101 protein-coding genes and 1 pseudogene (2 of these 102 only partly in view) are annotated in these 114,448 nt (G+C 59.3%); 61 read left to right on the top strand and 41 right to left on the bottom strand.

Translation table 11 applies throughout. The features are described from left to right. A protein-coding gene (locus KFZ77_RS10100; RefSeq protein ID WP_264384073.1) for an ABC transporter ATP-binding protein crosses the window boundary here: on the top strand, window positions 1-796 show its 3' portion. The gene continues 287 nt to the left of window position 1, outside the view; the window shows 796 of its 1,083 coding nt (coding positions 288-1,083); its start codon lies off the left edge, out of view; the stop codon is at window positions 794-796. Window positions 797-864: 68 nt separating this feature from the next. Next, window positions 865-1,794 carry an OmpG family monomeric porin gene (locus tag KFZ77_RS10095; protein ID WP_264384072.1) on the top strand — a complete coding sequence of 310 codons (930 nt, stop codon included), beginning with the start codon at window positions 865-867 and terminating at the stop codon, window positions 1,792-1,794. 36 nt (window positions 1,795-1,830) lie between these two features. Here the strand turns inward: KFZ77_RS10095 and KFZ77_RS10090 are convergent, their stop codons facing one another. After that, window positions 1,831-2,832 carry a LacI family DNA-binding transcriptional regulator gene (locus KFZ77_RS10090; RefSeq protein ID WP_264384071.1) on the bottom strand — a complete coding sequence of 334 codons (1,002 nt, stop codon included), beginning with the start codon at window positions 2,830-2,832 and terminating at the stop codon, window positions 1,831-1,833. Between the two features lie 208 nt (window positions 2,833-3,040). Here KFZ77_RS10090 and KFZ77_RS10085 point away from each other — a divergent pair, with 208 nt between their 5' ends. Then, window positions 3,041-4,438: a YcjX family GTP-binding protein gene (locus KFZ77_RS10085; protein ID WP_031519270.1), complete on the top strand. Its 1,398-nt coding sequence runs from the start codon at window positions 3,041-3,043 to the stop codon at window positions 4,436-4,438. Continuing rightward, the gene (locus KFZ77_RS10080; protein ID WP_264384070.1) at window positions 4,435-5,499 is read left to right on the top strand and encodes a YcjF family protein; all 1,065 of its coding nucleotides are present in this window, start codon (window positions 4,435-4,437) and stop codon (window positions 5,497-5,499) included. Before KFZ77_RS10085 ends, KFZ77_RS10080 begins: the two co-directional genes overlap by 4 nt. Before the next feature lie 39 nt (window positions 5,500-5,538). Here the strand turns inward: KFZ77_RS10080 and KFZ77_RS10075 are convergent, their stop codons facing one another. Together KFZ77_RS10075 and KFZ77_RS10070 are read right to left on the bottom strand one after the other, a co-directional pair. Then, window positions 5,539-5,982, bottom strand: a complete 444-nt coding sequence (locus KFZ77_RS10075) for a DUF943 family protein (RefSeq protein ID WP_264384069.1) — start codon at window positions 5,980-5,982, stop codon at window positions 5,539-5,541. Further along, window positions 5,979-6,821, bottom strand: coding sequence for a DUF3289 family protein (locus KFZ77_RS10070; protein WP_264384068.1), 843 nt, complete (start codon window positions 6,819-6,821; stop codon window positions 5,979-5,981). Before KFZ77_RS10070 ends, KFZ77_RS10075 begins: the two co-directional genes overlap by 4 nt. Window positions 6,822-7,056: 235 nt before the next feature. Here KFZ77_RS10070 and tyrR point away from each other — a divergent pair, with 235 nt between their 5' ends. Beyond that, window positions 7,057-8,598 (top strand): transcriptional regulator TyrR, encoded by a 1,542-nt coding sequence (gene tyrR / locus KFZ77_RS10065; RefSeq protein WP_031519275.1) that lies wholly within the window; start codon window positions 7,057-7,059, stop codon window positions 8,596-8,598. A 51-nt stretch (window positions 8,599-8,649) separates the two neighbouring features. Here the strand turns inward: tyrR and tpx are convergent, their stop codons facing one another. Beyond that, window positions 8,650-9,156 (bottom strand): thiol peroxidase, encoded by a 507-nt coding sequence (gene tpx / locus KFZ77_RS10060; protein WP_031519277.1) that lies wholly within the window; start codon window positions 9,154-9,156, stop codon window positions 8,650-8,652. Between the two features lie 158 nt (window positions 9,157-9,314). Here tpx and ycjG point away from each other — a divergent pair, with 158 nt between their 5' ends. After that, the gene (gene ycjG / locus KFZ77_RS10055) at window positions 9,315-10,292 is read left to right on the top strand and encodes an L-Ala-D/L-Glu epimerase (RefSeq protein ID WP_264384067.1); all 978 of its coding nucleotides are present in this window, start codon (window positions 9,315-9,317) and stop codon (window positions 10,290-10,292) included. Here the strand turns inward: ycjG and mpaA are convergent. After that, window positions 10,283-10,984 carry a murein tripeptide amidase MpaA gene (gene mpaA, locus KFZ77_RS10050; protein WP_264384066.1) on the bottom strand — a complete coding sequence of 234 codons (702 nt, stop codon included), beginning with the start codon at window positions 10,982-10,984 and terminating at the stop codon, window positions 10,283-10,285. The genes ycjG and mpaA overlap by 10 nt on opposite strands. A gap of 265 nt (window positions 10,985-11,249) precedes the next feature. Between mpaA and KFZ77_RS10045 the strand changes: the two genes are divergently transcribed. From KFZ77_RS10045 to KFZ77_RS10035, 3 genes are all read left to right on the top strand, one after another. Beyond that, complete coding sequence (locus KFZ77_RS10045; RefSeq protein ID WP_264384065.1) at window positions 11,250-12,869, top strand: peptide ABC transporter substrate-binding protein; 1,620 nt, start codon at window positions 11,250-11,252, stop codon at window positions 12,867-12,869. Between the two features lie 545 nt (window positions 12,870-13,414). Then, window positions 13,415-14,398 carry a zinc transporter ZntB gene (gene zntB / locus KFZ77_RS10040; RefSeq protein ID WP_264384064.1) on the top strand — a complete coding sequence of 328 codons (984 nt, stop codon included), beginning with the start codon at window positions 13,415-13,417 and terminating at the stop codon, window positions 14,396-14,398. Window positions 14,399-14,673: 275 nt separating this feature from the next. Then, a complete protein-coding gene (locus KFZ77_RS10035; RefSeq protein ID WP_160165447.1) occupies window positions 14,674-14,823 on the top strand; it encodes a hypothetical protein in 150 nt (49 codons plus the stop codon). Between the two features lie 32 nt (window positions 14,824-14,855). Here the strand turns inward: KFZ77_RS10035 and ttcA are convergent, their stop codons facing one another. The 3 genes and pseudogenes from ttcA to KFZ77_RS10020 all read right to left on the bottom strand — a co-directional run bounded on the left by ttcA (window position 14,856) and on the right by KFZ77_RS10020 (window position 17,177). Beyond that, window positions 14,856-15,788, bottom strand: a complete 933-nt coding sequence (gene ttcA, locus KFZ77_RS10030; RefSeq protein ID WP_264384063.1) for a tRNA 2-thiocytidine(32) synthetase TtcA — start codon at window positions 15,786-15,788, stop codon at window positions 14,856-14,858. Between the two features lie 80 nt (window positions 15,789-15,868). After that, window positions 15,869-15,946 (bottom strand): annotated as a pseudogene (locus KFZ77_RS10025) (hypothetical protein); the annotation flags it as partial. 148 nt (window positions 15,947-16,094) lie between these two features. Then, complete coding sequence (locus KFZ77_RS10020) at window positions 16,095-17,177, bottom strand: mechanosensitive ion channel family protein (RefSeq protein ID WP_031519284.1); 1,083 nt, start codon at window positions 17,175-17,177, stop codon at window positions 16,095-16,097. A gap of 386 nt (window positions 17,178-17,563) precedes the next feature. On the opposite strand from KFZ77_RS10020, the gene KFZ77_RS10015 reads away from it, so the two are divergent. The 3 genes from KFZ77_RS10015 (at window position 17,564) to dbpA (ending at window position 20,137) form a co-directional block, all read left to right on the top strand. Next, entirely contained in the window at window positions 17,564-18,133 is a 570-nt protein-coding gene (locus KFZ77_RS10015) for a DUF4142 domain-containing protein (RefSeq protein WP_264384062.1), read from the top strand. A 168-nt stretch (window positions 18,134-18,301) separates the two neighbouring features. Continuing rightward, window positions 18,302-18,682, top strand: a complete 381-nt coding sequence (locus KFZ77_RS10010; protein WP_264384061.1) for a RidA family protein — start codon at window positions 18,302-18,304, stop codon at window positions 18,680-18,682. Between the two features lie 81 nt (window positions 18,683-18,763). Continuing rightward, window positions 18,764-20,137, top strand: a complete 1,374-nt coding sequence (dbpA, locus tag KFZ77_RS10005; protein WP_264384060.1) for an ATP-dependent RNA helicase DbpA — start codon at window positions 18,764-18,766, stop codon at window positions 20,135-20,137. 155 nt (window positions 20,138-20,292) lie between these two features. Here dbpA and nifJ read toward each other — a convergent pair whose 3' ends face one another. After that, the gene (gene nifJ / locus KFZ77_RS10000) at window positions 20,293-23,817 is read right to left on the bottom strand and encodes a pyruvate:ferredoxin (flavodoxin) oxidoreductase (protein WP_264384059.1); all 3,525 of its coding nucleotides are present in this window, start codon (window positions 23,815-23,817) and stop codon (window positions 20,293-20,295) included. 315 nt (window positions 23,818-24,132) lie between these two features. Here nifJ and KFZ77_RS09995 point away from each other — a divergent pair, with 315 nt between their 5' ends. Beyond that, entirely contained in the window at window positions 24,133-24,399 is a 267-nt protein-coding gene (locus KFZ77_RS09995) for a putative hemolysin (protein WP_031519288.1), read from the top strand. A 142-nt stretch (window positions 24,400-24,541) separates the two neighbouring features. Here KFZ77_RS09995 and KFZ77_RS09990 read toward each other — a convergent pair whose 3' ends face one another. Then, on the bottom strand, window positions 24,542-25,528 hold the full coding sequence (locus KFZ77_RS09990) for a 2-hydroxyacid dehydrogenase (RefSeq protein ID WP_031519290.1): 987 nt from the start codon (window positions 25,526-25,528) through the stop codon (window positions 24,542-24,544). 211 nt (window positions 25,529-25,739) lie between these two features. Here KFZ77_RS09990 and KFZ77_RS09985 point away from each other — a divergent pair, with 211 nt between their 5' ends. Genes KFZ77_RS09985 through KFZ77_RS09970 form a run of 4 tightly spaced genes read left to right on the top strand, consistent with a single transcriptional unit; the run spans window position 25,740 to window position 29,250 of the window. Further along, window positions 25,740-28,382, top strand: a complete 2,643-nt coding sequence (locus KFZ77_RS09985) for a YdbH family protein (RefSeq protein ID WP_264384058.1) — start codon at window positions 25,740-25,742, stop codon at window positions 28,380-28,382. Continuing rightward, window positions 28,379-28,570 (top strand): YnbE family lipoprotein, encoded by a 192-nt coding sequence (locus KFZ77_RS09980; RefSeq protein ID WP_031519294.1) that lies wholly within the window; start codon window positions 28,379-28,381, stop codon window positions 28,568-28,570. Before KFZ77_RS09985 ends, KFZ77_RS09980 begins: the two co-directional genes overlap by 4 nt. Window positions 28,571-28,581: 11 nt before the next feature. Further along, window positions 28,582-28,905 carry a YdbL family protein gene (locus KFZ77_RS09975; protein ID WP_264384057.1) on the top strand — a complete coding sequence of 108 codons (324 nt, stop codon included), beginning with the start codon at window positions 28,582-28,584 and terminating at the stop codon, window positions 28,903-28,905. A 15-nt stretch (window positions 28,906-28,920) separates the two neighbouring features. Beyond that, a complete protein-coding gene (locus KFZ77_RS09970; RefSeq protein WP_031519297.1) occupies window positions 28,921-29,250 on the top strand; it encodes a hypothetical protein in 330 nt (109 codons plus the stop codon). Window positions 29,251-29,307: 57 nt separating this feature from the next. Here the strand turns inward: KFZ77_RS09970 and azoR are convergent, their stop codons facing one another. Beyond that, window positions 29,308-29,913, bottom strand: a complete 606-nt coding sequence (gene azoR, locus KFZ77_RS09965; RefSeq protein WP_031519299.1) for an FMN-dependent NADH-azoreductase — start codon at window positions 29,911-29,913, stop codon at window positions 29,308-29,310. Between the two features lie 239 nt (window positions 29,914-30,152). Between azoR and hrpA the strand changes: the two genes are divergently transcribed. Both hrpA and KFZ77_RS09955 read left to right on the top strand, forming a co-directional pair. Continuing rightward, window positions 30,153-34,055, top strand: a complete 3,903-nt coding sequence (hrpA, locus tag KFZ77_RS09960) for an ATP-dependent RNA helicase HrpA (protein WP_264384056.1) — start codon at window positions 30,153-30,155, stop codon at window positions 34,053-34,055. Between the two features lie 112 nt (window positions 34,056-34,167). Next, window positions 34,168-34,629 carry a hypothetical protein gene (locus tag KFZ77_RS09955; protein WP_264384055.1) on the top strand — a complete coding sequence of 154 codons (462 nt, stop codon included), beginning with the start codon at window positions 34,168-34,170 and terminating at the stop codon, window positions 34,627-34,629. 121 nt (window positions 34,630-34,750) lie between these two features. Here KFZ77_RS09955 and KFZ77_RS09950 read toward each other — a convergent pair whose 3' ends face one another. Genes KFZ77_RS09950 through KFZ77_RS09935 form a run of 4 tightly spaced genes read right to left on the bottom strand, consistent with a single transcriptional unit; the run spans window position 34,751 to window position 39,315 of the window. Further along, the gene (locus KFZ77_RS09950) at window positions 34,751-36,121 is read right to left on the bottom strand and encodes an efflux transporter outer membrane subunit (RefSeq protein WP_264384054.1); all 1,371 of its coding nucleotides are present in this window, start codon (window positions 36,119-36,121) and stop codon (window positions 34,751-34,753) included. After that, a complete protein-coding gene (locus tag KFZ77_RS09945) occupies window positions 36,118-37,200 on the bottom strand; it encodes an HlyD family secretion protein (protein ID WP_264384053.1) in 1,083 nt (360 codons plus the stop codon). Before KFZ77_RS09945 ends, KFZ77_RS09950 begins: the two co-directional genes overlap by 4 nt. Window positions 37,201-37,228: 28 nt before the next feature. Further along, a complete protein-coding gene (locus KFZ77_RS09940; protein ID WP_264384052.1) occupies window positions 37,229-38,884 on the bottom strand; it encodes an MFS transporter in 1,656 nt (551 codons plus the stop codon). Continuing rightward, window positions 38,884-39,315 carry a MarR family winged helix-turn-helix transcriptional regulator gene (locus tag KFZ77_RS09935; RefSeq protein WP_031519309.1) on the bottom strand — a complete coding sequence of 144 codons (432 nt, stop codon included), beginning with the start codon at window positions 39,313-39,315 and terminating at the stop codon, window positions 38,884-38,886. Before KFZ77_RS09935 ends, KFZ77_RS09940 begins: the two co-directional genes overlap by 1 nt. 131 nt (window positions 39,316-39,446) lie before the next feature. Here KFZ77_RS09935 and KFZ77_RS09930 point away from each other — a divergent pair, with 131 nt between their 5' ends. From KFZ77_RS09930 to KFZ77_RS09875, 12 genes are all read left to right on the top strand, one after another. Beyond that, entirely contained in the window at window positions 39,447-39,935 is a 489-nt protein-coding gene (locus KFZ77_RS09930) for a GNAT family N-acetyltransferase (protein ID WP_264384051.1), read from the top strand. Continuing rightward, a complete protein-coding gene (gene fos, locus KFZ77_RS09925) occupies window positions 39,919-40,332 on the top strand; it encodes a fosfomycin resistance glutathione transferase (RefSeq protein ID WP_264384050.1) in 414 nt (137 codons plus the stop codon). The genes KFZ77_RS09930 and fos overlap by 17 nt, the downstream gene beginning before the upstream one ends. Window positions 40,333-40,467: 135 nt before the next feature. Further along, complete coding sequence (locus tag KFZ77_RS09920; RefSeq protein ID WP_264384049.1) at window positions 40,468-41,265, top strand: YdcF family protein; 798 nt, start codon at window positions 40,468-40,470, stop codon at window positions 41,263-41,265. Between the two features lie 199 nt (window positions 41,266-41,464). Beyond that, the gene (gene aldA, locus KFZ77_RS09915) at window positions 41,465-42,904 is read left to right on the top strand and encodes an aldehyde dehydrogenase (protein ID WP_264384048.1); all 1,440 of its coding nucleotides are present in this window, start codon (window positions 41,465-41,467) and stop codon (window positions 42,902-42,904) included. Window positions 42,905-43,044: 140 nt separating this feature from the next. Further along, entirely contained in the window at window positions 43,045-43,635 is a 591-nt protein-coding gene (locus tag KFZ77_RS09910; protein WP_264384047.1) for a TetR family transcriptional regulator, read from the top strand. After that, window positions 43,635-43,970, top strand: coding sequence for an EmrE family multidrug efflux SMR transporter (locus tag KFZ77_RS09905; RefSeq protein WP_031519319.1), 336 nt, complete (start codon window positions 43,635-43,637; stop codon window positions 43,968-43,970). The genes KFZ77_RS09910 and KFZ77_RS09905 overlap by 1 nt, the downstream gene beginning before the upstream one ends. A 113-nt stretch (window positions 43,971-44,083) precedes the next feature. Next, window positions 44,084-44,614, top strand: a complete 531-nt coding sequence (gene cybB / locus KFZ77_RS09900; RefSeq protein WP_264384046.1) for a cytochrome b561 — start codon at window positions 44,084-44,086, stop codon at window positions 44,612-44,614. A 241-nt stretch (window positions 44,615-44,855) separates the two neighbouring features. Continuing rightward, on the top strand, window positions 44,856-46,175 hold the full coding sequence (locus KFZ77_RS09895; RefSeq protein ID WP_264384045.1) for an MFS transporter: 1,320 nt from the start codon (window positions 44,856-44,858) through the stop codon (window positions 46,173-46,175). A 1,045-nt stretch (window positions 46,176-47,220) separates the two neighbouring features. Next, window positions 47,221-47,496 (top strand): metal/formaldehyde-sensitive transcriptional repressor, encoded by a 276-nt coding sequence (locus KFZ77_RS09890; protein WP_031519331.1) that lies wholly within the window; start codon window positions 47,221-47,223, stop codon window positions 47,494-47,496. A gap of 33 nt (window positions 47,497-47,529) precedes the next feature. Then, window positions 47,530-48,648, top strand: coding sequence for an S-(hydroxymethyl)glutathione dehydrogenase/class III alcohol dehydrogenase (locus tag KFZ77_RS09885; protein WP_031519333.1), 1,119 nt, complete (start codon window positions 47,530-47,532; stop codon window positions 48,646-48,648). Between the two features lie 158 nt (window positions 48,649-48,806). Then, a complete protein-coding gene (locus KFZ77_RS09880; RefSeq protein WP_319640955.1) occupies window positions 48,807-50,495 on the top strand; it encodes a methyl-accepting chemotaxis protein in 1,689 nt (562 codons plus the stop codon). Between the two features lie 139 nt (window positions 50,496-50,634). Beyond that, entirely contained in the window at window positions 50,635-51,132 is a 498-nt protein-coding gene (locus KFZ77_RS09875; RefSeq protein ID WP_264384044.1) for a YciE/YciF ferroxidase family protein, read from the top strand. A 47-nt stretch (window positions 51,133-51,179) separates the two neighbouring features. Here KFZ77_RS09875 and pcaQ read toward each other — a convergent pair whose 3' ends face one another. Continuing rightward, window positions 51,180-52,103, bottom strand: coding sequence for a pca operon transcription factor PcaQ (pcaQ, locus tag KFZ77_RS09870; protein WP_031519337.1), 924 nt, complete (start codon window positions 52,101-52,103; stop codon window positions 51,180-51,182). A gap of 265 nt (window positions 52,104-52,368) precedes the next feature. Between pcaQ and hglS the strand changes: the two genes are divergently transcribed. Together hglS and KFZ77_RS09860 are read left to right on the top strand one after the other, a co-directional pair. After that, on the top strand, window positions 52,369-53,712 hold the full coding sequence (hglS, locus tag KFZ77_RS09865; protein WP_264384043.1) for a 2-oxoadipate dioxygenase/decarboxylase HglS: 1,344 nt from the start codon (window positions 52,369-52,371) through the stop codon (window positions 53,710-53,712). 40 nt (window positions 53,713-53,752) lie between these two features. Then, the gene (locus tag KFZ77_RS09860) at window positions 53,753-55,264 is read left to right on the top strand and encodes a carboxylesterase/lipase family protein (protein ID WP_264384042.1); all 1,512 of its coding nucleotides are present in this window, start codon (window positions 53,753-53,755) and stop codon (window positions 55,262-55,264) included. Here the strand turns inward: KFZ77_RS09860 and KFZ77_RS09855 are convergent. Next, the gene (locus KFZ77_RS09855) at window positions 55,251-56,105 is read right to left on the bottom strand and encodes a LysR family transcriptional regulator (protein WP_031519342.1); all 855 of its coding nucleotides are present in this window, start codon (window positions 56,103-56,105) and stop codon (window positions 55,251-55,253) included. The two genes, KFZ77_RS09860 and KFZ77_RS09855, sit on opposite strands and share 14 nt — an antisense overlap. A gap of 111 nt (window positions 56,106-56,216) precedes the next feature. Here KFZ77_RS09855 and KFZ77_RS09850 point away from each other — a divergent pair, with 111 nt between their 5' ends. The 3 genes from KFZ77_RS09850 (at window position 56,217) to KFZ77_RS09840 (ending at window position 60,084) form a co-directional block, all read left to right on the top strand. Continuing rightward, complete coding sequence (locus KFZ77_RS09850; RefSeq protein WP_031519344.1) at window positions 56,217-57,395, top strand: methionine aminotransferase; 1,179 nt, start codon at window positions 56,217-56,219, stop codon at window positions 57,393-57,395. Between the two features lie 2 nt (window positions 57,396-57,397). Further along, window positions 57,398-58,174: an ABC transporter substrate-binding protein gene (locus KFZ77_RS09845; RefSeq protein ID WP_031519345.1), complete on the top strand. Its 777-nt coding sequence runs from the start codon at window positions 57,398-57,400 to the stop codon at window positions 58,172-58,174. A gap of 254 nt (window positions 58,175-58,428) precedes the next feature. Continuing rightward, complete coding sequence (locus KFZ77_RS09840; RefSeq protein WP_264384041.1) at window positions 58,429-60,084, top strand: glucan biosynthesis protein D; 1,656 nt, start codon at window positions 58,429-58,431, stop codon at window positions 60,082-60,084. A gap of 230 nt (window positions 60,085-60,314) precedes the next feature. Here KFZ77_RS09840 and KFZ77_RS09835 read toward each other — a convergent pair whose 3' ends face one another. After that, window positions 60,315-60,713, bottom strand: a complete 399-nt coding sequence (locus KFZ77_RS09835; RefSeq protein ID WP_031519349.1) for a VOC family protein — start codon at window positions 60,711-60,713, stop codon at window positions 60,315-60,317. 77 nt (window positions 60,714-60,790) lie between these two features. On the opposite strand from KFZ77_RS09835, the gene rimL reads away from it, so the two are divergent. Then, entirely contained in the window at window positions 60,791-61,363 is a 573-nt protein-coding gene (gene rimL, locus KFZ77_RS09830) for a 50S ribosomal protein L7/L12-serine acetyltransferase (RefSeq protein WP_264384040.1), read from the top strand. Here rimL and ydcK read toward each other — a convergent pair. Continuing rightward, window positions 61,348-62,328 carry a YdcK family protein gene (gene ydcK / locus KFZ77_RS09825; protein WP_264384039.1) on the bottom strand — a complete coding sequence of 327 codons (981 nt, stop codon included), beginning with the start codon at window positions 62,326-62,328 and terminating at the stop codon, window positions 61,348-61,350. The two genes, rimL and ydcK, sit on opposite strands and share 16 nt — an antisense overlap. Window positions 62,329-62,447: 119 nt before the next feature. Between ydcK and tehB the strand changes: the two genes are divergently transcribed. Next, window positions 62,448-63,041 carry a tellurite resistance methyltransferase TehB gene (gene tehB, locus KFZ77_RS09820; protein WP_264384038.1) on the top strand — a complete coding sequence of 198 codons (594 nt, stop codon included), beginning with the start codon at window positions 62,448-62,450 and terminating at the stop codon, window positions 63,039-63,041. Here tehB and pepT read toward each other — a convergent pair. Then, entirely contained in the window at window positions 63,001-64,263 is a 1,263-nt protein-coding gene (pepT, locus tag KFZ77_RS09815) for a peptidase T (RefSeq protein ID WP_264384037.1), read from the bottom strand. The two genes, tehB and pepT, sit on opposite strands and share 41 nt — an antisense overlap. Window positions 64,264-64,380: 117 nt before the next feature. Between pepT and KFZ77_RS09810 the strand changes: the two genes are divergently transcribed. Next, window positions 64,381-65,976 carry an ABC transporter substrate-binding protein gene (locus tag KFZ77_RS09810; protein ID WP_031519358.1) on the top strand — a complete coding sequence of 532 codons (1,596 nt, stop codon included), beginning with the start codon at window positions 64,381-64,383 and terminating at the stop codon, window positions 65,974-65,976. Window positions 65,977-66,177: 201 nt separating this feature from the next. Continuing rightward, complete coding sequence (locus tag KFZ77_RS09805; protein WP_264384036.1) at window positions 66,178-66,849, top strand: DUF3313 domain-containing protein; 672 nt, start codon at window positions 66,178-66,180, stop codon at window positions 66,847-66,849. 33 nt (window positions 66,850-66,882) lie between these two features. Here the strand turns inward: KFZ77_RS09805 and KFZ77_RS09800 are convergent, their stop codons facing one another. Beyond that, window positions 66,883-68,046, bottom strand: a complete 1,164-nt coding sequence (locus KFZ77_RS09800) for a benzoate/H(+) symporter BenE family transporter (RefSeq protein ID WP_264384035.1) — start codon at window positions 68,044-68,046, stop codon at window positions 66,883-66,885. A gap of 93 nt (window positions 68,047-68,139) precedes the next feature. Between KFZ77_RS09800 and KFZ77_RS09795 the strand changes: the two genes are divergently transcribed. Further along, window positions 68,140-68,676: a helix-turn-helix domain-containing protein gene (locus KFZ77_RS09795; protein ID WP_264384034.1), complete on the top strand. Its 537-nt coding sequence runs from the start codon at window positions 68,140-68,142 to the stop codon at window positions 68,674-68,676. Between the two features lie 240 nt (window positions 68,677-68,916). After that, on the top strand, window positions 68,917-70,887 hold the full coding sequence (locus tag KFZ77_RS09790; protein WP_264384033.1) for a peptidase U32 family protein: 1,971 nt from the start codon (window positions 68,917-68,919) through the stop codon (window positions 70,885-70,887). A gap of 171 nt (window positions 70,888-71,058) precedes the next feature. Here KFZ77_RS09790 and KFZ77_RS09785 read toward each other — a convergent pair whose 3' ends face one another. Genes KFZ77_RS09785 through KFZ77_RS09775 form a run of 3 tightly spaced genes read right to left on the bottom strand, consistent with a single transcriptional unit; the run spans window position 71,059 to window position 73,627 of the window. Then, window positions 71,059-71,208, bottom strand: coding sequence for a DUF2474 domain-containing protein (locus KFZ77_RS09785; protein ID WP_072001948.1), 150 nt, complete (start codon window positions 71,206-71,208; stop codon window positions 71,059-71,061). Then, on the bottom strand, window positions 71,208-72,218 hold the full coding sequence (gene cydB / locus KFZ77_RS09780; RefSeq protein ID WP_264384032.1) for a cytochrome d ubiquinol oxidase subunit II: 1,011 nt from the start codon (window positions 72,216-72,218) through the stop codon (window positions 71,208-71,210). Before cydB ends, KFZ77_RS09785 begins: the two co-directional genes overlap by 1 nt. Beyond that, complete coding sequence (locus tag KFZ77_RS09775; protein ID WP_031519368.1) at window positions 72,218-73,627, bottom strand: cytochrome ubiquinol oxidase subunit I; 1,410 nt, start codon at window positions 73,625-73,627, stop codon at window positions 72,218-72,220. Before KFZ77_RS09775 ends, cydB begins: the two co-directional genes overlap by 1 nt. Window positions 73,628-73,835: 208 nt before the next feature. Here KFZ77_RS09775 and KFZ77_RS09770 point away from each other — a divergent pair, with 208 nt between their 5' ends. From KFZ77_RS09770 to KFZ77_RS09745, 6 genes are all read left to right on the top strand, one after another. Further along, on the top strand, window positions 73,836-75,254 hold the full coding sequence (locus tag KFZ77_RS09770) for an aminotransferase-like domain-containing protein (protein ID WP_264384031.1): 1,419 nt from the start codon (window positions 73,836-73,838) through the stop codon (window positions 75,252-75,254). Between the two features lie 212 nt (window positions 75,255-75,466). Next, complete coding sequence (gene patD / locus KFZ77_RS09765) at window positions 75,467-76,891, top strand: aminobutyraldehyde dehydrogenase (RefSeq protein ID WP_031519372.1); 1,425 nt, start codon at window positions 75,467-75,469, stop codon at window positions 76,889-76,891. A 224-nt stretch (window positions 76,892-77,115) separates the two neighbouring features. Then, a complete protein-coding gene (locus tag KFZ77_RS09760; protein ID WP_264384030.1) occupies window positions 77,116-77,922 on the top strand; it encodes a membrane lipoprotein lipid attachment site-containing protein in 807 nt (268 codons plus the stop codon). Between the two features lie 20 nt (window positions 77,923-77,942). Continuing rightward, a complete protein-coding gene (locus tag KFZ77_RS09755; protein ID WP_264384029.1) occupies window positions 77,943-78,560 on the top strand; it encodes a hypothetical protein in 618 nt (205 codons plus the stop codon). Beyond that, window positions 78,553-79,035, top strand: a complete 483-nt coding sequence (locus KFZ77_RS09750) for an NUDIX hydrolase (protein WP_264384028.1) — start codon at window positions 78,553-78,555, stop codon at window positions 79,033-79,035. Before KFZ77_RS09755 ends, KFZ77_RS09750 begins: the two co-directional genes overlap by 8 nt. 252 nt (window positions 79,036-79,287) lie before the next feature. Further along, window positions 79,288-79,407: a hypothetical protein gene (locus KFZ77_RS09745; RefSeq protein WP_236633807.1), complete on the top strand. Its 120-nt coding sequence runs from the start codon at window positions 79,288-79,290 to the stop codon at window positions 79,405-79,407. Between the two features lie 48 nt (window positions 79,408-79,455). Here KFZ77_RS09745 and KFZ77_RS09740 read toward each other — a convergent pair whose 3' ends face one another. Next, entirely contained in the window at window positions 79,456-79,614 is a 159-nt protein-coding gene (locus tag KFZ77_RS09740) for a hypothetical protein (RefSeq protein WP_169738113.1), read from the bottom strand. Window positions 79,615-79,793: 179 nt separating this feature from the next. Between KFZ77_RS09740 and KFZ77_RS09735 the strand changes: the two genes are divergently transcribed. After that, complete coding sequence (locus KFZ77_RS09735; RefSeq protein WP_072001951.1) at window positions 79,794-79,967, top strand: GhoT/OrtT family toxin; 174 nt, start codon at window positions 79,794-79,796, stop codon at window positions 79,965-79,967. 2 nt (window positions 79,968-79,969) lie between these two features. On the opposite strand, the gene KFZ77_RS09730 is transcribed toward KFZ77_RS09735, so the two are convergent. Continuing rightward, window positions 79,970-80,941: a LacI family DNA-binding transcriptional regulator gene (locus KFZ77_RS09730; RefSeq protein ID WP_264384027.1), complete on the bottom strand. Its 972-nt coding sequence runs from the start codon at window positions 80,939-80,941 to the stop codon at window positions 79,970-79,972. A gap of 181 nt (window positions 80,942-81,122) precedes the next feature. On the opposite strand from KFZ77_RS09730, the gene KFZ77_RS09725 reads away from it, so the two are divergent. From KFZ77_RS09725 to KFZ77_RS09710, 4 genes are read left to right on the top strand one after another with little or no spacing between them, the layout of a single operon-like run. Then, a complete protein-coding gene (locus tag KFZ77_RS09725) occupies window positions 81,123-82,367 on the top strand; it encodes an MFS transporter (protein ID WP_264384026.1) in 1,245 nt (414 codons plus the stop codon). Beyond that, complete coding sequence (locus KFZ77_RS09720; protein WP_264384025.1) at window positions 82,360-83,454, top strand: Gfo/Idh/MocA family oxidoreductase; 1,095 nt, start codon at window positions 82,360-82,362, stop codon at window positions 83,452-83,454. Before KFZ77_RS09725 ends, KFZ77_RS09720 begins: the two co-directional genes overlap by 8 nt. Before the next feature lie 4 nt (window positions 83,455-83,458). After that, complete coding sequence (locus KFZ77_RS09715) at window positions 83,459-84,523, top strand: sugar phosphate isomerase/epimerase family protein (RefSeq protein WP_031519379.1); 1,065 nt, start codon at window positions 83,459-83,461, stop codon at window positions 84,521-84,523. After that, the gene (locus tag KFZ77_RS09710) at window positions 84,520-85,644 is read left to right on the top strand and encodes a Gfo/Idh/MocA family protein (protein WP_264386136.1); all 1,125 of its coding nucleotides are present in this window, start codon (window positions 84,520-84,522) and stop codon (window positions 85,642-85,644) included. Before KFZ77_RS09715 ends, KFZ77_RS09710 begins: the two co-directional genes overlap by 4 nt. 92 nt (window positions 85,645-85,736) lie before the next feature. Here KFZ77_RS09710 and KFZ77_RS09705 read toward each other — a convergent pair whose 3' ends face one another. The 4 genes from KFZ77_RS09705 to KFZ77_RS09690 all read right to left on the bottom strand — a co-directional run bounded on the left by KFZ77_RS09705 (window position 85,737) and on the right by KFZ77_RS09690 (window position 92,897). Continuing rightward, the gene (locus KFZ77_RS09705) at window positions 85,737-86,216 is read right to left on the bottom strand and encodes an anti-virulence regulator CigR family protein (RefSeq protein WP_264386135.1); all 480 of its coding nucleotides are present in this window, start codon (window positions 86,214-86,216) and stop codon (window positions 85,737-85,739) included. A 144-nt stretch (window positions 86,217-86,360) separates the two neighbouring features. Then, complete coding sequence (locus KFZ77_RS09700; protein ID WP_264386134.1) at window positions 86,361-88,523, bottom strand: virulence factor SrfC family protein; 2,163 nt, start codon at window positions 88,521-88,523, stop codon at window positions 86,361-86,363. Further along, window positions 88,520-91,504 carry a virulence factor SrfB gene (locus KFZ77_RS09695; RefSeq protein WP_264386174.1) on the bottom strand — a complete coding sequence of 995 codons (2,985 nt, stop codon included), beginning with the start codon at window positions 91,502-91,504 and terminating at the stop codon, window positions 88,520-88,522. The genes KFZ77_RS09700 and KFZ77_RS09695 overlap by 4 nt, the downstream gene beginning before the upstream one ends. Before the next feature lie 4 nt (window positions 91,505-91,508). Then, window positions 91,509-92,897, bottom strand: coding sequence for an SrfA family protein (locus tag KFZ77_RS09690; RefSeq protein ID WP_264386133.1), 1,389 nt, complete (start codon window positions 92,895-92,897; stop codon window positions 91,509-91,511). A 303-nt stretch (window positions 92,898-93,200) separates the two neighbouring features. Here KFZ77_RS09690 and KFZ77_RS09685 point away from each other — a divergent pair, with 303 nt between their 5' ends. After that, a complete protein-coding gene (locus KFZ77_RS09685; RefSeq protein WP_264386132.1) occupies window positions 93,201-94,799 on the top strand; it encodes an ABC transporter substrate-binding protein in 1,599 nt (532 codons plus the stop codon). A gap of 51 nt (window positions 94,800-94,850) precedes the next feature. After that, entirely contained in the window at window positions 94,851-95,096 is a 246-nt protein-coding gene (locus KFZ77_RS09680; protein ID WP_264386131.1) for a YdcY family protein, read from the top strand. 2 nt (window positions 95,097-95,098) lie between these two features. On the opposite strand, the gene KFZ77_RS09675 is transcribed toward KFZ77_RS09680, so the two are convergent. Continuing rightward, on the bottom strand, window positions 95,099-95,548 hold the full coding sequence (locus KFZ77_RS09675) for a DMT family transporter (protein WP_031519392.1): 450 nt from the start codon (window positions 95,546-95,548) through the stop codon (window positions 95,099-95,101). Further along, window positions 95,545-96,063 carry a GNAT family N-acetyltransferase gene (locus tag KFZ77_RS09670; RefSeq protein WP_031519394.1) on the bottom strand — a complete coding sequence of 173 codons (519 nt, stop codon included), beginning with the start codon at window positions 96,061-96,063 and terminating at the stop codon, window positions 95,545-95,547. The genes KFZ77_RS09675 and KFZ77_RS09670 overlap by 4 nt, the downstream gene beginning before the upstream one ends. Before the next feature lie 189 nt (window positions 96,064-96,252). On the opposite strand from KFZ77_RS09670, the gene KFZ77_RS09665 reads away from it, so the two are divergent. Together KFZ77_RS09665 and KFZ77_RS09660 are read left to right on the top strand one after the other, a co-directional pair. Continuing rightward, on the top strand, window positions 96,253-97,284 hold the full coding sequence (locus KFZ77_RS09665; protein WP_031519395.1) for an NADP-dependent oxidoreductase: 1,032 nt from the start codon (window positions 96,253-96,255) through the stop codon (window positions 97,282-97,284). 131 nt (window positions 97,285-97,415) lie between these two features. Next, window positions 97,416-99,038, top strand: a complete 1,623-nt coding sequence (locus KFZ77_RS09660; protein WP_264386130.1) for an ABC transporter ATP-binding protein — start codon at window positions 97,416-97,418, stop codon at window positions 99,036-99,038. 37 nt (window positions 99,039-99,075) lie between these two features. Here KFZ77_RS09660 and KFZ77_RS09655 read toward each other — a convergent pair whose 3' ends face one another. Genes KFZ77_RS09655 through KFZ77_RS09625 form a run of 7 tightly spaced genes read right to left on the bottom strand, consistent with a single transcriptional unit; the run spans window position 99,076 to window position 106,550 of the window. Then, complete coding sequence (locus KFZ77_RS09655; RefSeq protein ID WP_031519398.1) at window positions 99,076-99,885, bottom strand: sulfurtransferase; 810 nt, start codon at window positions 99,883-99,885, stop codon at window positions 99,076-99,078. Then, window positions 99,875-100,891 carry an ornithine cyclodeaminase family protein gene (locus KFZ77_RS09650; RefSeq protein ID WP_051640450.1) on the bottom strand — a complete coding sequence of 339 codons (1,017 nt, stop codon included), beginning with the start codon at window positions 100,889-100,891 and terminating at the stop codon, window positions 99,875-99,877. Before KFZ77_RS09650 ends, KFZ77_RS09655 begins: the two co-directional genes overlap by 11 nt. Before the next feature lies 1 nt (window position 100,892). Then, window positions 100,893-101,891, bottom strand: a complete 999-nt coding sequence (locus KFZ77_RS09645) for a 1-aminocyclopropane-1-carboxylate deaminase/D-cysteine desulfhydrase (RefSeq protein ID WP_264386129.1) — start codon at window positions 101,889-101,891, stop codon at window positions 100,893-100,895. Between the two features lie 58 nt (window positions 101,892-101,949). Beyond that, window positions 101,950-103,299, bottom strand: a complete 1,350-nt coding sequence (locus KFZ77_RS09640; RefSeq protein ID WP_264386128.1) for a M20 family metallopeptidase — start codon at window positions 103,297-103,299, stop codon at window positions 101,950-101,952. Continuing rightward, the gene (locus KFZ77_RS09635; protein ID WP_031519403.1) at window positions 103,296-104,210 is read right to left on the bottom strand and encodes an ABC transporter permease; all 915 of its coding nucleotides are present in this window, start codon (window positions 104,208-104,210) and stop codon (window positions 103,296-103,298) included. Before KFZ77_RS09635 ends, KFZ77_RS09640 begins: the two co-directional genes overlap by 4 nt. Window position 104,211: 1 nt before the next feature. Next, on the bottom strand, window positions 104,212-105,060 hold the full coding sequence (locus tag KFZ77_RS09630; RefSeq protein ID WP_264386127.1) for an ABC transporter permease: 849 nt from the start codon (window positions 105,058-105,060) through the stop codon (window positions 104,212-104,214). Continuing rightward, on the bottom strand, window positions 105,057-106,550 hold the full coding sequence (locus KFZ77_RS09625; protein WP_264386126.1) for an ABC transporter substrate-binding protein: 1,494 nt from the start codon (window positions 106,548-106,550) through the stop codon (window positions 105,057-105,059). The genes KFZ77_RS09630 and KFZ77_RS09625 overlap by 4 nt, the downstream gene beginning before the upstream one ends. Window positions 106,551-106,735: 185 nt before the next feature. On the opposite strand from KFZ77_RS09625, the gene KFZ77_RS09620 reads away from it, so the two are divergent. From KFZ77_RS09620 to KFZ77_RS09605, 4 genes are all read left to right on the top strand, one after another. Next, entirely contained in the window at window positions 106,736-107,401 is a 666-nt protein-coding gene (locus KFZ77_RS09620) for a GntR family transcriptional regulator (protein ID WP_264386125.1), read from the top strand. A 107-nt stretch (window positions 107,402-107,508) separates the two neighbouring features. Next, window positions 107,509-107,694, top strand: coding sequence for a hypothetical protein (locus tag KFZ77_RS09615; RefSeq protein ID WP_152548339.1), 186 nt, complete (start codon window positions 107,509-107,511; stop codon window positions 107,692-107,694). A gap of 238 nt (window positions 107,695-107,932) precedes the next feature. Further along, window positions 107,933-109,861, top strand: a complete 1,929-nt coding sequence (locus KFZ77_RS09610) for a methyl-accepting chemotaxis protein (protein ID WP_264386124.1) — start codon at window positions 107,933-107,935, stop codon at window positions 109,859-109,861. A gap of 103 nt (window positions 109,862-109,964) precedes the next feature. After that, the gene (locus tag KFZ77_RS09605) at window positions 109,965-110,969 is read left to right on the top strand and encodes an SDR family oxidoreductase (protein WP_031519410.1); all 1,005 of its coding nucleotides are present in this window, start codon (window positions 109,965-109,967) and stop codon (window positions 110,967-110,969) included. Here the strand turns inward: KFZ77_RS09605 and KFZ77_RS09600 are convergent. Together KFZ77_RS09600 and pqqU are read right to left on the bottom strand one after the other, a co-directional pair. Then, the gene (locus KFZ77_RS09600; protein WP_264386123.1) at window positions 110,945-112,549 is read right to left on the bottom strand and encodes an alpha-amylase family protein; all 1,605 of its coding nucleotides are present in this window, start codon (window positions 112,547-112,549) and stop codon (window positions 110,945-110,947) included. The two genes, KFZ77_RS09605 and KFZ77_RS09600, sit on opposite strands and share 25 nt — an antisense overlap. Before the next feature lie 248 nt (window positions 112,550-112,797). Further along, a protein-coding gene (gene pqqU, locus KFZ77_RS09595; protein ID WP_264386122.1) for a TonB-dependent receptor PqqU crosses the window boundary here: on the bottom strand, window positions 112,798-114,448 show its 3' portion. 491 nt of this gene lie beyond the right edge of the window; 1,651 of the gene's 2,142 nt are visible here — the last part of the coding sequence; its start codon lies beyond the right edge, outside the window; it ends in the stop codon at window positions 112,798-112,800.

The following is a 114,448-nucleotide window of genomic DNA, read 5'->3' as shown; positions in this document are numbered from 1 at the left end:
CATGGCGTTCGGGCTGAAAATGCAGAAGGTGGACCCGGCGGAAATAAATGAGCGCGTCACCTGGGCGGCACAGATCCTCGGCCTGAAAGAGTATCTGAAGCGTAAGCCCGGTGCACTCTCTGGCGGCCAGCGCCAGCGGGTGGCGCTGGGGCGCGCCATTGTGCGTGAGGCGGGGGTGTTTCTCATGGATGAACCGCTCTCCAACCTTGATGCCAAGCTGCGCGTGCAGATGCGCGCTGAAATCAGCCGGCTGCATAAGAAGCTCAACACCACCATGATCTACGTCACCCACGATCAGACCGAAGCCATGACGATGGCGACGCGCATCGTGATCCTGAAGGACGGCATAATTCAGCAGGTAGGGGAGCCGAAAACGGTCTACAACGCGCCGGCGAATATGTTTGTCGCCGGGTTTATTGGTTCCCCGGCGATGAACTTTATCCGTGGGGCTATCGACGGCAGCGATTTTGTCACCGAAACCCTGCGGCTGCGCATCCCCGACGATCGTCTGGCGGCACTGCAGGCGCAGAAGTACCAGCGCAAGGCGGTAACCCTCGGTATTCGTCCCGAAGATATACATACTGCGCTCGACGGGGCCGGAGACGCCGCGGCGCGCATTACCGTGGCCGAGTTGACCGGGGCGGAATTTATGCTCTACGTCACCGTCGGCGGCCACGATATGGTGGTGCGTACCGGTGCCGACTGTGATTTTCAGGTAGATGACAGCGTGGCAGTCACCTTCGATATGACGAAGTGCCATTTCTTTGATACCGAAACCGAAGCCGCCATTCGCTAATGATGTTGTTACCACGGAGCCGCAAGGCTCCGTTTTTTTATTTGTTCTCTGTGTAAAAGGAAAGACATATGACTGTATCCGGAAAAATCACATCGCTGGTTATTTTACTGGCCGCCTGCAATATTGCAGATGCGCAAACGTCCCCGTCGCCTGCTGCATGGCATTTCGATATCGGCGGCATGTATGAAATAGAAAATGTAGAAGGGCAGGGAGAGGATAAAGACGGGTTATATGAACCCTCGATCTATTTTAACGCGGCTTACGGTGACTGGACGCTGGGGATGACCATGTATCAGGAAGGCCCGGCGGATTACGGTAATTTCACCCGCGGCGGTTATTTAAATCGGCCTGAGTTTCGCGTCCGTTATCAGTTTATTGATAATGACCAGGTCACCTTCGGCTTAACGGGTAACGTGCGTAATTACGGTTACCACTTTAAAGACGATCACGGTGCGCAAGCCGGCACGGCAAATACCCAGCGCTACGGTTTAACCCCTGACTGGAACATCAATTTTGATAAGCAGTGGAGCTTTAATGGCTGGCTGTCGCTTTATCAGTTTACTCACGATCTTGATGAGACGGGATATTCTGACAGCCGTATTGAAGCTGAGACCGGGATTAAATATCAATTCAACCAGACGGTAGCGTTAAAAACCAACTACTACATCGAACGAGGATTCAACCTGGACGAGAACCGCAATAACGGTGAGTTTTCGACGCAGGAAATGCGTATTTATCTGCCGATAGAAGTGGGCAGTAATACCTTTATGCCCTATACCCGTCTCACACTCGACCGCTGGAGCAACTGGGACTGGAATACCGATCTCGATCGTGAAGGGCATAATTACAGCCGCATAGGCTTATTCTATGGGCATGATTTCGATAATGGTCTGTCGATGTCGCTGGAATATGCGTATGAATGGGAAGATCACGACGACAACGACAGCAGTGACGATCGCTTCCACTATGCCGGGATTGGAGTGAACTACGCGTTTTAATGTGACCGGGGAGCTGCGGCTCCCCACTGCGTCGAATCACGCGTGACGGGTGATATCCGTCGCTACCAGGCTGCGCTGCGGCGTGGGTTTTCCCTGCAGGCGGTCGAATAACAGCGCGCTGCTGCGATCGCCCAGCGTCTGGGTCGGAACATTGATGCCATAGGGCGCGGGGTTCAGCATAAATGACAGCAGCTCGTTGCTGTAACCGACCACCATCAGATCATCCGGAATAGTAATATCCAGCTGCGCCGCGACGCGATAGATGCTCATCAGTTTCAGGCTGTCGGCAGCAAATATGGCATCGGGCCGTGAAGCCCCTGCCAGTAATTTCTCCGCCGCTTCACAGGCGCTCTGCTGGGTATATCCGCCATCAACAATATAGTCTGGTATTTCTTCCCGCTGATGCAGGGCGAGCGCCTGCTTAAAACCGTTCAGCCGATCGACCGAAACATGATAATCGAGCGGGGCATGCAGGCATGCAATGCGCTGGTGACCGGCGTTGATTACTACTTCGGTAAGGGCAATGCTGTCGCGGTAATTGTCCGTGTCCACCGAGTAAATATGCTGATAATCCCCGCTGACGCGGCCAATAACCACAACCGGAACGCCATAGCGATCCAGCTCGCTAAAAAAGCGCTCGTCAGCCGGTGAGCTGAGCATAATAATGCCCTTGATCATTTTTTGCTTAATCTTCGTCAGGCATTTCTGCAAATCTTCAGCGCTGTTTTTTGAGGTCTGCAAAATAACGTCAAAGCCTTCGCGCTCGGCGCGAGCGGTAATAGCGTCCAGCACTTCGGAAAAGAAAGGATTACCGCTGGTGGTTTTGGTCGAGCGGGTGGAAATTACCATGATGGCATCGAACCCGGAGGAGGTTAGCGCCCGCGCCAGTTTATTGGGCTGATAATTCAGCTCCTCTATCGCCTTTAATACCCGTTCGCGCGCCTCGTCAGAGATATTGGTCTGATTATTCAGCACCCGCGATACGGTGGATTTAGAGACGTTTGCCGCACGCGCAATATCATAAATAGTGGGTGACATAGAAACACGAAACTCCAGGATAACGCGACTGGCGTCATCTTACTCAGCGGGCTTAGCACTGTCTATTAAAGCGCGGGACTATTTTAAGCTATGGCCGGGATAATTGAATCTGCCGCTGCGCATCCCCATAACCTGATTAAGAAGCGGGGCAGCGCGGGGCATTTTTACGGTACACTGCCAGGCAATATGCAGATGACACGGGAAGGTTATGAAGCGACTCACTAACGAAATTCATGCGCTGGTCAATCGCGGTGTGGATCGCCATTTGCGGCTGGCCGTGACCGGTCTGAGCCGCAGCGGTAAGACCGCTTTTATCACCGGCATGGTTAACCAGCTGCTGAATCTGCACAGCGGGGCGCGGCTGCCGCTGTTCAGCGCGGTGCGGGAAGAGCGGCTGCTTGGCGTCAAGCGGGTGCCGCAGCGCAATCTGGCGATCCCGCGCTTCACCTACGACGAGGGGCTGGCCCAGCTCTACGGCACGCCCCCGGCATGGCCCACCCCGACCCGTGGCGTCAGTGAAATTCATCTCGCGTTGCGCTATCGCTCAAACGACTCGCTGCTACGGCACTTCAAAGACACCGCCACGCTGTGGCTGGAGATTGTCGATTACCCCGGCGAATGGCTGCTCGATTTGCCGATGCTGGCGCAGGATTATCCCGGCTGGTCCCGCCAGATGACCGGCCTGCTGAAGGGTGACCGCGCTGCCTGGGCGCAGCCGTGGCGCGATCTCTGTCGCGATCTCGACCCGCTGGCCCCGGCGGATGAGAACCGGCTGGCGGAGATTGCTCAGGCCTGGACCGATTATCTGGTGACCTGTAAACGCGAAGGGCTGCATTTTATTCAGCCGGGGCGCTTTGTATTGCCTGGCGACATGGCGGGCGCACCTGTGCTGCAGTTCTTCCCCTGGCCAGACGTGGACGCTATCGGGGAAACCCGGCTGGCGCAGGCGGATAAATCCACTAACGCCGGCATGCTGCGCGAGCGCTACCACTACTATTGCGAAAAAGTGGTGAAAGGCTTCTATCGCGATCATTTTCTCGGCTTCGATCGTCAGATCGTGCTGGTGGACTGCCTGCAGCCGCTCAACAGCGGGCCGCAGGCGTTCAACGATATGCGCCTCGCCCTGACGCAGCTGATGCAAAGCTTCCACTACGGGCAGCGCACCCTGTTCCGGCGCTTATTTTCGCCGGTTATCGATCGGTTGCTGTTTGCTGCCACTAAGGCCGACCACGTCACGGTAGATCAGCACGCTAATATGGTCTCGCTGCTGCAACAGCTGATCCAGGAGGCCTGGCAGAATGCCGCGTTTGAAGGCATCGCAATGGACTGCATGGGGCTGGCCTCGGTGCAGGCAACCCGCAGCGGGCTGGTAGATGTGAATGGCGAACAGATCCCGGCGCTGCGCGGGAACCGGCTCAGCGACGGTGCGCCGTTGACGGTCTACCCTGGCGAAGTCCCGGCGCGGTTGCCATCAGCGGCCTTCTGGGAGCAGCAGGGTTTTCAGTTTGAAGCCTTCCGACCGCAGAGCATGCCGGTGGATCAGCCGCTGCCGCACATCCGGCTTGATGCCGCACTGGAGTTTTTACTGGGAGACAAACTGCGATGAGCGATCCGATTAAACCGCGCATGGACTTTACCGACCGCCCGGAGCGCGTTACTGCCGAGCAGTATCGCGGCGCGCACGCCTTCAGCGAACCGGACGCCGAGCGTTTTACGCCCGCCACGCTGCCTGAGGAGCCGGTCGATGACGGTCAGGCGGAGGCCGTAGTGGTGGCCGCGCTGCGTCCAAAACACAGCCTGTGGCGGCGGATGGTGACCGCCGGGCTGGGTATTTTCGGCGTCAGCGTCATCGCGCAGGGCGTCCAGTGGGGCTGGCAGGCGTGGCAGACCCAGGACTGGATCGCCCTTGGTGGCTGTGCTGCTGGCGCGCTGATTATCGGGGCTGGCGTCGGATCGGTGGCCAGCGAATGGCGTCGTCTTTATCGCCTGCGCGAGCGTGCCGAAGAGCGTGACGAGGCGCGTGAGCTGCTGGCCAGCCACAGCATGGGTAAGGGCCGCGCGTTTTGCGAGAAGCTGGCTCACCAGGCCGGACTGGACCAGGGGCATCCGGCGCTGCAGCGCTGGTACGCCGCCATCCATGAAACGCAGAACGATCGCGAAGTGGTAGCGCTGTATGCCCATCTGGTCCAGCCGGTGCTGGATACCCAGGCGCGACGGCTGATCAGCCGCTCGGCGGCGGAATCCACCCTGATGATTGCCGTCAGCCCACTGGCACTGGTGGACATGGCGTTTATCGCCTGGCGCAATCTGCGCCTGATCAATCGTATTGCCGCCGTCTACGGCATTGAGCTTGGCTACTTGAGCCGCATCCGCCTGTTCCGACTGGTGCTGCTGAACATTGCCTTCGCCGGGGCCAGCGAACTGGTACGTGAAATCGGCATGGACTGGATTTCCCAGGATCTGGCGGCACGTCTCTCTGCCCGCGCAGCCCAGGGTATTGGTGCCGGGCTGCTCACCGCACGTCTCGGTATCAAAGCTATGGAGCTGTGCCGTCCGCTGCCCTGGATCGACGACGACAAACCGAAGCTGGGGGATTTCCGCCGACAGCTGATCGGCGAGGTCAAAGCGGCAATGCAGAAAGGGAAAACGGTAAAGCAGGACAATTAACAATGAGCGTCGCGGTTTGCGCGACGCTCTGCACTCGCGTTAACGTATTCTGACCAGCGAGCCGTCTGTAGCATCTACGTAACAATGCTCGTCACCACAATACTCAACCGGTTCTCGCGAAGAGTGCTTTACCACCAGCAGGTAATTTTTTTGCAGGCATCGGGCGGGCGACGTCATGTCGTCAAAACAAAGTTGATCGCTGTCATCGGGTTGCTCATAGCCTTCGTTAAAGGAAATAACGTAGAACGATAAGCGGGATGCGTCAGCCTCAGACAGGTTAAGTCGCGCATGGATCCGGTGTTCATTTTCTTTCCACCAGTTAATTTTAGTGCGATCAAAATAATGAAGCTGTTCTGCAATTACAGCGACGATATTGCCGTCGCGATGAATATCTATGATCCGGGGTTGGCGCGCGAGATTCCAGCAAACGAGCACTGCTGTTGCAGCATAACCAACAACGCAGAGGATTCGTTTTTTGCTCATATCCTTTCGCCTCTGATTTCGACATCCGCAGCCATCGACGTAATAAAGGGCTTAAAAGCAAATTTGTCGTAATGCTGAAGGACAAACCATTTTTTAAAAAAATCGAACTGATAAAAATGTTTTTTTGTAATGTCATTCACGTCAAGACCAAAGTGATCCTGGGTTTCATAATGAATAATTGCCCTCCACGTTTTTTTATTGTTTTCAAATGCTTTTAACGTAATTTTTGTCGCGTAGATATCGTGCACTGTGATTCCGAGACCATTGAATCTATCAATCGTCCGATTAAATTTAGGTAAAATACTGGCTTTTAATTCATTGGGAAGTGTTGCTACGGTATCTTTTATTAAATCACGTTTTTCAGCTTTGAAATTTTTATCAATTTTCTCTTTAATGATAGCCAATGTGCTTTGTGAATAAGTACTGGTGAAAATCTGTTGGCGCAACGCTTCATCTAGTGCGGTGTCGCGAAAAGGGGCGCCATTGCGGGTTTGCATATGCGTAAGCATTTTATTGATCAGGTTTCGACAGTTGCCCATTAGCGAGAAAGGATACGAGGTATGACGTAACTCGTCGAAAAGTATATCCGTACAGGTTTTCACTGAAATATTTTCCCTGCAGCCCGGAGGATAACTTCCGGCGAAGCGTGATTGTGGTGCGTCGAAAGGGAGCAGGCGCGTCAGCGTCCAGGGGTCTACACGATCGGATATTTTCTCCAAAGCAAATCGTGATTTTAATTGCTCAGCGGTAAGGTCGCCGTATTTCATGTCATTACTTGAGTAGTCGTTAAAACGCCGCTGTGAAGTAAACAGCATTTGCGGCAATATGAAATCAGCCATAATAATTCCTTGTTAATGTAAATCGCGCAGCATAGTCGCCAGACCTGATTTGCCCTATACGCCGTTTCCGAATCCTGGTTCGCCACGCCACCCGACAGCTGACCGTATAACTTTACGCCGCAGCGCCCGTTTTTCCGGCAAAGTGTCAATGATTGTTGACAGATTGCTTCCTGCTACCGGAGAGACAGAGTATTATCGGGCCACTTTGCTCCTCTTACCCTGAAAGGCTGGTGTTATGCGTCTGGAAGTGTTTTGTGAAGACCGGATTGGTCTGACCCGTGAACTGCTCGATCTGCTGGTGCTGCGTAGTCTTGACCTGCGCGGTATCGAGATCGATCCCGTCGGGCGAATCTACCTCAGTTTTTCCTCACTCGACTTCGACACCTTCAGCAGCCTGATGGCGGAAATTCGCCGTATCGATGGCGTTACCGATGTGCGCACCATTTCATGGATGCCGTCCGAGCGTGAACACCGGGCGCTGAGCGCGCTGCTGGAGGCGCTGCCGGAAGCGGTGCTGTCGCTGGATCTTAAAAGCAAAGTGGAGCTGGCGAACCCGGCCAGCCGCCAGCTGTTTGGTCAGAGCGAAGACAAACTGCGCAACTTAAACGCCGCCAGCCTGATCCCCGGCTTCAACTTTGTGCGCTGGCTGGACAGTAATCCGGTGGAGTCGCACAACGAGCACGTTGCCATCAACGGGCAGAACTTCCTGATGGAGATCACCCCGGTGCACCTTGAAAGCGAGCAGGGGGAAAATCTGCTGGCCGGAGCGGTAGTGATGCTGCGCTCAACGGTGCGCATGGGGCGTCAGCTGCAGAATCTCAGCCAGCAGGATCTGAGCGCCTTCAGCCAGATCATTGCCGTCAGCACGAAAATGCGTCACGTGCTGGATCAGGCGCGCAAGCTGGCGCAGCTCAACGCGCCGCTGCTGATTATAGGCGATACCGGCACCGGTAAGGATATGCTGGCGCACGCCTGCCATCTGGCCAGCCCGCGTGCCGACAAACCTTATCTGGCGCTTAACTGCGCCTCGATTCCTGAGGACGCGGTGGAGAGCGAGCTGTTTGGTCATGCGCCGGAAGGGAAAAAAGGCTTCTTCGAGCAGGCCAACGGCGGCTCGGTGCTGCTGGACGAAATTGGTGAGATGTCACCGCGCATGCAGACCAAACTGCTGCGTTTCCTCAATGACGGCACCTTCCGTCGCGTGGGGGAAGACAGCGAAGTGCATGTGGACGTGCGCGTGATCTGCGCGACGCAAAAAAATCTGGTGGAGCTGGTCCAGAAGGGTGCGTTCCGCGAAGATCTGTTCTATCGCCTGAACGTCCTGACCCTGAACCTGCCGGCACTGCGCGATCGGCCTCAGGACATTATGCCGCTCACCGAAATGTTCGTGGCGCGCTTTGCCGATGAGCAGGGCATTGCCCGCCCGAAACTCTCCGCCGATCTGAGCACGACGCTGACGCGCTATACCTGGCCTGGCAACGTGCGCCAGCTGAAAAACGCCATCTACCGGGCGCTGACCCAGCTCGAAGGCTATGAGTTAAAACCGCAGGACATTCTGTTACCGGACTTCGACGCCGCCGCGCTGCCGGTAGGGGAAGAGGCGATGGAAGGCTCGCTGGACGACATTACCCGCCGCTTCGAGCGCTCGGTGCTGACCCAGCTCTATCGCAGCTACCCCAGCACGCGCAAACTGGCGCGTCGCCTCGGCGTGTCCCATACCGCGATCGCAAACAAGCTGCGCGAATATGGACTCAGCCAGCGTAAGAGCGAAGAGTAATAATGAAAAAAGCCTCCGAATGGAGGCTTTTTTCATCACAGCGGGCGGAAATCAGTTTTTCAGCGCGTTCAGGGCCGCCGTGTAATCCGGCTCCTGAGTGATTTCGTTAACCAGCTGGCTGAACACCACCTCGTCGTTTTCGTTCAGTACCACAACGGCACGCGCGGTCAGGCCTTTCAGCGCGCCTTCATCAATGCTAACGCCATAGCTCTGCGCGAACTCCGGGTTACGCAGGGTAGAGAGCGTGACCACGTTGCTCAGACCTTCCGCGCCGCAGAAGCGGGACTGGGCAAACGGCAGGTCGGCGGAAATGCACAGTACCACGGTGTTATCCACTTCGGTCGCCAGCTGATTGAATTTGCGAACGGACGCGGCGCATACGCCGGTATCGATGCTTGGGAAAATATTCAACACTTTACGCTTGCCTGCATACTGGCTCAGCGCCACATCAGAGAGATCTTTTGCTACCAGCGTGAACGGCTGCGCTTTGCTACCTGCCTGCGGAAGCTGGCCGGCAACGGATACGGGATTACCCTGAAAATGGACGAGTTGTGACATGGTTATCTTCCTGTTTACATAGAGTTAACGTCGCCGGCTAGTGTATGCCATGATGAACTGTTTGAACATACAAACTTAAATCACGCCGGTGAAGGCCAGCTACATTCATCACAGCGCGGCTCACCGGGTACGCCGCGCATTCTCAGGAGAGAAAAACGATGAGAACCGTCAGGGTATATGAGGAAGCATGGCCGCTGCATACGCCGTTCGCTATTGCACGCGGTAGCCGCAGCGAGGCGGTGGTGGTGGTAGTCGAGCTGAGTGAAGATGGTGTCAGGGGCGTCGGCGAGTGCACGCCTTATCCGCGCTACGGTGAAAGCACCGCCTCGGTGATGGCGGAGATCGCCGCGCTGATCCCGCAACTTGAAGCCGGCATGACGCGCGAGGCGCTACAGCAGGCGCTGCCTGCCGGTGCGGCCCGCAACGCTATCGACAGCGCACTCTGGGATCTGGAAGCACGACTGCACAACACCACCCTGGCGCAACGCACCGCCAGCGCTATTCCCACGGATATCACCACCGCCCAGACGGTAGTCCTCGGCGAACCGGCGCAGATGGCAAGCAACGCCGCGCTGCTGTATGAGAAGGGCGCGCGCCTGCTCAAAATCAAACTCGACGACCACTTTATTACCGAACGCGTCATGGCGATCCGCGCTGCCGTGCCGGAGGCCACGCTGATTGTCGATGCCAACGAATCCTGGCGCAGCGAAGGGCTGGCGGAACGCTGTCAGCTGTTAGCGGATATCGGCGTCGCGATGCTGGAGCAACCGCTGCCCGCCAGCGATGACGCCGCGCTGGCCAATTTTATTCATCCGCTGCCGATCTGCGCCGATGAAAGTTGCCACACCCGCAGCAGCCTGAAAGCGCTGCAGGGTCGCTATGAGATGGTAAATATCAAGCTGGATAAAACCGGTGGGCTGACCGAGGCGCTGGCGCTGGCGCAAGCCGCAAAAGAGCAGGGTTTTGCGGTGATGCTGGGCTGTATGCTCTGCACCTCGCGCGCCATCAGCGCGGCGCTGCCGCTGGTCGGTCTGGCGCAGTTTGCCGATCTCGATGGCCCGACCTGGCTGGCGGTGGACGTCGAGCCGGGCCTGCCGTTTCGTACCGGCTCCCTGAGCTTTGCCCCTCACCAGTGAAGCAGACGGGTCATGGCATCGAGATAGCGTGCTGTGGCCTCGTCAGCGGAAATCGCCGGGAATTCCGCGGTAATGCAGGGCACGTCTCCGTCTGCGCACCAGCTGCCAAAGGAGCCGGGGGTGTCATAGCCGACGCTGCTCACCAGCGGCAGGCCAAACGCCCCGGACAACCATTCCCCCAGCGGGCTACGCCGGGTATCTTCGATGCACCCCAGCGGATCGTGAAACGAAACGACCCATGCCGGCTTCACGCTGTGGATCAGCTGACACAGGGCGCGGGTTTCCGGCTCGGAGCCCGCGCTCTCGCCGGTGGAAAGCAGCACGTCGCGCTGGTCCGCCCCGGAATTCCAGCGGTACAGCGTATCCCCGGCTTTCCAGTTGGCGGCCGGGAAGTTACGGTTGAGATCGACCCCGCGCGCATTGGCGCGCAGCCCAAGCTGACAGCCGTCAGGATTTACCGCAAGGATCACGTGATGACGACGCAGTTGCGGTTGCAGGGTGCGCAGGGCGCAGGAGAGTGTGACCAGCGCCGCGCCTTCGTCGCCGTGCGTGCCGGCAATAATCAGGCCGCTTTTCTCGTGGGCTTCCGGGGCCGGAAACCACAGCAGCGGTGCGCCAAGCACGGATTCGCCATAGCGTTGTGAATGGGGGGGCAACATACCGCGATCGGAACGGGGGCGCAGGATGGTCATCGCTTTCCTCAGAAACTCAGTCGGTTATCTACGCAGTGTTAAGCAAAACCGCCGGTTCGGCAAGCGGACAGCCTGGTCAGCTTCACGCTTTTGACACGCATCAGCGCGGCCCGGCTCAGGATCTGTAATAAAGTATGACGGTTAAATGGCGCTCCGGTGGCAAATTGATGACGACGCACCGGGGATGCTGTGTAAAAATCAATGCATTAGCCTAATCTTCCGCGCCGCATATGGCGCGTTTCAGTCTGAATCAGAAGGGGATCGCATGAAATTATCGCTGGGATGGTCTGGTGTAGCGTTACTGGTGTCAGGCGCGATCTCCAGCGCCTGGGCCGCAGAGGTGCCGAAGGGCGCGACGCTGGCAAAAAAGCAGGAGCTGGTACGCCATATAAAAGATGAACCGGCCTCACTGGACCCGGTAAAAGCCGTCGGCCTGCCGGAAATTCAGGTGATCCGCGATCTGTTTGAAGGCCTGGTGAATCAGGATGAGAAAGGGAAGCTGATCCCCGGCGTCGCCACCCGCTGGCAGAGCAACGACAACCGGGTCTGGACCTTTACGCTGCGCGATAACGCGCGCTGGTCGGACGGTACACCGGTGACCGCTGAGGATTTTGTTTACAGCTGGCAGCGGCTTGTCGATCCGAAAAACACCTCGCCGTTCGCCTGGTTTGCCGCGCTGGCCGGGATCAGTAATGCCCAGGCGATTATCGACGGCAAGCAGACGCCCGATAAGCTCGGGGTAAAAGCGGTGAATAAAAATACCCTGACGGTACAGCTCGACAAACCGGTGCCGTATTTCCCTAATCTGGCAGCAAACTTTGCGCTTTATCCGGTGCCGAAAACCGCGATTGAGAAATTCGGTAACGACTGGACCAAACCCGGTAATCTGCCAGGTAACGGCGCTTACGTGTTACAGGATCGCGTGGTGAATGAAAAACTGGTGGTGGTGCCCAACACCCACTACTGGGATAACGCCAGAACCGTACTGCAGAAGGTAACCTTCTTGCCGATCAACCAGGAGTCGGCAGCCACCAAGCGCTACCTGGCGGGGGATATCGATATCACCGAATCCTTCCCGAAAAACCTCTATCAGAAACTGCTGAAGGATATCCCCGGCCAGGTTTATACCCCGGCGCAGCTGGGCACTTACTATTACGCTTTCAACACGCAAAAAGGGCCAACCGCCGACGCGCGGGTGCGGCTTGCGCTCAGCATGACCATCGATCGTCGGTTAATGGCGGAAAAAGTGCTGGGGACCGGCGAGAAACCGGCGTGGCGCTTCACCCCGGATGTGACCGCTGGTTTCACGCCGCAGCCGTCACGCATGGAAGAGATGAGCCAGCAGGAGCTGAACGCCGAAGCCAAAACGCTGCTGAAAGCCGCAGGCTACGGGCCGGGCCGCCCGCTTAAGCTGACGCTGCTGTATAACACCTCTGAGAACCATCAGAAAATCGCCATCGCGGTGGCCTCGATGTGGAAGAAGAATCTTGGGGTTGATGTGAAGCTGCAATACCAGGAGTGGAAAACCTATATCGACAGCCGTAACACCGGCAATTTCGACGTGATCCGCGCCTCCTGGGTCGGGGATTACAACGAGCCTTCCACCTTCCTGTCGCTGCTGACCTCGACCCACAGCGGCAACATTGCGCGCTTCAGCGATCCGGCTTACGACAAGGTGATCGAGCAGGCCAGCATCGAAACCACCGATGCAGCACGCAACAAAGATTACAACGAGGCGGAAAATATCATCGCCAGCAAGGCGCCAATTGCCCCCATCTACCAGTACACCAACGGGCGACTGATCAAACCCTGGCTGAAAGGTTACCCGATCGATAACCCGGAAGACGTGGCCTACAGCCGCACCATGTACCTGCTCGCGCACTAAATTATCCTGCTTGTGAGCGGTCTCGTAGGGCGGGTAAGGCTGTGCCCCCGCCACTGCTGGGTTTCCAGATGTGAGTGTTGAGGGCATAAAAAAACCACGCCTGCGGGCGTGGTTTTGTGTCTCTGATGCTGAAAGAAACCCGGCGTAAGCCGGGCACCTCAGGCTATCATCATCAACAGATCAGGTGTTATCCGGCGCTCTTTTTTTATCTTACCGGACCCTCCAGCGGAGGAATAAAAGGCATATAACCCGCTGCGGATGGCATTACCCGCAGCGAAGCGAGTCAGACGCTATCGCGTTTTCCAACACCGGGCAAGTGGCGACGCTGCCGGCATAAGTTAAGCGCGACGCGGAAAACAGGGTGCGCGGCGGGTTTATCAGTGATTGTGGGGGCCATAGCCATAAAGCGTGGCATAACATAGAGCAGCGCATCGCCAACCAGGCATAAAATTTTTTTGCCGCAGCCGCTACAAACGGCAGTACTTGCGTCGCTAACTGGCCGGGCTAGACTACAGCATCACGCTGAGATGAGAAGAAGAGGGAACGTGGAGACAATCAAAGGTAGCGACCTCAACGTACCGGATGCGGTATATGCCTGGATACTGAATGGAAAGGGCGGTGTGACGCCGCTGGAAAACGCCGACGTTATCGATAAAACGCACCCGTGTTGGCTGCACCTCAACTACACCCAGCAGGAGAGCGCCCAGTGGCTGGCGACTACGCCGCTGCTGCCGAACCCGGTACGCGATGCGCTGGCCGGGGAGAGCACGCGTCCGCGCGTGTCGCGCATTGGGGAAGGGACGCTGATCACCCTGCGCTGCATTAACGGCAGCACCGATGAGCGGCCGGATCAGCTGGTGGCGATGCGGCTTTACATCGACGAGCGGCTGATCGTTTCCACCCGCCAGCGCAAGGTGCTGGCACTGGACGACGTTATCCACGATCTCAACGAAGGCACCGGACCGGAAAATATCGGCGCCTGGCTGGTGGACGTCTGTGATGCGCTGACCGATCACGCCAGTGAATTTATCGAGCAGCTGCATGACCGGATTATCGATCTGGAGGATAACCTGCTGGACGAGCAGTTCCCGCCGCGCGGTTTTCTGGCGCTGTTACGCAAACAGCTCATCGTTATGCGCCGCTACATGGCCCCGCAGCGCGATGTGTATGCGCGGCTGGCCAGCGAGCGCTTCCCGTGGATGGACGACGATCAGCGCCGCCGGATGCAGGACATTACCGATCGGCTGGGGCGCGGGCTGGATGAGATTGACGCGTGCATAGCGCGCACCGGCGTGATGAACGATGAAATCGCGCAGATGATGCAGGAGTCGCTGTCGCGCCGCACGTACACCATGTCAGTGATGGCAATGGTGTTTCTGCCGTCGACCTTCCTCACCGGGCTGTTCGGGGTCAACCTGGGCGGTATTCCTGGCGGCGAATGGCATCTGGGTTTTAGCGTTTTCTGTACTATGTTGGTGGTATTAGTCGCGGGTGTTATCTGGTGGTTACATCGAGGTAAATGGCTGTAAAATGACACGTTTTTTACTGCGAGGAGCCACGCAAATCCGCCAAACCTTGAGCGATATCAATAATTCATACGGATAACTGCGGCAATATCTTTCCCGCAGGTGAATGCAACGTCAAGCGATGGGCGTTGCGCTCCATATTGTCTTACTTCCTTTTTTGAATTATTGCATAGCACAATTGATTCGAACGATGCCGACGTGAATGTCGGCTTTTTTTTGCCTCTTTTCCAGGAGCATCTACCCTTAATAGACGGGCAGAGAAAACAGAGGAGGCAATGATGACGCATCATCTATTACGCATGAGCGACCCGGTGCCCACCGATCCCGTGCCGGTGCCAGATCCCATCCCGAAACCGCAGCCGATACCCGATCCACCGCTGGAGCCGGACCCAAAACCCATCGTCGATCCGCCGCCACACATGCGCTAGCCATTAAAAAGCCCTCCGAAGAGGGCTTTCTGTTATTTGATTTCCAGGATATCGAGCCGCTGGTGCGGACGCTCATCGTCCTCTTCAGGCTGCCAACTGGCGGGGGTCATCGGGATATCTTCCCGGTCAAACGCCAGATCGCCGCCGTCCACCACGTCTGCGCCGTGGCGAATACCTTTGAAGTCGAACAGGTTAATGTCGCTCAGGTGCGACGGCACCACGTTCTGCATGGCGCTGAACATGGTTTCGATGCGGCCCGGATAGCGTTTATCCCAGTCGCGCAGCATATCGGCGATGACCTGACGCTGCAGGTTCGGCTGGGAACCGCACAGGTTGCACGGAATAATCGGGAAGCCTTTCGCCTGGGAGAAGCGCTCAATATCTTTCTCGCGGCAGTAGGCGAGTGGACGAATGACGATATGTTTCCCGTCATCGCTCATCAGCTTCGGCGGCATGCCTTTCATCTTGCCGCCGTAGAACATGTTCAGGAACAGGGTCTGCAGGATGTCGTCGCGGTGGTGGCCGAGCGCAATTTTGGTCGCGCCCAGCTCGGTTGCGGTGCGATACAGAATGCCGCGACGCAGGCGTGAGCAGAGCGAGCAGGTGGTTTTGCCTTCGGGGATCTTCTCTTTCACGATGCCGTAGGTGTTCTCCTCGACGATCTTGTACTCAACTCCGAGCTTCTCCAGGTACTCCGGCAGAATATGCTCCGGGAAGCCAGGCTGTTTCTGGTCGAGGTTCACCGCCACCAGGCTGAAGGAGATAGGCGCGCTTTGCTGCAGATTGCGCAGGATCTCCAGCATGGTGTAGCTGTCTTTGCCGCCGGAAAGGCAGACCATAATGCGATCGCCATCTTCAATCATGTTGAAATCGGCAATAGCCTCGCCGACGTTACGGCGCAGACGCTTCTGCAGTTTGTTGAGGTTGTACTGCTCTTTCTTGCTAATATCTTGATTATCTTGCATTTACGCGTGTCTCTGACCACTGAAGGGCGCGTCGCCGCGCCGGATAAACGGTTCGTTACTGCCGCCGCTCATCGATAAGTAAAAGTATGCCGCGTATGGTACGGATTCCGGCGGCGAATACCAGCGCGTTTTATGGCAGCGTTGCATCTGGCTTCAGGACGGGATAAAGCGTAACAGGGGTTTTGGTGTAATCATTAGCAGAAAGAAATTTGCTTCGGATATGGATGTGAGCAGAGTGCTTTCCCGGCACAACGCTGCTATCTGGTTCGGCATCACTTGCCCTCAAAAAGCGCAAAACCAGAACGCTTAATGACTCAATTCCGCATTTTCCGTCGGACCGATCAGCGTGGTTCTTACATGCGGCAGACTCTGCGGATAATTTTGCTGAATAAACTCAATCATTTTTTCCCGCACGTAGCAGCGCAAATCCCAGGCGGTAGGGGAGTTTTGGGCAGTCATCAGCAGCCTGATGGTCATGGTTTTTTCCGTGGTCTCGGTAACCTGAAGCACCTGGGTTTGCTGATCCCACAGCGGGGTTTCACTGAGCACTTTTTCGAAGTGCTGGCGCAGCGGCGCGAGCGGCATGGAATAATCCAGATAAAGAAAAACAGAGCCGAGAATTTGTGCGTTATTACGCGTCCAGTTCTGGAACGGATTTTCGGTAAAGTAGGTAATTGGCAAAACCAGCCGACGCAGATCCCAGAGACGAACCACAACGTAGGTCAGATTTATCTCCTCAATCCAGCCCCACTCCTTTTCAACCACCACGGCATCATCAATTTTAATTGGCTGCGTGAAGGCTATCTGAATACCGGCAAATAAATTGACAAGGGATTTCTGTAGCGCAAAACCAATGATGATCCCCGCCACCCCGGCACCGGCCAGAATAGTGGTGCCAAATTTCCGAATGCCAGGGAAACTGAGTAAAATAAGCGAAAGACATAGCGTCACCAGCACCACAATAGCGACCTTTTTCACATACATTATCTGCGTGCGTATTTTGCGGGCGCGTAGGTTATTGGAGATAGTAATGTCGTAGCGTATAAACAACATCTCCTCAGCCACATTAATTAAGCGGATCAGCACCGAGCAAAATGATAAAATAATAAAAATATTGGTTGTTGTTTTTATAAAGCCAAGCGATTCGGGTTCGATATTGACATAATTTACCCCTACGCTTATCAACAGCAGGGGGATAAACAGAAACATTGACCCGCGAAGGTGTTTTTCAAGTGATTTGAAGAGCTTTCGATCGCGGCTTTGCCAGTAGCGGATGAACTGGAGCAGGATAAATCGCGTCAGAAAACCCACCGCGAGCGAGAGCGTGACGAGCAATACAGCAGGCACCCATGCCGGAGCGCCAGATAACTCACCAAATAAAAATGGCATTCTTTCCCCTTATATTCAGCCAACAACCCTGATAATCAGCGCTGTAAAAACAGTCAACCTGTTTACCTGATTAGCACACATTATCAGATGAAAAATATGAAAAACGAGCCGCATCGGTATAGAGAATTATCTGGAAATTACTACTGCGCGCTTCAGAGCGATATGCACTAAGAAGCGCTACTGTGCGCTATGTCTGCGGTTTAACGCGTTTTTGCCGCTGCGTTGTTTTCGTCAGCTTCTGGCGTCGTGCGTTGAGAACCATAAGCTAAATTGCTGGCTGAAATCGCTGATGCACTACACTGACTATTGCAGTAATAATTTCCTCAGAAGGCTGAGCAGGTTAATTACCTGACGCCAGCCTTACCGATGACTATCAGGAGAACGACATGCAAAAGCGTAAGACCCTGAAAGGACTGCTGGCGGTATCAGCAGTAGCAGCAATGTTCAGCACGGCCGGCGTATATGCTCAGAGCCCGGCCACCGCCGCGCAAAGTGGCGCTGCAACCCAGACTGAATCGAGCGCTAAGCTCAGCGCCGGTGACGAAAAAGCGCTGGTGGACATGGCGCAGGCCAATATCAATGAAATTGCCGCCGCCAAAATCGCGCTGAACAAAGCCCAAAGCAGCGACGTTAAAGCTTTCGCTCAGCGGATGGTCGATGACCACGGGGCTGCCCTGGCGAAAGTCCAGCCGGTCGCCCAGCAGAAGGGCGTGACGTTGCCGACTGAACCGGACGCCATGCATAAAACGATGGCCGCCGAACTGGAGAAACAGAGCGGTGAGGCCTTCGACAAAATGTATATGGAAAATGCCGGCACCAAAGACCACGAAATGGTGCTGTCGAAGTTGCAGAGTGACGCCAAAAATATCAAAGACCCGGACGTGAAGGCGCTGGCCGATGCACATACGCCGGTGGTTGAGCAACATCTGAAATCCGCCCAGCAGATGACGAAATAAGTTTTCGGCAGGCACAGGGTTCTGCAACCCGGAAACTATTTTGTTGAAGGGTTGCAGACCGCGACAGGCACACAGATCCATTATCATCACGCTTTCACCTCCTTATTGCACATGACCGGACGAGACGGCTATGGTTGACGCCTGTTCCCTCCCTTCATCGAGGCACCCATGATTCATCTGGAACGTAAAACCTATTCGCAGCTCGGCACCATCACTGCGCCCTATGTGCATGCGGTAAAACACAAGGACACGCTGTATGTCTCCGGCCTGACAGCGTTTGGCAGCGCGGCGCAGGGCGGGGATGTTGCCCGTCAGGCGGAAGAGGTTTTTCGTCAGCTTAAGGTGATTGCCGCAGCGGAAAATACCACGCTGAGCGCGCTGATTAAGGTCACCATTTTTATTACTGTGGTTGAAAGCCTGCCCGCGCTACGTGAGGTACTGTTCGCTAATTTCGAGGATCACCTGCCGGCCAGTTCCCTGGTGCAGGTCAGCGCGCTATTTTCACCGGATCTTAACGTTGAAATCGAGGCGATTCTGGCGCTCGACTGAGCCGCGCGGGCAAGTTTCATGACCGCAACCCGCGAGTCTGCTAGCATACGCGTCAGTCCTGTATACCTTGAGAATTCTGACGTGACATCTTTTTCCGACTTAAACGCCTTACCTGAAGCCCAGCTCGCCAACCTCAACGAGCTGGGTTACCTCGCCATGACCCCGGTTCAGGCCGCAGCGCTGCCCGCTATTCTTGCCGGAAAAGATGTTCGCGTGCAGGCGAAAACCGGCAGCGGCAAAACCGCCGCCTTTGGCCTTGGGCTGCTGCAGCACATTGATGCCAGCCAGTTTATCACCCAGTCGCTGGTGCTCTGTCCAACCCGCGAACTGGCGGATCAGGTGGCGAAAGAGCTGCGCCGTCTGGCGCGCTTTATGTCTAACATCAAAATCCTCACCCTGTCCGGCGGTCAGCCGTTCGGCGTGCAGCGCGATTCGCTGCAACACGCCCCGCACATCATCGTCGCCACGCCAGGGCGTCTGCTTGATCATCTCGAAAAAGCCACCGTGCAGCTCAATGCCCTGCAAACGCTGGTGCTGGACGAAGCCGACCGCATGCTCGACATGGGCTTCGCTGAGGCGATCGATGACGTGATCCGCCATGCGCCGGCGTCGCGCCAGACGCTGCTGTTCTCTGCGACCTGGCCTGCCGGCATTGCCGCCATCAGTAAACGCGTGCAGCGCGATCCGCAGAGTATTGAGATCGACACCGTGGACGAACTGCCGGCGGTGGAGCAGCACTTCTATGAAGTGTCGCGCGGTGCGAAAACCGGGCTGCTACAGGCTCTGCTCAGCAAGCACCAGCCCGCGTCCTGTGTGGTGTTCTGCAATACCAAAAAGGATTGTCAGGCGGTGTGCGATGCGCTGAATGCCCGTGGTCAGAGCGCGCTGGCGCTGCACGGCGATATGGAGCAGCGCGACCGCGACCAGACGCTGGTGCGTTTTGCTAACGGCAGCAGCCGCGTACTGGTGGCCACCGACGTGGCCGCGCGCGGGCTGGACATCAAATCGCTGGAGATGGTGATCAACTACGAGCTCTCCTGGGACCCGGAAGTACACGTGCACCGCATCGGGCGCACCGCCCGCGCCGGCGAGAGCGGGCTGGCCATCAGCTTCTGCGCGCCGGAAGAGGCGCAGCGTGCGGCGGTGCTGGCAGAGATGCTGAACCTGTCGCTTAACTGGCAGAGCGCGCCGACGGGCGGGGCGGTGAAACCGCTGGAAGCCGCGATGGCGACGCTGTGCATTGACGGCGGGAAAAAGGCGAGGATGCGTCCGGGCGATATCCTCGGGGCGCTGACCGGTGACATGGGGCTGGACGGCGCAGACATCGGCAAGATCGACATGCATCCGATCCACTCCTACGTGGCAGTGCGCGAGTCGGTGGCACGTCACGCGTGGAAGCAGTTGCAGCAGGGTAAAATCAAAGGCAAGTCGGTGAAGGTGCGGTTGCTGAAGTAATCCGGTCGGTAAAGCGGTGGGTGCGCTGCGCTTACCCACCCTACGATTATGTAATCGGGGCGCTGCGATTGCCCATTCTGAGATTGTGCAATGGGTGCGCTGCACGTAGCGCACCCACATTCATTTCCGCCGCTCTCCGGGAGCGGCGTTCTGCGTTACTCGCTTGCCGCTTTCTCCGCTTTGCCCGCCAGCTGCGCCAGAAAATCGTAGCGCTTCTGCAGGTCTGCGGCGGCATCCTTCCATAACTGTTCGGCGACCTCCGGCTGCTGCGCGTTCAGGCGGCGGAAGCGCTGCTCTTTCATCAGCGTATCGGCCAGCGCATCCGACGGCGGGCGTGAATCCAGCGCCAGCGGGATTTTCCCTTCGTCTGCGCGACGCGGATCGAAGCGATACAGCGGCCAGAAACCGGTCGCCGTGAGCTGGCGCATCTGGTCATGGCTGAGCGCCAGGTCGTAACCGTGCTCCTCACAGGGGCTGTAGGCAATAATCAGCGACGGTCCCGGATAGGCCTCGGCTTCCTGAATCGCTTTCACCGTCTGGTTAAGCTGTGCACCGAGGGAGATCTGCGCCACGTAGACGTGGCCGTACATCATCATGCTGACGCCCAGATCCTTACGCGCTTTACGTTTCCCGTGCTCGCCAAACTTCGTTACCGCGCCGAGCGGCGTGGCTTTGGACGCCTGACCGCCGGTATTGGAATAGCACTGGGTGTCGAGCACCAGAATATTGACGTTCTCGGTCAGACTCATCACGTGATCCAGCCCGCCAAACCCAATGTCGTAGGCCCAGCCGTCGCCGCCAATCAGCCAGATCGATTTCTCCACCAGCGCGTCGGCGTCGGTCAGCAGCTGTGCGGCGCTCGGGTCACCCTGCAGCAGGGCGCGCAGTTGCGCCACCTGTTCCCGACGCACTTCCGGTGCCGCGTCGGCGCGCAGGGCATCTACCAGTTCAGCAGGCAGCTTATCAGCCTGGGCCTCCAGCAGGCGCAGCACGCGCTGCTTGTGCTGATCCACCGTCAGACGGAAACCGAGGCCAAACTCGGCGTTATCCTCAAACAGCGAGTTAGCCCACGCTGGCCCGCGTCCGTTAGCGTCGGTGGTGTATGGGGTGGAGGGCAGGTTGCCGCCGTAAATGGACGAGCAGCCGGTGGCATTAGCGATTAGCAGGCGGTCGCCGTAAAGCTGGGTCAGCAGCTTGATATACGGCGTTTCACCGCAACCAGAACAGGCTCCCGAGTACTCAAACAGCGGCGAGATCAGCTGCGAGGTGCGAATGTCGATGCGTTCAAGGCTGGTGCGGTCGATCTCCGGCAGGTCGAGGAAGAAATCGTAGTTAACCTTCTCCTCCTCAACGTGTTCAAGGCGCGACATCATGTTGATGGCTTTGATCTCCGGGTTCTGGCGATCTTTCGCCGGGCAGACTTCGACGCACAGGTTGCAGCCGGTGCAGTCCTCAGGCGCGACCTGCAATACGTATTTCTGGCCGCGCATATCCCGGGATTTCACGTCCAGCGACTGGAGTGAATCCGGCGCAGCCGCAAGGGCGTCAGGCTGAACCACTTTGGCGCGGATCGCCGAGTGCGGGCAGGCCGCCACGCAGTGGTTGCACTGGGTACAGATCTCCGGTTTCCAGATGGGGATCGCTTCGGCGATGTTGCGTTTCTCCCAGCGGGCGGTGCCTACCGGCCAGGTGCCGTCCGGCGGCAGAGCCGAGACCGGCAGCGCGTCGCCCAGACCTGCCAGCATGGCGGCGGTCACGGTTTTGACAAAGTCTGGTGCAGCATCGGACACCACCGGCGGGCGCAGCGGGCTGTCGGCGTTTACCGTTTCCGGCGGCACCTCGAACAGCGATTCACGCGCCAGAGCCAGCGCCTGCCAGTTGCGCTCGACCAGCTCCAGGCCTTTGCTGCTGTAGCTTGTGGCAATCGCGCCCTGCAGCGCCGTTAACGCGCTGTCTCCGGGCAGAATGTGGGTGAGATGGAAAAATGCCATCTGCATAACGGTGTTAATACGCGCTCCAAGCTGGCACTCGCGGGCGATTTTCGCAGCATTGATGACGTAAAGCCGCGCATGGCGGTTGACCAGCGTCGCCTGCACCTCCTGGGGCAGCCGCGCCCAGACTTCATCGGGTGAATAGGGGGTATTGAGCAGGAAAATCCCGCCGGGCTTCAGGCGCTCTGCCATCTGATACTTGTCGATAAACTGCAATTGATGGCAGCCAACGAAGTCGGCTTTATCGATCAGGTAGGCCGAGTTGATCGGCCGCTCGCTGACGCGCAGATGCGACACCGTCAGGCCGCCGGCCTTTTTCGAGTCGTACACGAAGTAGCCCTGGGCATAGAAGGGCGTGGCGTTGCCGATAATTTTGATGTTGTTTTTGGTTGCCGACACGCTGCCGTCGCTGCCCAGTCCGTAGAACAGCGCTTCGAGCTTCGCGTGAGACGGCAGGGTGTTCTCCGGCAGCGGCAGGGAGAGGTGCGTCACGTCATCATAGATGCCGACGGTGAAGCGCGGTTTAGGCTTCGCTGCGCGCAGCTCGTTAAACACCGCCAGCACGCAGTCCGGGCCGAACTCTTTAGATGACAGACCATAGCGCCCACCGATCACCCGCGGCAGGGTTTCACGCTCGCCGGCGTTATACGCTTCCGCCAGCGCGGTCATCACGTCGAGATACAGCGGTTCCGCCAGCGCCCCCGGCTCTTTGGTGCGATCCAGCACCGCGATGGTTTTCGCGCTCTGGGGCAGCGCCGCCAGCAGGTGCGCGGCGCTGAACGGGCGATACAGCCGCACTTTCAGCACGCCGACTTTCTCACCGCGGCTAAGCAGTTCATCCACCACTTCTTCGCAGGTGCCGATGGCCGAGCCCATCAGCACGATCACGCGTTCTGCCTCCTGGTGGCCGTAATACTCAAACGGGCGATAGCTGCGCCCGGTGGTTTCGGCAAACGCCGCCATCGCCTGTTCAACGTGCTGGTACACCGCGTCGTACCAGGGATTGGTGGCTTCGCGCGACTGGAAGTAAGTGTCCGGATTCGCCGAGGTGCCGCGGATAACCGGATGCTCGGGATTCAACGCCCGGGCGCGGTGCGCATCGATCTCCGCCTGCGGCAGCAGGCTGCGCAGCGTATTGTCGGCCAGCGGCACGATTTTGTTGATCTCATGTGAGGTACGGAAGCCGTCGAAGAAATGAATAAACGGCACCCGGCTTTTCAGCGTGGCGATATGGGAGATAAGCGCAAAATCCTGCGCTTCCTGCACGCTGCCGGCGCACAGCATGGCGCAGCCGGTCTGGCGCACCGCCATCACGTCAGAGTGATCGCCGAAGATAGAGAGCGCGTGAGTGGCGACGGTGCGCGCCGCGACGTGCAGCACAAACGGCGTCAGCTGACCGGCCAGTTTGTAGAGCGTCGGGATCATCAGCAGCAGACCCTGGGACGAGGTAAAGGAGGTGGAGAGCGCCCCGGTCTGTAATGCGCCGTGTACCGCGGCAATCGCTCCGGCTTCGGACTGCATCTCCACCACGCGCGGCACATCGCCCCAGACGTTCTTCAGGCCGTTTCCGGCCCAGGCATCCGCCTGTTCCGCCATCGTCGAACTCGGCGTAATCGGGTAGATAGCAATCACTTCGCTGGCGCGAAATGCCACCGAAGCCACTGCGCCATTGCCGTCAGTTGTGATCATAAAGAGATCCTCACATTGCGCAAAAGGAGAGGGGCGCGTGATACCGCAACACACCCTGTAATTATGGGGGAATTTTAGCAAACGGGTGCGGCGGCAATTTTCGCTTTTGTGTCCTTGCCGCCACAAAACGCAGGGGTAATAGTGGCTGTGCGCTGCTTCACAGAAACAAGCGAAACCGGAATAATCCGATGCGGGTCAAAAAAACGGCAGAAAGGCGCTGCAACGCTGTGTAAATTTTTCACCGCGCCTCGACAGCACGCCGCCGGGCTGCATAAGATGCAGGGGTTTTGCGTATTTCATGATGAGGGGAGATCTATGCGCGCGGCGTTTTTAGTGGGGTGTGCGGCACTTTTATTATCGGCTTGCAGCAGCGAGCCGGAACAGCAGGCAACGGCGGCGCATGTCGCGCCAGGGATGCGGGCAGCGCTGTCAGAGAGCGCGGCAGCAAACTGCGCGATGGCGGGTGGCGTGGCGCTGGCGGCGCGTCAGTTAGATGGTTCATCAACCGGTATGTGCGCGATGCCGAACGGCAAACGCTGCAGCGCCAGCGCGCTGGCATCCGGGAGCTGCGGTAGTTTTTGATCCCCGTGTCGCGTAGAGGAAAAGGTGGGTGCGCTTTGCTTACCCACCCTACGCAGAGATAAAGGCAGCTGCGTATCGCTTATCCAATCTACAGTAAGTGGGAATGACGGGCGGAAGCGCGATGTCGCCTCCACCCGGAGCATCAGAGCTCGTTGGCGCAGGGCTCGCCTTTTTCCAGCTGGCTCAGGTTCTGCAGCGTGGTTTCCGAAATGCTGATCAGCGCTTCTTCGGTCAGGAAAGCCTGATGACCGGTAAACAGCACGTTGTGGCAGGCTGACAGACGACGGAACACGTCATCCTGAATGACGTCATTCGATTTATCTTCAAAGAACAGATCGCGTTCGTTCTCATACACGTCCATCCCCAGTGCCCCGATTTTCTGGCTTTTCAGCGCGTCGATCGCCGCCTGAGAATCCACCAGACCGCCACGGCTGGTGTTGATGATCATCACCCCGTCTTTCATCTGGTCAAACGCGCTGCGGTTCAGCAGGTGATAGTTCTCCGGCGTCAGCGGGCAGTGCAGGGTGATCACGTCAGACTGGGAGAACAGCGTTTGCAGATCGACGTACTCCACGCCCAGCTCCAGTGCGGCGGCGCTCGGGTACGGGTCAAACGCCAGCAGGCGCATACCAAACCCTTTCAGAATGCGCAGGGCGGCAACGCCAATTTTCCCGGTCCCAATCACTCCGGCGGTTTTGCCATGCATGGTAAAGCCGGTCAGACCTTCGAGCGAGAAGTTGGCGTCACGGGTGCGCTGATAGGCGCGATGAATACGACGGTTCAGACACATCATCATGCCGATAGCATGTTCCGCCACCGCTTCAGGGGAGTAGGCCGGAACGCGCACCACATGCAGGCCCAGCTCTTTCGCCGCATCCAGATCGACATTGTTGAAACCGGCGCAGCGCAGGGCGATAAACTTCACGCCAACCTTTTTCAGCTCTTCCAGCACCGGGCGGCTACCGTCATCGTTCACAAAGATGCATACGCCGTCGCAGCCGTGGGCCGTTTTTGCGGTTTTCTCGGTGAGCAAAAAGTCATAGAAATCGAGTTCGAAGCCATATTCCTGGTTAACATGCTCCAGATACTTTTTGTCGTACTGTTTCGTGCTATAAATCGCCAGTTTCATAAGACTTTCTCCAGTGACGTTTTGGTCACGTTAGCATGGTTAAAATTTTCTTACAAATTCTAAAAAAAGATTTATGGAGCAGGTGGTTACCTCTAATTTTAGGTCAACTACGCTTACCCGGAACCCTCTGCTTCAACTGAAGGGGCAAACATGCCAGAATAACGCGACTCACTGGCAAAAATTATTCGCTTATTCAGGATATTAACTGCCCATGACGGGTAAATACAAAGCCATTATCGCCACTGCGCTGCTGATTGTGCTTTCGCTGCTCGCACTTCTCCATACCACGGCGTACTGGCTGCCGGGGTTCGCTGGCCTGTGGCTGCCAAAAGGTACCCGCATCGCACTGGAGTCCAGCCCGCGCCTGACCCGCAATGCGATTGTGATACCCGATCTGCGTTATCTCGCCGGAGAGTGCGAACTGGCCCGCGTTGACAACGCTATCCTGCGCCATCCGAGCCGCTGGCAGCTTGATGTCGACACCCTCACGCTTAACAGCGCCTGTCTGAGCCAGCTTCCGGAGAGCGATACGGCTGCCAGTGCGCCGCGCACCCTGGCTGAATGGCAGGCGATGCTTCCGCGCAGCTTCCTTAACGTTAACCATTTTTCACTGGCGCCCTGGGATCAGTATGCCGGGACGCTCTCCGTGGCGCTTAGCCCGGAAACACAGCAGCTGAGCTTTCAGGGCGAGCGGCTCCGCGTCAAGGTTGCCGTGAAAGGGCAGACGCTGACCCTCAGCCAGTTTGAGCTGCCGCTGTTCGACGGCGAACCGCCGCTGGCGCTGGCGGGCGACCTGACGCTCGGGCTGATGCCGGACGGGCTGCCGACCCAGGGCAGCCTGCGCACCTCGCTGCATCTGCCGCGCGAGCCGCGCGATGCCACCGCGGAGCTGGAGTGGGACGCCGATCGCGGTCAGCTGATTGTGATGGCCCCCGACGCAGAGGATCCGCTGCTCGATCTCCCCTGGACCGCCAGCGTCGGGGCGTTAACCATCAGCGACGGGCGCTGGAGCTGGCCGTATCAGGGGTTCCCGCTCAGCGGGCGGGTGGCCGTCAGGGCGCGGAACTGGCAGCAGGGGCTTGAGCATACCCTGTTTGATGGCCGGCTGAACGTGGTGACCCAGGGCCGCGCCGGGAAAGGCAACGCGGTACTCAATTTCGGGCCGGGCCGGCTGAGCCTTACCGACAGCGCCATGCCACTGCGCCTGACCGGGGAAGCGAAACAGGAGGCGATGATCTTCTACGCCGGGCTGCCGGGGGAACTCAGCGGCCCGCTGCTGACGCCTACGCTGCGTTTTCATCCCGGAGCGCTGCTGCGCTCCCGTGGCCGGGTGATCGACGCGCTGAATATCGATGAGATCCGCTGGCCGCTGGCAGGGGTGACGCTGACACAGGACGGCGTGGCTGGCCGCCTGCAGGCCATTTTGCGCGCCCACGAGGGCGGCACCGGCGACTTCACCCTGCATCTTGACGGCCAGGCCAGCAACTTCTTACCCGACAAAGGCCTGTGGAACTGGCGCTACTGGGGCGAGGGGAACTTCACGCCAATGCAGGCGGCCTGGGATGTGGCCGGGCGCGGGCGCTGGCAGGACAGCACCATTGAACTGACCGCGCTTTCCACCGGTTTTGACCAGCTGCAGTACGGCAGCATGACCATGACCACCCCGCGTCTGACGCTCGCCGAGCCGCTGCGCTGGGTGCGCGACCCGGCTGCGCCGTCATTCACCGGCGATCTGCGGCTCAACGCCGGCGAAACCCGCTTCAGCGGCGGTAGCGTCCTGCCGCCGTCGGCGTTCACCTTTGCACTGAAGGGCAGCGATCCCACCTCGTTTAATTTCAGGGGCGATCTGCGCGCCGGGGTGATTGGCCCGGTACGGCATCACGGACGCTGGGACGGCGAACGGCTGCGCGGCGAAGCCTGGTGGCCAAAGCAGCAGCTGACGGTGTTTCAGCCGTTGCTACCGCCGGACTGGGAAATGGCGCTGCGCGACGGGTCGCTTTACGCCCAGGTAGCCTTTTCCGCTGCCGCCGGGCAGGGGTTTGAAGCCGGCGGTCACGGCGTGCTGCGCGACGGCAGCGCCTGGATGCCGGATAACAAAATCGACGGCGTGGACTTTGTGTTGCCGTTCCGCTTCAGCGCCGGCACCTGGCATCTTGGCACCCGAGGGCCGGTGCGCCTGAAGATCGGTACTATCGAAAACCAGATTATTGCCCACAACTTCACGGCCTCCTTACAGGGCTGGTATCCCTGGAGCGAGGCGCAGCCGCTGGGGTTGAGCGACGTCAGCGTCGAGGCGCTCGGCGGCACTATCACCATGCAGCAGCTGCGGATGCCGCAGCACGATGCCGCCCTGGTGCGGGTGAATAATATCTCCACCAGCGAGCTGGTGAGCGCGGTGAATCCGAAGCAGTTTACGCTCTCCGGCCCGGTGAGCGGGGCGCTGCCGCTGTGGCTTGAGCACCCGCAGTGGATCATTAAAGATGGCTGGCTCGCCAATCCGGGGCCGATGACGCTGCGTCTGGATAAAGACACTGCGGATGCCATTGCGAACGATAACGTGGCTGCCGGGGCGGCCATCAACTGGCTGCGCTACATGGAGATCTCGCGCTCCTGGACACGCATCGATCTGGATAATCTCGGCGCGCTGCGTTTGCAGGCCAGCATTACCGGTACCGGCAAGGTGCAGGGCAAAAGCAGCACCGTCCATCTGAACTACAGTCACGAAGAGAATCTTTTTACCCTGTGGCGCAGCCTGCGCTTTGGCGATAATTTACAGTCCTGGCTTGAGCAAAACCTCTCGTCGCAGCCTTCGTCCTGCGCCGCGCCCGGGGCCGTTTGTGAGGAAAATAAATGAAACGACTTGCTGCCGGAGTGACGGCGCTGATGGCGATTGGGCTGACAGGCTGTACGCCGCGCATTGAAGTGGCCGCGCCGAAGGAGCCGATCACCATCAATATGAACGTTAAAATTGAGCATGAGATCCACGTTAAGGTGGATAAAGACGTCGAGACGCTGCTCAAAAACCGTAGCGACCTGTTCTGAGGAGGGTGGCGATGAAACTGACAGTGAAATCATGCTTGCTGGCGCTGGTGATGGTCAGCCCGCTGGCGTTTGGCCTGACGCTGGATGAAGCCCGCCAGCAGGGGCGCGTCGGCGAGACGCTGAGCGGCTATATCGCGCCGCTGAAGCAGGACAGCGACACCCAGGCGCTGGTAAAACAGATTAACGCCGCCCGGGCCGAAAGCTATCAGGCGCTGGCGGACAGCAACAATATCGCCGTGGACGACGTGGCGCGTATGGCCGGGCAGAAGCTGGTGGCCAGAGCGCAGCCGGGAGAGTACGTGCGCGGCATCAACGGTAAATGGCTACGCAAATAGCCAGAGGAGATCGACATGAGCCATCAGGAATACAGCCTCGCGCTGGGTGACGTGAATCCGCAGGATCGTGCTGCGCTGAGCGCGCTGATAACCGACAACGCCCCGCTGTTTAAGCGCTTTGTGATGTCGGCCTTTCCCGATGATATGCGGTACGCGTACGAGCCGGACACCTTCAGCGTAACCGCTATCGACGACACGCAGTTCAGTTTCAGCTGCTGCGTACACTATTTCGAGCCGTGCGCCGACCGCAATATGCACGATCGCCATGACTATCAGGTGCCCTACGCGCTGCGCGACGGCACGCTGGTGTTCAGTCTCGATGAGACCCGCTGGGTGGTTGAGTAAACGACGGGCAAAAAAAAGCCGCCGGTGTGTGGCCGGCGGCGATTTTATCAGCGGGAATTACGCAGCGATAACGCTGTCGATCGCGGCTTTCGCGTCGGCGTTGGCTTTGGTCGCCACTTCCGGACCGTAGGCGATACCTTCAGCAAACACGAAGTTCACGTCGGTGATGCCGATGAAGCCCAGGAACAGGGTCAGGTACGGGGCAATCAGATCGCTCGGGGTATCTTTATGGATGCCGCCGCGGCTGGTCAGGACCACTGCGCGCTTACCGGTGACCAGACCTTCCGGACCGTTCTCAGTGTAGCGGAAGGTCACACCGGCGCGGGCAACCAGGTCAAAGTAGTTTTTCAACTGGGTCGGGATGTTGAAATTGTACATCGGTGCCGCAATAACGATCACATCATGGGCTTTCAGCTCAGCAATCAGTTCATCGGAGAGGGCCAGCGCATCCTGCTGACGTGGGGTCAGCGGCGCATCGGAAGGACGCAGCGCGCCTACCAGCTCACCATCCAGTACCGGGATTGGGTTAGCAGCCAGATCGCGCACGGTGATTTCATCGTCGCTATGCTTTTCACGCCACTGGTCAACGAAATAGTCGCTAAGCTGACCAGACGTTGAATAACCTGCCAGGATGCTGGACTTCAGAACCAATACTTTGCTCATGGGTGATTCCTTTTTATGTTTGGTTATCAGGGCCGTTGCCCTTCGCTTGCTGACACTCTAAGCACATTGCCTGTGCAGTGATAGCGCAATATATCGAAGCCTATGTTCGAATTTATTGAACAAGGCTTCCGGCATTACCACCTGCCTTTCAGGGAATTCCCGCCGACAGGCGTGGGATATGATATTCTGCAGGGTATCTGTTTCAAAAAAACACTGGCAGAAAGCTGCCCAATAATACGATGAAAGAACACGAGAATTTTTCCCTTACGGGCCTTTACCAGCAGCTCGACACGCTGATGCTGCGCGACAAGCAGCGTTTTGCGCGCCGCCTGCAGGGTACAAAGAAAGTTAAAAATCCTGAATCTCAAAAGGCAGTGATGAGTGAGCTGGCACGCGAGATCGCCGCCGCCGCCAGCAAAGTCGCGCTGCGTGCCGCCGCGCGTCCGGAAATTGTCTATCCGGATAACCTGCCGGTCAGCCAGAAGAAGCAGGCGATTCTGGAGGCGGTGCGCGACAACCAGGTGGTGATCGTCGCCGGTGAAACCGGGTCCGGTAAAACTACCCAGCTGCCAAAAATCTGCCTTGAGCTGGGGCGCGGGGTAAAAGGCTGGATTGGCCATACCCAGCCGCGTCGTCTGGCGGCGCGCACCGTGGCGAACCGCATTGCCGAAGAGCTGAAAACCGAGCCGGGCGGCGCGGTGGGCTACAAGGTGCGCTTCAGCGATCACGTCGGGGATAACACCCTGGTGAAACTGATGACCGATGGGATACTGCTGGCGGAGATCCAGCAGGATCGGCTGCTGATGCAGTACGACACCATCATTATCGATGAAGCGCACGAGCGCAGCCTTAACATCGACTTTCTGCTTGGCTATCTGCGCGAGCTGCTGCCGCGTCGTCCCGATCTGAAGGTGATCATCACCTCGGCGACCATCGATCCGGAGCGCTTCTCGCGTCACTTCAACAATGCGCCGATCATTGAAGTGTCGGGCCGCACGTACCCGGTTGAGGTGCGCTACCGCCCCATCGTGGAGGAAGCGGATGATACCGAGCGCGATCAGCTGCAGGCGATTTTTGATGCGGTGGACGAACTGGGCCGTGAAAGCGCCGGGGATATCCTGATCTTTATGAGCGGTGAACGCGAAATCCGTGACACCGCAGACGCGCTGAATAAGCTCAGCCTGCCGCATACCGAAGTGCTGCCGCTCTACGCCAGGCTCTCCAACGCCGAGCAGAACCGCGTGTTCCAGTCCCATACCGGGCGGCGTATCGTGCTGGCGACCAACGTGGCGGAAACCTCGCTCACCGTGCCGGGCATCAAATATGTAATTGACCCCGGTACCGCGCGCATCAGCCGCTACAGCTACCGCACCAAAGTGCAGCGTCTGCCGATCGAGCCGGTTTCGCAGGCCTCGGCGAACCAGCGTAAAGGGCGCTGCGGCCGCGTTTCGGAAGGCATCTGTATTCGTCTTTATTCGGAAGATGACTTCCTGTCGCGCCCGGAATTCACCGATCCGGAAATTCTGCGTACCAACCTGGCATCGGTGATCCTGCAGATGACCGCGCTGGGGCTGGGGGATATCGCCGCGTTTCCGTTCGTGGAAGCGCCGGACAAACGCAACATTCAGGACGGGGTGCGGCTGCTGGAGGAGCTGGGCGCGATCACCACCGATGAAACCCAGAGCGTTTATAAGCTGACCGCTCAGGGCCGCCAGCTGTCGCAGCTGCCGGTGGACCCGCGTCTGGCGCGTATGGTGCTGGAAGCGAGCAGGCACGGCTGCGTGCGCGAGGCGATGATCATTACGTCTGCGCTGTCGATCCAGGACCCGCGCGAACGCCCGGTAGACAAGCAGCAGGCTTCGGACGAAAAACATCGCCGCTTCCACGACAAGGAGTCCGACTTCCTCGCCTTCGTCAATCTGTGGAACTACCTCGGCGAGCAGCAGAAAGCGCTGTCATCGAACCAGTTCCGCCGCCTGTGCCGCACCGATTACCTGAACTATCTGCGCGTGCGCGAGTGGCAGGATATCTACACCCAACTGCGCCAGGTGGTGAAAGAGCTGGGTATTCCGGTTAACAGCGAGCCGGCGGACTATCGCGCGGTACACACAGCGCTGCTTACCGGCCTGCTGTCGCACATCGGTATGAAAGACAGCGACAAGCAGGAGTTTACCGGCGCGCGCAATGCGCGGTTCTCGATTTTTCCAGGCTCCGGGCTGTTTAAGAAGCCGCCAAAGTGGACCATGGTGGCGGAGCTGGTGGAAACCAGCCGCCTGTGGGGCCGCATCGCCGCGCGTATTGAACCCGAATGGGTGGAGCCGGTGGCGCAGCATCTGCTGAAACGCTCGTACAGCGAGCCGCACTGGGAGCGGGCGCAGGGTGCGGTGATGGCGACGGAGAAGGTCACGGTGTACGGCCTGCCGATCGTGGCGGCGCGCAAGGTGAACTACAGCCAGATCGATCCGGCGCTCTCGCGTGAACTGTTTATTCGTCACGCGATGGTGGAGGGGGACTGGCTGACCCGGCATGCGTTCTTCCGCGAAAACCAGAAGCTGCGCGCTGAAGTTGAGGAGCTGGAGCACAAATCCCGCCGCCGCGACATTCTGGTGGACGACGATGCGCTGTTTGAGTTCTACGATCAGCGCGTCGGCCACGAAGTGGTCTCTGCCCGACACTTTGACAGCTGGTGGAAGCGAGCGAGCCGCGAAACGCCGGATCTGCTCAACTTTGAAAAGAGCATGTTGATTAAGGAGGGCGCGGAGCAGGTCAGCAAGCTCGACTACCCGAACTTCTGGCATCAGGGCAACCTGAAGCTTGGTCTCAGCTATCAGTTCGAGCCGGGCGACGCCGCCGATGGGGTAACGGTGCATATCCCGCTGCCGCTGCTTAACCAGGTGGACGACGCCGGGTTTGAGTGGCTGGTGCCGGGCATGCGCCGCGAGCTGGTGATTGCGTTGATTAAGTCGCTCCCCAAACCGGTGCGCCGCAACTTTGTGCCGGCGCCCAACTACGCTGAGGCGTTTTTAGGTCGCGCCACGCCGCTGGAGCTGCCGCTTCTCGACGCGCTGGAGCGCGAGCTGCGCCGGATGACCGGGGTGACCATCGACCGCGACAGCTGGCAGTGGGATCAGGTGCCCGATCACCTGAAAGTCACTTTCCGCGTGGTGGATGAGAAAAACCGTAAGCTCAGCGAAGGCAAAGATCTTGCCGCCCTGAAAGAAGCGCTGAAGGGCAAAGTGCAGGAGACGCTGTCGGCGGTGGCGGATGACGGCATCGAGCAGAGCGGGCTGCATATCTGGAGCTTCGGCGCGCTGCCGGAGAGCTACGAGCAGCAGCGCGGCAACTATAAGGTGAAAGCCTGGCCGGCGCTGGTGGACGAGAAAGAGAGCGTTGGTATCCGGCTGTTTGATAACCCGCTGGAGCAGCAGCAGGCGATGTGGCGCGGGCTGCGCCGTCTGCTGCTGCTGAATATTCCTTCGCCAATCAAGTACCTGCACGAAAAGCTGCCGAACAAAGCGAAGCTGGGGCTCTACTTCAACCCGTACGGTAAGGTGCTGGATCTGATTGACGACTGCATCTCCTGCGGCGTGGACAAGCTTATCGCCGAGAACGGCGGGCCGGTATGGAGCGAAGAGGGCTTTACGCAGCTGCACGAGAAGGTGCGCGCCGGGCTGAACGATACCGTGGTAGAGATTGCGAAGCAGGTCGAACAGATCCTGACCGCGGTATTCAGCATCAACAAGCGCCTGAAAGGGCGCGTGGATATGACGATGGCGCTGGGCCTGTCGGACATTAAAGCCCAGATGAGCGGGCTGGTGTATCGCGGGTTCGTTACCGGCAACGGCTATAAGCGACTCGGGGACACGCTGCGTTACCTGAACGCCATCGAAAAACGGCTGGAGAAGATGGCGGTGGACCCACACCGCGATCGCGCCCAGATGCTGAAAGTCGAGCAGGTGCAGCAGGCGTGGCAGCAGTGGCTTAATAAACTGCCGCCGGCGCGACGCGATGACGACGACGTGCGCGAGATCCGCTGGATGATTGAGGAACTGCGCGTCAGCTTCTTCGCCCAGCAGCTCGGTACGCCGTACCCGGTGTCCGACAAACGCGTGCTGCAGGCAATGGAGCAGATCGCGGGCTAGCGGCAGACGTAACAGGTGGGTGCGCGCTGCTTACCCACCCTACAAAACTCGATTTTCTGTTACCGTAAGGTTTACACTGCGCGTCGTTATATTTGACTTAAGGATAAGGAAAATGGCGATCAATGCGCGCAGTTTATTGGAAGAAGTTTGCAGGAAAACACGGGTTTTTCAAGGCCGTTATCTGGTGCCAATTCTGCTGATTGCTATTGTGTTTGGTATCTACAAAGCACTGCAATTTTCACCGTTAGAACAGGAGTTGATCGGTAAGGTAAAGGTTGATGACAGGGTAGCGCTATACATCACTGAAGCCAGCGCTGGTGCTACTACCGACTATTCATACCGCTTTTATCTGGGTGAGGCATCACAAGACGATAAAACCTTTATGGCGAGTCTGGAGGATGGTGATCAGCCTTTTATGATCACCACGGATAAAGAGGCATTAAAGAAGGTTAAGGATGGCGCGATTTATCTCTCAGTGAAAGGAACTATCTATACCTTCCACAGCCCGGCATTGTACCGTAGCCATGGTGAAATTTACTCTGTGCCCGTTTACCTAACGTCATCCCCTTTCTGAAAATCATCCAGCTAGCTGGCCTGAAAGGTGGGTGCGCGCTGCTTACCCACCCTACAAAATAACGGTATGCCTCTCGTAGGGCGGGTAAGCGCAGCGCATCCGCCGTAAGTTCAGGCAGGCGTCATCCCTGCCAGCCGCCCCCTAATGCCCGGTAAAGATCGATCTGCGCCAGCAGCAGATCGTTGCGGGTTTGCACCACGTTGAGCTGGGTGGCGTAGAGCGTGCGCTGGGCGTCAAGCTCTTCCAGGAACGAGGAGTAGCCGTTGCGATAGCGGTTGTGGGCGATGCGCAGCGTTTCCTGCGCTACCTGCTCCTGGCCTTCCAGTTCGCTGAGCTGTTCACCCAGGCGGCGGATAGCGTCCAGACTGTCGTTTACCTCGCGAAACGCATTGCGCACCGTGCTCTCATAGCCGTACAGCGCCTGGTTGCGCTGGGACATGGCAATATCCACCTGGGCGTTCAGCGTATCGCGGTTCAGCAGCGGGGCGAGCACGCTGCCCCCGACACTCCACAGCCGCAGCGGATTATCCAGCAGTCCGGCCAGGGTATCATCCTGATAAGTGCCCGACGCGCTGAGGCTCAGGGAGGGCAGCAGCTTCGCTCGCGAGGCGGCCAGCGTCTGATCCGACGCCAGCAGCGTCTGCTGCGCCTGCACGATATCCGGACGACGTTCCAGCAATGATGAAGGCAGCTGCGCCGGCATGCTCAGCGGTGTCAGCGCCGCAAAATTGCCGCCGCGCGACACGCCCGCCGGCAGGCTTCCCGCCAGCACCTGCAGCGCGTTCTCTTGCTGGGTGATCTGGTGTTGCAGCTGCGGGATCTGCGCCCGGGTAGCGCGCAGCTCTGAATCGGCCTGCATCAGCTCCAGCCGCGACGAGTACCCGGTTTCATACTGGCGCTTCGCCAGCTGCCAGGCGTTTTCCCGCGCTTTCAGGGTGGACCGGGTAATGCGCAGCTGTTCATCCAGCGCCAGCAGGGTGATATATCCGGCTGCCGTCTGGGACGCGACGCTGAGATCTGCCGCCGCCGCCGCCGATTTTTGTGCTTCCAGCGTCAGGGTTGCCGCGTCGATATTGCGGCGGGTTGCCCCCCAGAGATCGACATCGTAGCTGGCGGTTAATCCACCCTGATAGCGCGTGCCGTGGGTCGGCAGGCCGGTCGCCGCCGACTGCGAGCGGGCGCGGGTCACCCCGAGACTGGCATCCAGCGTCGGCCACAGGGCGCTGTCCGCGGCGGTCACCCGGGCCTGATACTCATCAATCCGCGCGCGGGCAGTGAGCACGTCGCTGTTGTAGCGCAGCGCCTGTTCAACGAAACGGTTGAGCTGCGAATCATGGAAATTACGCCACCAGAACCCCTCCACCGGGCTTTCCGGCCCGATGCCGTCGCGCCACTGGGCGGGGATGGTGAGCGAGCTTTGCGCCTGCTTAACCTGCGGACTGTGGCAACCCGCCAGCAGCAGCGCCAGCGCAATGGCAGTCAGGCGCCTCATTGGGGCTTCTCCAGGGTATCAATGGTCACCTGTACCGACATCCCCGGACGCAGGCGCGCTTTGTGGTTCGCATCGCCCATCACCGCAATGCGCACCGGAATGCGCTGGGCGATTTTTACGAAGTTGCCGGTAGCGTTATCCGGGGTGATGGCGCTGAACTCCACGCCGGTGGCCGGGGAAATGCTCTCCACCCGGCCGCTGAAGGTTTCGCCGTTAAGCGCATCGACGGTGAAGGTGACCGGCTGGCCCACGCGCACCTCTGCCAGCTGGGTCTCTTTCAGGTTGGCGATCACCCAGTGCTGCGGTGGCACCAGGGTAGTGAGGTGCGTGCCTGCCGCCACGTAGGCACCGAGGCGTACTGAGATCTGCCCGAGCTGGCCGTCGCGCGGGGCGACGATGCGGGTGTTCTGTAAGTCGATACGCGCCAGCTCCAGCGCCGCGCGGGCGTTAGCCACATCCGCTTCCAGTCCGGCGCGGTTCACAATCACGGTTTGCAGATCCTGACGCGACATCTCCAGCTGCGCCTTGGCCTGATCGATACTGGACGCCCCCTGAGCGGCGCTGGCCAGGGCGGCATCGCGTTCGCGGATGGAGAGCGAGCCGTCGGACGTCAGCTCGCGCACGCGCTTCAGATCGGCCTGATTTTTCTGGTTCTGGGCGCGGGCATTGCTCAGCGCGGCTTCATCCCGGGCAATCACCGCCTCGGCGCTGCGGCGCTGTTGCAGGTTGTTGGCGAGCGTCGCTTCGCGCATCGCCAGCGTGGCGGCCGCCTGATGCACACGTTGCTGGTAGATGCGGTCGTCAATGGTCATCAGCACATCACCTTTTTTCACTACCGCGAAGTCCTGCACGTTGACCGCCGTGATGTAGCCGTTCACCTGCGGGCTGATAAAGGTGGTCATGCCGCGCACGTAGGCGTTATCGGTAAACTGCGTGTGGCGGGTAAAAGGGGGCAGCTGCCAGGCATACAGGATCACCAGTACGCCAACGATGCCGATAGCCGCGGCGGCAAAAATGGAAACCACGCGCAGGTTACTGCGGGTACTGGCCTGCTCTTTAGCGGCGTCCTGCTGACTCATACAAACTCCGGAATTATCATCGACAATATTATTGTTTGGTTCCCGTGGCGCGCTTCAGCGCCAGGTGGGCAGTAATGCGCAGACGCAACAGACGCCAGCCGATCCACAGCAGGGTGGCGGCGGCAATGCTGGTCGTCAGCAGATAAGTATCGTTGTAAGCAAGAATATTTGCTTCCAGCGCGCTGGCGCTCTGTAACTGGGTGATGGCCTGCGTACTGCGTAGCGTGGTGTCGCCAATCAGGTTCTGATACATCTGTGTATAGAGCTGAATACGCTCGTTCACCAGCGGATTGAGCGTGGTGAGCTGGTCGGCCAGCAGGCTGGAGTGATACTTCTCCCGCCAGGTCTGAAAGGTGCCAAGAATGGCCGAGCCGAGCAAGCCGCCGAGGTTCTGGCTCATACCAAACAGCACCGAAAAACTCACCAGATTACGCGGTTCGGCGATCACCCCCCCGATCCCGGCGAGCATTGCCGGCGCAAGGAAGAAGGCGCTGCTGAACCCGAGCAGGAACTGGCTGATAATCAACTGGTCTGGCCGGGTCAGACTGGTGGACTGGCTGTCCATCAGGGTGGCGACAATCATCAGCGCCAGCGAAGCCATGATCGGCCACGCCAGCTGTTGGGGCTTGATGGTCAGGCAGCTGGCGACAATGCCGCAGACGATACCGGCAAAAATCGACCAGGCGAGATGGGTCATCTGCTCGTTTTGCAGGCCTACGTACTGCAGCCAGCCGATAACCCCGGTGTTCTGCTCCGCCAGCACGATGCGGATCAGCAGCATAATCAGGCCGAGGCGCAGAATACTGCCGCTGGAGAGCCAGCGGGTGTTGAGCAGCGGATTGCTGCGGTTATGTTCGAACACCATCGCACTGACAATCAGCACCACCGAGCCCGCCAGCGCCCAGCCGAGCCACGGGGTTTCAAACCACCACTCGATGCGCCCCAGCGACAGCACCGCGCACAGCAGCGCCATGCCGGGTGCCAGCAGAATGAAGGTCAGGAAATCCTTCTTCTCGAATACCTTTTTACGGTCGCCGGGCGGCAGCTTGAGGGCCATCACGCAGGCCAGTGACACCAGCGCCAGCCCCAGCTCGAACAAATACAGCCCGCGCCACTCGTCAATCTGCAGCAGTTCGCTGGAGAACAAGCGGGCGATGGGAATAGCCAGAGACGACCCGGTGATGCCGATGGTCAACGCCTTCAGGCGATGCTTCGCGGGCCAGGCCTGAATCTGGTAGTAGATGCCAAGCGAACTCAGCGCCGCCGCTACCATACCGTGCGCGGCGCGCACCATCAGCGCCGAACTGAGATCGTTGACGAACAGGTGAAAGAAGGTGACCAGCACATACAGCACCAGAAACCCTTCGGTAAAGGCGCGCAGCCCGAACTGCTGGCGAAACTTGACCAGCAGCAGGTTGATAGAGACGTTAGTCATTACATAGACAGCGGGCAGCCAGGCAATCTCGGTTGACCAGGCCGCAAAGGTGCCCTGCAGATTTTGCAGATTCGCCGACACCATCGCGTTGCCCAGCGCGCCGGTCAGGCAGACCAGCAGGCCAACGATGCCGTAGGCGATGCGTTTCGGCGTGGTGTGATAGGGCGTGGATGGCGAACCGAGCAGCATCGGTTTTTCATGCGGCTGCCACTCGCGCGGGGCATAGGGATCACGATGAGGGACGCGCATTATGCCTTCTGAACCTCTTGCAGCAATCGGGTGAGAACAGCGCGTACCTGCTGCTGTTCTTCCTGGGTAATGGTCGTCAGCACGTCTTCCCGGAAGCGGTCAGCAACCTGGCGCACTTCATGATAGAGCGCCTCGCCCTTCGGGGTGGCGACCAGCAGGCGCTTACGCTTGTCGTTATCTGTCATTGCACGTTCAATTAATCCATGTTCCACCAGACGATTCAGCAGCGGCACCAGCGTGGCGGTCTCCACGCCCAGCTCGTCAGCCAGCTCACGCTGGGAAAGCGGCGCTGCATGACGGGCGATGGCGGAAACCGCCATCCAGCTTGCCTGGCTCATGCCCAGCGCTTTCAGGCGACGGTCTACCGCCAGCCGCCAGTGGTGGGCCGTTAAATGCAGAAGATGTGAAAAGGTTAGCCGATCGTAGTCCACAGGCAATATCAGATTGTTAGAGGTCTAATTAGTTTAGGGCGACAGCAGGACAGACATCAAGTAGCAAAGCATAAGAAAAGCCGCTACGCTCAGGCGGTTACGAGAGAAAGCTGGTTCAGGTGGAGGTGACAGTGTCACAAGAAAGAGTCTATTGCGTTGCGCCTGTTGACCCGACGGAGCCGGACGCACTCGCGCTACAGGCTGCGCTGTCGGAAACGCTGGAGGGGCTGACCGGCAGCTCCGGACGCGCCTCGTTCAGCTATGACGACGTGCGCGTGAAAGGGGCCGGATTTTTTATTGCCAGAGATGAAGCCGGCAAACCCGTCGGCTGCGTGGGCTGTCGCCCGCTGCAGGAGGGGATCGGCGAGCTGAAGCGCCTGTTTGCTCTGCCGGGTAATCCCGGCGCGGGGGTCACCCTGCTGCGCTGGGTAGAGCAATGGGCAGCCCAACAGGGCTATCGTGAACTGTGGCTGGAAACCCGCACCAGCAACCAGAAAGCGGTGGAGTTCTACCTGCGGGCCGGGTATGACATCATCGAAAACTACGGACGCTACTTCGGGCAGGAGGATGCGGTGTGCTTTGCAGTTCGTCTGGAAGATAAACATGCTGAGCGGGCTTAACCATCTGACGCTGGCGGTAGCCGACCTGCAGCGCAGCATTGCGTTTTATCAGGCGTTACCAGGAATGCGGCTTCACGCCCGCTGGACGCGCGGCGCCTACCTGAGCTGTGGCTCACTCTGGCTCTGTCTGTCGCTCGACCCTGTCGCTGGCGTCCCCCGTCAGGATTATACCCATTACGCTTTTAGCGTGGCGGAAGCAGACTTCTTACCCCTGTGTGCCCGCCTGGAGCAGGCGGGCGTTACCGTCTGGAAAAGTAACCGCAGCGAAGGTGAGTCGTTCTATTTTCTCGACCCCGATAACCATCAGCTTGAACTGCACGTCGGGTCGCTCGCGTCACGGCTGGAAGCCTGCCGTCAGCAACCTTATGACGGAATGATCTTCTACGATGACCCCTGATACGTGACGCCTGAGTCGTCATTTTTACGTCATTACCCGGTAATACCACTGTGCAACCGCCTTTAAGGATGATCTGATGTCGAAGCGGGGAAGCCCGATATATCTTTAAATCTGGCTTTTAACATGGAGTGGACGATGATAACGACTTTCCCGCGCCTTCCCGACGGGACGCTACAGGCCGTCAACACCATCGGGCAATGGCTGGCGTTTGATGACGCCAACAGCACCAAAAATGCCAAAGCGGATCTGCTGGTTCTGGCCGGCAATGCTGTGATCCCAACTATCGATGCTGCCTGCGAGCGGGCGGCGACTCAGGAGATCCCGCTGCTGATCACCGGCGGCGTCGGGCACTCCACCACCTTCCTGTATGCTGCTATCGCACGCCATCCGCGCTACAACACTATCCAGACCACCGGGCGCAGCGAGGCGGCGATTCTGGCAGACATTGCGCGCGAGTTCTGGAATCTGCCTCAGGAACGCATCATCACTGAAGAGCACTCCACCAATTGCGGCGAAAACGCGGCCTTTAGCCGTCGTCTGCTCGATGAGTGGGGCATGGCACCAAAGCGCATTATCCTGTCTCAGGACCCGACCATGCAGCGCCGCACCGTCGCCACTTTTGCACGCGCCTGGCGCGATGCGGATCTTCAGCCAGAATGGGTCAGCCAGCCGGGCGTCGTGCCGGTGCTGCGCAACGGTTCACGCAGCGTGCAGTTCGTCGAGGGCGACACCGGGATGTGGCCGCCGGAGCGGTTTATTTCGCTGATCCTCGGTGAAATTCCGCGCCTGCGCGATGACCACAGCGGCTACGGTCCGCGCGGCCGCGACTTTACTACCCATGTGGATATTCCACCCGAGGTTGAGCAGGCCTGGCAGGCGCTGTTCAACGATCCCATCCTCACCCAGGCGCTGCGCAACCGCTCGCTGCTGTAGCGCGCTGCCCGTTTCTGAGTGCTCTTGCTCAAACGGGCAGGCTAATGTTGCAAAACGGTAACCACAAAAGCGTTTAACGACGCTTTTTTTCGATCTCCTTCACACTTACCCGCCCTGAGCTGCCGCTCCCTGTTAACGAGATATAGATTTTTAACATCTCTTTTACCTTCCATACCTCATGTTAATTCAGGAGTAGGTCATGACAGCACCTGTGCAGCATTCCATGTATATCGACGGGCAGTTTGTTAGCGGGCAGGGAGATGCCTGGATCGATGTCATTAACCCGGCCACCGAGGCGCTGCTGTCGCGTATTCCGGACGGAAGCGCAGAAGACGCGCGTCAGGCCATCGCCGCTGCAAAACGCGCTCAGCCGGAATGGGAAGCGCTGCCGGCGATTGAACGCGCCGGCTGGCTGCGCAAGATCGCCGCGGGTATTCGTGACCGCGCCGCGGAGATCAGCGCCCTGATTGTGGCCGAGGGTGGCAAAGTGAAAGGGCTGGCCGATGTGGAGGTGGCTTTTACAGCTGACTACATCGACTACATGGCAGAGTGGGCGCGCCGCTATGAGGGTGAGATCCTGCAGAGCGATCGTCCGGGTGAAAACATTCTGGTGTTTAAACGCGCCCTCGGCGTGACCACCGGCATTCTGCCGTGGAATTTCCCGTTTTTCCTGATTGCCCGCAAGCTGGCCCCGGCGCTTATCACCGGCAATACCATTGTTATTAAGCCGAGTGAGTTCACGCCGAATAACGCCATTGCTTTTGCCGAAATTGTCCACGAAGCAGGCTTGCCGCGCGGGGTGTTCAACCTGGTGCTGGGGCGCGGGGAAACCGTGGGCCAGGAGCTGGCCGGTAATCCGGACGTGGCGATGGTCAGCATGACCGGTAGCGTCGGGGCGGGCGAGAAGATCATGGCGGCGGCGGCGAAAAACATCACCAAAGTGTGCCTTGAGCTGGGCGGCAAAGCCCCGGCGATTGTGATGGATGATGCCGATCTGGATCTGGCGGTGAAGGCGATTGTCGATTCCCGCGTCATCAACAGCGGGCAGGTGTGCAACTGCGCCGAGCGCGTTTACGTGCAGAAGGGCATCTATGACGCGTTTATCTCCCGCCTGAGCAGCGCCATGAGCGCGGTGCAGTATGGCGACCCGGCTCAGCGCGACGATATCGCGATGGGACCGCTGATCAATGCCGCTGCCCGTGAGCGTGTGGAAGCGAAAGTGGCACGAGCGGTGAGCGAAGGGGCCACGGTGCTTTCCGGCGGTAAAACGGCTGAGGGCAAAGGCTACTTCTATCCGGCGACCCTGCTGGTGGACGTGCGCCAGGAGATGAGCATCATGCACGAGGAGACGTTTGGCCCGGTGCTGCCGGTGGTCACCTTCGATATCCTGGAGGAGGCGCTGGCGATGGCCAACGACAGCGACTATGGCCTGACTTCGTCGATCTACACCCGTAATCTGAATACCGCGATGAAAGCCATCAAAGGGCTGAAGTTTGGTGAAACCTATATCAATCGCGAGAACTTTGAAGCGATGCAGGGCTTCCACGCCGGCTGGCGTAAATCAGGCATCGGCGGAGCCGACGGGCGCCACGGCCTGAATGAGTATCTGCAAACCCAGGTGGTTTACCTGCAATCCTGACCCCCCTCAGCCCCTGCCTTCGCAGGGGCTTTTTTTACCTTATTAGCCCACCATTCATACATGATGAACGTTCGTTCATAAAAATTTGAACGCGCGTTCATCTTTTGCCATAGTGCCTCCGTCATCAGGAGGTAACCATCATGACGTATCTGAAACGGGACGCGCGCGAAGAGCAGCTGCTTGAGATTGCCGTGGGCCTGCTGAGCAGCAAAGGCTACCGCGCCACTACCACGCGGGATATCGCCCGTGAAGGCGGTGTGGCGACCGGAAATATCAGCCGCCTGTTTGGTTCGCTGAGCGCCCTGAAGCAGGCCGCGCTGTACCGTATCAACGACCGTATCGTTGAGGAGTATGAAGCGGCCAGCGCCGGGCAGACGCCGCTTGAGGGCGTGCTGACGCTGCTGGGCGATCCGACCGATGCGCGCAACCAGCACGTCTTAACCCTGTGGCGCGAAGTGGCGGTGCTGGCCGCTGAAGAGACGACCCTGCGCGACATCCATCAGCACGCGCTGCGCAGCTGGGCGTTGTCCGTGGAGCGTTATATCAGCGAGCACATCCAGCATTTTCGGGTGCGCGATACTCCTGAACGCACCGCCTGGCGACTGATCGCGTTCATTACCGGTATGGATTTGCTCCAGGAGATGGGGGCGATGTCCGGCAGCTATGAAGAGATGAAACATGACCTGGTGCGTTTTATTCGCACCGAACTGATTAATGATGAGGTGAAGTAATGCCCGGTATCTGGCTGGTTCTTGGGGTAGCAATTGTGGCCGAAGTCATTGGCACCACGCTGCTGAAATATTCTGAAGGTTTTACCCGGCTGTGGCCGACGCTCGGCACGGCGGTATGCTACGGGATTGCGTTCTGGTGTCTGTCCCAGACGCTGGCGCATATTCCGACCGGCATCGCTTACGCCATTTGGTCCGGGGTCGGGATTGTGCTGATTTCCCTTGCTGGCTGGCTTATCAGCGGTCAGAAGCTCGATCTCCCGGCAATGCTGGGGATGGGCCTGATCGTGGCCGGGGTACTGGTGATCAATCTGTTCTCAAAATCAGCGGCACATTAATGGCCTGAATATGCCCAGGGACGGGCAATTTGCCGCTGCGGTGGAAAAAGTAATGAAATCAGCGGCGTCTCCCGCTATGTTGTGTCTTCCGCTGCGGCTGACATGGTTAATTTATGCGCTCTCGTTATACAACTCTGCAAATTTCACTTCACTGGCTGGTGGTCCTGCTGGTGATTGTCGCTTACGCCACGATGGAACTGCGCGGTTACGCGCCGCGTAATCTGCGTTGGCTGGTCAACATGACGCACGTCAGCTGCGGCATCACTATTCTGGTGCTGACGGTGACGCGCCTGCTGGTACGCCTGAAGTATCCCGCGCCGCCCATTGTTCCCAAACCGCGCGGTATGGTGACGGGCATGTCGCACCTCGGCCATCTGGCCATTTACCTGGTATTTATCGTGCTGCCGGTGCTCGGTTTTCTGTCGATGTATTTCCGGGGCGGCAACTGGCTGGCGTTCGGCCTGCCGATGCCGTCTGCCAGCGAAGGGGATGAAGATCTGGTGGAGATGCTGGCGAGTTACCACGTGCTGATCGCCAACATCAGCTACTTCGTGGTGGGAATTCATGCGGCGGCGGCGCTGCTGCACCACTACCTGTGGAAAGACAATACGCTGCTGCGCATGATGCCCGGTAAACGCCAGTAGCCACACGCCCCGATACCGGGGCGTTTTTTTTGCCGTCAGAATGTGATCGTCGCGGCTGTTTTACCTTTGGGGAAGGGCAGGGATCACACTTTTCTCTTTCGCGCCTGGGCGGCGGTATCAGAAATAGCTTAAGTATATCTATTATAGAAACACCAGGCGGTAAACCTCCGTCGCCGGCGTAAGCAACGCCGATCCGGTAATAGCAACCCACCGCGTGGCGCCGCGCGCCAGAGAGGATGAGATGAACCACTCACATCAGCACGCCATGCCGCGTCCGGAGCAGGATGCCACCCTGACGCGCAAGCTGCGCAAAGTTCTGCTCGCCACCGGCGTTGGGCATTTCGTCGAATGGTTTGATTTCGGGCTGTACGGCACCCTCGCCGCCGTCATTGGTCTTAACTTTTTCCCCGCCGCCGATGCCACTACCGCGCTGCTGGCCTCGTTTGCGGTATTTGGTGCCGGATTCATTATGCGTCCGCTTGGCGGGCTGTTTTTTGGTTCGCTTGGTGACCGGATAGGGCGGCAGAAGGTGCTCGCCACGGTGATCCTGCTGACGTCCGGCGCAACCTTTGTCATGGGCCTGCTGCCGACCTACCACTCCATCGGCGTTATCGCCCCCGTGCTGCTGGTCCTCACCCGGCTGGTGCAGGGCTTCGCCGCTGGCGGCGAGACGTCAGGGGCGACGACCTATCTGGCGGAATTCGCGCCGGTAGCCAGACGCGGCTTCTTTACCTGCTGGATCGATAACTTTGGCTTTATGGCTTTCGTGGCTGGCTCCGGCCTGGTGTTTCTGCTTACCGCCAGCATGGGTGAAGACGCGATGAATGCGTGGGGCTGGCGCATCCCGTTTCTCATCGCCGGCCCGCTGGGCCTGATAGGCCTGTATCTGCGTACCCAGCTGGAGGATTCACCGGAATTCAAATCCATCGCCGCCAGCGGTAACACCGAAGCCGCGCCGCTGCGGGTGGCGATCACCACCGCCTGGGGCGCGCTGGCGTTTTGCGTCGGGTTTGTGGTGATCAAAGCCGTCGGGCACTGGGTATTGCAGACCTTTATGCCGAGTTATCTTTCAACCCAGCTGCACTACAGCAAACTGGATGCCTATGCCATCACCACCATCGGGCTGTTTGCCATTGCGGTGATGGTGCCTTTTATGGGCTATCTGTCGGATAAATACGGCCGCAAACCGCTGATGCTGGCGGGCTGCGCGGGCTTTATGCTTTTCACCTGGCCGGCGCTGATGCTGATGGCGCGGGGCGATATGCTGTCCGCGGTGCTGGCGATGTTAATGCTGGGGGCATTTATCGCTGCTTTTGATGGCGCGTGCAGCGCGGCCATGGCGGAACTGTTTCCGACCAGCATTCGCTACGGCGGCATGTCCATTGCCTATAACATCGCGGTGGCGTTCTTTGGCGGCATTACCCCGTGGTTTTCGGCGTGGTTGATTGGCGCTACCGGCTACCCGTTCTCTCCGGCGTGGTACGTGATGGGTGCTGCGTTGATCACCTTCCTGACGGTACTGCGCGCCAGGGAAACCGCTGGACTGCCGCTGAAACGATAATGAAAGCAGGGCGGTGACAAACCGCCCTGAAAGATAATTTTATTTTCGCTACGTCATCACTGAAATAGCCGATAACGCTGCGTAAAGGCATGTCAGGGTGGTGAGTAATAAAATCGTAAATACTATTCTCAAAATGCTATTGCGTATTCCTCCCGTTATCGATGGGAATACCGTATGGGCACAGTTTAAATAAGCAATTCTGGACTTGCTGACAATTATCCAGCCGGGGTTCACTATTGCCGGGACATTGCGCATTGCTTTTCAGACTCTCCCACAAGGCATCCGAATATGGAAAGCAGTGAATGATGTTAATATCGCGTGGCTTATCGTTTACAAACAGACCAACTTGACTTGTTATGAGTTTATTATCTGGCCGCAGAAACCAGCTTCCTTTGTACCAGATAATTAAACGCAATCCCTTACTGCTGGTCGCGCTCGCGAACGCTGTTCCTGTGCAGGGCGACGCGAGCATCGCATCAATATCCCATTCCATCTTGATTCCTTCTCCATGAGCATTAGCTCCGCATTGATGCCATCTTTGCTGAACTCCCTAAGCCAAATTAAAAATAGCAGGCAATAAGAATATCCTCAATTGAAAAGTGGATGTTTTACCTGCATTTAAAAAAAGGAAATTAATTTAAACTTATTTACGAAAAGAGTGGGTATTCATTAAAAATGATTTTGCGCGGGATGTTTTAGTCCCGGTTTTATTAGTAGGCTTATTACGGTAAGGTTAATCTGGTGTATCGAATGTAACAGATATAGCGCTAATGATATGTTCTTTATTCCACCAGATGGAATTATAAATTGATGAGTTTACCCCTGAATAACCAGCAATATTTTTTCCGGTTAATGATTGCTCCCACTTTTAAGAGGCTCAGATAGCAGGGCTGAGACTTAACCATCCAGCGCTATCCACTCATCATTCAACGACGCTCAACCCGCCCGGGCGGGTTTTTTCACGCCTGATTACCTCGACATAAAGATTTTACAACTATCGCACATCCGTACTACTATACCCCCCTATAGTATCCAGGAGGCCAGCATGCCACATTCACCGCAAGACAAAAAACGCATTCTCACCCGTGTGCGCCGCATTCGCGGGCAGGCGGAAGCGCTGGAACGGGCGCTGGAGGCCGGCGAGCCGTGTATTGCCATTTTGCAGCAGATCGCTGCGGTGCGTGGCGCGGCAAATGGCCTGATGGGCGAGATGGTTGAAATTCACCTTAAAGATGAGCTGGTCAGCGGCGACACCACGCCTGCTGAACGGGCGCAGCGCATGGACGAAATCGGCCAGCTGCTGCGGGCTTATCTAAAATAATATGTACTACTCACAACGAGGGAAGAGACGCTTATGAAATCACGTGCAGCCGTAGCATTTGGCCCGGGTAAACCGCTGGAGATCGTTGAGATCGACGTTGCGCCGCCGCAGAAGGGCGAAGTGCTGGTCCGCATTACTCACACCGGTGTCTGCCATACCGATGCGTTCACCCTTTCCGGGGACGATCCGGAAGGCGTATTCCCTGCGGTGCTGGGCCATGAAGGCGGCGGTATCGTGGTCGAAGTGGGTGAGGGCGTCACCAGCCTGAAACCGGGCGACCACGTTATTCCGCTGTACACCGCCGAATGCGGCGAGTGCAAATTCTGTAAATCCGGCAAAACCAACCTCTGCCAGGCGGTACGCGCCACCCAGGGCAAAGGCCTGATGCCGGACGGCACCACCCGTTTCTCTTACAACGGCGAACCGATTTACCACTACATGGGAACCAGCACCTTCTCTGAATACACCGTGGTAGCCGAGATCTCGCTGGCGAAAGTCAACCCGCAGGCGCCGCTGGATAAAGTCTGTCTGCTGGGCTGTGGCGTCACCACCGGTATCGGTGCGGTGCACAACACGGCAAAAGTGAAAGAGGGCGATAACGTTGCGGTGTTCGGCCTCGGCGGTATCGGTCTGGCGGTGATCCAGGGCGCGGTGCAGGCTAAAGCCGGTCGTATCATCGCGGTCGATACCAATCCGGAGAAGTTCAAGCTGGCAGGCGAAATGGGAGCCACCGATTTCGTTAACCCGAACGACTACGACAAGCCGGTGCAGGACGTTATCGTCGAGATGACCGACGGAGGCGTTGAGTTCAGCTTCGAGTGTATCGGCAACGTCAACGTGATGCGCGCTGCGCTTGAGTGCTGCCACAAAGGCTGGGGCGAGAGCGTGATCATCGGCGTGGCCGGTGCGGGTCAGGAGATCAAAACCCGTCCGTTCCAGCTGGTCACCGGTCGCGTCTGGCGCGGTTCCGCCTTTGGCGGCGTGAAAGGCCGTACCCAGCTGCCAGGCATGGTGGAAGACTCTATGGTCGGTAAAATCAACCTCGACCCGTTCATCACCCACCGTCTGCCGCTGGAGCAGATCAACGAGGCGTTTGACCTGATGCACGAGGGTAAATCCATCCGCACCGTGATCCACTTCGGCGAGAAGTAATCCTCTCAGCCAGCGGCATCCGCCGCTGGCTTTAGTCCTCTCCTCAGCTTTTATTCCAATCTGTGAGCCAGCTAGCGCTTTTAGCGGTAAGCGTTACACGCGAAATGCCGATGTTTATCTGGTGTTATTTCGCACCTTACCAATAAGAGAGTTGGGCCATGGAAAAAACAAAAACGATGCATTCATCGGGAAGCGTTGGCTTCCTGCATCACATAAGGCTGGTTCCGCTGTTTGCTTCCATCCTGAGCGGCATTCTGCTTCTGTTTGCGCTGTGCGTGGGGCTGGCGGGTTACTTCCAGCTGCAGAGCGAACAAACCCTGAATGACGTGACGGAAGAAATTCAGGTCCGTTCGGGCCTTTCCAACAGTTCCAACCATCTGCGCACCGCGCGCATCAACATGATCCATGCCGGAGCGGCAAGCCGCGTCGCCGAAATGGAGCTGATGAAAACTAACGTCGACGAAGCGGAAAAGCGCCTGAAGCAGGCGCAGGACGGCTTCACGCAGTACATGAATCGGCCGGTTAAAACCCCGGCGGATGAAGCGCTGGACGGTGAGTTGAAAGCACGCTTCACCGCCTACGTTGACGGTCTGCAGCCGATGCTGAAATTTGCCAAAAACGGCATGTTTGAAGCCATCATCAACCACGAAAACGAATTTGCCCGCAAGCTCGACAGCGATTACAACGCCGTGCTGCTGAAAGCCATCGACATCCGCACCCAGCGCGCTCAGGCGCTGACGGTGGATGCCCATGAACGTACCCGCTTTAGCCTGATGGTGATGGGCGCGGCCTTCGCCGTTGCGCTGGTGCTGTCGCTGCTGACCTTCGTGGCACTGCGCCGCACGGTGATTACCCCGCTGCAACACGCCGCAAAACGCATCGAGCTGATTGCTGCCGGCGATCTGACGATGCCGGAAGAGGCCACCGGGCGCAGCGAGATCGGCAAGCTGAGTCAGCATCTGCAGCACATGCAGCGCTCGCTGGTGGATACCGTGGGCACCGTGCGTCAGGGCGCGGATGCCATCTATCAGGGCACCAGCGAAATTTCTGCCGGCAATACCGATCTCTCTTCGCGTACCGAGCAGCAGGCGGCCGCGCTGGAACAAACCGCAGCCAGCATGGAACAGCTGACCGCCACAGTGAAACAGAACGCCGACAACGCCCATCACGCCAGCAAGCTGGCCGCCGATGCGTCGAACAAAGCCAGCGACGGCGGCCGCATGGTTTCCGGCGTCGTGAGCACCATGGGCGGGATCTCCGCCAGCTCGAAGAAAATCTCTGAGATCACCGCCGTGATCAACAGCATCGCCTTCCAGACTAATATCCTGGCGCTCAACGCTGCGGTGGAAGCGGCCCGCGCCGGGGAGCAAGGGCGTGGCTTCGCCGTGGTCGCCAGCGAGGTACGTACCCTGGCGAGCCGCAGCGCCCAGGCGGCGAAAGAGATTGAAGGTCTGATCGGCGATTCGGTTACCCTTATCGACAAAGGCTCCAGCGAAGTGGTGGAAGCGGGCGAAACCATGAAGGGGATCGTTGATGCGGTACGTCGCGTAACCGATATCATGCAGGAGATCGCCGCCGCCTCCGATGAGCAGAGCCGTGGCATTGAACAGGTTGGGCAGGCCATCGCCGAGATGGATAATGTGACCCAGCAGAACGCCGCACTGGTCGAAGAAGCCTCTGCGGCTGCGGTGGCGCTGGAAGATCAGGCGGCACGTCTGACGCAGGCCGTAGGCGCATTCCGCCTGCGCGGCATGACGGCGCGTCGCGAAGCGACACCACCACCGGCAGCACCGCGTGCCACAGTACGTCCCGCCGTCGCGCAGGGCGAGCACTGGGAAACGTTCTGACCCTTTCCGGGCGCGGTTCCCGCGCCCGTTTTTCTTCCTCTCGATACGTTTTAGGACAATGCCTGGCGTTTGCCGCCTGGCTTATTTCCGCATCTGTCTACCAGGCTTAAGGGGACTTAAACAAACACGGAGATAACCTATGCAGATCAAAACTATTCAGGACTTGTTTGTTCATTTACTTTCCGACACGTACAGCGCTGAGAAACAGCTGACTAAAGCCCTGCCGAAACTGGCACGTGCTGCCAGCGATGAAAAACTGGTGCAGGCCTTTAAAGCGCACCTCGAAGAAACCCAGGGTCAGATCGAGCGTATCGACCAGGTGGTAGAGAGCGTGCCCGAGCTGAAACTGCGCCGTATTAAATGCGTCGCAATGGAAGGTCTGGTTGAAGAGGGTGCTGAAGTTATCGAAGAAGTCGAAAAAGGGCCGGTGCGCGATGCCGGGCTGATCGCGGCGGCGCAGAAGGTAGAGCACTATGAGATTGCCGCTTACGGTACGCTGGTAACCCTGGCGCAGCAGCTGGGCTATAAAGATGCACAGAAACTGCTGGCCGCGACGCTGGAAGAAGAGAAATCCACTGACGTTAAGCTGGCCACCATCGCCGAATCCGGCGTGAACAAAAAGGCCAGCGCTGCGTAAGCGTCACAGGCAGGTTCATTACGCCCGGCAGTGCCGGGCGTTGTTCGTTATAGCGGTATCGATTTACGAATCGAATTCAACAGCCACTGCGCAGCAGGTGACAACGTCACGTCTGTGCGCGTCAGAATCCCTATCGGCTCGCCCGCGCCCAGCGTCGGGACCGGCAGTGCCACCAGCGTACCCTGACGCAAATCATCTTTCACCGCGCCGGAAGGCACAAACCACACGTAATCAAACTCTACTGTCAGCTGGCGCGACAGCGAGGCGGACAGCGTTTCTACGCAGGTCATCGGCAGTTTGCATCCCTGGCTTTCCAGCAGCGCTTCGGCGTTATCGCGCGGCACCGTGCCGCGCGGGGAGACCACCGCAGGCCACTCCATGATCCTGCTCAGAGTAATGTTATCGCTGAGCAGCGGATGGTTCGGGCGCACCACCAGCTTGAGGGATTCGAGAAAAAGCAGTTCGTAATTCAGCCCGGTCATCAGGTCGGGGTCCGACATACGGCCGATTCCGACATCAATCTCGCCGGTTTTTAACCCGGCCAGCAGCATATGGTTATTCATGGTTGCCACCTGCAGCGTGATGTCGCTCTGCTGTTTGTGGAACTGGCCGATAACCGGCGGCAGCACGCCGAGCGCCGCGGTGGGCAGTGCGCCGACGCGCACCACGTCGGTTTCCTGACCCTCCTTGCGCGTCAGGGATTGCCCGGCATGGTTAAGCGCGTCCAGCACCTTTACCGCATGGGTGAGGAACTGTTCGCCGACCAGCGTGAGCCGGGCACCGAGGCGACCGCGTTCGAACAGCCGCACACCGGTGAGCTGCTCCAGCTCGTTGAGCGTCTTGGAGAGCGCCGGCTGGCTAAGGTTGAGCGTTTCCGCCGCGCGCCCGAGAGTTCCCTGCTGAGCGACGGCAACGAAGGTATGAAGATGGCGCAAGCGAATGCGCTGACTGAACAAACCGTTTTTTTCCATAGCCGATGTTTAATGCACTGCGCGGCGCGAAACAAGATAACTTGTTTATTTTTGATAACTTGCTAACAAATTAATTTTAACATGAACTTATTTTAGATAACAAAAAGTCATCATTAACTCTGTTATAGCGGCTTTACCGCGTGACGCTGTCACGGATGTGGTGAAAATTAGCGCGGGTTTATCAGCAGATCACACTTCCGCAATTCTTTACCCGGCGCAGTGCTGTGTTTTCTACACTCGTGATAACCACGAGGAGGAATACAGCATGACGAAGACCATCACGGCAGATGAAATACGGGAGCTATTTTCTCAGGCCATGTCTGAGATGTACCAGCAGGAAGTCCCGCAGTACGGCGCATTACTGGAACTCGTCGCTGATGTGAATCTGGCGGTGCTGGAAAACAATCCGGCACTGCATGAGCAACTGCTTAACGCTGACGAACTGGCGCGGCTCAACGTCGAGCGTCACGGGGCTATTCGTCTCGGCAGCGCCGCGGAACTGGCTACGCTGCGGCGGCTGTTCCGGGTGATGGGCATGTATCCGGTGGGGTATTACGATCTCTCCCAGGCGGGCGTCCCGGTGCACTCCACGGCGTTTCGCCCGGTGGAGGATGAGGCGCTGTGCCGCAATCCGTTCCGGGTATTCACCTCATTGCTGCGGCTGGAGTTGATTGCCGACCCGGCACTGCGTAAAAAGGCCGCGGCAGTGCTGGCGAAACGCGACATTTTTACGCCACGCCTCTACCAGCTGCTTGACCGCTACGAGGCACAGCAGCAGTTCACCCCTGATGAGGCGAAACAGTTCGTGCAGGAAGCGCTGGAAACCTTCCGCTGGCACAGCCATGCCACCGTTGATGCCGCCACCTACCAGGCGCTGCACGATGAGCACCGCCTGATTGCTGATGTCGTGTGCTTCCGGGGTTGCCATATCAACCATCTGACGCCGCGCACCCTGGATATTGATCGGGTGCAGGCCGCGATGCCGGAGTACGGCATCGCGCCAAAGGCGATTATCGAAGGGCCGCCGCGCCGTGACTTGCCGATCCTGTTGCGCCAGACCAGTTTCAAAGCGCTGGAGGAGCCGATTCTGTTTGCCGGTGAGCACCAGGGCACTCACACCGCGCGCTTCGGCGAGATCGAGCAGCGCGGCATGGCGCTGACGCCGAAAGGGCGGGCGCTCTATGACCGTCTGCTTAACGAGGCCGGTACCGGTAAAGATAACCTGACCCATCAGCTGCATCTCCAGCAGGTGTTCAGCGCCTTCCCGGATAACGAGATGCTGCTGCGCCGCCAGGGGCTGGCCTACTTCCGCTATCGCCTGACGCCGGTGGGGGAAGTGCATCGCTCCGCCATCCGGCCGGGGGACGACCCCCAGATGCTGATCGAACGTGGCTGGATCACCGCCCAGCCCATCATCTATGAAGATTTCCTGCCGGTCAGCGCCGCCGGCATTTTCCAGTCGAACCTCGGCGACAACACCCAAGGGCGCAGCCACGGTAACGCCAGCCGCGACGCATTTGAACAGGCGCTCGGCTGTGAGGTGCTGGATGAATTTACGCTTTATCAGCAGGCGGAGGATCGAAGCAAACGCCGTTGCGGTTTCCTTTGAATCCGCCAGGATATAAGGGTGTGTACAATAAGGATGCGGTATGAACACGCCTGAACTCACCCTGATTCACCTCCCGCAGGGAGCGCTGCGCGGCAGCATCGAGGACGATATCGCCTGCTGGCGCGGCATTCCCTACGCGGCTCCGCCCGTTGGCGAACGCCGCTGGCGCGCGCCTGAACCCCCACTGGCCTGGCACGATGTGCGTGATGCCACCCGTAACGGCGATGCCTGCTGGCAGAACGCCGCGCTGTGCGCGGAAGTGGCCGGCGGCGATCCCGGCGGCTTTTCCGAAGACTGCCTGTGGCTCAATATCTTCGCGCCGGCGACACGCGCCGAACCGCTGCCGGTGATGGTCTGGCTGCACGGCGGCGGTTTTACCCTCGGCTCCGCAGGCCTGCCGCCCTATAACGGCGCGAACCTCGCCGCGCGCGGGGTTATCCTGGTGTCGGTGAACTATCGTCTTGGCCATCTCGGTTTCTTCGCGCATCCGGCGCTTGATGCCGAACAGCCTGACGGTCCGATAAACAACTTCGCGCTGCTCGACCAGATTGCGGCGCTGCGCTGGGTGCGGGAAAACATTGAAGCTTTCGGCGGCGACGCCGCAAACGTGACGCTGTTTGGCGAATCCGCCGGGGCGCGCAGCGTGCTGTCGCTGATGTGCTCCCCGCTGGCCGCCGGACTATTCCACAAAGCCATTATCCAGAGCGGCTACACGCTCCCGGACGTGCCGCGCGAGCACGCGCTGAAGCAGGGCGTGGCGCTGGCCGCGCATCTCGGCGTCGAAAATGCCACGGCGGAGCAGCTGCGCGCCCTGCCGGGAGATGCCTTCTGGCCGCTGGAAAAACCCTTCAATTTACACCCGGCACCGATTGCCGGAGACGCCGTGTTACCGGAACCGATGCTGGAGACCTTTTTCCATGCACGCCAACATCCCATGCCGGTTATCGTCGGCAGCAACAGCGATGAAGCCAGCGTACTGGGTCTGTTCGGCGTGGATCTCGCCGGGCAGATCGACAAACTACGCCGCGAGCGGCGCATGGGGCTTGGGCTGATTAAGCTGCTCTATCCCGGCGTCCGGGGCGACGGGCCTCTGGGGCGGGAAGTGTGCCGCGATATGGCGTTTACCACGATGGGTTACGTGGTGATGCAGGCCCAGCAGCGGCTGAATCAACCCTGCTGGCGATACTGGTTCGACTACGTGCCGCACTCGGAGCGCAAGCTCTATCCTCACGGGGCGTGGCACGGCAACGAGGTGCCCTACGTGTTTGATAACCTGATGGTGACGGCGCCGATCTGCCAGACCGCCGAGCCGCAGGATCGGCAATTTGCGGCGGCGATAGCCGATTACTGGGTCCAGTTTGCCCGCAGCGCCCGCGCTGAGAGCCGCGTGCTGGAGGGCGTAGTGCGCTGGCAGGCCAGCACCCGTGGCCGGGACCGTCTGCTGCGCATGGGGATTCACCGCGACGCCGGTTTTCGCATGGCCAATCGCTTTATGCGCGCCCGCATGGCGCTATTCCGCCGCGTGATGGCGCATCACGTCAGCTTAGACTGAGTAACGTCGCGCAAAAACGCTGCGCGGCGGCGGCATGTGGGCCACCATCGCGCTGTACCAGCCGGTAGCTGGCCCCGGTTTTTACACTGCCGGGGAACGGGCGTATCAGACGCCCGGTGCGCAGGTCGTCCGCCACCAGCTGCTCATCGGCGATGGCAATGCCAAACCCCTGAATCGCCGCGCTGATCGCCAGATCCATGGTGTCGAAATGCTGATTCCTGCGCATCACCGGGCAGGGGATCTGGCTGCCGTCGAACCACAGCGTCCAGTCGGTGGTGTCCCGGGTGGGATGCAAAAAGGTCAGGTTGCCCGGGGCGCTAAGCGAAAAGTCCGGTGGAAGCAGGGCGGCGCTCAGCACCGGCGTTAACGCTTCGTCAAACAGCTTCTCGCCGCTGTGCGTGGTGCCGAACACGATAGCAGCATCGAACGGCTCGCTTTTGAAGTTGATGTCGTGATCTGTGGTGGTGGTTAACGCCACCTGCAACTCCGGCTCGCGCGCCTCAAGCTGCATCAGTTTCGGCACCAGCCAGCGCATCGCGCAGGTTGGGGCTTTCAGGCGCACCACGCTCTGCTGGCCACGCGCCTGCTCGGCGCAGTTCACCAGCTGATGAAACGCGTTACGCAGTTCCGGCAGCAGGGCGCTGCCCTGGGGTGAAAGATGCAGCCCGCGGGCGTGACGTTCAAACAGCGGAAAACCAAACCAGGCCTCCAGCGCAGCGATCTTGCGGCTGACGGCGCTCTGGGTCAGACACAGCTCTTTCGCCGCCCGGGTAAGATTGAGATGGCGGGCAGTGACAATGAAAGCATCTACAGCATTCAGGGGAAGCGGGCGACGGGACATGGGCGGCTCCAGCTATGCGTTTTTCGCATGGCTATTATGACAACAATTCGGTTGTGGTCGCAACCGGCTGTGTTTGAATAGTTATGCACTATTCAGCCAAAGGTAACCACTATGCCGCTTGCTTCTCCGGTTCAGCTCCGCTCCCGTTTACCCGATGTCGGCACCACGATTTTTTCCGTGATCGGTCAGCTCTCCGCCGCGCATAACGCCATTAATTTGTCTCAGGGCGCACCCAACTTTCCGTGCGATCCGCAGCTCATCGCCGGGGTGACCCGGGCGATGGAAGCCAACCATAACCAGTACGCGCCGATGACCGGGCTGGCGGCGCTGAAAACCGCGCTCGCTGAGAAGGTAAATACGCTCTACGGCACACGCTACGATGACGAGTGCGAAGTGCTGATTACCGCCAGCGCCAGCGAAGGGATCTACTCCGCCATTAGCGGGCTGGTGCATCCTGGCGACGAGGTGATCTACTTCGAACCGGCATTTGACAGCTATGCGCCCATCGTGCGCTTACAGGGTGCCACGCCGGTCGCCATCAGGCTGACGGTGCCGGAGTTCCGCGTTAACTGGGATGAGGTGCGCGCCGCCATTACGCCGCGCACCCGCATGATCATCATCAACACCCCCCATAACCCCACCGGGCAGGTGTTTGACCGCGCCGATCTTGACGCGCTGGCCGCCATCACCCGTCACACTGACATCATCATTCTTTCTGATGAGGTGTATGAGCATGTGGTGTTCGATGGCAAGATTCACCACAGCATGGCGACCCATCCGCAGCTGGCGGAGCGCAGCGTAATTATCTGCTCATTCGGTAAAACCTTTCACGTTACCGGCTGGCGCGTAGGCTACTGTCTGGCCCCGGCGGCGCTGATGAATGAGATCTGTAAGATCCATCAGTTTTTGATGTTTTCCGCCGACACGCCGATGCAGTACGCTTTTGCCGGGTACATGGCCGATCCGACGACATATCTGGCGCTGGCGGGCTTCTACCAGCGCAAGCGCGATCTGCTGCGCACGCTGCTGGCTGATTCGCCGTTCCGCCTGCTGCCGAGCGCCGGGTCGTTCTTTATGCTGGCGAGCTACGGCCATTTCAGCGATGAACCAGACAGCGACATGGTGCAGCGGCTGATTGTCGATCACGGCGTCGCCACGCTGCCGCTGTCGGCGTTTTACAGTGACGCTACCGATAACAACATCATTCGCCTCTCGTTTGCTAAAGACGACGCGACATTGCGGGCAGGGGCGCAGGCACTCTGCCAGGTTAACCCACGTGGACCGAGGTAAAAATGCATAAATCAGCACTGCTGTTACTGGCTCTTGGCGTTTCGCTCTCCTTTACTGCACAGGCGGCGGGCGAACTGCGTTACGGTCTGGAAGCGGAGTATCCGCCGTTTGAAAGCCGCAATGCGGCGGGCGAGCTGGAGGGGTTTGATATCGATCTGGGGAACGCTATCTGCAAGGCGGCCAGCCTGAAATGCAGCTGGGTGGAAACCTCGTTCGACGCGCTCATTCCGGGCCTGACGGCGAAAAAGTATGATGCCATCAACTCGGCGATGAACATCACCGAACAGCGCCGCAAGAGCATCGACTTTACCCAGCCGATCTACCGCATTCCCTCGCAGCTGGTGGGGAAAGCCGGTGCCGGACTGGATGCCACGCCAGAGAGCCTGCAGGGGAAAACCATCGGCGTATTGCAGGGGTCGATTCAGGAAACCTATGCCAAAGAGCACTGGGAAAAGCAGGGCGTTAGCGTGGTGTCCTATAAAGATCAGAACCTGGCCTGGGCGGATTTACTGAACGGGCGTATTGATGCTTCACTGGTGATGTCGGCCGCGGGTCAGGCCGGATTCCTCAGCAAGCCTCAGGGCAAAGGCTTTGGCTTTATCGGTAAACCGGTGAGTGATGACACCATTCTTGGCAGCGGCATCGGTTTTGGCCTGCGCAAGGGCGATGCGGCGACCAAAAAGCAGCTGGATGCCGCTATCGACAAGGTGCGCGCTGACGGCACCATTGATAACCTGGCGAAAAAATATTTTCCCGGTATAGATGTCAGCGTGAAGTAAACCCCGTAATATCGCGCCACCCTGCCTCGTTCGCGACGCAGGGTTTTTTTACGTTTATTTGCATTGTTTTCGGGACTTTCCGGTGGCGTTTCAAAAAGTCCGGGCCTTTTTAACAAACCGGACGGAGAGTCATTGGATTTGGCGTAAATGTTGTCTAGAGTGAACGGCTTGCAGTCGTTGCACTCTCTTGCCGTTTCGTTCCGCCCCGCGCGGAAGTTGATTACCACGACAATAAGAAGGACGATTTTAAAGGCATGAACCGCAGACGTTTTATTAAAGCCTCAATGGCGCTCGCCGCAGCGTGCGGTACAGCAGGTCTGGCTACGCTTTTCTCCCGCGAAGCCTGGGCGCAGGACGCTGGCATCGCGGACGGGCAGAGCCGCGCCTTTGATTTCTCTGTCCTTCAGTCGATGGCAGAAGATCTCGCCGGTCAGCCGTGGGGCGGTGCGCCGCGACCGCTGCCGGACACCCTCGCTAACCTGACGCCGCAGCAGTACAACAGTATTCAGTACGATGCCGACCACTCGCTGTGGAGCAACATTGAAGGCCGCGAGCTGGACGTGCAGTTCTTCCACGTCGGCATGGGCTTCCGCCGCCGCGTGCGCATGTTCTCGCTGGATGCCGCGACCCGTCAGGCGCGCGAAATCCATTTCCGTCCGGAACTGTTCAACTACAACGACGCTGGCGTGGATACCCGCCAGCTCGAAGGGCAGAGCGATCTCGGCTTTGCCGGTTTCCGCGCTTTTAAAGCCCCTGAACTGGCGCGCCGCGACATCGTCTCCTTCCTCGGTGCCAGCTACTTCCGCGCTGTGGATAACACCTATCAGTACGGCCTCTCCGCGCGCGGCCTGGCGGTGGACACCTTCACCGACACCCCGGAAGAGTTCCCGGATTTCACCTCGTTCTGGTTCGAAACCCCGAAAGCCGACGACACCACGTTTGTGGTCTATACGCTGCTCGACAGCCCGAGCGTCACCGGGGCGTATAAGTTCACCATTCACTGTGAGCAGGCGCAGGTGATCATGGAGGTGGAGAACCACCTCTACGCACGCAAAGACATCAAACAGCTGGGCATCGCGCCGATGACCAGCATGTTCAGCTGCGGCAATCACGAGCGCCGCATGTGCGACACCATTCACCCGCAAATCCATGACTCGGACCGTCTCGCGATGTGGCGCGGCAACGGCGAATGGATCTGCCGCCCGCTGAACAACCCGCAGAAGCTGCAGTTCAATGCCTTCATGGATAACAACCCGAAGGGGTTTGGTCTGTTACAGCTGGATCGCGACTTCGACAACTATCAGGACATCATGGGGTGGTATAACAAGCGCCCGAGCCTGTGGGTGGAGCCGCGTAACAACTGGGGCAAGGGCACCGTCGGCCTGATGGAGATCCCGACCACCGGCGAAACGCTGGATAATATCGTCTGCTTCTGGCAGCCGGAGAAAGCGATCAAAGCCGGGGATACCCTCAACTTCAAATATCGTCTGTACTGGAGCGCACAGCCGCCGGTGCATACGCCGCTGGCGCGCGTCCACGCGACCCGCAGCGGAATGGGCGGTTTCCCGGAAGGCTGGGCGCCGGGCGAGCACTACCCGAAAGTGTGGGCGCGCCGCTTCGCCATCGATTTTGTCGGCCCGGGCCTGAAAGACGCCGCGCCGCGCGGCATCGAACCGGTGATCACGCTCTCGAACGGCGAAGCGAAGCAGGTTGAGATCCTCTACGTCGAACCCTTCGACGGCTATCGCATTCAGTTTGACTGGTATCCGACCAACGATGCGGTGGACCCGGTTGAGATGCGTATGTTCCTGCGCTGTCAGGGCGAAGCCATCAGTGAAACCTGGCTCTACCAGTACTTCCCGCCGGCACCGGACAAGCGTAACTACGTTGACGACCGCCAGATGCGCTAAGTTAAACGCCCCGATAATGGGGCGTTTTTTTGCTTTAGCGTAGTTTCCCAGGGCGGGTAAGCCTGCGCACCCGCCACTGCTGCGTTCCGGAGGTGGGTGCGCTACGCTTACCCACCCTACATATGGCAGTGATAAGGTTGAATATCCCAGGGCGGGTAAGCCTGCGCACCCGCCACTACTGCGTTCCGGAGGTGGGTGCGCTACGCTTACCCACCCTGTCAGTCGCGTTTTTATGCTTTACCGTAGTACATCCCTTCCAGCTTCATACCGTCCGGGTCGAGGAAGAATACTGCGTAATAATCCTCGTAATATTCTCCGGCAGGATCGGCGATCGGTACGTTGTGTTCTTTAAGCCAGGTTTGTAGCGCATCCACGCTCGCACGACTGTCGAGCTGCCAGGCGTAGTGGTGGAAACCCGGATCGCCTTTGCGATAAGGGTGTTTCAGGCCCTGGGCATCGGCCTGGGCAATCCACAGCCGGGTCACGCCGTTGCGCCAGCCCACCATGTTTTCTCCGTCGGACATCAGTTCAAACCCGAGAAAGGTCATCAGCCCGGAATAGAACTGGCGCGATACCGCCATGTCGCTGACTGAAATCACCAGATGATCCACGCCTTTAACTTCAACCATTCGCAGTCCTCCTGTAGATGACGATTTATAACTATAGTAAAAAGAAAGACATCGACCCAGACGGCAAAGGAGCAGGCATGCAGGAATCCGCGCAGTGGCAGGATGAAGAACTGAGAGTGAATGAGGACATCGTGCTGTGTTCAGTGCACGAACGCTATGTCGATGCGCTGTATGCGCTGGTCGTCGCCAACCGGGATTATCTGCAGCAGGCGATGAACTGGCCGCAGTATGTGACCGGCCCGGAAGAGACGCGCAAAACCGCGCAGGGTAACTATATGCTGCATCATCGCGGCTACGCCAAAATGTTCCTCATCTTCTGGCGCGACGAACTGTGCGGTGTGCTGTCGTTTAACCAGATCGAGCCGCTGAACAAAACGGCCTATATCGGTTACTGGCTGGCGGAGGCAATGCAGGGGAAGGGCATCATCAGCCACAGCGTGCAGACGATCATGCAGCACTATGCCGACAAAGGGGAGGTGCGGCGCTTTGTCATCAAATGCATCGTCACCAATGAGGCAAGCAACAGGGTAGCCCAGCGCAACGGTTTTGCCCTTGAGGGGCGTCTGAAGCAGGCTGAATACCTCAACGGGGCGTACCACGACCAGCATATTTACGCCCGCATAGTCGGCGAGCATCAGAACACGCCATAGAACGGCGTGCGGGTAACCCGCTGCGTCCCGCTGATGGTTTTCGCCCCGCGCAGGTGCAGCGTCTCCCCGTGACCGCCTTCAACCTGCGCGTCATCGCACAGCGTCACCTGATTCTCAATCACCACGTCGCCGCTGATGCGGGCGCGGCCGTACACGCTAACGCCCTCATCCAGCAGGATCGGGCCGCCGCACAGGATGGCATCGCCGTAAATCTCGACCCGGTGCTTGCACACGCAGTCGCCCTCGATTAACGCATTGCCATACACCCGGGTGCTGTAGCGCAGGGTGGGGCACTGATCCTCCCCGCTGCCGGCAAGGATGCGCGCCCGGCCATACACCTGCGCGCAGTCGCAGATCCAGACGCTGTTCTCGGCGTTGCCCTGTACCAGCGCTTCGTCAAACACCGCGGCGCGATGTTCCACAAAGGCATGCACCACCATCGCCCGACCGTAAATCTGCGCCTGGTGCACCACTTTTGAATGATTCACCGTCGCCTGCTGGTAAATCCGCAGCTGCTGCGTATCGTCGGCGGTCAGCCCCTGCGAGGCATCCACCTCGCTGTGGTTGATAACCCGCGCCTCGTCGGTAATGACACAGCCGCCGCTAACCACCGAACTTTGCACCGTGGCACTGCCGCTGATGTCGGCGCCGTCGCTGAGCCGGGCGTTATCGACCCAGGCGTTTTCCCGGATGCGCACGCCGTCGCCAATCACGCAGGCACCGGTAATCCGGGCGTTATCCTCAATGCGCGCCCCCGCCAGCACCAGACAGTTTTCGGCATAAATCCAGCAGTCGCCCTGCTGGCTAAGACAGGCGACGTCCGCCACCCAGCCACCGCAGCTGCCGGCGGTAACATCGTTGAAGTCGCGCAGGGCGCGGATCTGATGCAGTTCCACCCACTGATTTTCGCCCTCGATCTCAACGCTGATGCGCTGTGAGGCGGTGGTTAATTCATATTTATTCATCAAAGCGCTCCGGCAGTCTCCTGTCATAAAGCTAGCAGAGATTGCCGCGCCCGCCGTTGGACGTGAAGTTGCATTGGTAATACAATTTACGCCTCGCTTATCAGCTACAGGGGAGTGACATGACACATCGCGATGAGAACTACTTCAGTGAAAAATATGGCTTAACGGCGACGCACTCAGAAGTGCTGAATGCGCTTAACTATGTGAAACCAGGCCGGGCGCTGGATCTCGGCTGCGGCGGCGGGCGCAACGCCCTGTGGCTGGCGAGTCAGGGCTTTGACGTGACTGCCTGGGATAAACATCCCGGTAGCCTGGCTCGCCTGCGCGAGATCGCGGCGGCAGAAGGTTTCGACAGAATGAAAATTGCCGAACAGGATCTTAACTCGCTGACGTTCGACGGCGAGTACGAGTTTATTCTCTCCACGGTGGTGATGATGTTCCTTCAGCCTCAGGCGATCCCGCGTCTGATTGGCGATATGCAGCGCGCCACGGTAGCAGGGGGCTATAACCTGATCGTGGCCGCGATGGACAGCGCCGATTATCCGAAGCTGGAGATGTTCCCGTTCGGCTTTAAGGAGGGCGAGCTGCGCGACTACTACGCGGGATGGGAAGTCATTAAATACAATGAGGACGTCGGCGAGTTGCACCGCACCGACGCCCAGGGAAACCGTATCAAACAGCGATTTGCGACGGCGCTGATGCGTAAGGCTTAGCCGCCAGCAGGCAGATCTGCAGGGCCACGTTATAAGAGGCTTCAAACGCCTTCAGCGGCAGGAACTCAAACTTCGAATGGAAGTTGTGCGCGCCGGTAAAGAAGTTAGGCGTCAGTAATCCCTTCGCCGAAAGCGCTGCCCCGTCGGTGCCGCCGCGCATCGGCGTCACTTTCGGCGCGATCCCCAGCTGCGCCATCGCCTCAAAAATCAGGTCAATGGCGCGGCGATCCTCGCCAATTGCATTGCTGATATTGCTGTAGACATCACTGATGTCAAACTCCACCGTCGCGGTGGGGTAGCGGCTGGCAATGGCGTCGGCGACTTCCGCAATCTGCGCTTTGCGTTTCGCAAAACTGTCGCGGTCGAAATCGCGAATGCTGGCCTGCAATACCGCTTTATTCTGGTTGGCGGAGATGCCATTAAACCAGACGTATCCCTCGCGGCCCTCGGTGTGCTCCGGGGTCTGCTGGCGGTCAAAGTGGCTGATGTAGTCGGTAGCCATCAGCAACGGATTCACCAGCACGCCTTTGGCGGACATCGGATGCGCCGACACGCCGTGGAAGCGGATCTCCGCCTGGGCGGCGTTAAAGTTCTCATACACCACTTCACCCAGCTCGCAGCAGTCGATGGTCCAGGCGAAATCAACGTCAAAGCGCGCCAGGTCCAGCGCTTTGGCACCGCGCAGGCCAATCTCTTCATCCGGCACAAACGCCACCACGATGTCACCGTGCTGGTGCTCAGGACGCAGGTTTTCCAGCAGCGTCATCACCACCGTCACCGCTGACTTATTGTCCGCCCCCAGCACGCTGGTTCCGTCGCTGAAAATAATCTCTTCTCCGGGGTAGCTGAGGATTTCAGGATGCTCGGCTACGCGCAGCCAGATCGCCTGCTCGGCGTTGAGACAGAGATCATCCCCTTCAAAGCGCAGGATCTGCGGATGAATATCCGGCGACAGTCCGACGTCCACGGTATCGATATGTGTGATAAACCCGACGCGCGGCGCGCCCGCGACGGTGCCCGGTTTCACCGCCGTTACCGTGGCATGTTCATCAATAACGATATTTTCCAGCCCGAACGTTTTCAGCTCGTCGGCCAGCGCCTGCGCCATGGCGAACTGGCCCGGCGTACTGGGCAACGTAGTGGCTCTGGCATCGCTCTGGCTGCTGATAGCGAGGTAGCGGAAGAAACGCTGGGTTAATTGACTGGCGAGCGGCGAGGACATAGTGATTCCTTCTTTATTTGTATTATCAGGTGTTTGCGTTGTTACTTTAATGTTATTTATGCAAAGGCAAACTACAAGCATTCATTACGGCGCAATAAAAATAGAGAAGGAAACGCTATGAGATGCAAACTCACCACACTTGCTGTGGCTTTCGCCGCCCTGACGGTCAGTTCCACTGTCGCGGCCAACACCCTGGTTTATTGCTCCGAAGGATCGCCGGAGAACTTCAACCCGCAGCTGTACACCTCCGGCACCAGCGTGGATGCCAGCGCGGTCCCCATCTACAACCGGCTGGTAGATTTTAAAGCCGGCACCACTGAACTGGTGCCGAGCCTGGCGGAGAAGTGGGAGGTCAGCGAAGACGGTAAGGTGTATACCTTCCATCTGCGTAAGGGCGTGAAGTTTCAGAGCAACAAGTTTTTCACCCCGACCCGCGACTTTAATGCTGACGACGTGATCTTCTCGTTCATGCGCCAGAAGGACCCGAAACATCCGTATCACAACGTCTCCAACGGTAACTACTCCAACTTTGAGAGCCTGGAGTTCGGCAAGCTGATTACTGCCATCGACAAGGTGGACGACCATACCGTGCGCTTTACCCTGGCCCACCCTGAAGCGCCGTTCGTCGCCGACCTGGCCTGGTACTTTGCCTCGATTCTGTCAGCGGAATACGCCGACGCGATGCTGAAAGCCGGCACTCCGGAGCGGGTAGACATGGAGCCGATCGGTACCGGCCCGTTCAAACTCGCGCGTTATCAGAAAGATTCGCGCATTCTCTTTACCGCCTTCCCGGAGTACTGGCAGGGCAAAGCGAAGCTTGACCGCCTGGTGTTCAGTATCACCCCCGACGCGTCGGTGCGCTTCGCCAAGCTTGAGAAAAATGAGTGTCAGGTGATGCCGTTCCCGAATCCGGCGGATCTGCCGCGCATGAGGGAGAACAAAGACATTACCCTGATGCAGAAGGCCGGGCTGAACACCGGTTTCCTGGCGTTCAACACCCAAAAGCCGCCGCTGGATAACGTGAAGGTGCGTCAGGCGCTGGCATTAGCCATCAACAAACCGGCAATTATCGATGCGGTGTTCCACGGCACCGGTACCGCGGCGAAAAACATCCTGCCGCCGGGCGTCTGGAGCGCGGACGCCGAGCGCGCCGATTACCCCTACGATCCGGAACGCGCCAAAGCGCTGCTGAAAGAGGCGGGTTTTGCCAATGGCATGACCATCGACCTGTGGGCAATGCCGGTTCAGCGCCCTTATAACCCGAACGCCAAACGCATGGCGGAGATGATTCAGGCCGACTGGGCGAAGGTGGGCGTCACCGCGAAGGTGGTCACCTATGAATGGGGCGAGTACCTCAAGCGCGTGAAGGGCGGCGAGCATCAGGCGGCGCTGATGGGCTGGACCACCGCTACCGGCGATCCGGATAACTTCTTCGGCCCGCTGTTTACCTGCACCTCGGCGCAGGGCGGCTCTAACTCGGCGAAGTGGTGCTACAAGCCGTTTGACGATCTGATCATCAAAGCGCGCGCTATCACCGAGCAGTCGCAGCGTGCGGCCCTCTACAAAGAGGCGCAGCAGATGATGCATGACCAGATGCCCGCGGTGATGATTGCCCACTCGACCATTTTTGAGCCGGTGCGCAATAACGTCACCGGCTATGAAGTGGACCCGTTCGGGAAACACATTTTCTACCAGGTCGATGTGAAAAAATAATCCCGCGATACCCCGTAGCCGCGGGGTATTTTTTATCACTTCTCAGCTTATCGCCGCATAATTTGTCACATTCATAAACACCATGAATGAAAAATGTGCGCGCCGTTATAATTATCTCATCGAGGCATTTTTAGACTCGCCGCCGCCGACGCAGTTAACTATAAATACAGAGCCTGAGGGCTCATCTATAGGGAACAACCAATGCGTATATCACCGTTTGTCAAAACCTCACTGCTTACCGCCGCACTGGTGCTGGCGGGCTGTTCATCAAACGTCACACAATCAGATAAGTATTCCGGTTTTTTAAAGGATTATTCAGACTTACAGGAAACGACGTCCGCGTCGGGTAAACCGGTGCTGCGCTGGGTCGCGCCGGGCTTCAACGAAGCGAATTACGACAGCATGGTGTATAACCCCATCGTCTTCTATCCGCCGCCGCAACCTACCGCGCAGGTGAGTCAGGAGATGCTGGACGGCGTGCTGAATTACACCAACACGCGCATGAAAGAAGCCGCAGCGAAACGCAAACCGCTGGTTACCACTCCCGGGCCGCGCAGTCTGATCTTCCGCGGGGCTATCACCGGGGTCGACAGCAGCAAGAAAGGCTTCCAGGTGTATGAGGTGCTGCCGATCGCGCTGGTGGTGGCCGGCACCCAGGTGGCCACCGGGCATCGCACCATGAACACCGATCTCTATTTTGAGGGCGAGCTGATTGATGCGGCCACGCAGCAGCCGGTGATGAAAGTGGTGCGCAAAGGCGCAGGTAAAACGCTGCGCAACGAGAACACCCCAATGACGGTGGACACCCTGAAAAGCGTGATTGACGATCTGGCGGTAGACGCCGAGATGTTTAATTCCGCGCCCGCGAAGTAATCCTGTGCTGCCCGGCATGGCCGGGTAGCGCATTCAGACAGCTCTGCGCTTCAGCAGCCAGACGCTGACACCCCCGGCCACCAGGCCCCAGAATGCCGAGCTTATCCCCCAGAGCGCAAACCCGGAAGCGGTAATCAGAAAAGTCACTACTGTCGCATCGCGTTCTGACTCGTTAACCAGCGCCTGCCACAGACTGCCGCTGATGGTGCCGAGCAGCGCCAGCCCGGCGAGCATCACCACCCACGCCTCGGGCAGTGCGGTCAGCAGCGTCGCGATCGAGCCGCCCGCAACCCCCGCCAGCAGATAAAATCCACCCGCAGCGGCCGCTGCCAGCCAGCGCTTATCCGCATCAGGATGGGCGTCCGGGCTCTGGCAGATGGCGGCGGTGATCGCCGCAATGCAGATGGAAAATACGCCAAACGGGGCGAGCAGCAGGGCGATGCCCCCGGTCACTACCATCAGGGTGGAGACCGGCAGACGATAGCCCGCCGCCTGTAGGGTGGCGATCCCGGGCGCGTTCTGGGACGCCATGGTGACCAGAAAGAAGGGCACCCCGACGCCCAGCAGCGTGGAGAACGTAAAATGCGGGGCGATAAACGTGGGCAGCACCGGCGCAATGCTCACGGCATCGGTTGCAATGTTCCCGCTGACAGCGGCCAGCAGCAGACCGACCAGCAGCGTCACCACAATGGCATAGCGCGGGGCAACGGCTTTAGCCAGAAGCCAGGCGATAAACATACCGCCGCACAGCAGGAGATGACTCTGCATTGTGGAAAAGGCCTGAAGGCCAAACCGCAGCAGGATCCCCGCCAGCATCGCTGCCGCCAGCGAGTGGGGGATCACCTTCATCAGCCGGGCAAACAGGCCCGTTACGCCGCACAACACGATCAGCGCCGAGGCGAACATAAACACCCCAATCGCCTCATTGAGCGAGACGTCTTCCAGGCTGGTGGCGAGCAGCGCCGCGCCGGGGGTTGACCAGGCAGTCAGCACCGGGGCGCGAAACCAGAGCGTCAGCACCAGCGTACTGACCCCCATACCGATCCCGAGCATCGTCATCCAGCCGGCAATCACCTCAGGGGACGCGCCGGCGGCGTGAGCGGCCTGCCAGATAATGGCGGCGGAACTCGCGTAACCGACCAGCACCGCCACGAACCCGGCCAGCAGCGTGGGCAGGGGAAGAGAAAATGCGCGCATAGTGCCTCACCTGTGCGTTATAACGTCCGGTGAATGTAGCACCGTGCGCTATAGCGCACAACCCGGTATACTTTCGCTTCACAGGAGGACGCTATGGATATCGCACATCACCTTGCCGCCACGCTGAAACAGCTGCGGCACGATCGCGGGCTGAGCCTGACTCAGGCTGCCGCCGTTACCGGCGTGTCGAAAGCGATGCTGGGGCAGATCGAACGTAATGAGTCCAGCCCGACGGTCGCGACGCTGTGGAAGATCGCTACCGGGCTTAACGTACCGCTGTCGTACTTTATTTCAGCGGCTGATACCCCGCCGCGGCCGGTGTACGATCCGCAGCAGAACGGCATGAGCATCGCACCGCTGTTTCCGTTCGATGAGCAACTGCGATGCGACTATTTCGCTATCACCCTCGCGCCGGGCGCGCAGAGCGACTCCACGCCTCATGAGGCTGGGGTAACTGAACATGTGGTGGTGATCCACGGCGTGCTGGAGCTGCAGACGGCGGGCGAGTGGCGGACGTTACATAGCGGAGAGGGGCTGCGCTTTGCCGGCGATGCGCCGCACGCGTACCGCAATGCGCAGCCAGAGCCGGTGCTGTTTCACTCGCTGATCCACTATCCGCCGCCGCGCTAAAAAAAACCGCAAGCAGCTAGCTTGCGGTAAACAACGACGGATCACAACGACAGTGCGATCGGGAGGTAACAGTCCGGAAAACCACTTCAGCCTACCCCTGCGGTGCGCGCCGGGGAAATAACATATTCGCCGCTGCTTTGCCGTCTGATGGAAATAGCATTGCCGGGCGCGCAGCTATTCCCCTGTGACGGGCTTCTGACTACAATAGCCGCCTTTCGACATCCCGGATAATAATTAACTATGCGCCTGCCATCTTCTCACCTCGAACTGCTCAGCCCGGCTCGCGACGCCGCTATCGCCCGTGAAGCCATCCTTCACGGTGCTGACGCCGTCTACATCGGCGGCCCTGGCTTTGGCGCCCGCCATAATGCCAGCAACAGCCTGCGCGACATTGCTGAACTGGTGCCGTTCGCCCATCGCTACGGTGCGAAGGTGTTTGTCACCCTGAATACCATTCTGCATGATGACGAGCTGGAGCCGGCGCAGCGCCTGATCACCGATTTCTGGCAGGCCGGGGTGGATGCGCTGATCGTGCAGGATATGGGCGTGCTGGAGCTGGACATCCCGCCGATTGAGCTGCACGCCAGTACCCAGTGCGACATCCGCACGGTGGAGAAAGCGAAGTTCCTTTCCGATGCCGGGTTCTCGCAGATCGTGCTGGCGCGCGAGCTGAACCTTCAGCAGATCAAAGCCATTCACGAGCATACTGACGCCACCATTGAGTTCTTTATTCACGGTGCGCTCTGCGTGGCCTATTCCGGGCAGTGCAACATCTCTCACGCCCATACCGGACGCAGCGCCAACCGCGGCGACTGCTCCCAGGCCTGCCGTCTGCCCTACACCCTGAAAGACGATCAGGGGCGTGTGGTGGCCTACGACAAACACCTGCTGTCGATGAAAGATAACGATCAGACTGAGAACCTGGCGGCGCTGATTGATGCCGGGGTTCGCTCCTTCAAAATCGAAGGGCGCTATAAAGATATGAGCTACGTGAAGAACATCACCGCGCACTATCGTCAGATGCTGGACGCGATTATCGAGGATCGCGGCGACCTGGCGCGGTGTTCCGCCGGGCGCACCGAGCACTTCTTCGTGCCGTCCACCGACAAAACCTTCCATCGCGGTAGCACCGACTACTTCGTCAACGCCCGCAAGATCGACATCGGTGCCTTCGACTCACCGAAATTTATCGGTCTGCCGGTGGGGGAAGTGCTGAAAGTGGGTAAAGATCATCTCGACGTGGAAACCACCGAACCGCTGGCTAACGGCGACGGGCTGAACGTGATGATTAAACGCGAAGTGGTAGGTTTTCGCGTCAACGTGGCGCAGAAGACCGGTGACAACCGCTATCGCGTATTCCCGAACGAGATGCCGGACGGGCTAAAAAATCTGCGTCCGCATCACGCGCTCAACCGCAACCTCGATCACAACTGGCAGCAGGCGCTGCTGAAAACCTCCAGCGAGCGGCGTATCGCGCTGGATATCGAACTCAGCGGCTGGCAGGAGCAGCTGATTCTGACTCTCACCAGCGAAGACGGTGTCAGCGTTACCCAAACCCTTGACGGGCAGTTCGATGAGGCCACCAACGCGGAGAAGGCGCTGGCGAACCTGCAGGACGGCCTGACGAAACTCGGCCAGACCATTTACTACGCCCGCGATCTGCAGGTGAATCTGCCGGGCGCGCTGTTTGTGCCGAACAGCCAGCTCAATCAGCTGCGCCGCGACGCGGTTGAGGCGCTGGACGCGGCGCGTCTGGCGGCATATCCACGCGGCCTGCGTAAAGCAGTGAGCGATCCGGCACCGGTTTACCCGGAAACGCACTTGTCGTTCCTGGCAAACGTCTATAACCACAAAGCGCGCGAGTTTTATCACCGCTACGGCGTGCAGCTGATTGATGCGGCCTATGAAGCGCATGAAGAGAAGGGCGACGTGCCGGTGATGATCACCAAGCACTGCCTGCGCTTCGCCTTTAACCTGTGCCCGAAACAGGCGAAGGGCAATATCAAGAGCTGGAAGGCCACGCCGATGCAGCTGATTAACGGCGACGAAGTGCTGACCCTGAAATTCGACTGCCGTCCGTGTGAGATGCATGTAATTGGCAAGATGAAAAACCACATCCTGAAAATGCCGCTGCCGGGCAGCGTGGTCGCCTCCATCAGCGCCGACGACCTGATGAAGACCCTGCCGAAGCGTAAAGGCGCATCGGTCTGAGTTTTACCCGGCGTTTTTTGCAGGTGGGTGCGCTGCGCTTACCCACCCTACGCACAGCAGGCAACCCCGGGACGGGTAAGCCTGCGCACCCGCCGTGGCGATGCAGAAGGCTGGTGACGCTGACCTGTGCTACACAGGCAAAAAAAGGGAGGCTTTCGCCTCCCTTGTTCGTTAATGCGACTTAAACCCCGCCGCCGTCATTAGCACCCTGAAGAACATGCCGACCAGCGTCAGGGCCAGCACGCTACCGCCCCACAGCACCACCATCCACAGCAGCCGTTTCCACAGGGGGTTATGCTCAGCCGTTTTGTGTTCACTCATCAATGGTAACCCTCCCCATGCTGGACTTTGCCGCGGAACACGTAGTAGCTCCAGAAGGTGTAGACCAGGATCACCGGGATAATCAGCAGCGCGCCGACCAGCATAAAGCCCTGGCTTGCCGGCGGTGCCGCGGCCTGCCAGATGGTGATGGACGGCGGGATGATGTGCGGCCAGATGCTGATGCCAAGCCCGCTGAAACCGAGGAAAATCAGGCCCAGCGTCAGCACGAAGGCCAGCGTATGGCTGTTCGGGTTATTCAGGCAGCGCCATAGCCACAGGCTGAACAGCACCACCAGCACCGGGACCGGCATCAGGAACCACAGGTTCGGGAAGCTGAACCAGCGCTCTGAAATGGCCGGGTGCGTCAGCGGCGTCCAGGCGCTGATGATGGCGATGGTCACCAGCAGCGCCAGCAGCAGCGGTTTTGCCACCGCGCGCATCTTGTCCTGCAGCGGATTTTCACTCTTCATCACCAGCCAGCTGGCACCCAGCAGTGCGTAGGCGACAACCAGGCCGAGGCCGCAAAACAGGTTGAACGGCGTCAGCCAGTCGAGCGCGCCGCCGGCAAAGGTGCGGCCTTCCACCGGGAAGCCGTTGATCACCGCACCCACCGCCACGCCCTGGCTGAAGGTCGCCAGAATCGACCCGGCGAGGAACGAGATATCCCAGAACGGGCGGTGCGATTCGGTGGCCTTGAAACGGAACTCAAACGCCACGCCACGGAAAATCAGGCCAATCAGCATGGCGGTGAACGGGATTGTCAGTGCATCGATAATCACTGCGTAGGCCAGCGGGAAAGCACCGAACAGACCGGCACCGCCCAGCACCAGCCAGGTTTCGTTGCCGTCCCAGACCGGTGCGACGGTGTTAACCATCACGTCACGGTCATGCGGGTCGCGGATAAACGGGAAGAGAATACCGATCCCGAGATCGAACCCGTCCATGACGATATACATCAGCGTGGAGAAGACGATGATGACGAACCAGATAATGGAGAGATCGATACCCATTATTTTTGCTCCTCAGTCTGTTCCAGTCTGTCGCCAGCCGCCGAAAGCGGACGGGCAGGGGTGCCGGTGGTGGAGGACGGAATGCTGTCGACCGCTTCCGGGCCTTTCTTGATCAGCCGCACCATATAGAGATAGCCGACGCCAAACACCGAGGTGTAGACCACGATAAAGGTCAGCAGGCTGAGACTCATGTGCAGATCGCCGTGAGCCGACACCGCATCGCGGGTACGCAGCAGGCCGTACACTACCCACGGCTGGCGTCCCACCTCGGTGGTCACCCACCCGGCAAGAATGGCAATCAGCCCTGACGGCCCCATCCACAGCGCGAAGTGGTGGAACGGGCGCGAGTGATAGAGGCGGCCCTTATAGCGCAGCCACAGAGCGATCAGGCCCAGACCGATCATCAGGAAGCCCATGCCCACCATGATGCGGAACGACCAGAACACGATAGTGGAGTTCGGGCGCTCATCTTTCGGGAACTCCTTCAGCGCCGGCACCTGCTCGGTAAGGCTGTGGGTCAGGATCAGGCTACCCAGCTTCGGAATTTCCAGCCCGTATTTGGTGCGCTCCTCTTCCATATCCGGCAGGCCAAACAGCAACAGCGGCGTGGCTTCGCCCGGCGGGTTTTCCCAGTGGCCTTCGATGGCGGCGATTTTTGCCGGCTGGTGTTTCAGGGTGTTTAAGCCGTGCATGTCACCGACCATCGCCTGAATGGGGGCAACCAGCAGCGCCATCCACAGCGCCATTGAGAACATTTTGCGGATTGCCGGCGAGTCGTTGCCGCGCAGCAGATGCCAGGCCGCCGACGCGCCGACAAACAAAGCGCTACTGAGGAACGCCGCAATCGACATATGGAACAGGCGATACGGGAACGACGGGTTGAAGATGACCGCGAACCAGTCCACCGGCACCACCTGACCATTCATCACCTCGTAGCCCTGCGGGGTGTGCATCCAGCTGTTAGAAGCGAGGATCCAGAAGGTGGACATCAGCGTGCCGAGCGCCACCATACAGGTTGCGAAAAAGTGCAGGCCAGGCCCGACTTTGTTCCAGCCAAACAGCATCACGCCGAGGAAACCGGCTTCAAGGAAGAAGGCGGTCAGCACTTCATAGGTAAGCAACGGCCCGGTGATACTCCCGGCAAACTCCGAGAAGCCGCTCCAGTTAGTACCGAACTGGTAGGCCATTACCAGACCGGACACCACGCCCATCCCGAAGTTAACCGCGAAGATTTTCGACCAGAAGTGGTACAGCGAGCGCCATACCGGATTTTTTGTTTTCAGCCACAGGCCTTCGAGCACCGCCAGATAGCTGGCAAGCCCGATGGTGATGGCGGGAAAAATGATATGGAAAGAGACAGTAAAAGCGAACTGTATCCTTGCCAACATAAACGCGTCTAAACCAAACATGCACAATCCTCATGACATTCTTGTGTCCTGCACATGATAAACAGTGCTGACAATCGGGAGCAGAATCAGAAATGGGTTATTTGACTATAACAGTTAGTGAAAAAAGTGTAGTTTTAACACTCTGTTATAGCCAGACGGCAGCGCGTTTTCCCGCACGGTGGTCTGGCTAAGGTGTTGTTATTCCGGGTCAGCCTCCCGGGGAGCGCGTATGAAAAAATATCAGCGGCTGGCGCAGCAGATAGCCGACCAGATCGCCCTTGGCGTCTGGCAGCCCGGTGACCGGCTGCCGTCCCTGCGTGAGCAGGTGGCCAGCAGCGGGATCAGTTTTATGACCGTCAGCCACGCCTATCAGGTGCTGGAGGGGCAGGGTGCGATCGTCGCGCGTCCGCAGTCCGGCTATTACGTCGCCCCGACGCCGCCGAAGCGTAAACCCATCGCGCCCGCCCAGGTGATGCGTGATGAAGCTGTTGACATCAACACCTATATCTTTGACGTCCTGCAGGCCAGTACTAACGCGGCGGTGGTGCCGTTCGGCTCGGCGTTTCCCGATCCGCGACTGTTCCCGCAGGCGCAGCTCAACCGCTCGCTGGCTAACGTCAGTAAAACCGCCACCGCCATGAGCGTGATCGAGAACCTGCCCCCCGGCAACGAAGCGCTGCGCCACGCCATTGCCCGGCGCTACGCCCTGCAGGGGATGACGGTCTCTCCGAATGAAATTGTCATCACCGCCGGGGCGCTGGAAGCCCTCAACCTGAGCCTGCAGGCCGTGACCGAGCCGGGGGACTGGGTGATTGTGGAAAATCCCTGTTTCTACGGCGCGCTACAGGCGCTGGAGCGGCTGCGCCTGAAAGCGCTCTCGGTTGCCACCGATGTGCAGGAGGGGATCGATCTCGCCGCGCTGGAAGAGGCGCTCAACAGCTATCCGGTGAAAGCCTGCTGGCTGATGACCAACAGCCAGAATCCGCTCGGCTTTACCCTCAGCCCGGAGAAAAAGCGCAAGCTGGTTGCGCTGCTGGCGGCGCACAACGTGGCGCTGATTGAGGACGATGTCTACAGCGAACTCTATTACGGGCGCGATAAGCCGCTGCCGGCCCGGGCGTTTGATGAGCTGGGCAACACGCTGCACTGCTCGTCGTTTTCGAAATGCCTGGTTGCCGGGTTTCGCATCGGCTGGGTGGCAGCCGGGAAACATGCGCGCCGCATTCAGCAGCTGCAGCTGATGAGCACGCTCTCCACCAGTTCGCCGATGCAGCTCGCCCTGGTGGATTACCTGGCGACCAAACGCTACGACACTCATCTGCGCCGTCTGCGCCGCCAGCTGGCACAGCGCAAGCATCAGGCGTGGCAGACGCTACAGCGCGTCATGCCGCCGGAGGTGAAGATCCACCGCAGCGACAGCGGCTATTTTCTCTGGCTGGAGCTTCCCGCCCATCTGGATGCCAGCGTACTGAGCGAGCGGGCGCTGCAGCACAACATCAGCATCGCACCGGGAAAAATGTTCAGCACCAGTAACACCTGGCACCACTTCTTCCGCTTCAACGCCTCCTGGGAGTGGGGCGATCGTGAAGGCCAGGCGGTGGAAACCCTGGCGCGGCTGGTGCGCGAGATGTCCGGCAGTAAGTCATAGGAAATGATGATGCCTGCCGCTTTCTCAGCACGGCTATCTACACTGTAAACAGCGAGCCCGTAACGCCGTTACCGGGCTTCGTTGTCACACAGTGCGCTTCGTCACATCGTGAGTAAAAATCCGCGCGTCGGGCGGTGCGTCGACGTGCCGAAGGCTACTGTTTTTCATATACCTGACGAATGGGTCCGGGCCTTGATAGCGAGGGGATCACGATGCAAAGCCAGCTGTTGATAAATGGAAGTCTGGTGGAGGGGGGCGGTGCAAAGCTGCCGGTGTTCAACCCGGCCACTGGTGAGGTGCTGCTGGAGATTGCCGAGGCGACCGCAGCGCAGGTTGACGAGGCGGTACGCGCTGCCGATGCTGCCTTTGCCGAATGGGGACACTGCACCCCAAAAGCCCGCGCCGAAGCGCTGCTGGCGCTGGCGGACACCATCGAGGAGAACGCCGAGATCTTCGCCCGGCTGGAGTCGCGCAACTGCGGCAAGCCTTATCACTGCGTAATCAACGACGAGCTGCCCGCCGTGGTGGACGTGTTCCGCTTTTTTGCCGGCGCGGCGCGCTGCCTGAACGGGCTGGCCGCCGGGGAATATCTTGAAGGCCATACCTCAATGATCCGCCGCGATCCGCTGGGCGTCGTCGCGTCCATCGCACCCTGGAACTACCCGCTGATGATGGCCGCCTGGAAACTGGCACCGGCGCTGGCGGCGGGAAACTGCGTGGTGATTAAACCCTCCGAAATCACGCCGCTGACGACCTTTAAGCTGGCGGAGCTGGCAAAAGACATTCTGCCTGCCGGGGTGCTGAATGTCCTGTTTGGCCGCGGCCAGACCGTCGGCGATGCGCTGACCGGTCATCCGAAAGTGCGGATGGTGTCCCTGACCGGCTCCATCGCCACCGGGGAACACATCATCGGACATACCGCCTCGTCGATTAAGCGCACCCATATGGAGCTGGGCGGCAAAGCCCCGGTGATCGTGTTTGATGACGCGGATATCGATGCGGTTGTGGAAGGGGTTCGCACGTTCGGCTATTACAACGCCGGCCAGGACTGTACCGCCGCCTGCCGAATCTACGCGCATCGCGCCATACACGATACGCTGGTGGAAAAGCTGGGTGCGGCGGTCGCCAGCCTGAAACAGGGCGCGCCCGATGATGCTGAAACCGAACTCGGGCCGCTCAGCTCGCTGGCACACCTGGAACGGGTGGCCGCTGCCGTCGAAAAGGCGAAAGCGCTGCCGCACATCCGCGTGGTGACCGGTGGCGAAAAGGTCGCGGGCAGCGGCTACTTCTTCCAGCCGACGTTGCTGGCCGGGGCGAAGCAGGAGGATGAGATCGTCCAGCGTGAGGTGTTTGGCCCGGTAGTGAGCGTCACGGCATTTGACGACGAGGCGCAGGTTATAGACTGGGCGAATGATTCAGAGTACGGGCTGGCATCATCGGTCTGGACCCGTGACGTCGGGCGTGCGCATCGCGTCAGTGCCCGGCTGCAGTACGGCTGCACCTGGGTTAACACCCACTTTATGCTGGTCAGCGAAATGCCCCACGGCGGCCAGAAACACTCCGGCTACGGCAAAGATATGTCGCTCTACGGGCTGGAAGATTACACCACGGTACGCCACGTGATGATAAAACACTGACCGCGGCAGCTAATCGCAAACATAACCGCCTGCGGGCGGTTTTTTTGCGCCCAAAAACCACCTGGTTTAAGAGTTAACTTTTTTCTACCGCTGCGTTACATTGATGGGCGTTATGATGTATCAACAAAATTTCAAAGCCGCCGGTGAAAAACTCAAGTGGTAATTGCGCGCAGCGCATTTTTTACAGACGCTCTGGCTCTGTGTCTTTCGACAAGGAATATTCAATGAAAAAACTCATTCTCCCCGCGCTGGCCGTAATGATGCTGGCAGGCTGTAACGAGTCGGAAATCGACACCACCACCGAAGAAACCATGAAGTCATCCATTCAGGAAGTCCGTAATAGCCTGGATGACGCCGACAAACCTCGGTTTGACAAAGCGATTGAGGTTGTTGCGTTAAGTAACATTTCCATTCCTGAATTACTTCAGGCTAAGGAAAAGGAAGACGATGAATTCATACAAAATAAATTTAAAGAAACCCTGAACGGAAAATCGGGTAAAGACATCATTAAACTGGCGACAGACATTGAAAATAAAAAACACGCTGAGCAACAAGAAGCTGCCAGGAATGAGCTAAAGGCGCTGGAAGAAAAACAGGCGCATCGGGAGCTGGCTACTGAAAAACTACGCACTTTTGAATTCAAGTCCTCGCGTATTGAATATGGTAAGGAGGTTAATGGCGATGCCCCTGCAACACTTATCATAACGATGATAAATCCCGAAAAAACATCCATCTCTGGCGTTCATTACGCAATTGAGCGCTATATTGATGGCAAAGCCTACCCCGAAACCGTTAAAACCTTTTACTATGAGTTCCCCGAAGCCATCGCAGCCGGTCAGAAAGGCGAGGTTGTGCTTTCCCTTGGTAATAAAAGTGCCTGGGCGAAAGACGAACATATGGAACCTTCGTCATTTTTTGCCTGGTTATTCCGGGCGGACGGGGTAGACAAAAAACCTTTATATGACGTTTCTTCATTCAATGAAAATGATAAGGCGCGTCTGATGGAACTTAAACAACAAGTCGCGCAATAAATACCGGGAGAGCTACAATCATGTCATCATCCAAAGAGTTTCTTCTCTCGGTTTATGAGCGCTGTAACGAGCATCTGAAGGATCAATCTACCAAGCGTGACCAGGCCATTGCCTTTTATCTGGTTGTGCTCTCCTTTTATTTCGGCTCCTACGGCAGTATTTCGAAAATCCTGAACAGCGTGTACTCACCGCTGGTATTTAACTTTGTCATGATTCTGGTCAGCGGCATGACAATTCGCACGCTGTCTGGTCTGCGCTCATGGCATATGCAGTACACTAATTCTGTTTTATTCCTGAACAATATTATTATGCGCGAAGTCTTCGACCCCGCACAGATTAAAGCTGAAGCGCAGGCGTTCTATAAAAAGGTGAATGATAAATTACAGGCAAAGCCACTCCGCGAGCTATTTGAAGGTATCGAAAATCGCGTTATTCTTGGCATGACGCTTATTTCCGGACTGCCCGCAGCCATGCTGGTGAAAGAAGTTCTTGCAATGCTTAAGTTCAGCCATAAAGAGTTGGCGTTTATTTTTGAGATTTTCGCGTTCCTGATTTACGTTCTGTACTACCTGCGAAGCACTATAATAGTGATTCGATCGTCGGGTAAATATCAGACATGGATAGTAAATTTTGGCTAAATCTCTGCATGAAAATGATTATCTGAGCGTGACGTTGAATGATAAAGGTTACGTTCGGATCCTACAAAAAACCGGTGGGGTGGTCATCATCCCCATGCTTGGCGAAAAGTTCATTTTGATCGAGCATCAGCGCGGTAATGAAGTGCTGCTGGAGTTCCCGCGTGGGTTCCTGGAAGCAGGTGAATCGCACCATGAAGGCGGTTTACGGGAGCTGAAGGAAGAACTCAACCTGGATGCGGTATCACACAGTATCCTGGGAGAGTTGCGAACCGATTCAGGCCTCATCAGGGACAATATTGCTGCCGTAAAGTGCAGGCTAAACAACCTTGATGGCATCGTGCTCCAGCATAGCGAAGGGGTACTGGCGTGGCGCGAACTGACCTTTTCCGAAGTACTGAACGAAGTGAAGTCCGGGGGCATTAAGGATAATTTCACGCTGGCATCGTTGATGCTGCTGGTTGCTCAGAAGGATTAACCTAAAAAAAACCCTTCTGAAGTGAAATCCAGTACATTTCAGAAGGGAGACCAACAGGTCATTCGTTACAAAGAACCGCACTAAAATATTCATTCCAAAAATAATTACCAGCTGTATTAATTTCTTTATTAGAAACAATCCTTATGCGAAATTTCCTAATGCCCGACCAGCGCTGGTAAGGACCGGGGCTGGCAGTGCCAAATCCCGTTGTGTCGACTACGCTTAAAAGAGGTTAACACTGAGGAGAGAGTGATGACGGACGTAAACCGTACGCAGGTAAACGATAAAGAAAGCGAAAAAAATCCGGCGAAGAAACCGCCTGCTAAACAAGGCGAGGTGCCGCGCAAGCGCGACGACAGTCAGGAAGGCTAACCGATATCAACAGGCACCTTGCGTGCCTGTTCTGCTTTCACGCTCCGGTCACCCGATACTGAGACCAATTACCGCATTGACCAGCGACGACGCCATAAAGATCCCCCCCACCAGCAGGAACGTTTGCTGCTTTTGCGTGACGGCAAGGGCAAGCATGATCAACGCAGTAATGAAAAACGGGATGGCGATGATAGTAAATGTGGACATGCGTGTTCCTCAGGTAACGGGCGTGCTGGCAGTGTAACGGAACACGGCGCGACGCATCAGCCCTTAAATATGAGAGGGGCGGTGAGGCTGCTCTGAAACATATGGTCAATTCTTGATATACGTCAAAAAATGGCGCATAGTTCGCGCGAATTTTTTTGATGCTGGATCACATTTTCGCGATGACGCTTTATCAACACATGCTGGTATTTTACGGCGTAATGGCTGCCCTGGCCGCGCTGATCACTTTCTTCCTGGCGAAAGATCGTATCAGCATGAAACTTCTCAGCGCAGTACTGGTTGGCGCAACCTGGCCGATGAGCTTTCCGGTTGCGCTGATGTTTTCGCTGTTCTGATTTCAGGCCGAACCACGGCGCTGGATCTCCCACGGCAGGATCTCGTCCACCGGCTCGCTCTGCGGATTGTCAATCCGCGCCATCAGTAGCTGCACGCTGCGCACGCCCAACTGATGCATCGGCTGCTGCACCGTGGTGAGCGGCGGGGTAGTGACCGCACCAAACGGTACGCCGTCAAAGCCCATTACCGCGACGTCGTCCGGCACGCGCAGCCCGCGCTCGTGGGCATAATGCAGTGCGCCGCCGGCTAACGAGTCGGAGATAGCGAACACCGCATCCGGCTTCTCATCCCCGCTGAACAGTTCGGCCATCGCCTGATACCCCGCCTGATACTCAAGCCCGTCGGCACGCGCCACGGCCTGCCATGCCGCACCGCGCGCGGCGCGATACCCGGCTTCGCGCTGCTGGGAGTAGAGGTAGCGCAGGTCGCCGCTGATCATGGCGATACGTTGATACCCTTTCTGCGACAGATACTCAATAGCGCTGACCGCAGCGGCATGGTTATCGATAGTCACCGATGACGCGTTATACCCGGTATTTCCCTCGCCGCACTGCACCCAGGGCGCGTTACCGATAAGGGTAGTCAGACCCGGCAGGCAGTCGATGGCGTCCATGGTAATCACGCCGTCCACCACTTTGCCGCTCAGAAGTTGCAGATAGGCAGATTCCCGGTGCAGGCGCGACTCGGAGTTACACAGCAGAATGTGGTACCCCTGGTTCTCCGCTTCCTCTTCAATTCCGCGTACCACGCCCGCGCAAAACGGGTTGGTGATGCTGGAAACCAACACCAGCAGCATCCGGCTGCGCGAGGTGCGAAGCTGGCGCGCCAGCAGATTCGGCTGGTATTCACAGGCGGCGATAGCGGCCAGCACTTTGTCGCGGGTAGCGGGTTTGACACCGGGGTTGCCGTTCAGCACGCGGGAAACCGTTGCGGTTGAGACGCCAGCAAGCTGCGCCACTTTATCGATAGACATGCTGTTCCTTTTTAGCGGTATACGAACTGTGAAGCACCCTGCAAATTGCGTCGATAGTAGCAAATTATTGTGCTGTGCATTGGTGAAGCGCATAGCAATCGATTACATTTTGATTCAGACACCAATGTAATCGATTACAAAAACAATAACCCTACACGACCACACACTGCAGGAGGATGCTATGTCTTCTCAGACCGTCACACAAACCGCCGTTACGCAACACCGGTGGGTGATCCCCCGTCTGTCCCTGATGATGTTTCTGGAGTTTTTTGTCTGGGGTGCCTGGTACGTCACCCTCGGCATCGTAATGGGGAAATATGGCCTCAGCGCGATGATCGGCGATGCGTACTCAACCGGGCCCATCGCCTCGATTTTATCGCCGTTCCTGCTCGGGATGCTGGTGGATCGCTTCTTTGCCTCGCAGAAGGTGCTCGGCGTCATGCACCTGGTGGGGGCGGCGCTGCTCTGGTGGCTGCCGGGCCTGTTTGAAAGCGGGCAGAGCGGGCTGCTGTGGGTGATCTTCGCCTACATGCTGTGCTACATGCCGACCATTGCCCTGAGCAATAACGTGGCGTTTCACAGCCTGGCGAACAGCGAGAAGGGCTTCCCGGTGGTGCGCGCCTTCGGCACTATCGGCTGGATCGTCGCAGGTCTGATCGTCGGCGCGACAGGGCTCTCGGACAGCACCGGCATCTTCACCCTGGCGGCAATCGCCTCGCTGGTATTGGGGATCTACAGCTTCACGCTCCCACATACGCCGGCCCCGGACCGCGGCAAGCCGCTGTCGATGCGCGATCTGCTGTGTGCCGACGCCTTCGCCCTGCTGAAGCAGCGCCACTTTATGGTGTTTATCATCTGCGCCACGCTGATCTCGATTCCGCTCGCGGCGTACTATGCCTACGCCGCACCGTTTATCTCGGCGGTGGGTTTTGAAAACGTCAGCGGGGTGATGTCGCTGGGGCAGATGTCCGAGCTGCTGTTCATGCTGCTGATCCCGTTCTTCTTCCGCCGTCTCGGCATCAAGCTGATGCTGCTCATCGGCATGCTCGCCTGGTTCCTGCGCTACGCCATGTTTGCCCTCGGCATCAGCGAAGAGACGCGGTGGATGGTCTACATCGGCATCATTCTGCACGGCATCTGCTACGACTTCTTCTTTGTCATTGGCTTCATCTACACCGACAAAGTGGCGGGCGAAAAGGTGAAAGGCCAGGCGCAAAGCCTGCTGGTGCTGTTCACCTATGGACTTGGGATGCTCATCGGCTCGCAGATCAGCGGCGCGGTGTTCAACCGTTCGGTAACCGCCGAGGGCGCGCAGGCGCTGGCGCAGTGGCAGAGCTTCTGGTGGATGCCAGCCATCGCCGCGCTGGCGATCGCGGCGCTGTTCTTCTTTACCTTTAACTACCGCGAGGAGACGAAACGTGACTGAACCGTTACGCTTGGTGGTGGTTGGCTGCGGCAATATGGGGCGCGCCCATGCTCAGGCGTATGCGGCGTTGCCCGAATTCACCCTCTGCGGGCTGGTATCACGCGGCACCTCGAAGCATCAGCTTAACGCGTTACTGCCCGAGCCGGTGCCCTGCTATGAGGATCTCAAAACCGCTATCAGCGATGCGCGCCCCGATGCGGTCTGTATCGCCACCTGGCCTGACAGCCATGAAACCCTGGCGCTTACTGCCCTGGCGGCGGGTTGCCATGTATTTATTGAAAAGCCGCTCGCCACTACGGTGACCGGCGCAAAGCGGCTGGTGGCGACGTCGCAGCTGGCGGGGAAAAAGCTGGTCGTCGGCTACATTCTGCGCCACCACCCGGCGTGGCAGCAGTTCATCGCCCGGGCCAGAAATCTCGGCAAACCGCTGGTGATGCGCATGAACCTCAACCAGCAGAGCAGCGGCAGCGCGTGGCAGACCCATCGCCAGCTGATGGCTTCGCTGTCGCCCATCGTTGACTGCGGCGTGCACTACCTCGACGTGATGTGCCAGATGACCGACGCGGAGCCGGTGAGCGTCAGCGCCATCGGCGCGCGACTCAGCGATGAGATCAGCACCAGCCAGTACAACTACGGTCAGCTGCAGGTGCGCTTCAGCGACGGCTCCGTCGGCTGGTATGAGGCGGGCTGGGGGCCGATGATGAGCCAGACCGCGTTCTTTATCAAAGACGTAATTGGCCCGCGCGGCAGCGTCTCGATTGTGGCGCGCGAGGCGGGTGGAGAAGGGCAGTCGGCAAGCGTCGAGGCCCACACCCGGACGGAATCACTGCGCGTCCATGCCTCGCTGCTCAATGAGCAGGGCGAATTTACCCGTCAGGATGAGTGGATTGATACCGGCGACGAGCCGGATCATGACGCACTCTGCGTTCGCCAGCAGCAGTTTTTTGCCCGGGCGATCGGGGAGAACCTCAATCTGCTACCCCACCTGCAACAGGCTATCGACAGCCTCGCCGTGGTGCTGGCCGCCGATCGCGCCATGCGCGAGCAGCGTACCGTCTGGCTCAACGGCGATCGACATCAGGAGTAAACGGATGAAAACCTTACGTGGCCCGTCCATTTTTCTGTCGCAGTTTATCGGTGAGCACGCGCCGTTTAACACTCTGCCGACGCTGGCCGCCTGGGCGGCGAGCCTGGGATATAAAGCGGTGCAGATCCCGACCCATCTGCCGCATATTTTCGATCTGGAAAAAGCCGCTGCCAGCCAGGCGTATTGTGATGAGATTAGCGGAATGCTCGCCTCGCACGGGCTGGCAATCAGCGAGCTCTCAACCCATTTGCAGGGGCAACTGGTGGCGGTACACCCGGCTTACGAGCCGGCCTTCGCCGGGTTCGGCCCGTCGCAATTTGCCCGCGACCCCGCCGGGCGTCAGCAGTGGGCGACCGCGACCCTGAAGCAGGCGGCGCAGGCCTCAACGCGCCTCGGCCTGACGGCGCACGCCACCTTCTCCGGGGCGCTGGCGTGGCCCTACTTTTACCCCTGGCCGCCGCGCAATGCCCTGCTGCTGGATGAGGCGTTTGCCGAACTGGCCCGGCGCTGGCGTCCGATCCTCAACGCGTTCGAGGAGGCCGGGGTGGATCTCTGTTACGAGCTGCACCCCGGCGAGGATCTGCACGACGGCGTGACCTTCGCGCGCTTCCTTGAGCTGACCGGTAACCATCCCCGGGCCTGCATCCTCTACGATCCGAGTCATATGCTGCTTCAGCATATGGATTACCTGAGCTTTATCGACAGCTGGCATTCGCGCATCCGTGCGTTCCACGTTAAGGATGCTGAGTTTACGCCCTCGGCGCAGAGCGGCGTCTACGGCGGCTATCAGGCCTGGGCCGAGCGTCCGGGGCGTTTCCGCTCGCCCGGTGACGGCCAGATCGATTTCAACGGCATCTTCAGCAAACTGGCGCAGTATGACTATCCCGGCTGGGCGACGCTGGAGTGGGAGTGCTGCCTGAAATCCGCGGAAACCGGGGCGCAGGAAGGGGCTCCGTTTATCGCGCGCCATATCATTCAGGTTGCGGAACATGCCTTTGATGACTTCGCGGCCCGGGACAGCGACCGCGCCGCCATCCGCGAGATGCTCGGACTGGGTGATCAGCCATGACGACGCGGCGTTTGCGGCTGGGCATGGTCGGCGGCGGCGAAGGGGCGTTCATCGGCGCGGTGCACCGTATTGCCGCGCGTCTGGATGACCAGTATCAGCTGGTAGCCGGCGCATTCTCCTCCAGGGCGGAGGTAGCCGCCCGCAGCGGTGCCGCGCTGCACATTGAACCGGCTCGCTGCTACGCCACCTGGCAAAGCATGGCCGAACGCGAAGCAGCGCGCGAGGATGGCATTGATGTGGTGGCGATCGTCACGCCGAACCATCTGCACGTCCCGGTCGCCCGCACCTTTCTGGCGCAGGGCATCCACGTTATCTGCGACAAGCCTTTAGGGCTTACGCTGGATGAGGGTCGCGCGCTGGCAGATGACATTGCGCGCAGCGGCTGTCGATTTGTGCTGACCCACAATTACAGCGCGCTGCCGATGGTGCGCGAAGCGCGTACCCGCGTCGCTAACGGCGAGCTGGGGGAGATCCGCAGCGTTGAGGTGGAGTACCTGCAGGGCTGGCTTAACGAACGGGTTGAGTTAACCGATAACAAGCAGGCGTCATGGCGTGCCGATCCTGCGCTTGCCGGGGCCGGTGCCGCCGGAGATATTGCCACCCACGCCTGGCAGCTGGCGGCGTTTGTCAGCGGCATGCTGCCGGAGGCCCTGCGCGGTGAGCTGTTAACCCGCGTGGCGGGGCGGCAAATCGATGACGAAGTGTTCGCCGAGATGCGCTATGCCAGCGGGGCGCGCGGGCGGCTGTGGGCCAGCCAGGTTGCCACCGGGTATGAAAACGATCTGCGGCTGCGCATCGTCGGCACCCGTGCCAGCCTGGCGTTTCGCCAGCAGCAGCCCAATGAGTTGACTATCCTGCCGCACGATGCGCCGGCGTCTGTGGTGACCCGCAACGGACAGGGTATTTCGGCTGAGGTTGCGCTGGCGTGCCGTACCCCGGCAGGCCATCCCGAAGGGTATCTGGAAGGATTTGCCCAGATCTACCGCGAAGCGGCGCAGCTGATCCGCGGTGAGGCGATGCCGCTGCTGCCAGGTATTGCCGACGGCATCGCCGGCATGCAGTTTATCGCGCGCCTGCGGCAGAGCAGTGAGCAGGAGGGGGCCTGGGTGGCGTGGGCGTAAGGTGAACCGCGTCACAGCCACGTTTTAACGGCCGGGGCGGAAAATAAAAAACCCGGATCCTGCTCCGGGTTCTTTCCATAATGCACCAGACATCAATCAAATACGTTATTGATCACCGCGGTGACCAGCGCCGTGCTTAGCGCAATCAGCACCAGATCTTTACCCACCATCTGCCACTCGTAACCCGGATAGTAAGGCAGCTCGCTCAGCATCGAGGCCGGTACGGCTTTCTTCGCAATCCCCGGCGGGAGCGGTTTGCCGCGCGCCAGATTTTTGGCGATGCCGGGTGGCAACGGTTTATTACCGGTAAGCCCATAATTCACCGCCAGATGGCGGGCGCGATCGTAGCTGATGTCGCGCTCGACGCGGTCGGGTTTACCGAAGTTTTTGCTGTTCCCCTGTTTGGCGGCGTTTCCTTTCTCTGCCTTTTCCGGTTTATTGCCGTGGTTGCCATGCTTGTTGCCGTTGCCGTTGCCATTGCCATTGCCGTTATTTGCCAGCACCGGCGCCGACACCAGTGACACGCAGCCTGCCAGCAGTACTGCCATAAGAGATAAGCGACGCGTTTTCATACCTTTTTCCTCATCCGACGGGAGCAACGCTATTCCATCACAATGCCAGCCCAACGCTATCTCACGTATTCCTGGTTTGTGGTCAGGCGCAAATTCCAGGCAAAAATAATCCCGGCGTGCCGGGATTGTTATTTTTGTCACCGCTCACGCCAGCAGCTTACGCAGCGTCTGGCGCTGCTTGTCGTTAATGTCGAGCGGATGCTGGTAGCCGATGTTCTCCACCGCGCGGGTGTAGAGCGCGACCAGCCAGTCGTAGACAAACTGCGTGGCGGCATGTACCGGCTGCTCGCCCAGCTTCGTCAGACGCGTGTGCTGCTGCGGTGCCGGTGCGAAGATGGTTGCCCCCGGCGTGACGCGGCTGGCCGGACGGGCATCCACGGCAACAGCATCATAGCCAAGCCAGGTGATGAAGTCGCCGAGCAGCGCCTGTACGCGCGCTGCGGTGTGGGCCGGATCTTCCAGCGCGGCCGCCAGATCGAGGCGGTAGCTGGTGACCACCAGAATATCCCCCAGCTGTTGCAGCGTGTCACTGCTGATACCGAAGTGGGTCGCCACCTCCGCGCGTCGCGTCCAGTGACGCACATGATTGACCCATGCTTTGTGAAACGCGTTGCCGTGTGTGGCGGTCAGCGTCGCGCTGTCGTCCTGCGGCTGCGGAGCAGCAAACAGATCGACGCTGAGATCGAACGGTGTGCGCGGCGCGGCGGTAATCGGCGGGGCTTCCGTCTGCGGCAACTGCTGCACCAGGCCTGCCGGAAGCAGCCCCTCCAGCAGTTCACCGTGACGCGCTGCAATGCGCTGCAGGCTGCGCACCGTCTGCTCGGCGCTGGCTTTCGCCGCCTCGCTGTCGTGTTGCCCGTCGTCGCTGAAGCGGCTGAAGGTGCGCCCCAGCTCCTGGCTGAGTGCAGCGCGCAGTCCGGCAAGCCGTCCGGCGTGATGAGTGGCATCCAGCGCCTGGCTCAGCCACTCGGTCAGGCGTTGCAGGTTGCGGCCATCGAGCGCCTGCAATGTACCCCAGCGCTGGCCGGGTTTACCCAGCAGCCGCTGGATCGCCTCATCAAGATGTTCCCCGTCGCTGAACCGGCTGTCGTGTGGCGTAATGGCCCACACCAGCCCCGGCAGGGCATCTTCTTTGGTGGGCTGGGTCGTGTCTACCCAGTGCGACAGCTGGCGGGCCAGAGTCGGAATGGCGCTGCGCGACGGCGCGGCATTACAGATCAGCAGCACGTCGGGCTGCAGGCGCTGCCGGTACCACTCCAGCAGGAAACGGCGTTTGGTCAGGGTCAAATCTTCGCCGTCGATGGCGCAGAAACCCGGGATGTCTATGACGTCCACTTCATCCAGCGCCTGCTGCGGCACCGGCAGCACCAGTTCAGCGCACAGGCGATTCAGCACGCTGAGTGCAAGATTTACCGCCGGACCCGGCTCGCCGTTCTCAACCGGACGCACCAGCACGTCGGCGCTGTCGTCGTCGCGCAGCTCGCCTTCGGTAAGAAAACCGTCCACCGGAAGCGAGAAATTGTCGATCAGCAGGCTCTGCGGGGCGTGTACTTCCTCTGCATGACCGAGACGCTGCAGTGCATCAGCCAGCTCCAGCCAGTGCTGCGTCAGCTCGCGCTGCTCCCCCCAGAACAGCGACCAGGCCTGGGCGCGCCCCGCGAGGTCGAGGGTCGGGATCAGCTGCGCCAGCTGCTGCCAGTGCGCCTCGTCAACCGCCTGCGCTTTCGCTGCTACCTGCTGCTGCCAGTGACGGGCAACCTGCATGACCTCATCGGCGCGACTGCCGGGCAGGGTCTGCGGCTGGCTCATGTCGCGCAGGCGCTGCAGATGCAGCTCAACCGCCGCCCGCTCCGGTGGGCGCGCGCCAGACTGGGCGTGGTAATGCAGGATCAGCAACTGGACCAGATCCGCTTCGCTGAACAGACGCAGCGTCAGCGGATAGCCGTCGGTAAAGCCCGGCTTACGCGCCACGAAACGCAGGGCCATCGACAATGGACTGTGGCCGGGGTTGATCTGGTTGAGATAGTCCACCGGTTTGTCACCGAGGTTCACCACCAGGCGGCCATCGGCGCTGCCAACCAGGGTACGCAGCAGGTGCGCTTTACCGGCGTGAGAGTGACCATACAGGCCCAGCGTTGCCGGGCGCTGTTGTGCGCCGGCGATAGCGCGATAGCGCGCGCTGGCGTGGTTCAGGTGCGCCAGCAGGGCATCAGCTTCGTCATCCAGTAGCGGTGAGGTGGTACGGGCGGTGTGTACCCATGTGGTTAAAGCATCAAGCTTCGTCTGCTCAGGGGTGACAATACTCATTTCAGATACACGCTCCCGCTGTCGATCCAGTAGTGGCTACGGCTGCTGCGGCGGCCGGCCAGAGTGTTCAGTTTAAACGTCAGTTGTTCGGCAGGCACGCGGGTACCGTCCTGAAGCCAGGCGTCAGCGAGCACAAACGACACCGGCCCCTGGGTTTTGCTGCCGCCCGCCAGCTGCAGGCGGACATTCAGCACGCCGTCACCGGCGATGGTTTTTGCCAGCTCCGGAGCGTTAATCGACAGGCTGTACAGCGGTGTAGCGGGCCAGCGCGCGTTGTCCAGCTGGCGGAATCCGAGGGTCACGCTGCCGCGCAGCGGGAACTGAATGCGCGCATCGAGCTTCTCGCCGGGTTTGTCGAGGTCGATATCGCGATACCAGATATTTTCATCGCGCAGGGTATTGCTGGTGTCGTCCAGCACACCCAGGTAGCGCACGGTGGAGTAAGCCCCGATATCGGCCGCCTTAAAGTTGAAGCGCGGCAGTCGCAGATCAAGCGCCAGGCTGCACAGCATCGCCCCGACCGCCGCGGTGGATTTCGGGTTGCCGACGCGGCCATGCGTGCTGAAGGGATACCACTCATGCACAGAGTAGTTATCCAGCCAGACGATGCGGCTGACCGGCACCGGCTGCAGATGGCGCACCAGCGCCTGCACGCCCGGCAGACAGCCCGGACGGCCGGTCACCAGCAGCACGTCGCAGCGGTAGTGGGAGATCACTTCGCACAGGGCGTGCAGCGGGGCGCTGAGGCTGAAATGCCCCTCCAGCATCGCGTCGCTTAATTCGCGGAAGTTAACCTGCAGCGGTACGGCGAGAATGTCGAAGGCGGCAGCATCGGCGGGCAGCGCATGCTGGATCGCCTGCTCCAGGTAGTGGATCACGTTGCGCGTAGGCTTCTGGGTCAGCAGGTCGCCGGTCAGGGCGTGCAGGCCCGCCAGCGGATCGGCCGGGTCGCTCTGCTCCCAGCCCGCGAGAATGGCGTGACCAATGGGCATCAGCAGCTGCAGCGTGGTCTGCTGGCGCAAAATTGCCTGGGTGTCCATGCGCCCGGAATCGCCAAACAGGGATGCCATCAGGGTCGGCGCATCGCCAACCCCCGCTTTCTGCAGCGCGTCCTGCAACGCTGGCAGCACGCAGCGCTGGATCACATCCAGCAGAATATCGTCTCCGGCGACCTTAAAGCCTTCGCGGAACAGCAGCGACGGGGTGATCTTCACATTGCTGCCGCTGCCGTCATCGAGGCGGTAGTGGGTGATAGCCATGTCGGTGGTGCCGCCGCCAATATCCAGCGAGGCAATACGCAGTTCGCGGCCGGGAGCCGTGGTGTTTTCCGGGGCGCGATCGGGGCGGGCAAGGGCGGCGAAGAACTGTTCGGTCTGGCCGTGATAATGCACCATCGCTTCGTTATAGAGCCACACCAGCTGGCCGCAGCTGGCTTCATCCCACTCCATCTGCACGGCAGGCGCCGGAACGCTGCTCTGCCCGCGCGACCAGTCATCAGAAAAATCGTCATCCTGCGGATGCCAGCCGTTAGCTTTCCAGACCAGGGCGATCGCTTCCTGCATACGGCGGCGGAAGATCTCGCGCTCCTCTTTCGGCATCGCCGACGGCAGGGTGAGGATCAGGGTGCGCAGCTGACGCGGTGAAGCCGGAAAGCCCATGCGCAGGCGGTTGCCGACGCTGTTGATCTGGCACAGCGCCTGAGAGAGCAGTTCGCACAGCATGTGCGTCATCAGCGAGCTGCGGCTGTACTGCGGAGAGAACACCGGCAGACGCTCGTCCAGCGGGAGGTTATACAGCGGCTGACCGTCGTCGTTCATCAGGTTCATCAGCGGGAACGCGGTAGCCAGCGGCTCGTGCGCGGTTTTCACATTCAGCTGGCTGAAGCGCCACCCCTGGCTGGCCGGGGTTTCATCCCACAGATAGCGACGCGGGCTGGAGAGGCCGCTGTAGCCTTCGGTGCCGGGGCGCTGCATCGCCAGCTTGCGCGCTTCGTCACCGACGCGAACGATGGAGGGCCAGACAAAGGCGTCATCGCGGCCGCTCTCGACCGAGAAGTGCTGTTTGCCGAAGCGCGCCTCGGCGAACTCCAGACGACTGGTGAACATCGGCTCGTTGAGGAACTGCGGCTCGCTCAGGGAGCGTACCTGCAGCTCCATCGTCTGGCGCAGCCCGTCGTTGGCTTCGCCGTGATCTTCAATGATCACGCCGCAGGTATGGGTATTGCCGACGTCAAGGATCAGGTCAACCGGCACCGGCGGAGTGTTCAGGGTGGCGTTTACCAGCTTCACTTCTGGAATGGAAATCTGCTCGCCGAGCAGGCCCATCAGGTTCAGCCAGTGCGCCTGGTACTCAAAGCCTTTCAGCGCCTGGGTGATGTCGCGCTCGTGGCGCTCCTCTTCCTGGATGGCGAACTGAGTAAAGGCTTCGCGCAGCCAGCCATCAACCCAGGTCTGGTCGAGAAAATCACCGACCTCGTCGTCGCGCCAGGCCAGGGTGAAGCGGGTGCCGTTGCGCACGTCGTTTTGCGACGGGGCCAGCAGCGCGGCGTGGTCAGCTTCGACCAGACGCGTATCCAGCGCCAGGGTGACGCGGTGGGTATTCCCCGCCTGATCCGGCTGCGGCAGCTTGCGGATTTGCACCCGCGCCCAGTTGTCCGGGCCTTCCACAAAGGTGCGCGGCGGGTTGAAGCGCAGGAACGGCACCGGTAGCCAGACGCCATTCAGCAGCGCGAGCGAGTGCTCCAGCGCCACTTTACTTTCCGGCTTCACCACCTCGGCTGCACCGCCGCGTGGGGCGGGCAGGGTGTATTTTCCGGCGCTGATGTCGTAATCGAGGCGCAGCAGCGGGCCGTTGGCGGTTTTACGCACGAAGCGCCCGGCATGGGGCTGCTCCAGCGGCGTTAAACCAAAATCAAGAAACTGCACCCCGCTGTTTTCAATCAGGGTTACGCTCTGTTTGTAATCGCACAGGTTTGCCAGCATAGGATCAGGCACTCACTTTTCTGAATGTCACAGGGACCACGGTTTTCTCGTCGTACTGACCGGTGCACTGCGCGGCGTTGTTCTCGGTGGCTTTGCAGGCGATCTCCGGCACGTTATAGCGTGCCCCGTCGCTGCAGCGCGCCGCACCGCGGGTTTTTATCATCAGGGTGCCATCGCTGTGCAGCCCGGAGAATACCTCCGCTTTGCAGGTCACTTTGCCACGCAGGGTGACGGTGGTCTGGCCCTTGTTCTTATTGATCTGATAGCGCAGCGCCGGCACTTTGCCGCTCACCGGGTCGCGGAAATCAACCTCAACGCGCCAGTTGCCGTTGAGGAAGGTGGTGGAGCCGATGCGCACCTGGTCTGCATCCATCAACAACGCATCCTTCGGCGGCGGCTCAATCACTACCGGCGCAGGCGGCGGTTCCGGGGCAGGCGGCGGGGTAAACTCGGCTTCGCGCAGCGGCAGGCTGGCAGTAAGCGCCGGAACCGCCTGCACTGGCGCAGGCGCAATGGCCACTGGCTGAACCGGCGCGGGGGCAGCAACAGCCACTGCCGGAGCCGCTGGCTTCATGGCGATCCATACCACTGGCACGGCAACGGCCGCGACTACCACGGCAGCCACCGGCAGCACCCACAGCTGCACCTGTTTTTTACGCGCTGCGGGGGCGGGCTGCGGTTCCGGCTGCGGTGTTTGCACGGCGCTCTGCGGCGCGGCGGTGACCGGATTAACCGGATACGGGGTATAGACCAGCGGCTCGGCCGTGGAGGCCACCGCTGCGGGCTGGGCAACCGGGGCCGGCGCAGGCGGCGGGGTCAGCAGCGGCGCATCCGGCTCGCTGAGGGTCACCGTGACCGGCTCCGGAACATGCTCTTCCTCCGGCGTGGTATCAATTTCCGGCTCCGGCGGCTCTTCGATCGCCAGGCAGGCCAGCACGTCGTCGGCTATGCTCTCATTGAGATTTACGAAGCCCCAGAAGGTGATCACCGCGCGATCGTCCACCAGGTAAACGTGGTTGCTGCCGGGGAACTGCAGCGCTTTTGCCAGCAGCGCGCCGAAACGCACCTGCGGCGCTTTGTCAGACTGCATGCAGCGCTTGCTCAGGGCCAGCGCGCCAGCAATGGTTTTTTCCAGGCTTTTCAGCGCCCGCTCGCGGGTATCGCTGTCTGCGGCAGCCCAGCCGCGCACGCTGCCGGGGAAGGGTGCATACCAGTCAACCCGGTCGCCATCATCGTTAATCTGGGGGATCGCCAGGCAGTCGATCAGCGCCTGCTGTTTGCGAAGACGCAGCGTTTCGCGAATCTGTAGCGCCGAGTCGAAGACCGACTGGCCGTTTTCGCCCACTGCCTGATAGTCATCCAGCGAGCCGCTGCGTAAGAGAATTTTTGCCACGTTTACTTCCTGCCGTTGTGCCACTTTCACGCATCTACTGTATCGACCCGGCGCACAAGTAAACGGCGGAAGAAGTACAAAAAAGGCCGAATTCTCCCGCTATTGAAATCCAGGAATTTTCTTGACCTTTATAAAAACGCCTTAACCGAAATTACCCGCTGACTCAGCAGCACCGTGATTGCTGAGGAAATAAACAAATCCGGCCAAAAATGAATAACATGAGAGGATTTGGTTATTTGCGCCTGCCCGACGGCTATGCTGAGATCGGCCCCGACAATAATTCAGGACAACAGGATGCTTTCCATGTCTGCAAAAAAAACGCTTCTCAGCGTGCTGTTAAGTACGCTTTTACCGGCAAGTGCTGCGCTCGCCGCGGCAAACGATACGCTTATTTACTGCTCGGAAGCCTCTCCCGAGTCGTTCAACCCGCAGATTGCCAGCTCCGGCCCGTCTTTCGTGGCCAGCTCGCAGGTGTTGTATAACCGCTTAATTAATTTCGACCCGGTGAAAAATACCCCGGTGCCGTCGCTGGCGACTAAATGGGATATCTCCCCGGACGGTAAAACCTATACCTTTACCCTGCGCCAGGGCGTGAAGTTCAACAGCAACAAATTCTTCAAGCCGACCCGCGACTTTAATGCCGATGACGTTATTTTCTCGGTGATGCGTCAGAAAGACCCTAAACACCCGTATCACAACGTGTCGGGCGGTCAGTATGAATATTTCCACGATGTCGGACTGGATACGCTGATTACCGACGTGAAGAAGATTGACGATTACCACATCCAGTTCGTGCTGAGCGAGCCGAATGCCGCCTTCCTCGCCGACTGGGGCATGGATTTCGCCTCGATGTTGTCGGCGGAATACGCCGAGGCGATGCAGAAGAAGGGCACCCCGGAGTACGTTGATACCTGGCCCATCGGCACCGGGCCTTACGCGCTGCAGCAGTACAAAGTGGATTCGCTGATCCGCTATATCGCTAACCCCAACTACTGGGACGGCGAGGTGCCGACGAAACACCTGATCTTCTCCATCACGCCAAACGTCCAGACGCGGCTGGCGAAACTGCAGACCAACGAGTGCCAGATTATTCCCGCCCCGGCCCCGGTCCAGTTTGCTGAGATCAAGAAGAATAGCGATCTGACGCTGCACAGCGTGGACGCGCTGAACGTCGGGTATCTGGCATTTAACACCGCCAAAAAACCGCTTGATAACGTACTGGTGCGCCAGGCGCTGAACTATGCGGTGGATAAAGAGGCGATCATCAACGCGGTGTTTATGGGTTCCGGCAGCGTGGCAAAATCGCCGCTGCCGCCCAAAATGCTAGGCTACGACGCGAAGCTAAAGGACTACGGCTACGATCCGGAAAAAGCCAAAGCGCTGCTGAAACAGGCCGGGCTGGAGAAAGGCTTTACCACCGATATCTGGTCGATGCCGGTGCAGCGCCCGTATAACCCGAACTCGCGCCGCATCGCCGAGATGATCCAGAGCGACTGGGCGAAGGTGGGCGTGAACGCTAAAATCATCAGCTACGAGTGGGGCGAATACCTTTCCGGTATGCGCAAGGGCGAGCACACCACTGCGCTGTTTGGCTGGATGTCGGACAACGGCGACCCGGATAACTTCGCTGACGTGCTGCTCGGCTGTGACAGCGTAAAAAGCGGCTCCAACGCCGCCCGGTGGTGCGATAAGAGCTATGATGACCTGGTGAAGAAAGCGCGCCTCGTCAGCGCTCCGGCGGAACGTGAGAAGCTGTATCAGCAGGCCCAGGAGATCTTCTATCAGCAGGCACCCTGGCTGACCCTTGCTAACGGGAAAACTTTCTACGCTACCCGCAGCAACGTGACCGGCTACAGCGTCAGTCTGATGGGCAGCGATTTCTCCAAAGCGAAGCTCAACTGATAACGGGCGTCACGGCGCAGGCCGTGACGCTTATTCAACCGAGGAGGCACTATGGCACATCTGGATGACATCATTGCACGCGTGGACGCGACCATTGCCGCAGGCGTTATTGCACCGATGAACGAGCTGTTGATTGCGTTAAGCGATGACGCGGCGTTAAGCCGGGAGGAGCGTTATGAGCAGCAGCAGCGCCTGCGGGTGGCGATTGCCCATCACGGGCGACATCACCGGGAAGAGGCGGAACACGAGGCAGAGGCCCGCCGCGAGCATCTCACCAGCGGCGGCACCATTCTTTAGCGTCAGAACTGGCGTCGGGCGACCAGCCAGGCGCCAATCACCAGCAGCACCGCGCCGCACAGCGGCCCCACCAGCGCTCGCCAGGCTACGCCGTGGCTTCGGATCACATCCAGTACCAGGCCGCCGATAAGCTGGCTTGCCACCAGTACTGCAATGGTCGTCGCCGCACCGACGTGCTGATAGCCATTGATACTGGCGAAAACAAAAAATGACCCCAGCAGGCCGGGGATTAACGTCCACCACTTCACCGATGACGCCAGCTCATTCACCCCGGCGACGCCATTCTTAATCAGCAGGATTGAGATAAACAGCACGATGCCCACCAGCGAGTTGAGCAGCATGGCAATTAAAATGGTGGAAGAGGTCTGGGTAATGCGCACCATCAGCGTGTTCTGGATCACCAGCCCCATTCCGGCGCAGATGAGAAACAGCAGGCTGAGCGACTGATTCATCCGATGGCGTCCGGTTCGCTGCGCGTATCAAGCTGAAGCTGCATAAAGGTCAGGTCAAGCCAGCGTCCAAACTTGGTGCCCACCTGCGGCATCTGAGCGCTAATCACAAAGCCGAGCGACTGGTGCAGGGTGATGGAGGCGACGTTTTGCGCCTCGATCCCGGCCACCATCACGTGTTTACCGATGGCGCGCGCCTCGTCAATCAGCTGCACCATCAGCGCGCGGCCAATGCCTTTTCCCTGATGATCCGGATGCACGTAGACCGAATGCTCAACCGTGTGGCGAAAGCCGTCGAACGCGCGCCAGTCGCCGAATGACGCATAGCCCGTCACCTCACCGTTATCGTCCATCACCAGCACCGGATACCCGGCATTGCGGCGCGCCGCAAGCCACTCGACGCGGTTATGGGCATCAACAGTTTTATCATTCCAGATTGCAGCAGTATGCACGACGGCATGGTTGTAGATGGTGGCGATAGTCGGGCAGTCCTGCTCGGTGGCATGGCGGATAATCATCGGTAAACCTCAGGGAGAATACTGTTTTCGATACCCGATAATACGCCCGCGCAACGGCGTACTGTCAATTTTTTTAACAAAAGAAAGTGCATGATTTTGCACTAATAACTGCATAAGCCGCAGAGTGCCAAACCGGGGGCGGCGAAGGCGTCTAGTATTAACAGACGATGTAAAAAAGAGGAGACACTGATGAAACAGCAACAAAACCGCCGCTGGCTACTGGCCTCCCGTCCACATGGCGCACCGACGCCGGAAAACTTCCGCCTCGATACCACCGAGGTGCCGACGCCTGCCAATGGCGAAGTGCTGCTGCGCACGGTGTTTTTATCGCTCGACCCCTATATGCGCGGGCGCATGAGCGATGAGCCGTCGTACTCCGCGCCGGTGGAGCTGGGCGATGTTATGGTGGGCGGTACCGTCAGCCGGGTCGAAACCTCAAAGCTGGACGGCTTTGAAGAGGGCGACTGGGTGCTGGGCTACAGTGGCTGGCAGGACTATGCGCTGTCGGACGGCACCGGCCTGACCAACCTCGGTAAAAAACCGCATCGTCCATCCTGGACGCTGGGCGTGCTGGGGATGCCGGGCTTTACCGCCTACATGGGCCTGCTGGATATCGGCCAGCCGAAAGAGGGCGAAACCCTGGTGGTGGCCGCCGCGACCGGCCCGGTGGGTGCCACGGTGGGCCAGATCGGTAAGATCAAAGGCTGTCGCGTGGTCGGGATCGCCGGGGGCATCGAAAAATGCCGTCACGCGATTGAAACTCTGGGCTTTGACGTCTGCATCGATCACCGGGCGGACGATTTCGAACAGCAGCTGAAGCAGGCCTGTCCGCAGGGTATCGACGTCTATTACGAGAACGTCGGCGGGAAGGTGTTCGATGCGGTACTCCCGCTGCTCAACACGGCCGCCCGCGTGCCGATCTGCGGCCTGGTGGCCGGTTACAACAGTACCGAACTGCCGGCCGGGCCGGACCGCCTGCCGCTGCTGATGGGCACCATGCTGAAAAAACGTCTGCGCATGCAGGGGTTCATCATTAATCAGGATTACGGCCACCGCTTCGACGAGTTCTTCTCTGAGATGTCGCGCTGGGTGGAAGAGGGCAAAATCCACTACCGCGAGCAGATGGTTGACGCGCTGGAAAACGCCCCGGAAACCCTGATTGGTCTGCTGGAAGGGAAAAACTTCGGCAAAGTGGTGATTCGCGTCGCCGACGACGCATAATCCCTGCGGGCGGCGGTGCGCCGTCGCCCGTTCAAAATGGTATAACCCATCATAAAATCGACTGAATAACGTCTTGTTCCCGTCGCCCGCAGCCGATATGCTCGAAAATCGGTTGCAAACGGGAAACGCCAGTGAATTCAGACACCTCTTTACTCCAGGTTAGCGGACTAACCCTTGCCACCGCAGGCGGTAAGCCGCTGGTGCACGGCATCGATTTTCACGTCGAGCGCGGCGAGATCGTGGCGCTGGTCGGCGAATCCGGCTCCGGCAAAACCCTCAGCGCACTCTCGGTGCTCGGCCTGCTTCCCGAAGGCGTTCAGCACGTCGGCGGCAGCGTGACCTTTAACGGCGAGCGGGTGGCTGCACCAGAGCAGAAATATCGCGCCGGGATTCGCGGCAGTCAGATCGCGATGATTTTTCAGGAGCCGATGAGCAGCATGAACCCGGTGCTGACCGTAGGCGAGCAGATCGCCGAAGTGCTGGTGCGGCATCAGGGGCTCTCCTGGAAAGCGGCGCAGCAGCAGGCGGTGGCGCTGCTGGATAAGGTCGGGATTGTCGATCCGGCCCGCCGGGCGAAACAGTATATACACCAGCTCTCCGGCGGTATGCGCCAGCGCGTGATGATCGCCAGCGCCATCAGCTGTAAACCGGCGCTGCTGATTGCCGATGAGCCAACCACGGCGCTGGATGTCACCATTCAGGCACAAATCCTGGCACTGTTGCAGTCCCTGCAGCAGGAGATGCAGATGGGCGTGCTGTTCATCACCCACGATCTCAGCGTGGTGGCGCGCTATGCCGATCGCGCCTGCGTGATGAACGGCGGGCAGATCGTTGAAGCCGGGGCGGTGGCCCCGCTGTTATCCGCGCCCTCGCACCCCTATACGCAAAAACTGATTGCTGCCTCCACGGCGGCAAACCATCGCCGGGTGGTGCCGGTTAGCGACGCGCCGCTGATCTCCCTGACCAACGTGACGCGCAGCTACACCCAGCCGCACAAGTGGCCATTTTTCCCGCCGCATCGCCAGGCGGTGCTGCAACCCACGACGCTCAACATTGGCCGCGGCGAGATCGTCGGGCTTATCGGGGAGTCCGGTTCAGGCAAAACCACGCTGGGGCGCACCGCGATTGGCCTGATCCCGGCAGACAGCGGTGAGATCCTGTTCGATGGTATCAACCTCGCCGGAGCCAGCCGTCAGCAGCAACAGCAGATGCGCCGCCGGGCGCAGATTATCTTCCAGGACCCTTTTGCCAGCCTCGATCCGAAAATGACCGTCGGAGAGCAGATCGCCGAGCCGCTGCGGGTGCACAAGCTGCGTCCGGCGGCGGAGATCCCGACACGCATCAACGAGCTGCTGACGCTGGTGGGGCTGGCTCCGGAGCACGCGGCGCGGCTGCCGTCGGCGTTTTCGGGCGGACAGCGCCAGCGTATCGCGATTGCCCGCGCGCTGGCGCTGGAGCCAGAGCTGCTGGTGGCGGATGAAGCGGTGTCGGCGCTGGATCTGTCAGTGCGCGGGCAGGTGCTGGCGCTGCTGGCGGATCTGCGCGATAAGCTGGGCCTGACGGTGCTGTTTATCAGCCACGATCTCAGCGCTGTGCGTCAGGTCTGCGACCGGGTGATGGTGATGTATCGCGGTGCGATCGTGGAAAGCGGAGAGACGTTGCAGGTGCTGGAGACGCCGGCCCACAGCTATACCCGTGAATTGCTGAAAAGCGCCCCGGATATTGCCGAAGCGCTGCGCTTACGTCAGGGGTGAAGCCAGCGGGCGCGTGGCACCCGGCATTAACCGGGCATCAGGGCGCTGTTGGCAGTTCGTGGTGTTCGGCCCATTCGTGCCATGAGCCGACATACACCGCCAGGTCACGAAAGCCGGCGTATTTCAGCGCGGCGTACACCGTTGCGGCGCGCGCGCCACGATGGCAAAAGCTGATAATGCGCTGGTCAGGTGAAAATCCCGCGTCACGGGCGAGGGCGCGGATCTCCGCCGCCGGGCGAAACTTCCCGTCTTCAATCACCTCCTCCCAGAACAGCAATTTTGCCCCCGGAATACGCCCGGCACGGGCGCAGCAGTCGTGGGCGAAGCTGCCGTCGTGCTCGGTGGGACGGCGCGCATCGAGGATCACCGTATTTACCCCGTCCGCTGCCAGCACCTCTTCCCGACTGGCGACCCGCTCGCGGTGGAAACCCGCAGCTTTATCCGCTCCGGGTTGGGGAGCAAGCAGCGTATGCCCGCCGCTGCCGGGCGTCAGCTCGCCACCGGCGTCGCGCCAGGCGCGCAGACCGCCGTTCAGGATCAGTGCATCCTCCCGCCCGGTCAGCCAGTGAAACCAGGCACCACGCGGGGCACGCATACCGGTTTCCTCTTCAAACCACACCGGCGTATGCCCCTCAGTGCCGAGCGACAGCCAGGCCTGCTGAAACGCACCGGCCATCGCGGCGATCTCCTGCTCGCTGGAGTCAGGAATGAAATAGTCGTAAACGTTAAACGCGCTGGCATCCGGCAGCGTTGCCGCACGCCATGCTTCGCTGTCACGCGCATCCAGCAGGGTAAAACGTTCGCCTGCCGCGAGTCGCGCCCGCAGCTCGGCGGCTTCAATCAGCATCCACAGCTCCTTGTTCAGCGCTGGCCCCAAAGGGGAGCAGCGTGCCGACGTGCTGTGCTTCGGCTCGCTCCAGCACCCTGGAGGCCAGCGCAATATCAAATATGTTGAGACCAAAGGAATTAAAATAAACCCGCGCCTCAGCCGGGGGGCGCCAGCCATCGATAATCAAATGGGTCAGATCGGCGCTTACCGCTTCCGGGGCGAAGCCGCCGCTGCGAAACAGCTGAAACAGGCTCTTGGCACTGACGTGGCAGAAGTCACCCCAGGCATCCACCACCACGCGATCGGCCAGCTCCAGGGTGGCGAACGCGGCTTCGTGATAGCCGATCTGCATCACCAGCGTCCCCGGACGGAAAAACGCCGGGGTAATCCAGGGCTCGGCTGCGCTGGTGCAGGTCAGCAGCGCGTCATACGGCAGCGTGCTGGCCTCATCAAGGGTAGCGACCGGCGTGACCGGGAACGGCAGCGGGTCGATGTCGGCCAGCAGCGCTGTGAGGTTGTCCGGCGTGCGGTTCCAGCACCAGAGCTGTTTCAGATCGGGGAAGTGAACCCGCAGCATTTCCAGATGCGCGCGCGCCTGCACGCCCGCACCCGCCAGCAGCACCCGCGTCACCGGACGCGGCGCGGCGGTGCGTAGCACCAGGGCAGACACCGCGGCGGTGCGAACGGCGGTTAAACCGCTGCTCTCCACCAGGCCGACCGGCAGGCCGTTATCCGCCCGGTTGATCAGCGTCATCGCCATCGCCTGGGGCAGATCGTCCCCGATATCCGGGCGGTGCGCCGTCCACTTCACCCCGGTGGCGTTAAAGCGCCCGCCGAGCCGGGCTGGCAGGGCATATACCTTGCCGCGCGGGGTATCGAGATCGACATGGGTTTCCGCAGGCATGACGGCTGCGCCCTCACGCATCAGACGCACCGCGTCCGTCACGTCCTGCAACGCCAGCCGCGGGTCCAGCCCGCCCAGGGTCGCCACCTGATGATGGTTGAGATAACGCAGCTGTGGCATATCAGTGCTCCAGAATCTGCCTGGCGAAGGGATAAAGCGCCGGGGAGCCGCCGCAGTGAACGAAAATCACCTCGCTGCCCGGAGCGATGCGCTGCTGCTGCGCCAGGGAAATCAGGCCGTGCATCGCTTTACCCGTGTACACCGGGTCGAGCAGGACGCCCTCGGCCTGCGCCGCGCGGTAGATCGCCTCGATCCCGCCTTCAGAAGGAATGCCGTAGGCCTGGCCGACGTACTCGTCCTCAATCCAGATGTCCTCCGGCGACCAGCGTTGCGGCCACTGCAGCAGGTCCGCACACTCCTGAGCCATGCGCGAAATGCGCTCCTGGAACCACGGCGCTTTGGCGCTGACGCTGATGCCGACGATACGCGTGTTCGGCCAGTAGCGGCGCGCGCCGACATACAGCCCGGCCAGCGTGCCGCCTGAGCCGGTAGGGGCGACAATCACATCCGGGTCCGGCAGGCCCAGCGCTTTACGCTGCGCATCCATCTCTTCCACGGCGCGGACATAGCCCAGCGCCCCCAGCGGGGTTGCACCGCCTAACGGGATAATCATCGCTTTTTCGCCGCGCGCCCTGGCGTTATCGGCATGCGCCTGCATCGCCCCGTCAATCAGGGTGAAGTAGTCGTCCGGGTCAAGAAACTCCAGCTCGGCCCCAAACAGGCGATCGAGCAGCAGGTTACCCTGATAGTGCTCTGGCGGGTTGCCGCGCAGCACCAGTACCGGACGCATACTGAATTTACGCGCGGCGGCCGCCACCATGCGGGCGTGGTTGGACTGATGCCCGCCGGTGGTGATCACCACTTCCACGCCGTTGCGGCACGCTTCCGCCATCAGATATTCCAGCTTGCGCACCTTGTTGCCGCCGCCGCCGAAGCCGCTGTAGTCATCGCGCTTGATCTGCAAACTGATCCCCAGCTCTTTGCTCAGCCCCGGCAGGGTTTCAAGCGGTGTCGGGAAAAATCCCAGTGCTACACGTTCAAAATCATCAACGTTTTTCATTTTATCTTCCCGTTACTGATGGGTTTCCCGGATGAGGCACAGGCCGGATGTCCGGCAGTTAAAAAGCCAGTAGCCAGTCGCTGAGCGACTGCTGAAAACGCTGCAGTCCCTGCAACGTGACGAATTCATTCACGCCGTGCGCGTTGCCGCCGTAGCCGAGGCCGCCAATCAAAAAAGCGGGGGCAATGGGGGCAAAGGCATAGGCAGGGGCGCAGCCGGGCGCCCACGGCCAGATTTGCGGGCGAGCCTGCTGTTGGTGATAGCTGTTCATCAGCTCCATCACCCCGATATCGTCGATACTGAAGCGGTGACCCGGATAGCTGTCGTCAAGCACCAACTGAGCGCCGGCGAGCGCCGGATCGGCAAGCTGAGCTTTGATGCGTTCCAGCAGGGCATCTTTATCGATCCCCGGCGGGGTGCGCAGCGCGAGTTCGGCGCAGGCCAGCGGCGGTATAATGCCGCGGCCGCCCTGGGGTGAGGTATAGATGTCGGGAATGGTCAGCACCGCGCTGCCCAGTAGGTGGGCTAACGCGTTCCAGGGGTCGGTATCAATAGTGAGCCGTTCGCTGCGACGCATGATCAGCTCATCGCGGATGCTGAACTGCGCGGCCAGCTCGTCGAGAATATCGGCGGCTTCGCCGGTGACCGGTTCGGTGTGCAGCACGCCATTGGCGTGTGCCGGGGCGATGGCGTTGAGCGCTTCGACCATGCGCCAGGCCGGGTTGGCGATCCATGCCGCGTTACTGGCATGAATGGCGGCACGGGGGCCGCCCCAGCTGCCGCCTTCAACCTTCAGCCGTCCTGTGGTCATGCCGGTAAAGCCCAGGTAGAGTCGCGGTGCGCCGCCACCGTATTCGCACAGCGACGGGAACAGCACCGCCTCTGCCGGCGCGATGGGGCACGGCTGTTGGCTGAGGTAGCGCCGCAGGTTGCCGCTGCCGATCTCCTCTTCGCCTTCGAGAATGATTTCAATATTGGTGTGCAGGCGTTCGGTGAGCCACAGATCGCGCACCGTCATCAGCATCCCGGCCAGCGGGCCTTTGTTGTTCTCGGCCCCGCGGGCGATATAAACGTCGCCCTTGTCATCCCAGTGGCGGATGCCGCCTTCAAACGGCGGTACGTCCCAGCCCTCATCGCTGGCGGGCATCACGTCGTACATGTTGTACAGCACCACGGTGGTGGGAGCATTAATGTCTATGCGCACATGGACCAGCGGCGGGCCGTGTTCGTCCGGCTGGTCGGCCACCGGCAGCACCACCTCAGCCTCAATTTCGTTAATCAGCCAGTTTTCCAGCCAGGCGGCAAGCTGCCGCTGGGCGTCCCGTTGCCCCGCCACGCTGCGAAACGGGGTCAGTTGTTCAAGCAGGTCGAGGGTTGCAGCCAGCGTGTGATGCGGCAGCCCGGTCATAAGCGGATCCTTGGGTTTAACACGACGTAAAGCAGGTCAATCACCAGATTGACCACCACAAATACCACGGCGGCGAGCAGGACGATGGCCTGCACCAGCGGGAAATCCCGGTTCTGAATCGCCTGCACCGCCAGACGCCCGATGCCGGGCCAGGCAAAGATAATCTCGGTCACCAGCGCGCCGCCGAGCAGCGAGGCGAAATACATGCCCTGCACGGTGACTACCGGGATCAGGGCATTGCGCAGCCCGTGGCGGATCAGAATGCGCCAGGCGCTCAGCCCTTTCGCCTGGGCGGTACGGATGTAGTCCTGATGCAGAACGTCAATCAGGCTGGCGCGCACCAGACGAGCGATAGCGCTCATGTAGTAAGCACCCAGGCTGACTGCGGGCATGATGAGATGGGTGAGATCGCCATAGCCGCTGGAGGGCAGCAGGCGCAGTTGCAGGCTGAAGAACAGGATCATCAACAGGCCAAGCCAGAAAACCGGAATAGCCTGGCCGCTGAAGGCCAGCAGGCGGGCGATAAGATCCCAGACGCTGTTGCGCCAAACCGCGCTCACCAGACCGAGCAGCAGGCCGGCGGCGGTACTCCAGCCGAGGGCGGTGACGGCCAGCAGCACCGTGGCCGGGACGCGTTCCCCAATCAGGGTGGTGACCGGCTGGTCATAGCGCAGGGACTGGCCCATATCGCCCTGCAGCAGGTTGCCAAGATACTGGCCGTACTGCCAGAGCAGCGGCTGATCAAACCCCATGCTGTGACGAAACTGGTCGATCTCCTGCTGGCTTGCGCCGGGCGGCATCATGATGGCCGCCGGATCGCCGGTTAAGTGCAGGCTGAAGAAAATCAGCAGCGAGACGCCAAACAGCACCAGCACCGACTGACCGAGGCGGGAGAGTAAATAGCGCGCCATATCAGTCGAGCCTCGTGTGGGTTTTGCGCAGCAGATGGTCGCCGAGCAGGTTGCAGCCGATCACCAGCATGGCGATGACCACACCCGGCCAGAACACCAGCCACTGGGCCAGCAGCATGTAAGAGCGGCCTTCGCCAATCAGATTGCCGAGCGTCGGGGTCGGGGGCTGAATGCCCATGCCGAGAAAGCCAATCGAGGCCTCCAGCACGATAAGGCGCGGAATATCGAGGGTAAGCAGCACCACCAGCGGCGTCGCCAGGTTCGGCAACACGTGGCGCAGCAGAATACGCGGCGTGGAGAAGCCCATCGCTTTTACCGCGTCGATGTACTCCAGCTCGCGGATCTCCAGGGTTTTGGCGCGCGCCACGCGGGCGTAAATCGCCCAGCTGGTCACGCCCATGATGACAATAATGTTGGTCAGGGTGGTGCCAAACAGCGCCATCACCAGCAGGATCAGCAGAATAAACGGCACGGCGAGCTGAATGTCCATCAGGCGCATGATCAGGGCATCAACCCAGCCGCCAAGATAGCCGGCCATCATGCCGAGCAGCGTGCCAATAACCGCAGCAATCGCCGCCGCGACCAGCACCACAAACAGCGACAGGCGCGCGCCGGAAAGAATACGCGCCAGCAGATCGCGACCCAACTGATCGGTGCCGAGCCAGTGTCCTTCACTGCCGGGTGGCTGGAACATGGCAACCAGATTGTTGGTCAACGGGTCGGGGAAGGGTAACCAGGGCGCCAGCAGCGCCCCGATAATCACTACCGCGATCAGGACCCCACCGACCACACCGTCGCCGTGGAAGCGGCGACGGGCAGGGCGCGAGTGTTTACGGCCAGTAAAAATCATTTCACCCTCAGGTCGAACAGCGGAATACGGGCATCAGTGCGACCGGTAAAGGTGACGTTGTCACCATGCGCGTACAGAGCGTCTTCCTGATACAGCGGGATCAGCGGCTGCTCTTTCTCAACCCACTGCTGGATCTGCTTCAGCAGTTCGCCACGCTTCGCGGCATCGACGGTGGAGCGGCTTTCGTTGAGCAGTTTATCCAGCTCTGGATTGCTGACGGTGGAGTACGGCTCGCCGGAGCGCAGGATCGGGTAGAGCGCCGCGTCGGCATCCAGCGTCTGGGTGGAGCCCCAGGCCAGCATATACATCGCCGCCTGTTTACCGGACGCCACCTGCTGGGTATAGACCGACCACTCCGGCACTTCCAGCTGCGCTTTCACGCCGATGGCCGCCAGATCCTGCACGATAGCCTGGGCCACTTCGGCGCTGGCAATGTAGCGACGCGGCGCCTGGAACTTCAGAGTAAAGCCGTCGGCATAACCGGCTTCTTTCAGCAGCGCTTTGGCTTCGGCAATATTCTGTTTCGGCGCGGCGATGTTCAGGTAACCGAAGTCTGCCGGGCGCGCCATGGTGCCCGTCGGCGTGCCAAAGCCGTGCAGCAGATTGCTGGTATAAGCGTCACGGTTAAGGGCCAGCGACAGCGCTTTACGCACGCGGGCGTCGTTGAGCGGCTTCTGATCGTTCTTCAGGCCCAGGTAGATGGTCAGCCCGCCGCCTTTCACCTGCTCCAGCTTCACGCCGGGTTTGTTCTTCAGCGCCGGGACCAGATCCGCCGGAACGCCATCAACCAGTTGCACTTCACCGGTGAGTAACGCCGTAATACGTCCGGTGGCTTCCGGAATCGGACGCCAGGTCACGGTATCAATCGCGGGTTTGCCGCGCCAGTAATCGCCGTTAGCCTGCATCACCACGCGTTCATCCGGCACAAATTCTTTGACGGTATAGGCCCCACTTCCCACAGGTTTTCGTGCAAATTCTGCGGCACCGACTTTACTTACATAGGCAGGCGGAACGATATAGGCCGGATAGCGGCTCATGCGCGTTGGCAGCAGTGGGTCGGGGCCATCGGTATGGATCTGGATCTGGTATTCGCCGGTCGCCTCAACGGATTTGATGGTGCGAATGTAGGAGATGGTCGGCGCCTTGTTTGCCGGATCGAGGATGCGATCTAAGGAGAATTTCACCGCGGCGGCGTTAACCGGTTCGCCGTTGGTGAATTTAACCCCCTGGCGCAGATCAAACTGCCAGGTGGTGTCGTTAATGGCTTTCCATGATGTGGCGAGGCCGGGTTTCAGCGCCATAGAGGCATCGCGCATCACCATAGTGTCAAATACGTTGTCCACCAGGGTCGCGGCTTCTTTCAGAAAGCCGGGGTCCATAGCGGTTGCAGAAGCGGGCTGGGCGATGGTGATTTCACTCGCCTGCGCGTACCCGGTGAGAAGTCCTGTCGCTAATGCCAGAGATGCGAGTTTAAAGACGGAACGTTTCATGACAATCTGTACCTGTTATGTGTTGTCTCATGATAAGACGTTAATTAAGAATATTTTTTTCTTCCTTTGAGGCAGGTCACTGTGAGCCGTCTGTTAATACATGATATATCCTGTTACCCACAGTTATCGCAGTCCAGTAAATAAACTGCAAATACAAAGTAGATTTTTTGCGATAGGAAATAAACATGCTTGATATGGAAAAAGCGCAACGAATGAGTTTAACAATGCAGGTTGAGGTGCGTTTAAAGAACGCGCTTATCATGGGATCGCTTAAACCAGGTGCGCGTCTGGTGACAAAGGAGATTGCCGATCAGCTGGGTACCAGCATTACACCGGTGCGCGAGGCGCTGCTGCGGCTCGTCTCCTCGGGGGCGCTGGATGCCACGCCTGCACAGGCATTTCTGGTGCCTGAGCTGACGCTGGAGCGCTTCAATGAGATCACGGTTATCCGTAAAAACCTTGAATCTCAGGCGGTTGAAGTAGCCACCCAGCGCTGCACGCCGGAGCAACTGGCAGGGCTGCGCCAGCGGTTTGAACTGTTCCGCGCCGCAAAAATCTCCGGCAGCGTGGAAGAGGCGCTGCAGGCCAACCGCGCATTTCGTTTCGAACTCTATGCCTGCGCCGGCATGCCAACGCTGATGGGATTAATAGAACAGATGTGGATCCGAATTGGTCCAAGTTTTAATTATCTCTACCCGCAATCAAATGAGATGATCCACGGACATCATAATTACGAAGACCTGCTGGATGCACTCGAACGTAAAGACGCGGCGACCAGTATCAAGGTTATTCATAAATCAATTGATGACGGTGCGTTAATACTTATTCGCCAGCACTTCAGCGTAGAGTAATTAGCTATTTTTTAGCTAACCACTGCTGAAAGGTTTATTTCCCATCCGGCCTCTCTCGCGTTTTACTGGTGCCACATCACAACGCGCATCAGAGCAGGAGAGAGGCGATGAAAATAGCATCTGGACGAACACTGGCACGGCTACGCACCAGGATTGTGCGCCGCTGTCTGGCCTTACTGCGGCCCGGAAATTCCAGCAACGGCGATCGCGTGCTGGAGTCGTTTCTTCCCACCGGACACCTGTATGGCATCGACTATGGCAATATTGATCCTGCGTGGTATCGCGCAAAATAACCGCAGGCGGCGCGCAACGCGGCTCCAGTTCTGGAATGAGCTGTGCGCGTGTGCATGATGGCCTTTATCCCGACGGCTTCTGAAGAGGCTTTCGGATAAAGGCCATTTTTTTTGATCTTTCCCACAACCTCAACAGATAACTACCTCTGTCTATAAACAAACCACCCGGACAACCGATAACCTGATCGGGATGCTTTTTTATCCCACATAACAATCATAATGACTCTGGGGGTACGGGATGAGTGGTCTGTTGGCCCGCTTACGAAACGTAAGGATTGCGAAAAAGCTGTCGGTAGGGTTTGGTCTGGTGCTGTTACTGGTTGCCATTGCCACCGTGCTGAGCATGGCGCGCTTTAAAGAAATCCGGGATATCTATCAAAAAACCAATTTAATCTACAACATCAACATTGAGGTGTTTCAGGCAAAAATAAACCGGCTCAAATACTTCTACGGTGACGATAAAGCCGGCGATATCATGGCCCGTTACGTCACCCACGCCTCAGACCTGACCGATGAAGCAAAAGCGCTCTCCTGGTCTGCGCGCGAAGCCGCCATTCTCAACGACCTCTCCGGTCATCTGAACAGCTTCCAGACCAGCACCGGGGCGATGAAAGCCGCCACCGATAAGCTGAACGGGATCCGCACTGACATTGATGCGCTAGCAGCCCAGGACGACACGGCACGCTTCAGCGCCCTGATCCGCACCCCGCTGATGGACAGTGAACTTGCGTATCAACTTTACGAGCTGCTGTTCGCCATCGGCAACGTGCGCGACTACGCCTTTGCTCTGCGCTACAGCGTCAGCGATGCCGCACAGCAGGCGCTGGACGAACGTTACCGCGCAACGGCGTCACGCTATGAAGCGCTGAACAGCCAGCTTCCGCCTGAGCTGCAAACCCCGCTGCAGGGGCTGTGGAACGACACCACCCGGGTACGGACGCTGAGCAACGACTATTTTGCCGCATTCACCGCGCTCAAAGGCGCGGAGGATCAGGTAAAAGTCGCCGGCGACAAGAGCAGTGCTTCGTTAAAAGCGATCATTGGCCTGGTGAAAACCTATAACGATGAGCTGGCCTACGGCTCGGCCAACATCACGCTGATTATCGGGGCAATCGCGATTCTTATCGGCATTCTGGTGTCGGTGTACATCACGCGTCAGATCACCCGTCCGGTGTTGCATAACCTGGCGCTGGCAGAGCGCATCGCCGGCGGCGATCTCAGTTCACGCATTGAGGTCGATCGCGATGACGAGCTGGGTAAACTCACCGCCGCGATGAGCAAAATGAACGACCGCCTGCGCGGCATGATCGGTGACGTGCGCACCAGCGTTTCCAGCGTGTCGCGCGCGGCGACCACTATCGCTACCGGCAACAGCGATCTGTCATCGCGCACCGAACAGCAGGCGGCGGCAGTTGTGCAGACCGCGGCCAGTATGGAACAGCTTACGGCTACGGTGAAAAACAACGCCGATAACGCGCGTCACGCCAGCAAGATCTCGGCGGAAGCATCCAGCACCGCCAGTGAAGGCGGCGTGGTGGTGCGTGACGTGGTGAGAACCATGGGCGATATCTCTGCCAGCTCGAAGAAAATCGCCGACATCACGGCGGTGATCAACAGCATTGCGTTCCAGACCAACATTCTGGCGCTCAACGCTGCGGTGGAAGCGGCGCGCGCCGGTGAGCAGGGCCGCGGCTTTGCTGTGGTCGCCAGCGAAGTGCGCAGCCTGTCCCAGCGCAGCTCTCAGGCCGCGAAGGATATCGAACAGCTGATCAGCGAATCGGTGTCGCGCATCCAGACCGGTAGCGATCTGGTGGCGCGCGCCGGGGAAACGATGGAGCAGGTGGTGAGTGCGGTGACCCGCGTTAACGACATCATGGATGAGATCTCGTCTGCCTCCGAAGAGCAGAGCCGCGGCATCGAGCAGATTGCCCGTGCGGTGGGTGAACTCGACACCACTACGCAACAAAACGCCTCGCTGGTAATGGCATCGTCATCGTCCGCTACCTCGCTGGAGGAGCAGGCCAGCCTGCTGGAACGTCTGGTGGCGAATTTCCATCTCGATGATAAGCCGCAAACCACCTCGCGCCAGCTGGCCGAACGCGCGCCGGCTAAGCCTGCCGTCACCACACGCCAGGCCACCGACGAGGCGAGCTGGACCACGTTCTGATTACCTTTCACCCTGCGGCCCTGCGTTAAACCGGGGCCGCGCTCCGCTTTCTTTCCCGCCCTGTACTACGCTTTGATTACACAATTAAAAATGGGGCATGGATATGGTCAGCAATGCGTTTGTTGCGGTAATAACCGGCGGTACCGCCGGCGTAGGACGCTCGACGGCAACTCACTTCGCCGCATCAGGGTACGATGTCGCCGTGATTGCGCGTGGGGATGAGGGATTGCGCCAGACGGTGCGCGAGTTGAGAGACTACGGCGGCCTTGTGCTGGGGATCAGCGCTGACGTGGCGGATGCCCGGGCTATGGATGAAGCGGCCCAGCGTATCGAAAGTGAGCTTGGCCCGATTGGTATCTGGGTCAACTGCGCCATGACCACCGTGCTGGGGCCAATGGAAGAACTTTCCGCTGACGAGTTTCAGCGCGTCACCGACGTGACCTATCTCGGTACGGTCAACGGCACCCGCGCCGCGCTGCGCTACATGCAGCCGCGCAACAGCGGCACCATTGTTCAGGTGGGATCGGCACTGGCCTGGCGCTCTATCCCGTTGCAGTCTGCCTATTGCGGTGCCAAAGCGGCGATCCGCGGCTTCACCGATTCGCTGCGCTGCGAACTGCTGCATCAGAAAAGCCATATTCGCGTCTCTATGGTGCAGCTACCGGCGGTCAACACGCCGCAGTTCAACTGGGCGCGCAACAAGTTCTCTCAGCGCATGCAGCCGATCCCGCCCATCTACCAGCCGGAAGTGGCGGCGCGCGCCATCTTTGACGTCGCCATTGCCAGACGCCCGCCGCGTGAGCTGTGGCTCGGCAAAAATACCGTCATCTCGATTGTCGGCAATATGTTTTTCCCCGGCGTGCTCGATCGCTGGCTGGCGCGTCAGACATGGGAGGAGCAACTGGGGGATGAGAGCGAACCGGGCAAACGCGAAGATTATCTCTATCGTCCGTTAACCACCGGGCACCGCGCCCACGGCCGCTTTGATAATCAGGCGGTCCGCAAGGCGGTGGCGGTGGATTCCGGTGTGGTGGGCGTGGCGGCCGTTGCCGTCACCGGGATCCTGGTCGGGGGATTACTGCGCTACATCAGACGCAGCCAGCGATAACCGTAGCCGTTCAGACGCAGGGTCTGCGTCGGCGCGTCGTAGGTGTCATCCGCCAGCACCTCCTGCGCGCCGGCCAGCCCGGCGGCTTCTTCACAATCAATCTCTACCGGCGCGGCAGCGAGATTGATAAACATCAGCGTCGCCGCATTCTCATCCTCATAGCGCACCGCATAAACGCATTTCTGTGACAACGTAACGTGAGTGAAGCAGTGGTAGTGCACCTCCGGCAATTCGCGCCAGACGTGAACGATAGTGCGGATGCGTTGCAGCAGAGAACCTTCGCGCGCCAGCTGCTCGGCGACGTTAATTTTGTGGTAGTTGTAGGGGCCGGTGGCGATTATCGGCGAGATAAATCGCGCCGCATCGGCGGCCGAGAAGCCCGCGCCCGGAGAGTCGTCCCACTGCATCGGCGTACGCACCGATTCGCGTTCAGGCTGGTTAAGATCGTCACCCATGCCGATCTCATCCCCGTAGCGGATCACCGGCGTACCCGGCAGCGAAAACAGCAGGGCGTGCGCCATCGCCAGATGACGCTCGTCGCCGTCGAGCATCGGTGCCAGACGGCGACGGATGCCACGGCCATAGATCCGCATCTCCTCGGTGGGGGCGTACTTGTCCATCACAAAGTCGTAGTCGTGCTGGTCGAGATCTTCCATGTCCAGCTCGTCGTGATTGCGCAGCCAGAAGCAGTAGCCGCAGCGCTCCGGCGGCACCGGCAGCTCTTCCAGCGCCTTACACAATGGGGTTGAGTCCTCCCGGGCCATTGCCAGGAAGATATTCTTGTTGATCCAGAAATTGAGCAGGGTGGTCAGACGCTGGCCTTCGTCGAAATAGTGCTTCATCTCCTCGACGCTGACGTCCACTTCCCCCAGCAGAATGGTATCGGGATTATCCGGCATCAGCAGGTCATGAAAGCGGTCGAACAGGGCGTAACCGGTTTCTTTCTGCCCGGCACCGGCCTGTTCCACCATGTGCGAGGCGGCGTCGACGCGAAAGCCCGCCACGCCCATATTGGCCCAGTGCAGCAGAATGCGATCCACCTCGGCCACCACCAGCGGGTTGCTGAGATTGAGATCCGGCTCATGGTGATAGAACAGGTGGCGATAATACTGGCCCGCTTCCTCGTCCCAGCGCCAGATGCTCGGCTCGACGGTGGGAAACATCGGCGCGGGCTCGTTGGGCTCGGGTTTATCGGACCAGATATAGAAGTCGCGAAACGGCGACTGCGGAGATTTACGGGCTTCCTGGAACCAGTACGCCTGGTCAGAGGTATGCTGGGCCACCAGTTCGACAATTACCCGCATGCCGCGCTTACGGGTCTCTTCCAGTAGCCAGCGAATATCGTCTTCCGTACCGCTTCGCGGGTCCACCGCGAGGTGATCCACCACGTCATAGCCGTTATCGCGCCCGGGAGATACGTAAAACGGATTCAGCCACAGCGTGGTGGCGCCCAGCGAGGCGATGTAATCGAGCTTCTGCACTACGCCGCGCAAATCACCGCTGCCGTCGGCATTGGTGTCGAAAAAGCGGCCCGGATCGACCTGATAGATAACCGCATTCTGATGCCAGACTTGCCCCATATCATGCTCCTGCGCTCAACAAATAACCTTTAGTATAGGCGGAGCGAGAGAATTGCCTGCCGCAGCAGGCAGATGGTGTCAGGATTTTTGCTGGCTTCGCGCATAGCGGGCAAGCCGGGAAGTGAAGGGCGATGCGCTAGTTAACCCATCAATTGCAGGCTGTTATCGCCTGATTCCTGGTTTATCTGTTGTGAAAGTCAGTAGAAGGGAAATAAAAAGGGGCAACGTCGTTGCCCCCTGAGAGAGTATTACTGGAAGCTGTAGCCGAACGACAGGCCGACGCTGTAGTTGCGTCCCGGTGCCGGTTCGAAATAGCGGCCGTTGCTTTCGTTGACGATCACTGAGCCCGCGTATTCGCGGTCGAACAGGTTATCGACGCGGGTGAAGAGATCCACCGAGCCCTGTCCGATCTGCCATTTGTAGCCGGTGTTCAGACCGACAACGGTCCAGGTTGGCGCTTTGGCGGTGTTCTCGTCATCTGCCATGATGTCGCTCAGGTAGCGCACGTCGCCGCCCGCGTACCAGCCCTGTTCCGGTTCCCAGCCCAGCGAGGCGTAACCCATATTACGGGCTATGCCCGGCATACGGTTGCCGTTGCAGTCGGTGTCACCGCAGACGTTGCTGCGGTAGGTGGCGTCGATGTAGGTCCAGGCCATTTTCAGGCGCCACGCGTCGGCGAACTGCTGGTCAAGGCCCAGCTCCACGCCCTGACGACGCGTTTTACCGGCATTTTTGTAGCTGGCACGTCCGCCGGAGCTGCTGTCAGAGACAATCTCGTTGTCGGTATCGGTCTGGAACAGCGCGGCGGTGAACAGGCCGTTGCCGATGCGGGTTTTACTGCCGATCTCCACGGTATCGCTGGTGGCCGGCTGCAGTTCAAGGTTCAGCCCGTCCTGGGTGCCGGCACGGTAGGAGAGTTCGGTGAGGGTCGGGGTTTCAAATCCGCGGCCCGCCGCCAGATACACATTCCAGGCATCGGTTACCGCGTACTTCAGCGATCCTGCCGGGAGCCACTTGTGGTAGCTGGCTTCGCCGCTGGCGTCGCCGTTTTGTGCAGTGACGTATTTGTCGTTGGAGTCCAGCCAGATAGAGCTGTAGCGCACCCCTGCATCCAGCGACAGCTTGTCGGTCAGTTGCCAGCTGGTCTGCAGATACGGGTCCACGTTCCACATCAGGTTGCGCTCGTTGCGGCGCAGGTTGCCTTTCTCACCGAACTGCGGCACGCCGTTCTGGTAGACAAAGTTCTCGTAGCCCTTACGGTCCTCGGTCATGGTCTCGTAGTTGATCCCGGTGGTGAAGCTCACCGGAATAAGCCACTCGTCGCGGTGCGTCCAGCGGGTGTCCACGCCCTGGTAGTGACGGCTGAGAGAGATCACACCGCCGGCGTGGGTAGGACGCAGCTGCGGAGCCTGCGGGATCGACTGGTATTGGGTGGTTTCACGCTCGCCGGCGTAAGCCATCAGGCTGAAATCGTCGTTTGCGGTCAGAGCGCGCTCATAGCGCAGGCCTGCCTGGGTCTGCTTGATGGTCTTACGGGTGTTGTACTGCTCGGCACGCGGCGACTGACGCGGATCGGCACGCCACTCCTCTTTAGTCAGGCCGCCCGGATCGTCCGCTTTGATATCAACGCTGTTGAACAGCAGCGTCAGTTTGCTGGCGTCGTCGAGGCGCACGCCGAGTTTGGCGTTAGCCAGATTTTTACGCGCGCCGCTGTGGTCGCGATAGCCGTGGGTGGTAAAGCGCGTGGTGGAGACGGCGTAGTCAACGTCGCCTGCCTGGGTACCATCGCCTGTCGCACCGGTGGCTTTCAGACCGTAACGCCAGCTGCCGTAGCTGCCGTACCAGCTGCTCGCTTCAATGGTCGGCGGCTGACGTCCGGTTTCGGTGGTGACGTTCAGC

This window comes from Siccibacter colletis (assembly GCF_025914095.1).
Lineage (GTDB): Bacteria > Pseudomonadota > Gammaproteobacteria > Enterobacterales > Enterobacteriaceae > Siccibacter > Siccibacter colletis.
This window is presented reverse-complemented; position numbering and strand designations above follow the sequence as displayed.

Excerpts from the sequence above, each read along its gene's own strand:
- KFZ77_RS09835 (WP_031519349.1), bottom strand. The coding sequence starts at position 60,713 with ATGGTTGAAGTTAAAGGCGTGGATCATCTGGTGATTTCAGTCAGCGAC.
- KFZ77_RS10080 (WP_264384070.1), top strand. The coding sequence starts at position 4,435 with ATGAGCGATCCGATTAAACCGCGCATGGACTTTACCGACCGCCCGGAG.
- KFZ77_RS09985 (WP_264384058.1), top strand. The coding sequence starts at position 25,740 with ATGACGGGTAAATACAAAGCCATTATCGCCACTGCGCTGCTGATTGTG.
- KFZ77_RS09725 (WP_264384026.1), top strand. The coding sequence starts at position 81,123 with ATGTCTTCTCAGACCGTCACACAAACCGCCGTTACGCAACACCGGTGG.
- KFZ77_RS09650 (WP_051640450.1), bottom strand. The coding sequence starts at position 100,891 with ATGCCACAGCTGCGTTATCTCAACCATCATCAGGTGGCGACCCTGGGC.
- KFZ77_RS09625 (WP_264386126.1), bottom strand. The coding sequence starts at position 106,550 with ATGAAACGTTCCGTCTTTAAACTCGCATCTCTGGCATTAGCGACAGGA.
- KFZ77_RS09795 (WP_264384034.1), top strand. The coding sequence starts at position 68,140 with ATGGATATCGCACATCACCTTGCCGCCACGCTGAAACAGCTGCGGCAC.
- tyrR (WP_031519275.1), top strand. The coding sequence starts at position 7,057 with ATGCGTCTGGAAGTGTTTTGTGAAGACCGGATTGGTCTGACCCGTGAA.
- KFZ77_RS09860 (WP_264384042.1), top strand. The coding sequence starts at position 53,753 with ATGAACACGCCTGAACTCACCCTGATTCACCTCCCGCAGGGAGCGCTG.
- KFZ77_RS09970 (WP_031519297.1), top strand. The coding sequence starts at position 28,921 with ATGAGCCATCAGGAATACAGCCTCGCGCTGGGTGACGTGAATCCGCAG.
- KFZ77_RS10035 (WP_160165447.1), top strand. The coding sequence starts at position 14,674 with ATGACGCATCATCTATTACGCATGAGCGACCCGGTGCCCACCGATCCC.
- KFZ77_RS09645 (WP_264386129.1), bottom strand. The coding sequence starts at position 101,891 with ATGAAAAACGTTGATGATTTTGAACGTGTAGCACTGGGATTTTTCCCG.
- KFZ77_RS09655 (WP_031519398.1), bottom strand. The coding sequence starts at position 99,885 with ATGCTGATTGAAGCCGCCGAGCTGCGGGCGCGACTCGCGGCAGGCGAA.
- KFZ77_RS09785 (WP_072001948.1), bottom strand. The coding sequence starts at position 71,208 with ATGAGTGAACACAAAACGGCTGAGCATAACCCCCTGTGGAAACGGCTG.
- KFZ77_RS09800 (WP_264384035.1), bottom strand. The coding sequence starts at position 68,046 with ATGCGCGCATTTTCTCTTCCCCTGCCCACGCTGCTGGCCGGGTTCGTG.
- KFZ77_RS09615 (WP_152548339.1), top strand. The coding sequence starts at position 107,509 with ATGAAAATAGCATCTGGACGAACACTGGCACGGCTACGCACCAGGATT.
- KFZ77_RS09995 (WP_031519288.1), top strand. The coding sequence starts at position 24,133 with ATGCGCGCGGCGTTTTTAGTGGGGTGTGCGGCACTTTTATTATCGGCT.
- KFZ77_RS09735 (WP_072001951.1), top strand. The coding sequence starts at position 79,794 with ATGACGCTTTATCAACACATGCTGGTATTTTACGGCGTAATGGCTGCC.
- hrpA (WP_264384056.1), top strand. The coding sequence starts at position 30,153 with ATGAAAGAACACGAGAATTTTTCCCTTACGGGCCTTTACCAGCAGCTC.
- KFZ77_RS09885 (WP_031519333.1), top strand. The coding sequence starts at position 47,530 with ATGAAATCACGTGCAGCCGTAGCATTTGGCCCGGGTAAACCGCTGGAG.
- KFZ77_RS09840 (WP_264384041.1), top strand. The coding sequence starts at position 58,429 with ATGAACCGCAGACGTTTTATTAAAGCCTCAATGGCGCTCGCCGCAGCG.
- KFZ77_RS09745 (WP_236633807.1), top strand. The coding sequence starts at position 79,288 with ATGACGGACGTAAACCGTACGCAGGTAAACGATAAAGAAAGCGAAAAA.
- KFZ77_RS09980 (WP_031519294.1), top strand. The coding sequence starts at position 28,379 with ATGAAACGACTTGCTGCCGGAGTGACGGCGCTGATGGCGATTGGGCTG.
- KFZ77_RS09945 (WP_264384053.1), bottom strand. The coding sequence starts at position 37,200 with ATGAGTCAGCAGGACGCCGCTAAAGAGCAGGCCAGTACCCGCAGTAAC.
- KFZ77_RS10095 (WP_264384072.1), top strand. The coding sequence starts at position 865 with ATGACTGTATCCGGAAAAATCACATCGCTGGTTATTTTACTGGCCGCC.
- KFZ77_RS09810 (WP_031519358.1), top strand. The coding sequence starts at position 64,381 with ATGAGATGCAAACTCACCACACTTGCTGTGGCTTTCGCCGCCCTGACG.
- KFZ77_RS09905 (WP_031519319.1), top strand. The coding sequence starts at position 43,635 with ATGCCCGGTATCTGGCTGGTTCTTGGGGTAGCAATTGTGGCCGAAGTC.
- patD (WP_031519372.1), top strand. The coding sequence starts at position 75,467 with ATGCAAAGCCAGCTGTTGATAAATGGAAGTCTGGTGGAGGGGGGCGGT.
- tehB (WP_264384038.1), top strand. The coding sequence starts at position 62,448 with ATGACACATCGCGATGAGAACTACTTCAGTGAAAAATATGGCTTAACG.
- tpx (WP_031519277.1), bottom strand. The coding sequence starts at position 9,156 with ATGTCACAACTCGTCCATTTTCAGGGTAATCCCGTATCCGTTGCCGGC.
- KFZ77_RS09950 (WP_264384054.1), bottom strand. The coding sequence starts at position 36,121 with ATGAGGCGCCTGACTGCCATTGCGCTGGCGCTGCTGCTGGCGGGTTGC.
- KFZ77_RS09685 (WP_264386132.1), top strand. The coding sequence starts at position 93,201 with ATGTCTGCAAAAAAAACGCTTCTCAGCGTGCTGTTAAGTACGCTTTTA.
- hglS (WP_264384043.1), top strand. The coding sequence starts at position 52,369 with ATGACGAAGACCATCACGGCAGATGAAATACGGGAGCTATTTTCTCAG.
- KFZ77_RS09990 (WP_031519290.1), bottom strand. The coding sequence starts at position 25,528 with ATGAAACTGGCGATTTATAGCACGAAACAGTACGACAAAAAGTATCTG.
- KFZ77_RS09670 (WP_031519394.1), bottom strand. The coding sequence starts at position 96,063 with ATGATTATCCGCCATGCCACCGAGCAGGACTGCCCGACTATCGCCACC.
- KFZ77_RS09715 (WP_031519379.1), top strand. The coding sequence starts at position 83,459 with ATGAAAACCTTACGTGGCCCGTCCATTTTTCTGTCGCAGTTTATCGGT.
- mpaA (WP_264384066.1), bottom strand. The coding sequence starts at position 10,984 with ATGACCATCCTGCGCCCCCGTTCCGATCGCGGTATGTTGCCCCCCCAT.
- ttcA (WP_264384063.1), bottom strand. The coding sequence starts at position 15,788 with ATGCAAGATAATCAAGATATTAGCAAGAAAGAGCAGTACAACCTCAAC.
- KFZ77_RS09855 (WP_031519342.1), bottom strand. The coding sequence starts at position 56,105 with ATGTCCCGTCGCCCGCTTCCCCTGAATGCTGTAGATGCTTTCATTGTC.
- pcaQ (WP_031519337.1), bottom strand. The coding sequence starts at position 52,103 with ATGGAAAAAAACGGTTTGTTCAGTCAGCGCATTCGCTTGCGCCATCTT.
- KFZ77_RS09890 (WP_031519331.1), top strand. The coding sequence starts at position 47,221 with ATGCCACATTCACCGCAAGACAAAAAACGCATTCTCACCCGTGTGCGC.
- KFZ77_RS09620 (WP_264386125.1), top strand. The coding sequence starts at position 106,736 with ATGCTTGATATGGAAAAAGCGCAACGAATGAGTTTAACAATGCAGGTT.
- KFZ77_RS09880 (WP_319640955.1), top strand. The coding sequence starts at position 48,807 with ATGGAAAAAACAAAAACGATGCATTCATCGGGAAGCGTTGGCTTCCTG.
- KFZ77_RS09610 (WP_264386124.1), top strand. The coding sequence starts at position 107,933 with ATGAGTGGTCTGTTGGCCCGCTTACGAAACGTAAGGATTGCGAAAAAG.
- KFZ77_RS09770 (WP_264384031.1), top strand. The coding sequence starts at position 73,836 with ATGAAAAAATATCAGCGGCTGGCGCAGCAGATAGCCGACCAGATCGCC.
- KFZ77_RS09680 (WP_264386131.1), top strand. The coding sequence starts at position 94,851 with ATGGCACATCTGGATGACATCATTGCACGCGTGGACGCGACCATTGCC.
- KFZ77_RS09640 (WP_264386128.1), bottom strand. The coding sequence starts at position 103,299 with ATGACCGGGCTGCCGCATCACACGCTGGCTGCAACCCTCGACCTGCTT.
- KFZ77_RS09895 (WP_264384045.1), top strand. The coding sequence starts at position 44,856 with ATGAACCACTCACATCAGCACGCCATGCCGCGTCCGGAGCAGGATGCC.
- KFZ77_RS09695 (WP_264386174.1), bottom strand. The coding sequence starts at position 91,504 with ATGCTGGCAAACCTGTGCGATTACAAACAGAGCGTAACCCTGATTGAA.
- cydB (WP_264384032.1), bottom strand. The coding sequence starts at position 72,218 with ATGGGTATCGATCTCTCCATTATCTGGTTCGTCATCATCGTCTTCTCC.
- KFZ77_RS09730 (WP_264384027.1), bottom strand. The coding sequence starts at position 80,941 with ATGTCTATCGATAAAGTGGCGCAGCTTGCTGGCGTCTCAACCGCAACG.
- KFZ77_RS09710 (WP_264386136.1), top strand. The coding sequence starts at position 84,520 with ATGACGACGCGGCGTTTGCGGCTGGGCATGGTCGGCGGCGGCGAAGGG.
- KFZ77_RS10090 (WP_264384071.1), bottom strand. The coding sequence starts at position 2,832 with ATGTCACCCACTATTTATGATATTGCGCGTGCGGCAAACGTCTCTAAA.
- KFZ77_RS09630 (WP_264386127.1), bottom strand. The coding sequence starts at position 105,060 with ATGATTTTTACTGGCCGTAAACACTCGCGCCCTGCCCGTCGCCGCTTC.
- ydcK (WP_264384039.1), bottom strand. The coding sequence starts at position 62,328 with ATGAATAAATATGAATTAACCACCGCCTCACAGCGCATCAGCGTTGAG.
- pepT (WP_264384037.1), bottom strand. The coding sequence starts at position 64,263 with ATGTCCTCGCCGCTCGCCAGTCAATTAACCCAGCGTTTCTTCCGCTAC.
- KFZ77_RS09665 (WP_031519395.1), top strand. The coding sequence starts at position 96,253 with ATGAAACAGCAACAAAACCGCCGCTGGCTACTGGCCTCCCGTCCACAT.
- KFZ77_RS09700 (WP_264386134.1), bottom strand. The coding sequence starts at position 88,523 with ATGAGTATTGTCACCCCTGAGCAGACGAAGCTTGATGCTTTAACCACA.
- ycjG (WP_264384067.1), top strand. The coding sequence starts at position 9,315 with ATGAGAACCGTCAGGGTATATGAGGAAGCATGGCCGCTGCATACGCCG.
- KFZ77_RS10015 (WP_264384062.1), top strand. The coding sequence starts at position 17,564 with ATGCAAAAGCGTAAGACCCTGAAAGGACTGCTGGCGGTATCAGCAGTA.
- KFZ77_RS09955 (WP_264384055.1), top strand. The coding sequence starts at position 34,168 with ATGGCGATCAATGCGCGCAGTTTATTGGAAGAAGTTTGCAGGAAAACA.
- KFZ77_RS10045 (WP_264384065.1), top strand. The coding sequence starts at position 11,250 with ATGAAATTATCGCTGGGATGGTCTGGTGTAGCGTTACTGGTGTCAGGC.
- KFZ77_RS09805 (WP_264384036.1), top strand. The coding sequence starts at position 66,178 with ATGCGTATATCACCGTTTGTCAAAACCTCACTGCTTACCGCCGCACTG.
- KFZ77_RS09600 (WP_264386123.1), bottom strand. The coding sequence starts at position 112,549 with ATGGGGCAAGTCTGGCATCAGAATGCGGTTATCTATCAGGTCGATCCG.
- KFZ77_RS10070 (WP_264384068.1), bottom strand. The coding sequence starts at position 6,821 with ATGGCTGATTTCATATTGCCGCAAATGCTGTTTACTTCACAGCGGCGT.
- KFZ77_RS09705 (WP_264386135.1), bottom strand. The coding sequence starts at position 86,216 with ATGAAAACGCGTCGCTTATCTCTTATGGCAGTACTGCTGGCAGGCTGC.
- aldA (WP_264384048.1), top strand. The coding sequence starts at position 41,465 with ATGACAGCACCTGTGCAGCATTCCATGTATATCGACGGGCAGTTTGTT.
- azoR (WP_031519299.1), bottom strand. The coding sequence starts at position 29,913 with ATGAGCAAAGTATTGGTTCTGAAGTCCAGCATCCTGGCAGGTTATTCA.
- KFZ77_RS10020 (WP_031519284.1), bottom strand. The coding sequence starts at position 17,177 with ATGCCATTTTTATTTGGTGAGTTATCTGGCGCTCCGGCATGGGTGCCT.
- KFZ77_RS09605 (WP_031519410.1), top strand. The coding sequence starts at position 109,965 with ATGGTCAGCAATGCGTTTGTTGCGGTAATAACCGGCGGTACCGCCGGC.
- nifJ (WP_264384059.1), bottom strand. The coding sequence starts at position 23,817 with ATGATCACAACTGACGGCAATGGCGCAGTGGCTTCGGTGGCATTTCGC.
- KFZ77_RS09775 (WP_031519368.1), bottom strand. The coding sequence starts at position 73,627 with ATGTTTGGTTTAGACGCGTTTATGTTGGCAAGGATACAGTTCGCTTTT.
- rimL (WP_264384040.1), top strand. The coding sequence starts at position 60,791 with ATGCAGGAATCCGCGCAGTGGCAGGATGAAGAACTGAGAGTGAATGAG.
- KFZ77_RS09755 (WP_264384029.1), top strand. The coding sequence starts at position 77,943 with ATGTCATCATCCAAAGAGTTTCTTCTCTCGGTTTATGAGCGCTGTAAC.
- KFZ77_RS10010 (WP_264384061.1), top strand. The coding sequence starts at position 18,302 with ATGATTCATCTGGAACGTAAAACCTATTCGCAGCTCGGCACCATCACT.
- KFZ77_RS09790 (WP_264384033.1), top strand. The coding sequence starts at position 68,917 with ATGCGCCTGCCATCTTCTCACCTCGAACTGCTCAGCCCGGCTCGCGAC.
- KFZ77_RS09845 (WP_031519345.1), top strand. The coding sequence starts at position 57,398 with ATGCATAAATCAGCACTGCTGTTACTGGCTCTTGGCGTTTCGCTCTCC.
- KFZ77_RS09975 (WP_264384057.1), top strand. The coding sequence starts at position 28,582 with ATGAAACTGACAGTGAAATCATGCTTGCTGGCGCTGGTGATGGTCAGC.
- KFZ77_RS09910 (WP_264384047.1), top strand. The coding sequence starts at position 43,045 with ATGACGTATCTGAAACGGGACGCGCGCGAAGAGCAGCTGCTTGAGATT.
- cybB (WP_264384046.1), top strand. The coding sequence starts at position 44,084 with ATGCGCTCTCGTTATACAACTCTGCAAATTTCACTTCACTGGCTGGTG.
- fos (WP_264384050.1), top strand. The coding sequence starts at position 39,919 with ATGCTGAGCGGGCTTAACCATCTGACGCTGGCGGTAGCCGACCTGCAG.
- KFZ77_RS09740 (WP_169738113.1), bottom strand. The coding sequence starts at position 79,614 with ATGTCCACATTTACTATCATCGCCATCCCGTTTTTCATTACTGCGTTG.
- KFZ77_RS10085 (WP_031519270.1), top strand. The coding sequence starts at position 3,041 with ATGAAGCGACTCACTAACGAAATTCATGCGCTGGTCAATCGCGGTGTG.
- KFZ77_RS09920 (WP_264384049.1), top strand. The coding sequence starts at position 40,468 with ATGATAACGACTTTCCCGCGCCTTCCCGACGGGACGCTACAGGCCGTC.
- KFZ77_RS09760 (WP_264384030.1), top strand. The coding sequence starts at position 77,116 with ATGAAAAAACTCATTCTCCCCGCGCTGGCCGTAATGATGCTGGCAGGC.
- KFZ77_RS09875 (WP_264384044.1), top strand. The coding sequence starts at position 50,635 with ATGCAGATCAAAACTATTCAGGACTTGTTTGTTCATTTACTTTCCGAC.
- KFZ77_RS09635 (WP_031519403.1), bottom strand. The coding sequence starts at position 104,210 with ATGGCGCGCTATTTACTCTCCCGCCTCGGTCAGTCGGTGCTGGTGCTG.
- KFZ77_RS09675 (WP_031519392.1), bottom strand. The coding sequence starts at position 95,548 with ATGAATCAGTCGCTCAGCCTGCTGTTTCTCATCTGCGCCGGAATGGGG.
- KFZ77_RS09850 (WP_031519344.1), top strand. The coding sequence starts at position 56,217 with ATGCCGCTTGCTTCTCCGGTTCAGCTCCGCTCCCGTTTACCCGATGTC.
- KFZ77_RS10075 (WP_264384069.1), bottom strand. The coding sequence starts at position 5,982 with ATGAGCAAAAAACGAATCCTCTGCGTTGTTGGTTATGCTGCAACAGCA.
- KFZ77_RS09940 (WP_264384052.1), bottom strand. The coding sequence starts at position 38,884 with ATGCGCGTCCCTCATCGTGATCCCTATGCCCCGCGCGAGTGGCAGCCG.